The sequence below is a fragment of the Nonlabens agnitus genome, assembly GCF_002994045.1.
Taxonomy (GTDB): domain Bacteria; phylum Bacteroidota; class Bacteroidia; order Flavobacteriales; family Flavobacteriaceae; genus Nonlabens; species Nonlabens agnitus.
In genome coordinates this window covers 1395245-1510587 of sequence record NZ_MQUC01000003.1, presented here as the reverse complement: position 1 = coordinate 1510587, position 115343 = coordinate 1395245, and the positions used below count along the sequence as shown (strand labels likewise).

General features: G+C 41.0%; 105 protein-coding genes, 1 pseudogene and 1 riboswitch (2 of these 107 running past the window's edge). Of the genes and pseudogenes, 39 read left to right on the top strand and 67 right to left on the bottom strand.

The genetic code is table 11. The features are described 5' to 3' along the window. Positions 1–1068: the 5' portion of a sodium:solute symporter family protein gene (locus BST86_RS06965; protein ID WP_242446485.1), read on the bottom strand. The gene continues 708 nt to the left of window position 1, outside the view; the window shows 1068 of its 1776 coding nt (coding positions 1–1068); the start codon lies at positions 1066–1068; its stop codon lies off the left edge, out of view. Positions 1069–1148: 80 nt separating this feature from the next. Further along, the gene (locus tag BST86_RS06960; RefSeq protein ID WP_105982634.1) at positions 1149–3692 is read right to left on the bottom strand and encodes a PIG-L family deacetylase; all 2544 of its coding nucleotides are present in this window, start codon (positions 3690–3692) and stop codon (positions 1149–1151) included. Between the two features lie 90 nt (positions 3693–3782). Here BST86_RS06960 and BST86_RS06955 point away from each other — a divergent pair, with 90 nt between their 5' ends. Next, complete coding sequence (locus BST86_RS06955; protein WP_105982633.1) at positions 3783–4142, top strand: hypothetical protein; 360 nt, start codon at positions 3783–3785, stop codon at positions 4140–4142. Positions 4143–4154: 12 nt separating this feature from the next. Here the strand turns inward: BST86_RS06955 and BST86_RS06950 are convergent, their stop codons facing one another. The 6 genes from BST86_RS06950 to BST86_RS06925 form a co-directional block, all read right to left on the bottom strand. Then, on the bottom strand, positions 4155–4928 hold the full coding sequence (locus BST86_RS06950) for a DUF1206 domain-containing protein (protein WP_105982632.1): 774 nt from the start codon (positions 4926–4928) through the stop codon (positions 4155–4157). A 129-nt stretch (positions 4929–5057) separates the two neighbouring features. Continuing rightward, positions 5058–5846 carry a DUF1206 domain-containing protein gene (locus tag BST86_RS06945; protein WP_105982631.1) on the bottom strand — a complete coding sequence of 263 codons (789 nt, stop codon included), beginning with the start codon at positions 5844–5846 and terminating at the stop codon, positions 5058–5060. 112 nt (positions 5847–5958) lie between these two features. Continuing rightward, positions 5959–6387 (bottom strand): serine hydrolase domain-containing protein, encoded by a 429-nt coding sequence (locus BST86_RS06940; protein ID WP_172443325.1) that lies wholly within the window; start codon positions 6385–6387, stop codon positions 5959–5961. Between the two features lie 191 nt (positions 6388–6578). Beyond that, positions 6579–7544: an IS110 family RNA-guided transposase gene (locus BST86_RS06935; protein ID WP_105981876.1), complete on the bottom strand. Its 966-nt coding sequence runs from the start codon at positions 7542–7544 to the stop codon at positions 6579–6581. A 248-nt stretch (positions 7545–7792) separates the two neighbouring features. Beyond that, on the bottom strand, positions 7793–8758 hold the full coding sequence (locus BST86_RS06930; RefSeq protein WP_105981876.1) for an IS110 family RNA-guided transposase: 966 nt from the start codon (positions 8756–8758) through the stop codon (positions 7793–7795). A gap of 207 nt (positions 8759–8965) precedes the next feature. Then, positions 8966–9556 (bottom strand): serine hydrolase, encoded by a 591-nt coding sequence (locus BST86_RS06925; RefSeq protein ID WP_105982629.1) that lies wholly within the window; start codon positions 9554–9556, stop codon positions 8966–8968. 101 nt (positions 9557–9657) lie between these two features. Between BST86_RS06925 and BST86_RS06920 the strand changes: the two genes are divergently transcribed. Further along, a complete protein-coding gene (locus BST86_RS06920) occupies positions 9658–13161 on the top strand; it encodes a methylmalonyl-CoA mutase family protein (protein ID WP_105982628.1) in 3504 nt (1167 codons plus the stop codon). 118 nt (positions 13162–13279) lie between these two features. Here the strand turns inward: BST86_RS06920 and BST86_RS06915 are convergent, their stop codons facing one another. Together BST86_RS06915 and BST86_RS06910 are read right to left on the bottom strand one after the other, a co-directional pair. After that, positions 13280–13903, bottom strand: coding sequence for a hypothetical protein (locus tag BST86_RS06915; RefSeq protein WP_105982627.1), 624 nt, complete (start codon positions 13901–13903; stop codon positions 13280–13282). Position 13904: 1 nt separating this feature from the next. Further along, on the bottom strand, positions 13905–14477 hold the full coding sequence (locus tag BST86_RS06910; protein ID WP_105982626.1) for a hypothetical protein: 573 nt from the start codon (positions 14475–14477) through the stop codon (positions 13905–13907). A 106-nt stretch (positions 14478–14583) separates the two neighbouring features. On the opposite strand from BST86_RS06910, the gene BST86_RS06905 reads away from it, so the two are divergent. From BST86_RS06905 to BST86_RS06870, 8 genes are all read left to right on the top strand, one after another. Then, positions 14584–15540, top strand: coding sequence for a helix-turn-helix domain-containing protein (locus tag BST86_RS06905; protein ID WP_105982625.1), 957 nt, complete (start codon positions 14584–14586; stop codon positions 15538–15540). 61 nt (positions 15541–15601) lie between these two features. Beyond that, positions 15602–15853, top strand: a complete 252-nt coding sequence (locus tag BST86_RS14965; protein WP_197709224.1) for a hypothetical protein — start codon at positions 15602–15604, stop codon at positions 15851–15853. A 408-nt stretch (positions 15854–16261) separates the two neighbouring features. Beyond that, complete coding sequence (locus tag BST86_RS06895; RefSeq protein WP_146126725.1) at positions 16262–16996, top strand: hypothetical protein; 735 nt, start codon at positions 16262–16264, stop codon at positions 16994–16996. A gap of 119 nt (positions 16997–17115) precedes the next feature. After that, on the top strand, positions 17116–22287 hold the full coding sequence (locus BST86_RS06890) for a translocation/assembly module TamB domain-containing protein (RefSeq protein WP_105982623.1): 5172 nt from the start codon (positions 17116–17118) through the stop codon (positions 22285–22287). A gap of 45 nt (positions 22288–22332) precedes the next feature. Further along, the gene (tamL, locus tag BST86_RS06885) at positions 22333–24633 is read left to right on the top strand and encodes a translocation and assembly module lipoprotein TamL (protein ID WP_172443324.1); all 2301 of its coding nucleotides are present in this window, start codon (positions 22333–22335) and stop codon (positions 24631–24633) included. Positions 24634–24711: 78 nt separating this feature from the next. Further along, the gene (locus BST86_RS06880) at positions 24712–25209 is read left to right on the top strand and encodes a DUF805 domain-containing protein (RefSeq protein WP_242446484.1); all 498 of its coding nucleotides are present in this window, start codon (positions 24712–24714) and stop codon (positions 25207–25209) included. 70 nt (positions 25210–25279) lie between these two features. Continuing rightward, on the top strand, positions 25280–26392 hold the full coding sequence (locus tag BST86_RS06875) for an endonuclease/exonuclease/phosphatase family protein (RefSeq protein WP_105982622.1): 1113 nt from the start codon (positions 25280–25282) through the stop codon (positions 26390–26392). A 101-nt stretch (positions 26393–26493) separates the two neighbouring features. Continuing rightward, positions 26494–26694 (top strand): DUF1328 domain-containing protein, encoded by a 201-nt coding sequence (locus BST86_RS06870; protein ID WP_105982621.1) that lies wholly within the window; start codon positions 26494–26496, stop codon positions 26692–26694. Positions 26695–26708: 14 nt separating this feature from the next. On the opposite strand, the gene crcB is transcribed toward BST86_RS06870, so the two are convergent. The 7 genes from crcB to BST86_RS06835 form a co-directional block, all read right to left on the bottom strand. Further along, the gene (gene crcB, locus BST86_RS06865) at positions 26709–27080 is read right to left on the bottom strand and encodes a fluoride efflux transporter CrcB (RefSeq protein WP_105982620.1); all 372 of its coding nucleotides are present in this window, start codon (positions 27078–27080) and stop codon (positions 26709–26711) included. Beyond that, entirely contained in the window at positions 27080–28102 is a 1023-nt protein-coding gene (locus tag BST86_RS06860) for an SRPBCC family protein (protein WP_105982619.1), read from the bottom strand. Before BST86_RS06860 ends, crcB begins: the two co-directional genes overlap by 1 nt. A 247-nt stretch (positions 28103–28349) precedes the next feature. Next, on the bottom strand, positions 28350–28976 hold the full coding sequence (locus tag BST86_RS06855; RefSeq protein WP_105982618.1) for a response regulator transcription factor: 627 nt from the start codon (positions 28974–28976) through the stop codon (positions 28350–28352). Next, positions 28973–30745: a tetratricopeptide repeat-containing sensor histidine kinase gene (locus BST86_RS06850; protein ID WP_105982617.1), complete on the bottom strand. Its 1773-nt coding sequence runs from the start codon at positions 30743–30745 to the stop codon at positions 28973–28975. The genes BST86_RS06855 and BST86_RS06850 overlap by 4 nt, the downstream gene beginning before the upstream one ends. Beyond that, positions 30745–31113: a hypothetical protein gene (locus BST86_RS06845; RefSeq protein WP_055413083.1), complete on the bottom strand. Its 369-nt coding sequence runs from the start codon at positions 31111–31113 to the stop codon at positions 30745–30747. The genes BST86_RS06850 and BST86_RS06845 overlap by 1 nt, the downstream gene beginning before the upstream one ends. A gap of 94 nt (positions 31114–31207) precedes the next feature. After that, the gene (locus BST86_RS06840) at positions 31208–32548 is read right to left on the bottom strand and encodes a M28 family peptidase (RefSeq protein ID WP_105982616.1); all 1341 of its coding nucleotides are present in this window, start codon (positions 32546–32548) and stop codon (positions 31208–31210) included. 79 nt (positions 32549–32627) lie between these two features. After that, positions 32628–33296 (bottom strand): hypothetical protein, encoded by a 669-nt coding sequence (locus BST86_RS06835; RefSeq protein WP_105982615.1) that lies wholly within the window; start codon positions 33294–33296, stop codon positions 32628–32630. A 211-nt stretch (positions 33297–33507) separates the two neighbouring features. On the opposite strand from BST86_RS06835, the gene BST86_RS06830 reads away from it, so the two are divergent. Next, a complete protein-coding gene (locus BST86_RS06830; protein WP_105982614.1) occupies positions 33508–34335 on the top strand; it encodes a polysaccharide lyase family 7 protein in 828 nt (275 codons plus the stop codon). Between the two features lie 69 nt (positions 34336–34404). On the opposite strand, the gene BST86_RS06825 is transcribed toward BST86_RS06830, so the two are convergent. Next, entirely contained in the window at positions 34405–35217 is an 813-nt protein-coding gene (locus tag BST86_RS06825) for a mechanosensitive ion channel family protein (protein WP_105982613.1), read from the bottom strand. A 132-nt stretch (positions 35218–35349) separates the two neighbouring features. Here BST86_RS06825 and BST86_RS06820 point away from each other — a divergent pair, with 132 nt between their 5' ends. The 4 genes and pseudogenes from BST86_RS06820 to BST86_RS06795 all read left to right on the top strand — a co-directional run bounded on the left by BST86_RS06820 (position 35350) and on the right by BST86_RS06795 (position 41223). Next, a complete protein-coding gene (locus BST86_RS06820; RefSeq protein WP_105982612.1) occupies positions 35350–36273 on the top strand; it encodes a GLPGLI family protein in 924 nt (307 codons plus the stop codon). A gap of 60 nt (positions 36274–36333) precedes the next feature. After that, a pseudogene (locus tag BST86_RS15025) lies at positions 36334–37179 on the top strand (GLPGLI family protein). Between the two features lie 441 nt (positions 37180–37620). Further along, complete coding sequence (locus BST86_RS06800; protein ID WP_105982608.1) at positions 37621–38445, top strand: GLPGLI family protein; 825 nt, start codon at positions 37621–37623, stop codon at positions 38443–38445. Between the two features lie 156 nt (positions 38446–38601). Then, on the top strand, positions 38602–41223 hold the full coding sequence (locus BST86_RS06795; protein ID WP_105982607.1) for a TonB-dependent receptor: 2622 nt from the start codon (positions 38602–38604) through the stop codon (positions 41221–41223). 339 nt (positions 41224–41562) lie between these two features. On the opposite strand, the gene BST86_RS06790 is transcribed toward BST86_RS06795, so the two are convergent. From BST86_RS06790 to BST86_RS06745, 10 genes are all read right to left on the bottom strand, one after another. After that, complete coding sequence (locus BST86_RS06790) at positions 41563–43371, bottom strand: acyl-CoA dehydrogenase family protein (protein ID WP_105982606.1); 1809 nt, start codon at positions 43369–43371, stop codon at positions 41563–41565. A 46-nt stretch (positions 43372–43417) separates the two neighbouring features. Further along, positions 43418–43777: a four helix bundle protein gene (locus tag BST86_RS06785; RefSeq protein ID WP_105982605.1), complete on the bottom strand. Its 360-nt coding sequence runs from the start codon at positions 43775–43777 to the stop codon at positions 43418–43420. Positions 43778–43914: 137 nt separating this feature from the next. Next, positions 43915–45108 carry an acetyl-CoA C-acyltransferase gene (locus BST86_RS06780; protein WP_055413073.1) on the bottom strand — a complete coding sequence of 398 codons (1194 nt, stop codon included), beginning with the start codon at positions 45106–45108 and terminating at the stop codon, positions 43915–43917. Between the two features lie 40 nt (positions 45109–45148). Then, complete coding sequence (locus BST86_RS06775; RefSeq protein ID WP_242446483.1) at positions 45149–45481, bottom strand: four helix bundle protein; 333 nt, start codon at positions 45479–45481, stop codon at positions 45149–45151. A 61-nt stretch (positions 45482–45542) separates the two neighbouring features. Continuing rightward, positions 45543–47951, bottom strand: coding sequence for a 3-hydroxyacyl-CoA dehydrogenase/enoyl-CoA hydratase family protein (locus BST86_RS06770; protein ID WP_105982603.1), 2409 nt, complete (start codon positions 47949–47951; stop codon positions 45543–45545). 2 nt (positions 47952–47953) lie between these two features. Further along, entirely contained in the window at positions 47954–48412 is a 459-nt protein-coding gene (locus BST86_RS06765) for a MarR family winged helix-turn-helix transcriptional regulator (RefSeq protein WP_055413071.1), read from the bottom strand. Between the two features lie 153 nt (positions 48413–48565). Next, positions 48566–50620, bottom strand: a complete 2055-nt coding sequence (locus BST86_RS06760; RefSeq protein ID WP_105982602.1) for a T9SS type B sorting domain-containing protein — start codon at positions 50618–50620, stop codon at positions 48566–48568. A gap of 27 nt (positions 50621–50647) precedes the next feature. Then, entirely contained in the window at positions 50648–53926 is a 3279-nt protein-coding gene (locus BST86_RS06755; protein WP_105982601.1) for a T9SS type B sorting domain-containing protein, read from the bottom strand. A 23-nt stretch (positions 53927–53949) separates the two neighbouring features. Further along, positions 53950–54792: an ABC transporter permease gene (locus tag BST86_RS06750; RefSeq protein WP_055413069.1), complete on the bottom strand. Its 843-nt coding sequence runs from the start codon at positions 54790–54792 to the stop codon at positions 53950–53952. A gap of 11 nt (positions 54793–54803) precedes the next feature. Further along, positions 54804–55697 carry an ABC transporter ATP-binding protein gene (locus BST86_RS06745; protein WP_105982600.1) on the bottom strand — a complete coding sequence of 298 codons (894 nt, stop codon included), beginning with the start codon at positions 55695–55697 and terminating at the stop codon, positions 54804–54806. A gap of 57 nt (positions 55698–55754) precedes the next feature. Between BST86_RS06745 and BST86_RS06740 the strand changes: the two genes are divergently transcribed. Further along, positions 55755–56813 carry a hypothetical protein gene (locus BST86_RS06740; RefSeq protein WP_105982599.1) on the top strand — a complete coding sequence of 353 codons (1059 nt, stop codon included), beginning with the start codon at positions 55755–55757 and terminating at the stop codon, positions 56811–56813. On the opposite strand, the gene BST86_RS06735 is transcribed toward BST86_RS06740, so the two are convergent. The 5 genes from BST86_RS06735 to miaE form a co-directional block, all read right to left on the bottom strand. After that, positions 56814–57872 (bottom strand): nucleoid-associated protein, encoded by a 1059-nt coding sequence (locus tag BST86_RS06735; RefSeq protein ID WP_055413066.1) that lies wholly within the window; start codon positions 57870–57872, stop codon positions 56814–56816. A 6-nt stretch (positions 57873–57878) separates the two neighbouring features. Beyond that, positions 57879–58391 carry an IS1096 element passenger TnpR family protein gene (locus BST86_RS06730; RefSeq protein WP_055413065.1) on the bottom strand — a complete coding sequence of 171 codons (513 nt, stop codon included), beginning with the start codon at positions 58389–58391 and terminating at the stop codon, positions 57879–57881. Positions 58392–58470: 79 nt separating this feature from the next. Further along, positions 58471–59505 carry a COX15/CtaA family protein gene (locus BST86_RS06725; protein ID WP_105982598.1) on the bottom strand — a complete coding sequence of 345 codons (1035 nt, stop codon included), beginning with the start codon at positions 59503–59505 and terminating at the stop codon, positions 58471–58473. Between the two features lie 91 nt (positions 59506–59596). After that, positions 59597–60031, bottom strand: coding sequence for a hypothetical protein (locus BST86_RS06720; RefSeq protein WP_105982597.1), 435 nt, complete (start codon positions 60029–60031; stop codon positions 59597–59599). A gap of 48 nt (positions 60032–60079) precedes the next feature. Next, on the bottom strand, positions 60080–60685 hold the full coding sequence (gene miaE, locus BST86_RS06715) for a MiaE family protein (RefSeq protein WP_105982596.1): 606 nt from the start codon (positions 60683–60685) through the stop codon (positions 60080–60082). A gap of 159 nt (positions 60686–60844) precedes the next feature. On the opposite strand from miaE, the gene BST86_RS06710 reads away from it, so the two are divergent. Then, positions 60845–61207: a nuclear transport factor 2 family protein gene (locus tag BST86_RS06710; RefSeq protein WP_105982595.1), complete on the top strand. Its 363-nt coding sequence runs from the start codon at positions 60845–60847 to the stop codon at positions 61205–61207. Between the two features lie 178 nt (positions 61208–61385). On the opposite strand, the gene BST86_RS06705 is transcribed toward BST86_RS06710, so the two are convergent. Continuing rightward, positions 61386–61817, bottom strand: coding sequence for a MarR family winged helix-turn-helix transcriptional regulator (locus BST86_RS06705; RefSeq protein ID WP_105982594.1), 432 nt, complete (start codon positions 61815–61817; stop codon positions 61386–61388). Between the two features lie 148 nt (positions 61818–61965). On the opposite strand from BST86_RS06705, the gene BST86_RS06700 reads away from it, so the two are divergent. Then, complete coding sequence (locus BST86_RS06700) at positions 61966–62562, top strand: porin family protein (RefSeq protein WP_105982593.1); 597 nt, start codon at positions 61966–61968, stop codon at positions 62560–62562. 52 nt (positions 62563–62614) lie between these two features. Here the strand turns inward: BST86_RS06700 and BST86_RS06695 are convergent, their stop codons facing one another. The 6 genes from BST86_RS06695 to BST86_RS06670 all read right to left on the bottom strand — a co-directional run bounded on the left by BST86_RS06695 (position 62615) and on the right by BST86_RS06670 (position 71265). Beyond that, the gene (locus BST86_RS06695; RefSeq protein WP_105982592.1) at positions 62615–64285 is read right to left on the bottom strand and encodes an RluA family pseudouridine synthase; all 1671 of its coding nucleotides are present in this window, start codon (positions 64283–64285) and stop codon (positions 62615–62617) included. A 3-nt stretch (positions 64286–64288) separates the two neighbouring features. Beyond that, positions 64289–66109: an ABC transporter ATP-binding protein gene (locus BST86_RS06690; RefSeq protein WP_105982591.1), complete on the bottom strand. Its 1821-nt coding sequence runs from the start codon at positions 66107–66109 to the stop codon at positions 64289–64291. Next, positions 66109–67824: a phospho-sugar mutase gene (locus BST86_RS06685; protein WP_105982590.1), complete on the bottom strand. Its 1716-nt coding sequence runs from the start codon at positions 67822–67824 to the stop codon at positions 66109–66111. The genes BST86_RS06690 and BST86_RS06685 overlap by 1 nt, the downstream gene beginning before the upstream one ends. A gap of 62 nt (positions 67825–67886) precedes the next feature. Beyond that, positions 67887–69758, bottom strand: a complete 1872-nt coding sequence (locus BST86_RS06680) for a hypothetical protein (protein WP_105982589.1) — start codon at positions 69756–69758, stop codon at positions 67887–67889. 52 nt (positions 69759–69810) lie between these two features. Beyond that, positions 69811–70773: a glycosyltransferase family 2 protein gene (locus BST86_RS06675; protein ID WP_105982588.1), complete on the bottom strand. Its 963-nt coding sequence runs from the start codon at positions 70771–70773 to the stop codon at positions 69811–69813. Then, positions 70774–71265: a DUF4199 domain-containing protein gene (locus tag BST86_RS06670; RefSeq protein ID WP_172443323.1), complete on the bottom strand. Its 492-nt coding sequence runs from the start codon at positions 71263–71265 to the stop codon at positions 70774–70776. It abuts the gene before it with no gap. Between the two features lie 151 nt (positions 71266–71416). On the opposite strand from BST86_RS06670, the gene BST86_RS06665 reads away from it, so the two are divergent. Then, entirely contained in the window at positions 71417–71674 is a 258-nt protein-coding gene (locus tag BST86_RS06665) for a type B 50S ribosomal protein L31 (RefSeq protein WP_055413054.1), read from the top strand. 48 nt (positions 71675–71722) lie between these two features. Here the strand turns inward: BST86_RS06665 and BST86_RS06660 are convergent, their stop codons facing one another. From BST86_RS06660 to BST86_RS06645, 4 genes are all read right to left on the bottom strand, one after another. Then, complete coding sequence (locus BST86_RS06660) at positions 71723–71953, bottom strand: hypothetical protein (protein WP_242446482.1); 231 nt, start codon at positions 71951–71953, stop codon at positions 71723–71725. 35 nt (positions 71954–71988) lie between these two features. Further along, positions 71989–72450, bottom strand: coding sequence for a GNAT family N-acetyltransferase (locus BST86_RS06655; RefSeq protein ID WP_105982585.1), 462 nt, complete (start codon positions 72448–72450; stop codon positions 71989–71991). Between the two features lie 63 nt (positions 72451–72513). Then, positions 72514–73317 (bottom strand): pyrroline-5-carboxylate reductase, encoded by an 804-nt coding sequence (proC, locus tag BST86_RS06650; protein WP_105982584.1) that lies wholly within the window; start codon positions 73315–73317, stop codon positions 72514–72516. A gap of 115 nt (positions 73318–73432) precedes the next feature. After that, positions 73433–74341, bottom strand: coding sequence for an ABC transporter substrate-binding protein (locus BST86_RS06645; RefSeq protein ID WP_105982583.1), 909 nt, complete (start codon positions 74339–74341; stop codon positions 73433–73435). 132 nt (positions 74342–74473) lie between these two features. Here BST86_RS06645 and BST86_RS06640 point away from each other — a divergent pair, with 132 nt between their 5' ends. Continuing rightward, positions 74474–76225 carry an ABC transporter ATP-binding protein gene (locus tag BST86_RS06640; protein WP_105982582.1) on the top strand — a complete coding sequence of 584 codons (1752 nt, stop codon included), beginning with the start codon at positions 74474–74476 and terminating at the stop codon, positions 76223–76225. Between the two features lie 26 nt (positions 76226–76251). Here the strand turns inward: BST86_RS06640 and BST86_RS06635 are convergent, their stop codons facing one another. Continuing rightward, a complete protein-coding gene (locus tag BST86_RS06635; RefSeq protein ID WP_105982581.1) occupies positions 76252–76491 on the bottom strand; it encodes a hypothetical protein in 240 nt (79 codons plus the stop codon). Between the two features lie 123 nt (positions 76492–76614). Beyond that, positions 76615–77478 carry a sigma-70 family RNA polymerase sigma factor gene (locus BST86_RS06630; RefSeq protein WP_041497103.1) on the bottom strand — a complete coding sequence of 288 codons (864 nt, stop codon included), beginning with the start codon at positions 77476–77478 and terminating at the stop codon, positions 76615–76617. Between the two features lie 316 nt (positions 77479–77794). Here BST86_RS06630 and BST86_RS06625 point away from each other — a divergent pair, with 316 nt between their 5' ends. Next, positions 77795–78475 carry a DUF2490 domain-containing protein gene (locus BST86_RS06625; RefSeq protein WP_105982580.1) on the top strand — a complete coding sequence of 227 codons (681 nt, stop codon included), beginning with the start codon at positions 77795–77797 and terminating at the stop codon, positions 78473–78475. Between the two features lie 72 nt (positions 78476–78547). Here the strand turns inward: BST86_RS06625 and BST86_RS06620 are convergent, their stop codons facing one another. From BST86_RS06620 to BST86_RS06610, 3 genes are all read right to left on the bottom strand, one after another. Next, entirely contained in the window at positions 78548–78931 is a 384-nt protein-coding gene (locus BST86_RS06620) for a hypothetical protein (RefSeq protein ID WP_055413046.1), read from the bottom strand. 134 nt (positions 78932–79065) lie between these two features. Further along, positions 79066–79599, bottom strand: coding sequence for a porin family protein (locus tag BST86_RS06615; protein WP_105982579.1), 534 nt, complete (start codon positions 79597–79599; stop codon positions 79066–79068). Positions 79600–79741: 142 nt separating this feature from the next. Further along, positions 79742–80173, bottom strand: coding sequence for a hypothetical protein (locus BST86_RS06610; protein ID WP_105982578.1), 432 nt, complete (start codon positions 80171–80173; stop codon positions 79742–79744). Between the two features lie 182 nt (positions 80174–80355). On the opposite strand from BST86_RS06610, the gene porQ reads away from it, so the two are divergent. After that, entirely contained in the window at positions 80356–81378 is a 1023-nt protein-coding gene (gene porQ / locus BST86_RS06605) for a type IX secretion system protein PorQ (protein WP_105982577.1), read from the top strand. 1 nt (position 81379) lies between these two features. Then, positions 81380–82072, top strand: a complete 693-nt coding sequence (gene cmk, locus BST86_RS06600; RefSeq protein WP_105982576.1) for a (d)CMP kinase — start codon at positions 81380–81382, stop codon at positions 82070–82072. Positions 82073–82145: 73 nt separating this feature from the next. Here the strand turns inward: cmk and BST86_RS06595 are convergent, their stop codons facing one another. The 5 genes from BST86_RS06595 to BST86_RS06580 all read right to left on the bottom strand — a co-directional run bounded on the left by BST86_RS06595 (position 82146) and on the right by BST86_RS06580 (position 88485). Then, entirely contained in the window at positions 82146–83183 is a 1038-nt protein-coding gene (locus tag BST86_RS06595) for a TlpA disulfide reductase family protein (protein WP_105982575.1), read from the bottom strand. Between the two features lie 50 nt (positions 83184–83233). Continuing rightward, complete coding sequence (locus tag BST86_RS06590; protein WP_105982574.1) at positions 83234–83758, bottom strand: hypothetical protein; 525 nt, start codon at positions 83756–83758, stop codon at positions 83234–83236. Beyond that, entirely contained in the window at positions 83736–83954 is a 219-nt protein-coding gene (locus BST86_RS15130; RefSeq protein ID WP_317046526.1) for a DUF1801 domain-containing protein, read from the bottom strand. Before BST86_RS15130 ends, BST86_RS06590 begins: the two co-directional genes overlap by 23 nt. Before the next feature lie 9 nt (positions 83955–83963). Continuing rightward, the gene (locus BST86_RS15125; protein WP_317046525.1) at positions 83964–84194 is read right to left on the bottom strand and encodes a hypothetical protein; all 231 of its coding nucleotides are present in this window, start codon (positions 84192–84194) and stop codon (positions 83964–83966) included. 64 nt (positions 84195–84258) lie between these two features. Continuing rightward, on the bottom strand, positions 84259–88485 hold the full coding sequence (locus BST86_RS06580; RefSeq protein ID WP_105982573.1) for a T9SS type B sorting domain-containing protein: 4227 nt from the start codon (positions 88483–88485) through the stop codon (positions 84259–84261). A 281-nt stretch (positions 88486–88766) separates the two neighbouring features. On the opposite strand from BST86_RS06580, the gene rpsA reads away from it, so the two are divergent. From rpsA to BST86_RS06550, 6 genes are all read left to right on the top strand, one after another. Further along, the gene (rpsA, locus tag BST86_RS06575; protein WP_105982572.1) at positions 88767–90674 is read left to right on the top strand and encodes a 30S ribosomal protein S1; all 1908 of its coding nucleotides are present in this window, start codon (positions 88767–88769) and stop codon (positions 90672–90674) included. Positions 90675–91042: 368 nt separating this feature from the next. After that, positions 91043–91591 (top strand): bifunctional pyr operon transcriptional regulator/uracil phosphoribosyltransferase PyrR, encoded by a 549-nt coding sequence (gene pyrR / locus BST86_RS06570; RefSeq protein ID WP_105982571.1) that lies wholly within the window; start codon positions 91043–91045, stop codon positions 91589–91591. Then, on the top strand, positions 91588–92526 hold the full coding sequence (locus BST86_RS06565) for an aspartate carbamoyltransferase catalytic subunit (protein ID WP_105982570.1): 939 nt from the start codon (positions 91588–91590) through the stop codon (positions 92524–92526). Before pyrR ends, BST86_RS06565 begins: the two co-directional genes overlap by 4 nt. Continuing rightward, on the top strand, positions 92516–92848 hold the full coding sequence (locus BST86_RS06560; RefSeq protein WP_105982569.1) for a ribonuclease Z: 333 nt from the start codon (positions 92516–92518) through the stop codon (positions 92846–92848). Before BST86_RS06565 ends, BST86_RS06560 begins: the two co-directional genes overlap by 11 nt. A 12-nt stretch (positions 92849–92860) precedes the next feature. Then, positions 92861–93766, top strand: coding sequence for a ribonuclease Z (locus BST86_RS06555; protein ID WP_105982568.1), 906 nt, complete (start codon positions 92861–92863; stop codon positions 93764–93766). 96 nt (positions 93767–93862) lie between these two features. Next, positions 93863–94612 (top strand): hypothetical protein, encoded by a 750-nt coding sequence (locus BST86_RS06550; RefSeq protein ID WP_146126723.1) that lies wholly within the window; start codon positions 93863–93865, stop codon positions 94610–94612. 60 nt (positions 94613–94672) lie between these two features. On the opposite strand, the gene BST86_RS06545 is transcribed toward BST86_RS06550, so the two are convergent. After that, positions 94673–95188, bottom strand: a complete 516-nt coding sequence (locus BST86_RS06545; RefSeq protein WP_105982566.1) for a hypothetical protein — start codon at positions 95186–95188, stop codon at positions 94673–94675. Between BST86_RS06545 and BST86_RS06540 the strand changes: the two genes are divergently transcribed. From BST86_RS06540 to carB, 3 genes are all read left to right on the top strand, one after another. Continuing rightward, complete coding sequence (locus tag BST86_RS06540) at positions 95187–96203, top strand: AraC family transcriptional regulator (protein ID WP_172443322.1); 1017 nt, start codon at positions 95187–95189, stop codon at positions 96201–96203. The genes BST86_RS06545 and BST86_RS06540 overlap by 2 nt on opposite strands. A gap of 131 nt (positions 96204–96334) precedes the next feature. Continuing rightward, the gene (gene rpmH, locus BST86_RS06535) at positions 96335–96499 is read left to right on the top strand and encodes a 50S ribosomal protein L34 (RefSeq protein ID WP_082438615.1); all 165 of its coding nucleotides are present in this window, start codon (positions 96335–96337) and stop codon (positions 96497–96499) included. 102 nt (positions 96500–96601) lie between these two features. Beyond that, positions 96602–99454 (top strand): carbamoyl-phosphate synthase large subunit, encoded by a 2853-nt coding sequence (carB, locus tag BST86_RS06530; RefSeq protein WP_105982564.1) that lies wholly within the window; start codon positions 96602–96604, stop codon positions 99452–99454. Between the two features lie 79 nt (positions 99455–99533). On the opposite strand, the gene BST86_RS06525 is transcribed toward carB, so the two are convergent. The 8 genes from BST86_RS06525 to BST86_RS06490 all read right to left on the bottom strand — a co-directional run bounded on the left by BST86_RS06525 (position 99534) and on the right by BST86_RS06490 (position 106399). Further along, entirely contained in the window at positions 99534–100076 is a 543-nt protein-coding gene (locus tag BST86_RS06525; protein ID WP_105982563.1) for an acyl-CoA thioesterase, read from the bottom strand. Positions 100077–100194: 118 nt separating this feature from the next. Next, on the bottom strand, positions 100195–100563 hold the full coding sequence (locus tag BST86_RS06520) for a hypothetical protein (RefSeq protein WP_055413030.1): 369 nt from the start codon (positions 100561–100563) through the stop codon (positions 100195–100197). Then, entirely contained in the window at positions 100560–101276 is a 717-nt protein-coding gene (locus tag BST86_RS06515; RefSeq protein WP_105982562.1) for a DUF3307 domain-containing protein, read from the bottom strand. Before BST86_RS06515 ends, BST86_RS06520 begins: the two co-directional genes overlap by 4 nt. Further along, complete coding sequence (locus BST86_RS06510) at positions 101260–101880, bottom strand: SatD family protein (RefSeq protein WP_105982561.1); 621 nt, start codon at positions 101878–101880, stop codon at positions 101260–101262. The genes BST86_RS06515 and BST86_RS06510 overlap by 17 nt, the downstream gene beginning before the upstream one ends. Before the next feature lie 109 nt (positions 101881–101989). Then, entirely contained in the window at positions 101990–103447 is a 1458-nt protein-coding gene (gene rmuC / locus BST86_RS06505; protein ID WP_105982560.1) for a DNA recombination protein RmuC, read from the bottom strand. A 74-nt stretch (positions 103448–103521) separates the two neighbouring features. After that, entirely contained in the window at positions 103522–104286 is a 765-nt protein-coding gene (locus BST86_RS06500; protein ID WP_105982559.1) for an ABC transporter ATP-binding protein, read from the bottom strand. Next, complete coding sequence (locus tag BST86_RS06495) at positions 104286–105284, bottom strand: iron ABC transporter permease (protein ID WP_242446481.1); 999 nt, start codon at positions 105282–105284, stop codon at positions 104286–104288. The genes BST86_RS06500 and BST86_RS06495 overlap by 1 nt, the downstream gene beginning before the upstream one ends. Then, entirely contained in the window at positions 105281–106399 is a 1119-nt protein-coding gene (locus BST86_RS06490; RefSeq protein WP_105982558.1) for an ABC transporter substrate-binding protein, read from the bottom strand. The genes BST86_RS06495 and BST86_RS06490 overlap by 4 nt, the downstream gene beginning before the upstream one ends. Here BST86_RS06490 and BST86_RS14885 point away from each other — a divergent pair. Beyond that, the gene (locus BST86_RS14885; RefSeq protein WP_172443321.1) at positions 106374–106598 is read left to right on the top strand and encodes a hypothetical protein; all 225 of its coding nucleotides are present in this window, start codon (positions 106374–106376) and stop codon (positions 106596–106598) included. The two genes, BST86_RS06490 and BST86_RS14885, sit on opposite strands and share 26 nt — an antisense overlap. After that, a riboswitch (cobalamin riboswitch) is annotated at positions 106560–106757 on the top strand. Its footprint overlaps the gene before it by 39 nt. Positions 106758–106880: 123 nt before the next feature. Then, entirely contained in the window at positions 106881–108845 is a 1965-nt protein-coding gene (locus tag BST86_RS06485) for a TonB-dependent receptor plug domain-containing protein (protein ID WP_105982557.1), read from the top strand. Here BST86_RS06485 and BST86_RS06480 read toward each other — a convergent pair whose 3' ends face one another. Continuing rightward, a complete protein-coding gene (locus BST86_RS06480; RefSeq protein ID WP_105982556.1) occupies positions 108846–109817 on the bottom strand; it encodes an alpha/beta hydrolase in 972 nt (323 codons plus the stop codon). A 250-nt stretch (positions 109818–110067) separates the two neighbouring features. Between BST86_RS06480 and BST86_RS06475 the strand changes: the two genes are divergently transcribed. After that, on the top strand, positions 110068–111078 hold the full coding sequence (locus tag BST86_RS06475) for a hypothetical protein (protein WP_105982555.1): 1011 nt from the start codon (positions 110068–110070) through the stop codon (positions 111076–111078). A gap of 155 nt (positions 111079–111233) precedes the next feature. Here the strand turns inward: BST86_RS06475 and BST86_RS06470 are convergent, their stop codons facing one another. Further along, complete coding sequence (locus BST86_RS06470) at positions 111234–111455, bottom strand: hypothetical protein (protein ID WP_317046524.1); 222 nt, start codon at positions 111453–111455, stop codon at positions 111234–111236. Positions 111456–111502: 47 nt separating this feature from the next. Here BST86_RS06470 and BST86_RS06465 point away from each other — a divergent pair, with 47 nt between their 5' ends. Genes BST86_RS06465 through BST86_RS06455 form a run of 3 tightly spaced genes read left to right on the top strand, consistent with a single transcriptional unit; the run spans position 111503 to position 113902 of the window. After that, entirely contained in the window at positions 111503–111901 is a 399-nt protein-coding gene (locus tag BST86_RS06465) for a pyrophosphohydrolase domain-containing protein (protein WP_055413021.1), read from the top strand. Continuing rightward, entirely contained in the window at positions 111898–112401 is a 504-nt protein-coding gene (locus tag BST86_RS06460) for a PH domain-containing protein (RefSeq protein ID WP_105982554.1), read from the top strand. The genes BST86_RS06465 and BST86_RS06460 overlap by 4 nt, the downstream gene beginning before the upstream one ends. Further along, positions 112394–113902: a PH domain-containing protein gene (locus BST86_RS06455; RefSeq protein ID WP_105982553.1), complete on the top strand. Its 1509-nt coding sequence runs from the start codon at positions 112394–112396 to the stop codon at positions 113900–113902. The genes BST86_RS06460 and BST86_RS06455 overlap by 8 nt, the downstream gene beginning before the upstream one ends. On the opposite strand, the gene BST86_RS06450 is transcribed toward BST86_RS06455, so the two are convergent. After that, complete coding sequence (locus tag BST86_RS06450) at positions 113903–114376, bottom strand: nuclear transport factor 2 family protein (RefSeq protein ID WP_105982552.1); 474 nt, start codon at positions 114374–114376, stop codon at positions 113903–113905. Positions 114377–114432: 56 nt separating this feature from the next. Between BST86_RS06450 and panB the strand changes: the two genes are divergently transcribed. After that, on the top strand, positions 114433–115251 hold the full coding sequence (gene panB / locus BST86_RS06445; RefSeq protein WP_105982551.1) for a 3-methyl-2-oxobutanoate hydroxymethyltransferase: 819 nt from the start codon (positions 114433–114435) through the stop codon (positions 115249–115251). A gap of 1 nt (position 115252) precedes the next feature. Here the strand turns inward: panB and BST86_RS06440 are convergent, their stop codons facing one another. Then, positions 115253–115343, bottom strand: partial view of a DUF2254 domain-containing protein gene (locus tag BST86_RS06440; RefSeq protein ID WP_105982550.1) — the 3' end only. The gene runs 1193 nt beyond the window's last position; the window shows 91 of its 1284 coding nt (coding positions 1194–1284); the start codon falls outside the window, past its right edge — the gene reads right to left on this strand; its stop codon occupies positions 115253–115255.

Here is a 115343-nt window from a genome sequence, read left to right as displayed (position 1 = left end):
TCCATAAACGATCTGTTTCTCTTGCTTTTCTTGAAGAATACTGGTGTGCGCCTGTTGCAATTCTTTGTAATCGCTGGCATATTCACTTTCTAGAACGGCTTTTTCGGCGGCTGGATTGAAATTAAGTGGTGTAGAATTGAATTGGTAAAACACAAAAACCATCACACCTACCATCAGGATAAAGAATTGCATTGGGACTTTAAGCAAACCATTAAATAGCAAACCTATACGCATTTGCTTCACCGACTTTCCGGATAAATAACGCTGCACTTGTGACTGATCAGTTCCAAAATAACTAAGCATCAAAAAACTCGCGCCAAATAATGCCGTCCATACATTATACCGATCGTCAAGCGAAAAATCAAAATCAAGTATTTTCATTTTGTCCGCGTTGCCGGCCATCGTCAACGCATTATCAAAAGAAACGCTGTCTGGAAGTTGAGTCACAATAAGCACAAATGCCGTTACCATTCCAGCCATGATGACAATCATTTGTTGTTTTTGGGTAACGTTGACGGCTTTGGTACCACCAGAAACCGTGTAGATGATCACCAAAATGCCTATCACAATGTTGAGGTATTTCAGTTCCCAGTTCAATACCGCACTTAAGATGATAGCTGGCGCATAGATGGTGATTCCTGCTGCGAGTCCACGCTGGATCAAGAATAGGATAGAGGCCAGTGATCTGGTTTTGACATCAAACCGCTTTTCCAAAAACTCATAAGCCGTGTACACCTTAAGCTTATGATAAATGGGAATGAACGTGACGCAAATAATGATGACGGCAATGGGCAGTCCAAAGTAAAACTGGACAAACTCCATCCCATCAGTATATGCTTGTCCTGGAGTACTCAAAAAGGTGATAGCGCTTGCTTGTGTAGCCATGACAGATAAGCCTACCGTCCACCAGCGCGCGTCGCCACCTTTGATGTATTGCTCGCTGGTCTGTTTCCCACGAGTTTTATAAACGCCATAAAGCACGATAAATGCTAGGGTAGAGGCAAGTATGAACCAGTCCACCATAGACAGTTCACCCAGGTTTCCTGAAAACCAATCAGCTATTCCCATAAACCGAGCTTAGAATGTAGAATGCCACGGCAAACATCAGGTTAGCGACGATCACCAGCACGTACAAACGGTTCCACTTTTTAGAACTTTTGATCTTGTTTTGTTTCAAGGTTAGGTCTGTTTTTACTCAAACTAATCATGTTTGCCAGCAATTTGTAGGCACCAGCAACACCTGCAGGTAATTCTCTAAAAAGGCTCAAACCGGTGTAGACCACATGGCCGTCACCATAAGGTGCGACCAGCAAACTTCCTTTAGTTTGGGACTCGCCTTTATCATTCATGCCTAGAATGGGCTCAAACGCTGGATCCCATTTTTCTGGGAAATACAGTCCACGTTCTTGGACCCAACCTTCAAAGTCTTGTTGCGTGATTTTGTTAGGTGCGTTCAGAACTTTGTTTTCTGGATATAGGAAGGTTATGGCTGCATTCTCGTCGGTAACTCGCTTTCGCGAAAGCGATATCTCCAACGGTCCTAATGCGTCACTAGGAATACCGCGGTCTGTGTTATACTGCATGACCAGTGTGCCGCCGTTCTTAACGAAGGTATCCAGTCTGTTTTGAAGATTTGCCATGGCTTCTGGCTCCACGTTAAAGGCTCTGATTCCCACGACCACGGCATCGTATTTACTCAAATCAGATGGGACTTCGCTAGGCTCAAATTTAAAAACCTTGCTTCCTATGGCTTCAATGGCCGTGGCAACATCATCGCCTGCGCCGTTGATATATGCAACGGTTTGCGCAAGATTGGAAAGTCCAGGATTGACCAGTTTTGCGGTCGCTGGTCGCACCAGTTGCTGGTCTGGAATGTGGTTGTAATTAATGTTGATGACTTCTTGATCGTATTTTTTATTGCCAGATGTGGCATAAACGGTCACTTCACCTTCCGAAGATTCATTTGGTGCATATACGTAGAATTTATAAGACATGGTCTGTCCTTTGGATATGTTGAAAGAGGCTCTTCTAATTTTATCCTGAAGCCAGTTGGGAGGCGTTTCGGCCAAAATGAACACATTCAACAAATCGTCGTAAGCCTTTATACTGACTGTAATTTCTCTTTTTTCTTTGTCCTTGAAAATGTAAACGGGATTTTCTATAGAAATAGATAGAGCTGGCACCACATGGAAAGGCTCATAGATCTCGCCACGTACACGATCTGTGGTTTTATAAATGACCGGTAAGGACATCCCAATTTTCTGATCGCCAAACGTCAAAATCACTGGAACCTGAAAAGCTGCCGCTGCTTCAGGGATTCCTATCATGTTGGGATCGTCCACCACATACATACCTAGGCTTCCATCTTTTTCTAAATAGTAAGGACTTGTAGGTGCTTGATCGCTAGGGATATTTAGAGTTCCTTCTACCGTGATGGAAGTATTGTTAGAGATAGAACCAGCGGCTTTTTCAAAATAAACCGCTGCATTATTGTTGATCTGGTAATTCAATTTATCTATGGCTCGGTTCGCAAGTTCCAGATTCAATTGGATGGACTCGCCAGACGTGGCATAAGGTTGTGTCACGTACGCTTTGGCATACAGACCAATTAGTTCTTTTATGATCTTGTCAACCTCACCTAACTTGACATTTTTCCAATAACCGTCTGATAATGAACTAATTTCTTTGCGCAATGCGAGCAGATTGTCTAGACTTGATGCTGGATTTTTGAAGTCATAGTTGGACAGGACAGTTTCCCATTGCGACTGTACTTTTTTACCGCCATCTACTCTGGTCCAGGTGGTGTTGATACCAGAAAACGGATCGGTTTTGTCGGTAGGAAAAGATCCTTCCAGAAACTCCAGATATTCGGTGGAAGAACCTCTTGATCCCGATGATCCAAACCCTTGAGATTGATGACGGCTTCGGCTCAATGCGGCGATCTCGCCTACAGAGTAGCCGGTCGAACTGAAATAATCGCCATTATCTATTTGAAGAAGATTTGTTTTGTCCGCTTTCGCGAAAGCGTCCTCGCTACCATAAAACCACCAGCTAGTGTTGAAGAACAAACGCTCTGGCTTCCAGGTGTCGACGTATTTTAATTGTGCAGGAAATGCATTTTTGTCGCTCACCATGTTGAAAGCTTCGACACTTAGAATGGCGCTACTGGTATGATGGCCATGCGTGGTGCCAGCAGTTCTATGATCAAACCTATTGATAATGATGTCTGGTTGAAATTTACGTATCACCCGAACTACGTCTGACAAGACCTCATTTTTATTCCAAATATCCAGTGTTTCTTCAGGATCCTTAGAATATCCAAAGTCATTTGCGCGTGTGAAAAATTGCTCGCCGCCATCGATGTTTCTAGCTTCCAGCAGTTCTTGCGTCCTGATCATTCCCAATTGTTCTCTTAACTCTGGACCTATCAAATTTTGACCACCATCGCCTCGGGTTAATGATAAATAGGCGGTACGCGCCATTTTTTCATTGTCCAGCCAGGCGATCAAACGGGTATTTTCGTCATCTGGATGCGCCGCAATAAATAAGGCAGATCCCAAAAATCCTAACTTTTCAATATGGTGGTAGATTTCTGAACTGCTTACTGGCTCATCACCCAGTCTGTTTTCTTGTGCCACTGTGCCTGCCACAAATAAAAAGGCAAGTAATAGATTAAGAACGTGTTTTTTCATAGATCGTGAAGATAGAATTTTTGGAATTCATCCGAAATAAATATTCCACCGGTCAGTATAATGTTATCTTTAAAATCTAAGCTTTTAAATATGAGGACGATTCTATTGTTTATCCTGCCACTACTTTTTTTATCCTGTTCCGCTGACAATCAGGAGCCTGATGATATTATTTCTAACATGAACGTTTCCTTGAAGACTTCTGAGGATTACTCATATTTTTTAGGCCAAGGAAGTGACGGTAGTGATATCGTAATTTCTAGAAAACCAGAAAACGCCACATTAAGTGAGATTATTGAACGTACTGATCCTAACCAACTCATTTATAAATACACACCTGCAAGCGGATTTACTGGATCTGATTTTGTGGAAATAAGGCATCCCAGAGCCATGTTTGACAACAGTACAGCAGACGGTATGCTAATTTTAAGGATAAATTTTACTGTGGAGTAAAATCAATAAGTTTTACTTAATGGGAATGTTGCGGTGTTTACCACTCAAAATGAGATACAAACCATAGCACATTACTCCAAATGCTACCGTTCCCATAATGAATGCGCCATAGGTGGCACTTATAAATGCAAAGGCAGCGTCTGCTCCATCAGGTAAATTTTGAAGATCGTAGTAGGCAGACCTTGCTAGAACATAGGCAAAGATCCCAAAAACAATCCCACGACTAAACCTACCAAATCTACCTAACAGTAATAGGTATTTATATTGCTTAGGACTTAACTCTTCAGGATTGATCATCTTGTCCATCATTATAGAAAATGAAATCCACCATTCATTCACTGCACTTATGGCAAGTCCTAAGGCTATGATGTAAACCACAATCTTCCCTATGACCGATTGCAATACCATAATCTTCAACTCAGAATCTCCAGAATCGTTCTTACCCAGTAAAATCGTGATGCAGGTCAAGAGCAGGAGACAATATCCTAATGCGTTGATGAGGTAGGCGGCTCTGCGGTATTTGGGTTTGCCGTTGGAACCATCGTAATCGTTGCGGTTGAATGTGAGATAAAATCTGGAAAAAATGTAACCCGATAAACCAATGATGATGATTAAAAGTAAAAACCAGCCCAACTCCAACCTGTAGACCCATTCAATGATCTCTTTTTCGTTTTTTAGAGCATAATTGAGATTGAGTGCTGTGATAAGCGCCATCACACCTATTAAAAAGAAAACGAGTCCTTTAGTGGCAATACCAAATCTGGAAAAACGTCTTGAATTTTTCAATGTTGAGTAGTGGAGTTACTTGAGGCTTAAGAAGGTTCAAGTTACTCAATCTACTGCTATATCAAGCGCTATCGGCTGAAAGTTCGGTAGAACTTAACAATTCGAGAATACCGATTTGAAAAAAGGTTCTTACTGAATAGGAATGTTTCTATATCTGGAACTGGCCAGCAGATAGATGCCGTACAGAGCCAAGCCAAAGGCTACAATACCCAGAAGAATCAGGCCACCTTGTTCTTGCAGAAAAGAAAATGCCTGTTTAGTGCCTCCAGCCATTTGAGCATCAGATTGTGAGGCAGCTTTAAAGAATAAAAACGCTATGATCCCAAATACGATCGCACGGGCCGTAAAACCTGCTTTACCGGCATTAATTAGAAAGGATTGTGCTTTGTGGTCAAGCTCCGCATTTTGAATACGCTTTTTGAACTTGTCAGAATAGGCCCTGTACAATTCATAAATGGCTTTACCGAACAAGATAAATGCAATCAGATAGACCAAAATTGATCCCCAAGATTGATCTAGAGTCATGGAAAGCCATCCTTGCTTTCCAGAACCACCTTGTGAACTATTCAAAATAATTTCAATAGCGGTGTATGCTAACAGCGCATAGGAAACGGCGCTCAAAAAATATCCAATACGTTTCACGGTAGACTTGGCTTCTGAGTCTGAATTACCATCTGGATTCTTAATCACGAGGTACAATCGCCAGAAAACATATCCTGCGATTCCTATGATTGTAATGATCAATAGTATTTTACCGAAGCTTTGACTTGCGATATATTCCAGCGCACCATCGCTTGAGGTGAGATTTTTTCTGGAGTTAAAGGCGGCATAGGCCGTCAATCCTCCTAAAATGGTGTAAATGATTCCTTTGGTCGCGATACCTATACGGGCGAATGTTTCTTTTTTGCTGGAGCTCATGGTGAGAGTTTTGGTCAGTTCTCTCAAAGATCCATAAATTTAATATGCCTCTTCTTACAGAAATCACAATCTAAAAAAGACGCTTCGCTAGTATTAAAACAGCAAGTGCTTTCTAATTGATAATTTGAGATAGAATTTCCCATAATTCATCGTGCATCACGATGGGAATTTCAGCGTCATCTGGATTGCCTCCTAATCGAACCAGAACTAGATTCTCACTGGGTACCACATCAATGATTTGACCATTTTTCCCTAAAGCGCTGAACATATCATCAGGAGCATTTAAAGTCACTGGCCGATTGACAGCGACTGTTGAAGAAGGAAAAACAGTCTCGCCATTGCCATTCAACCACCATAGAAAACCGTATGACGGATTTTGATTTTGTGAGGTTTGTGTCATTTGCGAGAAATAAGTTTCAGTAAGTATTTGTTGATCGTCCCAAGTTCCTCGAGCTAGATTGAACAGGCCAAAACGTGCCGCATCTCTGGCAGTACTGAAATACACATTGTTTTGATCCAATTCTCGCCAGGTACCCGACATACCAATTTGATTTTCAAGCCATTCATCGGTTAATTGGTTATAGCTAGCATTTCCAGCAATAGAAATCACCTCGTGCAACAAAGAACTGAGGTAAAAAACAAGCTATTTCCTAATTTAAATTAGCCCATAAGTTTCCCTTCCAAAGATTTGATGACCCTTTGGATATGTATTTCTCTCTAAAGTGAGACCTTTTAGGCTACTCGACTCACGTATGCCGGATCGAAAGGCAGGCCACTCTTACCTATCGCAAAGGCCTGTCTGAGCAGTTTGTTCCCAACAGCTATCAAAGCCAGTTTCTTGCTCTTGCCCTTTGCCGTGATGCGCTCATACATTGCCTTGCATCCTGGATTGTGCTTACAGGCGTTAAAGGCGCACATGAACATCAAATTGCGCAGCCTCCTGTTGCCCATCTTGCTGATCCTGCTGCGACCTCTCACGCTACTGCCCGATTCACGTATCACCGGACTCATCCCGGCATAGCTGATGAGCTGTGAGGCCGTTTGAAAACGGGAAAAGCCATCGGTCAGTGCCAAAAGATAGATAGCCGTGCGGTCTCCTATTCCAGGGATGCTGCACAGATGGGCCTTTTGATTGCCGTAGAGCATCTTGACCAGATCTGCCAATTCGTTTTCCAGCACTTGTATCTGTTGATCCATATGCGTAATGCTGCACTGTAGGCTCTTGACCAATACCTCGGATGGCTCACCAAGGGTCTTCTCACCGTGTAGCTTATTCTTCAGCATCGTACGCTGCTTCAGGTACACCTCCAGCATACTACAGGTCTGAAGCATTGCTTTGGATTCCACACTCTTATTCTGATAAATGGCGACCTTTTCCTGTAGGCCATAGCTGCGTATCATCTCTGCATCGCTCTTGTCCGTCTTTACACGCTTCAATCTCATCTGGATAAAACGCTTTACCGACAGAGGATTGAGAAGGGATGACGGTACTCCAAAACCATTCAGGAACTCAAGTAACAAAACGTGGTAATATCCCGTTGCCTCCATGACCACCAGGTCCGTATCGTACAGACCCTCCAGAAACCTATGGAACCCATCATCGTTGTTACTGAAACGTTCATGTCCATAACGCTCACTAAAGACATCAAAGTGGTCCTTGCTGATGTCTACTCCAAAGACTTCTGTATATTTATCCATAATAAATAGTTTTATGAAAGGACGATTCTACAGACATTACAACAACTTAAAAACGAGATCTCAAGTCTCATAGAACTGAACGTAGTACTGTAGAAAAAGGGAAGTGGTAATCAATGTTGACGAAGTCCAATGCTTCAAAGAACTGAGGTAAAAAACAAGCTATTTCCTAATTTAAATTAGCCCATAAGTTTCCCTTCCAAAGATTTGATGACCCTTTGGATATGTATTTCTCTCTAAAGTGAGACCTTTTAGGCTACTCGACTCACGTATGCCGGATCGAAAGGCAGGCCACTCTTACCTATCGCAAAGGCCTGTCTGAGCAGTTTGTTCCCAACAGCTATCAAAGCCAGTTTCTTGCTCTTGCCCTTTGCCGTGATGCGCTCATACATTGCCTTGCATCCTGGATTGTGCTTACAGGCGTTAAAGGCGCACATGAACATCAAATTGCGCAGCCTCCTGTTGCCCATCTTGCTGATCCTGCTGCGACCTCTCACGCTACTGCCCGATTCACGTATCACCGGACTCATCCCGGCATAGCTGATGAGCTGTGAGGCCGTTTGAAAACGGGAAAAGCCATCGGTCAGTGCCAAAAGATAGATAGCCGTGCGGTCTCCTATTCCAGGGATGCTGCACAGATGGGCCTTTTGATTGCCGTAGAGCATCTTGACCAGATCTGCCAATTCGTTTTCCAGCACTTGTATCTGTTGATCCATATGCGTAATGCTGCACTGTAGGCTCTTGACCAATACCTCGGATGGCTCACCAAGGGTCTTCTCACCGTGTAGCTTATTCTTCAGCATCGTACGCTGCTTCAGGTACACCTCCAGCATACTACAGGTCTGAAGCATTGCTTTGGATTCCACACTCTTATTCTGATAAATGGCGACCTTTTCCTGTAGGCCATAGCTGCGTATCATCTCTGCATCGCTCTTGTCCGTCTTTACACGCTTCAATCTCATCTGGATAAAACGCTTTACCGACAGAGGATTGAGAAGGGATGACGGTACTCCAAAACCATTCAGGAACTCAAGTAACAAAACGTGGTAATATCCCGTTGCCTCCATGACCACCAGGTCCGTATCGTACAGACCCTCCAGAAACCTATGGAACCCATCATCGTTGTTACTGAAACGTTCATGTCCATAACGCTCACTAAAGACATCAAAGTGGTCCTTGCTGATGTCTACTCCAAAGACTTCTGTATATTTATCCATAATAAATAGTTTTATGAAAGGACGATTCTACAGACATTACAACAACTTAAAAACGAGATCTCAAGTCTCATAGAACTGAACGTAGTACTGTAGAAAAAGGGAAGTGGTAATCAATGTTGACGAAGTCCAATGCTTCAATGTATATCTGTACCTTAACCTTCCCTTTTGTTCTTTCTGTTTGATTTTAAAAATAAAGAGAATACAAGATTAAGATGTATATGGCGCATTGTAGTAATACCACTCAGTTGCTGGATCTGATTTGTAGTTGAGACAAGCTGGATCTGTACAACTCAGATTGCCATTGGTAAAATCCAGTCCAGTATTCATGGATAATTGATTCCTGATAGAAATACGGCTTTCCTGACCAGCCGGCATGGAGGTCCATCCAACGCCTAAGTAGTCTTGCGTAGCATCATCAACGGATAAAAGTCCTTTGTCTTGCGCAATTCCCGTAAGAACACTGGTCAAGGATTTTCCGGCACTGGCCCAATACCATTGCGAATTAGAATCAAAATCAAAACGTTCCAGAAGATCTTTTCCCCAATATTTTTCACTAACTATTTTACCATCTTTAAGTAAAATAAATGCTCTGGTGTCATTGTTTTCCAGAAAAGAATACAATTCTGCTAGTTTAGACTCGTCCCAGCCCAAGCTGGCTGGAGTTGTGGTTTCCCATGTCCTATCATCAATTGGCGGGAAATAAAGCACTGCATCATCAGGTCGTGATGGCTCAACCGTCTCAGGATCAGAGCAGGAAATGGTCAAGAAAACGAGAAGTAGGGCTGGCAATAATTTCATGAAACTAAGATCATAAAAACTTGCGAAAGTTTAAAACATCATTAGTAAGCGCAACGCTATCGTTTTCGTAATTTTGCACCACCTAAAATACGAAATTCGCAATGCAAGATCAAACGCCATATATCCCAGTAAATAAAGTACGTATCGTTACTGCCGCCAGTCTTTTTGACGGTCATGACGCTGCAATTAATATCATGCGTCGCATCATACAATCCACGGGTTGTGAAGTGATTCACTTGGGCCACGATAGAAGTGTGGAAGAAGTGGTCAATACAGCCATTCAAGAAGATGCCAATGGGATCGCCATGACTTCTTACCAAGGTGGTCACAACGAATATTTCAAGTATATGCGTGATTTGCTGTTAGAAAAGGGCGCTGGCCACATCAAGATTTTTGGCGGCGGCGGCGGCGTGATCCTGCCGTCAGAAATTGAGGAATTGATGGAGTATGGTATCACGCGCATCTATTCGCCAGACGATGGTCGTGCCATGGGCTTGCAGGGAATGATCAATGATCTTGTGAAGCAGTGTGATGTTCCTGTTCCCGCTTTCGCGAAAGCGAACTTAAACGGAGAATTATTGCAAAACCACGTGCCCACGATTGCAAGACTCATATCGCTGGCCGAAAACAGGCATGAGGACTTCGTAAAACATTTTAACGAAGCTGATAAAACCGAAAAACAAGCACCTGTCCTGGGAATCACGGGAACTGGTGGTGCGGGAAAATCATCATTAGTAGACGAGTTGATACGTCGTTTTCTCATCGATTTCCCTGAAAAAAATATTGGTGTGATATCTGTAGATCCATCAAAGCGCAAGACTGGTGGCGCCTTGTTGGGCGATAGAATACGCATGAACGCGATCAATAACGATCGTGTTTATATGCGATCGCTGGCGACACGCCAGTCCAACCTAGCGCTTTCTAAACACGTGCAGGAAGCTGTTGACGTCTTAAAGGCGGCCAACTATGATTTGATCATCCTTGAAACCAGCGGTATAGGACAAAGCGATACTGAAATATTGGAACACAGCGATGTGTCTCTATATGTAATGACACCAGAGTTTGGTGCGGCGACACAACTGGAGAAAATCGATATGCTCGACTTTGCAGATGTCGTAGCGATCAACAAATTTGACAAACGTGGATCACTAGATGCCTTGCGCGATGTAAAAAAACAGTACCAGCGCAACCACAACCTTTGGGAAGCAGACCCTGAAACTTTGCCTGTTTATGGCACCATCGCAAGCCAGTTCAACGATCCTGGAATGAATGCGTTGTACGAGGCGTTGATGACTGAGGTCACCGAGAAAACCGGAGCCGATTTCAGCTCTACAAACGAACTTAATAAAGCACAAAGTGAAAAAATCTTTGTGATTCCACCATCGAGAACACGCTACCTAAGCGAGATTGCAGAGAGTAACAGGTCTTACGATCAAACCGCCGAAGTTCAATCTAAAGTTGCCCAAAAGCTATTTGGTATTTATCAAACGATAATTACGCTAGTTGAACAAAATGAAAATGTCAGTTCGAGCGGCAGTCGAGAACAGTTCATTACAGAAAAAGGTTTAAATGAAGAAGAGATCCTGAAACAAGTTCAGGATGACAAAGAATTCATAGAATTGCTCATCGCCCAATTCAACAAAACGTTAAAAGACCTGGATCCCTACAATTGGGAAATCATCACGACTTGGGATGAGAAAGTAAATAAGTACAAGCAGCCTATTTATGAGTTCCAGGTAAGAGACAAGGTTATCAAGATTGAAACGCATACAGAGTCACTTTCCCATAAAATGATTCCTAAAGTAGCGTTGCCTAAATACACTGCTTGGGGCGATATTTTAAAATGGTGTCTGCAGGAAAATGTGCCTGGAGAATTTCCATATACCGCAGGATTGTATCCGTTTAAGAGAACAGGAGAAGATCCTACCAGAATGTTTGCTGGTGAAGGTGGACCAGAACGTACCAACAAACGTTTTCACTATGTGAGTCTTGGGATGCCGGCAAAACGTTTGAGTACCGCATTTGATAGTGTGACATTGTATGGTAACGACCCAGGATTGCGTCCAGATATTTATGGTAAGATCGGTAATGCTGGTGTAAGTATTTGCTGTCTGGACGATGCTAAAAAATTGTATTCAGGTTTTGACCTGTCGCACGCCATGACATCGGTTTCTATGACTATCAACGGTCCAGCGCCTATGTTGTTAGGATTCTTTATGAATGCTGCGATTGATCAAAATTGTGAACGTTTCATTACAGAAAATGGGCTAGGCGACAAAGTAGAAGCAAAGCTTAAAGAAATCTATGATGACAATAATGTTGAAAGGCCTTCTTATTTAAACGCTCAAGGCGAAAAGGTGTATTCCAAAAATGGCCAGGTGGACACCAGCAAACTTCCAGAAGGGAATGATGGTCTTGGTCTGATGCTTTTGGGTCTGACGGGCGACCAGATATTAGAACCAGCAGATTATGCAAAAATCAAAGCTGAAACGCTGGCGCAAGTACGCGGTACCGTTCAAGCTGATATCCTAAAGGAAGATCAGGCACAAAACACATGTATCTTCTCCACTGAATTTGCCCTGCGATTGATGGGTGACGTTCAAGAATACTTTATTGAAGAAAAAGTACGCAACTTCTACAGCGTTTCTATATCTGGATATCACATTGCAGAGGCTGGAGCAAACCCTATTACGCAACTTGCTTTTACACTAGCAAATGGATTTACTTATGTAGAATACTACTTGAGTCGCGGTATGGACATCAATAAATTTGGTCCCAACTTGAGTTTCTTCTTTTCTAACGGTATCGATCCAGAGTATTCTGTCATCGGTCGTGTGGCGAGAAAGATTTGGGCTAAAGCCATGAAGAACAAATACGGCGCTAATGAGCGTGCGCAAATGTTGAAATATCACATTCAAACCAGTGGTAGATCACTTCACGCACAAGAGATTGATTTCAATGATATCCGTACAACGTTGCAAGCATTGTATGCGATTAATGACAATTGTAATTCATTGCATACCAACGCGTATGACGAGGCGATCACCACACCAACTGAAGAGTCGGTAAGACGTGCGATGGCCATTCAGTTGATTATCAACAAGGAATTAGGACTTGCCAAAAACGAAAACCCTATTCAAGGCGCCTTTATCATTGAAGAATTGACAGAACTGGTTGAGGCCGCCGTTCTAGAGGAATTTGACCGCATCACAGAACGTGGTGGCGTGCTTGGTGCCATGGAAACCATGTATCAACGCAGCAAGATCCAGGAAGAGTCCATGCATTACGAGATGTTGAAGCATACTGGGGAGTTCCCGATCATAGGAGTGAACACGTTCTTAAGCTCAAAAGGTAGTCCAACGGTCCTACCAGCTGAGGTCATTAGAGCAACGGAAGAAGAGAAACAGGCTCAAATTGCTACTAAGGATAATTTGCATTCCGCTTTCGCGAAAGCGCAACAAGAACAACTTTCCAACATTCAACAAGCTGCCGTCGAACAAGGAAATATTTTTGAACACTTGATGGAAGCCACCAAAATCTGTACGCTAGGCCAGATCACTGAAGCTTTGTTTGAGGTAGGTGGACAGTATAGGAGGAATATGTAGAATGCACTATAAGCTAATCAAAAAGCGCAAACTATGGTTTGCGCTTTTTTTTGAATATGACTTTAAGGTTCAATTATTTGAACTTGTCTTAGTTATCTGCATTGTAAACAGATTACTTTTAGAGTCCGTAGGATAGTCCAACACTTATAGCTTGATTGCCTACATTTCCCACAAATCGATCTCCAAAAAGATTATAGGGCGTGAAATAATAGTTGACCTCTAATCCTATGTAACTGTACCTAAATGCAAACACCTTGATACCAAAACCTGCCTGGAGGAAAATGGTTTCGCTACCGTATAATTTGTCATTACTGTCCTCAGGAACATTTTCTTTTTCGGTATCTGTGGATATGAAGCTTAAACCAGTTCCTAGTCTAGCTTCTAAAAAAGTACGATCGCCCAATTTTTCTACCCGATTCAAACTAGCGCCCCAATGACCAGATATGGAGTTGAGCCTACCAGAGACGATGGAATCTTGACCGACAATGGATATTTGCGAACTTGATTGTGGGAAGAAAAAAGTTAGGTTTGGGTCGATCCTCCATTTATCGTTTAGTGGTATCCCACCAACGATGCTTAGCGTTGGACTGATGTCAATATTCCGTTTCAGTTCTTTCAGTGGAATATACATTCCAGTCTCGATTCTAATAACTGGTCCCAGATCCTTTTGTTCAGGACTGTTTTGTGCTTTTCCCACCACGGAAAGCAGTAATGCAACTATGATGAATGTTGTGGCTCTCATCTCAGTTGGATTGAATTCTTGCAAAATTATAAGCCGTAGAATAGCATCGTCCATCGCCCAATAACAATAGTATGGCTCCGCCGCTATAGCTGTTGTTTTGTAGAATCAGATTATTATCATGGTCAATGCCTATTCTAGATTTTGTGCCAGAGCAACCGCCCAATATATAAGGTATGCCATAGCAATCCACTGGATTGTTCTTAAAATGAAACATTCCTTTTTTGGAAATTTTGCCATTGATGATGGATGAATCTATGTTTTCACCGTTTTTGATCAATGTTGTTTTTAAAGTATTTTGATCAATGGCCCGTATCCTGATTTGATATTTTTCAACCGAATCATTTGTGGCAACCATTCTAAGATTAATGTTTAAAAGATCATTGGAAGCCACGGCACAGGAATCAATGGTCCCGTCGCTACGGTAGATTTGTGTTGCCTTCAAATGATATAAGCCATCAAGTCTTGAGACATCATTTGAAGAAAGCGGGTTTTTGTAATAGGCGATAGAGTTTTCATTGTAGGCTCCGCAGCTGGCGAGCACAATTAGTGAGAATAATAACAGAGTAGTTTTCATAATGAAAGATTTATGTCAACAAATAAACTGCGATATTCACATCTACATCACTTGATTAAATCAAAATATATTTAATATTTTGCGATTATCACAAAATAGGGTTATTATGCTTTTTACCAGAATATTTGAAATGATCCCTAAAGGATCTTCGCTCAACGAGGAGATAGCGACAGTATTAGGAATTAGCTATGATGCTGCGCACCGTCGTATCAGTGGTAAAAGCAAGTTATCACTGGATGAAGCCCTGCAACTTTCTGCGCATTATGGTTTGTCTCTTGATGCCTTACAGGAGAATGCCGCACAGAACATCGTAGCGGTACACAAAACCCAATCGATATCTAGTGTAAATGATCTCCAACAATACTTTGAAACATCTACTCAATATATCCAGCAAATCGCAGCAACTGGCGATTCTCGTCTGTTTTATGCGGCAAAGGATATTCCCTTGTTTCATTTTATGGATGGTAGCGCGTTGTGTAGGTTCAAGATCTACGTATGGATGCGTTTGCTTTCAACAGAGTTTGACCATACACCATTTGATAAATTCCATCTATCCATTGACCTTTCTAATGCGATAAAAAACTTGGGCAAGTTATACGACCAGATTCCCAAAGCAGAAATCTGGGACACCACGACGTTCAACAGTACTTTGAAACAGATTCAGTTTTATCTCGATGCAGAATTAATGAATGCAGATAAAGCCTTGCAGCTATGCGATGAGCTTGAGCACGTTCTCCAAGAGTCAAAATCCAAAGTTACATCCTTAAATAACGATTATCAGCTTTATCACAATGAGTTGCTCCTTATGAACAACACTGTTCTAATCAAGAACAAACATCAAATGGGTTTCTTCATTCCATTCACGTTTCTTTCTTACCTATTAGCTACCGACATTAATACCTGCCAGCAGGCAGAAGCTTATTTGAACAAACAACTTTCTCATTCCAGATTAATTAACACCGCCGGCGAGAGATCCAGAAATATCTTTTTTAGCAAAATCTCTAAAAAGATAGACTCACTAAAAGCATTGATTACCGCGAGAAATGTTTTGGATTTTGAGTAACTCTTACCTTTTGGATTATTCTTTCTAATCAAGGTGCGGTTTTGACCCTACCAACAATCTTATGGCTGCTAGCAATCATATCAAGGTGACGCACGGTCGTGACTATAGGGATTGTGCGCCTATTAAAGGAGTCGTTTATTTATCTGGTAATGGGTCTAACGAGACCACTTACACCGTACGCGTAAAAACCGTAGAAGAATTTGCCGCAGGCAGAATATTCAACAAGATCCAAACCCAATCGCAGGAACAGTATTACAAACAGGACCAGATCTTAATGAAACAAATGCAATGGCAGCAGCAACAGCAGCAATAGTTCAAAGCTGATATTTTCTTACTATTTATTTTATGCCAGCCACTTCAGACTCAAAATCCATACTGCAATGCGCATTTATTTGTACCTACAAATTTAAAATTTTAACAAGAACAATTTTTTAAAGGAAAATACTCACAGTCTCCTTATAAAGTTTTTTTAAGCTGTTTTGTTTTTGATTAGCGACAAAACCTTACCGTTAATCTATAAAATTGATTTTAATCCTTTTATCGTTAAATCTATTGGCATTCTAGAATACTCTTGTTTTCTAATTCCTACAACAAGTCTTAGCGTGAAATTGGATTTTATTGGCTTTGCAAGCAGATTCGTGGTTTCAAGACGATAGTGATCTTAACAATTTACCCATTTCGTGATTGGTATGCACAAGTAATTTTGCATAAAAATTTTACAATGAGGCTTTTATGTGTGTTGCTATTCACCTTTTTGCTAACGTCACCGACCTATGGTCAAGTTGGGATCAATACGATCGAGCCCGATCCATCTGCTATGTTAGACATCACCTCAAGCGATAAAGGAGTTTTGTTTCCCAGAATGGACTTGAATGATTTGAATGAAGCGGCTCCTGTAACTAATCCTCAAAAAAGTTTGATGGTTTGGAATACAGATGAGGCAAACGGTGGTGCATTGGAAGGTTTTTACTATTGGGACGGCACAAAATGGAGTTCATTAAAAGGTGAAACTTCACCAGAGTTATCAGGTGTTTACGGGCAGTCCACCTTAAGCAACGACGGCAATTATAATTTGCAGAGAAATAACAATACCGCTATCACTGGACCATCTTCAAGTTCAGGGTCGTCTGGAGTCAATGTGTCCAATCAGTTTTCAATGAGTACTCAGATCAGTGGTATTTATGAAGTCATCTTCACCATTACTTTTAGAAAGGAACAAAACAATGGAGCAGACCAAATTCAATTCTTTCTTTCTGAAAACAACAATCCATTACCCGCAGCAACCTTGACTGCGGCTCTTACCAGAAATAAGGAAACGGTTACCTTCAAAGGATTGGTTGAGCTGCGAGCTTTCCAAACCTATGGTCTCGGAATATCTCGCAGCAATCAAGCGCCCAATTCTGTAGCTCTCACAATTTTCAGTGATCTAACGCAATTTAGTCTCGAAAGGCAATAAGCCCTTGCAAAACGATTAAGGATCGTATTTGCACAATCTTATCCTAATCCTAATGGCATTGCCATAGGATTTTAGCAATTTGCCATCCCTAAAGAAGTACCCTAAACGCAACTTGCAAGGTGGCCAAAGACGAAGAAAAGAAGAATAAGGAAGTACGCAAATACCGCTGGCTGCGCAGACTGGCCAGAGTCATTGCCGGTACCCTTATATTTCTGCTACTTCTAGTGCTTTTTATTCGCAGTCCTTGGGGACAAGATATCATTGTAGGTCAAGCCGTTAAATATCTGGAAGGCAAGACCGCTACCGAGGTTTCCATTGATAATCTATTTGTCACTTTTGATGGAAATATTGAACTGGACGGTCTCTATCTAGCCGATAAGAAAGGCGATACACTCGTTTACTCAAAAAGTCTGGAAGCCAATGTTCCCTTGTGGCCTATCATCAATGTTGGTGGCATAAGTATAGACTATGCGCGCTGGGATGGTTTCAAGGCTAGAATCAACAGGCAGGACACTGTCGATGGATTCAATTATCAATTTTTGATGGACGCCTTTGTGGTAGAAGATACCACGACAACATCAGAGCCATTACAGCTGTCCATAGGCGATCTGGATTTTACCAATTTTGACGTCACGTTCAAGGATGATTTGGAGCAACTGGACGCTTTGGTAACCTTTGACAGTTTCCAGCTTTCCATGAATGAATTTGATCTGGAGCAAATGATTGTTGATATCGATGAGGTGTCGCTCACAAATGCCGTGATGAAGTACGATAAGGATACGGTTACCGCTTTCGCGAAAGCGGAACCCGACAACGACCCCAACACAGACACCACCATCGCCGAAGCTATTACAGACAACGCTGGAGACTCACCATTACCGCAAATCACGGTGGGCAATCTAACCTTGGATCGCGTCCAGTTGGGTTATGAATCTGTCCCAGATGCGATCAACCTTGACAGCTTTATAGGATTATTGGAAACCTCTATTTCCCAGGCAGATGTTCAAAACAGTGCCTACACCGTTGATTTTCTTACACTCAACAACAGCGACATCAAAGTCGCCATGCGTACGGTAGAAAATCCAGAAGAACCTGACGCAACAACGGCTACTACAGCATTTGAGTGGCCTGAATTTATCATTGACGTACAAGACCTTGACTTAAAAAACAATCTGGTGGATTACAGCCTTGACGGAGCCACGCCCAAGCAAAAGCAGTTTGATCCCAATGCGATTTTGATCAGTGATTTGAGGTTACTGGCAGATCGATTTCATTATGAAAATCAAGGAGCAACAGCATCGATCCAGGAGTTGGCTTTTATGGAAGGTTCTGGAATCAATGTGAATCAATTCTCGTTAGCCATTGCTGCCACAGATCAATCCATCAATATCACAGACCTTAATGCTCAAGTAAACGACAATGCCTTAAAAGGCAATATCGAGTTGGGTTACGAGAGCATGAACAGCTTTATTAATAATCCAGAAAATGTGCAGCTGGATGTGGCCATTCCTAGTTACCGCATTGACTTGAGTGATGTGTTCAGGTTTCAGCCGGAGTTAAGATCTAATGAATATTTATTGGCTCTAAGTAAACGACCGCTTACCGGTAGCTTAAAGGCAACTGGTTCTACTCAAGTTATGCAAATACCTAATCTTGTTGCAAAATGGGGTAACGAGACTGCCATCATGGCCACAGGTAGCTTGCGTAACGCCACAGATCTCGATAATGTATATCTTGATTTTCCTTCCATAAAAATGCCATCCACGAGAGCAGATATGAGCCGATTCGTAAGCGAGCAGGATCTAGGTGTTCAATTGCCACAGCGATTCTCTCTGGCAGGGAATGCACAAGGTAGGATCGATGATATTACAGCCAAAGCTACTCTAACCACAACTTCAGGTACGATCAAGTTAAATGGTGGTTTTAAAAATCAAGAGGTATTAGCTTTCAACGCCACTATGGAAGCTCAAGAGGTGGATTTAGGTAGCATCTTGCAGAATCCGCAATTGGGCACATTGAGTCTTAATTTAAAGACCAGCGGTTCTGGTACGACCATTAATAACTTGGATGCTGTGATTGATGCAAATGTCAACAGCTTTAGTTACAATGGTTATGAAATCAAGGATCTACCTATAAAAGGAGAGTTCAACAACGGTAATGGATCCATTACTTCAAAATATAGGGACGACAATATTGACGTAGACCTAGATAGTCAGGTCCAACTGGACAGCGTTGCTACCACAGCAAATGTAAAGCTGGATATCGCTGGTGTTGATTTGAACGCTTTTGGGATCACCAATCAAAACGTTAAGGCTGCCGGTAAGATTTCTGCTACATTTAAAGGTGATGCCACAAATTACGAAGTGAATTCTACCATCGCAGATGGTATTGCCGTATTTGACCAGCAGTCGTATCTACTGGGTAATGTTGACTTACACGCCTTTGTGCGACCAGACACGACATCACTGGATGTCAAAAATAAAATGCTCGACCTGCAGTTACGATCCAATGCAGATCCTGCAGCACTTGCAGCTGCCCTGCAGCGCCATATAGATCGTTATTTGACGACTAATGTGAATATGGATACCATCCAGCCGGTAGTCATGAAAATCAAGGGAAACCTTTCTCCAGCACCCATTTTAAGGGATGTGATTCTGCCCAGTCTAGAGGCTTTGGACACCGTTCAAATTGCGATGGATTTCAATGAATTGGATCGCAAACTGGATACAGATATCACGGCGCCTTACATAAAATACGCGGGTAGCGAGATAGATAGTTTGCTCATCACCTCCAGGTCAGATGCGAGTAGTTTAAAATTTGACATCGGGTTTAAGGATTTGGAGTCTGGACCGCTTGCCATCAAACGCACCAACCTAAACGGTGTCGTGTCGCAAAATGAGTTGAATCTTGATTTTATCTCTTATGATGAAGAAGAAGTTTTGATGCATTTTGGGAGTTCGCTTTCGCGAAAGCGTAACAAAAACGGTATTGAAGACCTACTATTCCGTCTTAAGTTGGAGGACTTAATCCTCAACCGAAAACCGTGGACCATACCAGAAAGCAATAGCATTGCCTATGGTGATAATTTGATCACTTTCACTGACTTTAAACTCTCCAACGAGTCCCAAAGTGTAGAACTGCGCAGTGATTTGACAGGTGTGGATAAGGATCACGTGGCAATACTTTTGAATAACTTTAGGCTACAAGCCTTGCTAAGTCTGCTCAATCCTGATGAAAAACTAGCCACTGGAAGCCTTAATGGTGAACTGGTGCTGGAAGATGTGTTCAATAAAATGGGCTTTACCGCAGACTTGAATATCCAAGATCTCAATGTTCTGGAAGTGCCGCTGGGCGTATTGACGCTAGATGCAGACTCGGGTTCTGGAGATATTTACACGATGGACATGACGCTTAAAGGCGACGATGTTGACATGGAGCTTAATGGCGATTACCGTGTGGATCCAGTGGCTGCTCAAATAGACCTTGATCTCGATCTACAGCGCCTTAATATGTCTACAGTAAGTAACATCGCATCAGAGTTTTTGTCTGATGGTAAAGGCTATGTATCAGGAAACATGAAATTGTCTGGTACCACGCTGGAACCTATTTATGACGGCTCTTTTGCTTTTAATGAAGCAGAATTCACGGTGGATATGCTCAATGCCGCATTTTTACTGCAGGACGAAAAACTCGTGATCAATAACGATGGTCTGGTGTTCAATAATTTTGAAGTACGCGATGCAGATCGTAATATTTTCTCCATCGACGGAAATATAGGAACTGAAGACCTGCTAAATCCAACTTTTGACTTGCGTCTGGAGGCCAATGATTTTACCGCACTTAACTCTACCGCTGGTGATAATGATTTGTATTACGGTAAAGCCACTTTTGATGCGACGGCAACCATAACAGGTAATCTCACCATTCCTGTTGTCAAAATGTCGCTGGATGTTGATGATGCTACAGATGTAACCTATGTCATCCCAGCAACAGAACTAGATATCGTGCAGCGCGATGGGATTGTTCAATTTGTAAACAAGGAAAACCCAGATGATATTCTTACACAGACTGAAGAAGAAAGCGCGACGCTAACGGGTTATGACATTACCGCAGATCTTAGAATCACTAACGGCGCAAAGGTCAATATCATTGTGGATCCAACCACAGGTGATAATCTACAGGTGACTGGCGATGGTGATTTGAAATTTAGAATGACTCCTAATGGTCGCATGACACTTGCAGGTCGGTATGAGATTAATGACGGTTTTTATGAACTAAGTCTTTATGACATCGTCTCCAGAAGGTTTGATCTAGCCAAAGGCGGCAGCGTCTCTTGGTCAGGCGATCCCTTTGATGCCAATCTGGATGTAAGCGCTATTTATCAGGTAGAGACTAGTGCTAGTGCGTTGATGGCCTCACAAACCAGTGGTGCCGATGTGGCCACAAGAAATCGATTCCGTCAGGAATTGCCTTTCTTGGTATACCTCAATGTAGATGGAGAATTGATGGCTCCTGTCATCTCGTTTAGGCTCGACATGCCAGAAGATGATCGAGGCGCCATAGGTGGACAGGTTTATGGTCGCGTTCAGCAATTAAATAGCCAGGATCAGGAATTGAACAAGCAGGTGTTTTCGCTTTTGGTACTCAACAAATTTTTCCCAACGAGTGGTGCTGATGGTAGTTCTGGAGGAACAGCTGCTATCGCCAGAGATAACTTGAATCAAGCCTTGAGTGATCAATTGAATCAGTTTGGTGGTAAATTATTAGGCAATACAGGAGTGGACTTGAATTTTGGACTCGATAGCTATACCGATTATCAAGGGAATAGCCCGCAAGAACGCACACAACTCGATGTAACGGCAAGTAAGAAACTATTGGATGATCGATTGATCGTGAGTGTAGGTAGTGAGGTAGATATTCAGGGAAGTGCGGCAGATTCAGATGGACAGACGCCAGTGATAGGAAACGTGAGTTTAGAATATTTACTCAATGAATCTGGTCAATGGCGATTGAAGGGCTTCCGTAAGAATCAATTTGATAACGTTATTGATGGACAACTTATCGTTAGCGGTATCAGTTTGATATTTACCAAAGAATTCAATGAATTCAAGAACTTGTTTACCAAAACAGTTCAAGAAGAAGCAGCGGCTGCCAAACGAAAAGAAGACGCGGAGAAGAAAAAAGAAAAGGAAAAGGCGGAAGCAGCGAGAAAGGAAGAAGAGGAAGCGCAACAGCAAAAGGAAGAAACCAAGAAGGAGCGTGAGGCTCAAAAGGAAAAAGAGAATCAATAGAAATGAACGACCTTTCTATTGATAGTGGTACTTAAGAATATTTAATTGAACACAAAGAATTACATAAGAGTCGGTCTGTTATCATTGGCAATAATTACAATCTACAGCTGTGCCGTAAAAAAATACGTGCCAGAAGATGAATTGCTATTGGATTCCTATAATCTTGAAATCAAAGTAGATTCTGCCGCAGTGGTTGAAGATGTGGATTTGTTGAAAGCAGAGTTAGAAAAAGCGATTTCTCCTGTTCCCAATACTAAAGTGTTGGGCTTGCGTCCTGGATTGCATTATTACTACAAAGTCAATGTGGATAGCGCTGGATGGTTCAGAAAATTCATGAATAAAAAAATAGGTGAAGCGCCTGTGTATTTATCTGATGTTGAGGAAGAATCTACAAGAGACTTGATCAGAAACCGATTGGAAAATCGTGGTTTCTTCTTCAGTAACATTTCTTCTACTGTGGAACGAAATGAGGATGCCAAAGAAGCCACGGTAGGTTATAAGGTCAATCTGCCACAACCGTATACACTCGAGACCTATCAGGTGGATCGAGACTCGATTCCGTTTTATGATGTACTGGAAGAACAGGTGCAAAGTTCACCTATTAAAAAAGGATCGAGATTTGATTTATCTGCCATGAAATTGGAGCGTGACCGTATAGATCAAAACTTCAAAGAAAAAGGATATTACAACTTCAATTCTAGTTTTCTCATCTTTCAAGCCGACACCAATAGGTACGACAATCGCAAGTTTGATCTATTTCTAAAGCTTAAGAAAGACGTTCCCAGCAAAGCCGTAAAACCTTATAGAATTAAGGAGATTAATGTCTATCCACACAACATCGTAGGAGCAGACAGCGTCGCACAGGACACCACTAGATTTGATAACAAGAACTACATTCAAGATGTAGAGTTTTTCAGAGAAGATCGACTGGATCCCTTTATCACACTTAGAGAAGGAGATTTGTATAGTCCAGAAAAGTCAAAAGCCACCAGCCGTAGACTAGGTTCCATAGGTGCGTATAAATTTGTAAATATTGAATATACTGAGGTTGATAGCATTTTAAATGACTCGGTTAATTATTTGGAAGCCAATATTTATCTATCACCACTCAACAAAAGATCTTTACGCGCAGAATTACAAGGAGTGACAAAATCCAATGATTTTGCTGGTCCCAGTTTGGGTCTCACATTTTCCAATCGCAACCTGTTTAAAGGTGGCGAGGTGTTGAATTTATCTGCAAGGGCAGCCTATGAAGTTCAAATAGCCAGCAACAGTCAAGCTGGTCTTACCAGTACAGAGTTTGCGCTGGGCGCAGATCTGATTTTCCCTAGAGTAATTGCGCCCATCACATTTGATAGCGATATTTTTGAGTATTCCATTCCTAAAACCATCGCCAGTGCAGAGGCAAACCTGCTTAATCGTAGCAAGCTTTATGGACTTTTGACCTTTTCGGGAAGTTTTGGATACATCTGGCAGGCAAATAAGTACGTGACGCATGAATTCGATCCCATTGCGATCAACTATGTCAACCTCTTATACCAAAGTGAAGAATTTGATGCCATTCTCAATGACAACGCTTTTTTAAGGACCAGTTTTGACCAGCAGTTCATATCTGGATTGAATTATAGTTTTACTTATAACGGTATGCTGCGCAGCAATCGCAAGAGCCTTTTCTTTGTCAACAGTAACGTCGACATTGCTGGGAACTCTATTAGTTTGCTGGCTCAAGAAGGTGATCCAGATCCAGCCAATGGCGAGGTGCGCGATGAATTCTTGGGACTGGAATATGCACAATATGCAAAAGTGGATGTAGATTTTAGATATCACTTTATCACGGGCAAGGAACAACGCATCGCCACCAGACTTTTTGCTGGAATAGGTCTTCCTTATGGCAATAGTGATGTGATGCCCTTTAGCAAGCAATACTTTTCGGGTGGTGCCTATAGCGTGCGGGCATTTAGAACCAGATCCTTAGGTCCAGGAACCTACGCACCACCAGCAACCGATAATCGATCCTTTTTTGACCAGTCTGGAAACTTGAGGCTAGAGGCAAATGTGGAATATCGCTTTCCTATTTTTAGCTATGTAAAAGGTGCTTTTTTTGCAGACGCTGGTAATGTATGGAACACCACAAACAATGGTTTGCCAGGTGGGAAATTTAGCGGGAATTTTTACAATGAGTTGGGTATAGGTGCTGGCGCTGGTCTGCGCGTGGACGTGCAGGGATTTGTGATACGTTTTGACTTGGCCGCACCGCTTCACGATCCATCCCTGCCAGAGGGCGATCGCTGGGTAAATGACTTTGCAAACCCAGTATTCAACTTTGCGATAGGCTATCCTTTTTAATGATGGATAGAGGTGTATGATGAGTTCGCTTTCGCGAAAGCGAAATTTCCTATCTTTCATCACTCAAAAAGATCAACCATGGCAGATTTTAACTCACCTACATCCAACGCAGATTACCAAAAGCCAAGATACCAACGTCCCGAAGATGGCACTGTTGCCGCCAAAGGAATGATGGACTATGTCAAGATTTGTTTTAAGAAATATGCAGATTTCAACGGGCGCGCCCGCAGATCTGAGTATTGGTATTTCTATCTATTTAATGTTCTGGTGTTTTTAGCTCTGTACATTCCAGTGATTGCTCTGATTGTTGCAGAAAGTGAGCTGGTCATTCTGCCGGGAATATTATTGGCGATTTATGGATTAGGCATCATTATTCCAAGTCTTGCTGCCGTCGTGCGTCGCCTGCACGATACGGGTCGCAGTGGCTGGTATTACCTATTAGGTTTCATACCACTTGTGGGCCGTATCATCATTTTGATTTTTACCATTGAGGACAGTAAACCAGGCACCAATGAATGGGGTCCTAACCCTAAAACCGTTGGAAATGATAATTTTGAAAATGATGCCTTTGTCTAGACAGCGTCTTTAATCACTTTACACACTACATCCCTTTACTTTAAAGGTTTTCTAACTTAAAAATTCTATTATGAATTGGCGTATTACCTTTCAAGTAATCGGCATTATTGCCGCAGTGCTATCCCTTTTTCCATTAGTCGCAGCAGACTATTGGTGGATCAGGATTTTTGATTTCCCTCACGTACAGCTTACGGCTTTTACACTTATTGCTATACTGCTGTATTTTTTTACTTTCAAACCTAAATGGATCAATGATTATCTATATATCACCATTCTTTTGGGCTGCTTTGCCTTTCAGCTCACTAAAATCATAGCGTATACGCCTGTTTATCCTCTAGAGGTTCTAGACAGTTCTAAAAACGTTGAGGAAGAGAACAGGTTGATTATTTACACAGCTAATGTGTTACAAAAAAATGAAAAAGGGTCTAATCTGTTTATCGAGATAAGAGAGCGCGAGCCAGACGTGATTGTTTTTACAGAAACTAACGAGAGATGGATGAACGACATACGCCTACAAATAGGTAAGGACTATCCTTATAAAGTAGAGCAACCACAAGATAATACTTATGGCATGCTGGTGTATTCCAAATTGCCATTGAGAGATGCTAACATCCACTTTATGGTAGATCCAGAAATTCCATCCATTCACGCTCAAGTCCAAATGCGTAATGGTGAATGGTTCCAATTGTATGCGATACACCCAACGCCACCTATGCCACAGCACAATCCCATGAGCACAGATCGTGATACAGAATTAATGATTACCGCAGTGAAAAGTTATAATTCTGAATTACCAGTGATTGTTTTAGGTGATTTTAATGATGTGGCATGGTCTGATAGTACAGAGTTGACTAAGACCATTAGCAAGCTACTTGATTTGCGCATAGGTAGAGGTTTCTATAGCTCATATCATGCGCAATATCCATTGATGCGATGGCCACTGGATCATATCTTAATAGATTCAGAGTTCAGGTTAGAAAAGGCTGGTACTGGAGTGGATTTTGAAAGTGATCATTTTCCCGCATATGCCTACCTAACTTATGAACCAGCGCTTGCCAAAGAACAAGCAGCAGATGAACCTACTGAGGAAGACTGGAAACAAGCCAAAGACCAAATGAGCACCAAAGGAATGGAAAGCTTTATGGAGCTGCCTGCTGCTTTCAAAAACCTAATAAACAATTAATTACAGGCATTGCTCTAGTTAATAATATAGTAATTATTACTCCTTTAACGAGACAAAGCAGGCTAGTAATGCAATTTTGTAATGCATAAAAAAAGCGCATTATGAATAAATTTATACTCATCCTTGCCATTGTAGCTACTTTGAGCGGTATCATAGGTTTTACTGTGGACTTTGCAGCTACGTCTTTCTTAAGAATCTTGTTTCTGGTAACAGCAGATATTGCCGTGATATTACTATTGGGCAAATTCTTATTTCAATCAGAAAAAGGAAAACGCATTCGTCAACGTATCAGAGTACGATAACTAAATCACATCTCTTAAGCGATGGACTTGATCCATTGATAAGAGATCATTATGGCAGTAATACCTAATAGGGTACTCGCCATAAAATATAGGGCCGCTTGCAGGTAAGCCGTTTGCTTCAATAGGAAATACAACTCTGCAGAAAAGGTACTAAAAGTGGTTAGACCACCACAAAAACCAACAGCCAGCAGTAGGAATGAAGATTCTGACAGCTGGCTTTTATCATTTAGAGCTAGCACACTTCCCAAAATCAAACATCCTAGCACATTTACCGTAAGTGTTGGAATCCATTTGATACTGTCAGAATTTAACCAGATGGAAAAGGCAAACCGCAGACAGCTGCCTAAACCGCCACCTATAAAAACAAACAATAAACTTTTAAGCATTAGAGTACTGGTAAATAGATCTCCGTAAGATACTCTGCTGGATTTACCACCTTGTAGGAGTCTGTTTTGTAGAATTCAAATGGTGGCTGTTCAGATCTTTCAAGGCCGTTGACGGTAATAAAACCTTCACCTACCTGCCATGCTTCTGGTAAATATTTGTAGGCACCTTTAAGGGTCACCTTTACAGCTCGTCCTGGCTCCTGAAAACCGCATAGTATGGTAGAATTCACCGCAGTGATTATGCGGTCCTTTACAGGTATTCCCGCAGAGAAGATGACATTTTCTCTGGTTTCATCAAACTTCTCATAGATCACCATAGGTGCACCATAACTATCTATGTTATTGGCTTGCATATAACTTCTGATCTTTTGTAGGATCTGTGATTGCAGCTTGGAAAAATTATCCAACCTACTACTTGTGGACATGTATAAATAATAACCGCCACCATAATCGATCAATCCGTCGGGACTGATGGTGTACTCATCCATTTCCTTTTGGAGGTAGGTATCTAGATTGGCCAGGCTCTCATCGTACATGTCACCTAATTCCTGCTCCATATCAGTTCCCGTGATTTTAGTATATACCTTTTCTACGAGTGATTGATCGCCTTGGGCGCGCATCGTCACTTTTGAACCGTTCTCAACTTCTACGATTTGGTAATCAATAGTAGCTTTTGAAGCGCCTAGACTATGCTCATAGACCATCTCCATTTCCATGGATTTATTGGGATCAAGTCTGGTAATCGTCACGGTTCCAGTACCGTTCTCGTCTGTAAAAGAATAGGAGCCATCCACGCCGGCAGTCTGATCGCTGTAGGTAACGTTGGTATCTTCTTGATCCTGATAAGCATCCCAGTTTTCCCATTTTTTGAAATCAGATAGCTGTTCGTACACCAGGCTTTTAGGGGCTTCAATAACGGCAGTTTTACTCACATCATAACGACCGTCTTGTAATGAGAAGTATACAGCGCCTGCGATGATGACTACAAGCAGTAAAATGAAGATATATTTGAGGGATTTCATTGCTACAGTTGATTTACAACCAAATATACAATTAAATTCAAGCGAGCTTCAAACAAAAAAAAACTACCAGACATGGAGTCTGGTAGTTATAAGGAATTGTCTCCAATTCCTTTCCCCTTTTTCTTATTTACTTTCTTATGAGTAAAATTAGGACTTGAGGAAAGGCCAGAGAATACCCAATAAAGGGTACTTTTTGTTAAAATGTTTAGAAATAGTTCGCTTTCGCGAAAGCGAACTCTCTAATAGCCTATTTATAATGGTTATGCTTTTGCAATGCATATCGCATCAATTCACCTTTGCCTTGCAAGCCCAGTTTCTGGATCATGTTCTTGCGGTGCTTGTGAACGGTTCCCACGGCGCAGTGACGTATTTCGGCAATTTGTGAGGATTGATGGCCTGCAGCAATCAGTTTTAAAATCTCACGTTCTGTGCTTGATAGTATATCCTCGGCATGGCTGCTGGATGTATAGGTAGACGGCATGATGGTAATCGCGCTATCCATATAGGTGTTTCCCTGCATCACGCTCATGATGGCTTCCCTGACGACTGATAGAGGTCTGATTTTGAGAATATAACCATCTGCGCCGGCGTTGATCATGTCCCTTACGGCTTGATCATCATCAAACATGGTAAAGGCAATTACCTTGATACTGGAATTGATCTCTTTTACTTTTGTGCATACCTCGACGCCATTCATTCTGGGCATGCTGATGTCTGTCAGGATCACGTGAGCCTTCTTATGCTCCATAAGCTTGATAAGCTCAACGCCATCTTGAGCGGTGGCGACTACTTCAATATCTGGATCGTTTGCAAACAAAAGTTTCAATCCATCAATGAGTGATTCATGATCCTCTACGATAATAAGCTGTATCATATGATGGGAATTTCAATGGTTATGGTGGTTCCATGACCGGCACTAGAATCAATATCCATCGTACCATCCATTTCTTCTACTCTTTTTTCAATACTGTACAATCCCATTCCATCTGCTTTTTGATTGATCTTGGCTTCAAACCCTTTTCCATTATCTTCTACCATGAGGTTAATGCTTTTTTTGGAACCTATGATGTTCACGGCTGCCACACTAGCACCGGCATGTTTTACCACGTTGCTGAGCAGCTCCTGGATCATTCTAAATATGTTGAGCTCCAGCGAGTTCTCAATAGTACGGTCCATATCATGACTGTAAACGCTTACTTTTATTTTACCGGTATCCGTAAGGTTTTGTGCCAGTTTTTGAACCGTTGGGATTAGACCTTTACTGGCCAGCACACCGTTATGCCTGCTGTGTGACATACTGCGAATGGTGGCATAGGTTTCTTCCAATAACTTATCGGTCCTGGTATAAATCTCTTTTGAGGTGTCTTCTTTAAAATGATTTTTTAGGTTTTCAAAGTAGAGCCTGATTGTCGTCAAAGAACTGCCCAAATCATCATGCAGCTCGCTTGCCAATTTTTTGCGCTCTTTTTCCTGACCAGCGATCATGGCGTCGATGGTAGCCAATTCTTGGTTTTTCATTAAGTTGTCCGCACGCTGGCGCTCGATTTCAATTTCCTGTAGGGCAAGTCGTCGTTTCTTGTCTTGGTTTTTATATACAAACAGACCACCAAGAAATAACACGAACATACTTCCTGCAATGGAAATAATCATCGTTTTTTGACGCTCATTGTCGGCGCTTAATTCTGCATTTTCAAGTTTGCGTTCTTGGACTTGGTATTTTGCTTCTAGTTCTTGTAATGCATTAAAACGATTGTTCTCATTTTTTTCATTGGAATAAGCAATCACCTGCTCAAATATCTTACTACTTTTTTCAAAATCACCCGATTCTACATAAGCCGTTCCCAGATTCATAAGAATCTTTGACTTGTAGGGTTTTAAATCTTGTGATTCAGAAAGTTCCAGCGCTTTACGTAGGGATTCTATAGCCTCATCATAACGTTTAAGTTGAATATAGGTATAACCTAGATTCGAATAATACACAATGGTCGTTGGAATATAATTTTTATTCTCAATAAAAGATTTTGACTTCTCATAGTAGAATAAAGCAGAATCATATTGTTGTCCAAATTCATGTGTTGCAGCTATATTGAATATCGTATTGCCTGCTATTCTGTAGAGGTTTGCTTTAGCAGCAATCACTCTTGAATAATGTAATAATTTTAGTTTTTTTTCATAGGCCAAAGGATCATCTTGAGCTATTTGCATATAACGATAAGAGTTACACCCTATCAATTGATCTGGATCTTGCGTTTTTTGAGCGATTAGGCAATTTTCATCCATCAATTCATTTGCCGTACTCTCTACTTGTACCAGCGAGTATTGAGAATAGATCAGCTCATCGTTAATTTCAAATAACAAGGCTAAGTCTTTTTTACCGACCAATTTTTTAGCCTTTAGAAGAGTTTTGTAGGTCTCTTGCATTTCACCTTCAATATTGATATGCGAAACGGCATGGACAAAAAAGAATCGACTTTTTTCCAATCTTGTGAAACTGGTGGTATCGACCTTCAATAAAATTTCCCTTGCTTTTTTATATGCGCCTATGTCATGTTTCTCTTGGATGGCATCCAGTAGATTCGATTGACTAGAAACTTGCAGAGAAAAAAGCAATAAAAAAACACTGTAAAGTATTCCTTTAACCATTAAGGTTTATCTCTTATGATGACTCTACCATTAATAATAGGTTCTTCAAGCCCATCTTTTTCATTTAGATCTATCGTTGTTGGATATTCGTGATCCTTCACTAATTTTTTACTAAGATTAAATTTCTTGAGAGGTTTGGCACCTTTAACCAATTTGATATGGAATTTGCCATCTTTAGTGAAATTGGCTTCTCCTACTTGTTTGTCTCCATTAAGCTGACAAAACACAACTTCACTAAGTGAAAATTTATCACTCCATTCAAAAAATGCCCAAAGCTGTAAACCAGCAGTATCGCAAAGGCAAACGGGTTTAAAACATGTATCTTGAGAAACAATAACTAAGGATTGAAAGGGGTTTGATTCAGACATTATGGGTGGTTTTTACGGTTGGGTTCAAATATGCCTTGAAATTAGGCAAAAAAAAATACCCATTATTGGGTATTTTTTTTAATTGCTGTTCTGACTATCTCATGATTCCCGATGGGAACGACACGACACTTTCAACGCCATCTGCACCTACGGCAGCTACTCCAAAAAAGGAATTGTCGATCACGATTTCTTCCAGCTCAAAAGAGGTCATATTACCTACATATCGTGAGTTATCCCAAGTTGGACTCGTGGTATCACGCCAGTACACCTTGTATCCTACGGCGCCATCTACCGCGTCCCATTGTAGTTTTGCATTTGCCTCTACGATTCCGCCTATTTTTACATTCATAGGTCGGGTAGGAGCCCAAGCTAATTGTGCCAAATTGATAGCATTGACGGCTGTCAATTTTCTCGCATATGGGAAGTTCACATGTTCTACTACGTCACCATAAGCGATGCCATCTTCTACACGTATGTCTTGATGTTGCTGGGTATAGTTTTCATGCGCTTCCATGATGCGAACTCCTGCAAATCCCAGGTCGTTAAATGGTCTGTGGTGTCCACCGCGGCCAAAACGATCCAATCGATATACCATCATAGGATGCATCTCTGGCATATATGTATTTACTGATTTGTAAATGTATCTGGCCAGTTGTCGTGAGATACCATCCACCTCGCCACCATAAAAACGGCGACCGTTGCGCTCGCGCTCGGTTTCAGTTGGGTCTGTAGGCTCAGAGAAAATTCTAAATTCACGATTGTCAATCACGCCATCAACACCTTCAATATTTCCTATCATGTCATTGTTCAAGAAACCGATCACGTTCCATTCATTTTTCTGGGCATACTCTGCAAAACCTTTCCCGCCAAACAATCCTTGTTCCTCACCACTCAATCCTACATAAACGATGGAGTTTCTAAACTTGCGCTTGCTCAGCACTCGCGCGGCCTCAATCGTTCCTGCCATACCACTAGCGTTGTCGTTTGCTCCAGGAGCATCCTTAGTATAATCAGAGCCATCGCTGTTGCGGGAATCAATATCACCGCTCATCATCACAAAATCATTGGGATTTGTGGAGCCTCGCTGGATGGCAATAACATTGACCACATAAGTATCCATGGGAATACGGTTGCTCATTTCTTTAGTCACAAGGTCCTTCTGGTAGAAGACTTCCAGACAACCGCCACATTCACTGCTGATTTTATCAAATTCTGCTTTGATCCATCGTCTGGCGGCACCTATACCTCGCGTGTCGCTTATGGTGTCAGAAAAGGTGTTGCGAGTACCAAATCCCGCTAGGGTACGCACATCGCTCTCGATGCGCTCTGCGCTCACTTCATCAATAATGTTGTACAAGTCCTGTTGATGTTCTGATGGTACTTGGGCAAAAGCTACGCTGGTTGCAAAAAGGAATAATAAGGTAATTAAACGCATGTTTTTTTGTTTTAAAGATACTGGTTGTTACGCTTTCGCGAAAGCGAACTCAAGAACAATCTTTATTTCATAATAGGTTTTAATCTTCAGCTTCATCCATATCCAACTGGGCTTCAAATGAGCTGGCGATGATGTCGTCTTTATTGATCCAATAATCTGAAGTGATCAATTCGTACTTCTGGTCAGAAAGTTTTTTGAAATACCACACGATATCGTTAGCCTCTTCAAAAGCGACCTCTCCACTAATCTGGTCTTTGAAAAGCCGCTGAAGGATCGCGTGACTATTGATTCCTGGACTCAATAATCGCAGCGCCGCAGCCTTATCGATTTCATAATCCACCGGTGCGTCTGATACAGCACTAAACTGGATCACACTGGCTTTGGCGTGCGGGAATTTACCGTTATAGGCTTTGTACAGAAATACATTAACGTCAAACAACCTGCTGTGCAAGGAGATGTCAGAATGTTTTTCGGCTACGTTTTCCTTGAGCATATCGTTAGAGATCTGTTCATACTGGCCGTCATTTAATTCATCTTGAAACTTATATCTCAAAACGATTTCTGCCGCTTCTTGAGGTTCATATTCAGATATTGCCAGGTATAACAACTCCTTCAGGTCCTGATCCGTGGCGTCGCCAGTGTCACCAAATTCAAATAACTCCAACAAATTCACATAATCATCGTGGTTCCATTTATTTTCTATCTCGTCAATGGAGTCGATGTCCTCAATGGTAACTTGGTATTTCATGACTTCTCAGTTTTATGGAAAGGTAGAATGTGTCTGCTGAATGTCCTGCTAAAACGACCTTAAAGAATAGGAGAAAACTCTTTTAAGCCGGGAAATAAATAGGGTGAGATGATTTTAAAATTGATTAGCTTTCAAATGACTTTCGGTTTTCCGTGTTCAACCCTACCTAATTATCTAAGTTATCTAATTGATTGCCATTATTTAAAACCTTATGAAACTTCATCTATTTTCGCTATTAGGAGTATTTATTCTTACCGCATGTTCGCCAAAAATAAATGGTGTAGACCAAAACGCACAAGATGCAGAGTCTGCCTATATGTTACCACCTATACCTGCCAGTATTCTTTCTAATGAACCCTGCACTTCATGTAACACCGTACCAGGAACCTTGTCCCAATTTGCAAATGCCTTAAAGGATTCCAAGCTACAACGCTATACCAATGCAGGCACCGAGAAAATTGAATACAAAAAGGCAGAGGAATTTTGTAACCCGTTATTTTTTACCACGTGCGATAATTTGATGGTGCTCACCGCCACAGATCAAGCCAAAGACCGTATTGAATTTAGACAAGAAAAGGATTTAAGTCTAAACGATCAAAGCATTATGAGGCTGCAGGCCAGCTTCCAGAATCTACCTATTGGCAGTACTACAAAAGGAGTCACCATGGCGCAAATACACAGTGATGCTAGTGGCGTGGAACGGCCCTTGCTACGTGTGGAATATACAGGAGCAAAGGATGTACGCGTGGTGGTTACCGATACCTATGTCAAAGGTGCAGGAAAATCCATCAATGATTTTATGATGAACTTTCAGGATGGTCATGAATTATATTGTAAACTGGAAATCATGGAGTCCGGCAATCAGGTTCACGTGTATTTGAAAAACATCACCACCGGAAAATCCAATTCCAAAACCTATACCGTGAGCAACAAATGGTTGGAAAAGGACGGTGATTTTTATTTTAAAACAGGAGCCTATTTACAAGAAAGTGGTTCTATCCCGATAGTTAGGTATCAAAGTCTTAGTTACTACTACTAAGCGATCCTGAAACAAAAAATCCAGCCTGATATGCCAAGCTGGATTTTATGGATTCAAAACAGGTGAATTTTAATCGGCTGTTTTGCGAATCTCCACGTGATGAGGATAAGGTATCTCGACACCTATCGCATCTAGCGTTTGTTTAAAGTTTTTCTGTAGATAGAAATACACCGGCCAGTGGTCTGCGGTTAAGGTGTATGGTCTTACCAAAATATTAATGCTGCTATCAGCATTCGTAACTACTTCTACAATAGGTGCTGGATCTTCCAACGTCAATGGATGGTCTGTCGCTAGTTTTCTAAGCGCTTCAATAGTTTTGGGTATGTCAGCATCATAGCTTACACCTATTTCAGTTTCCACTCTCAAGATTCCCGAAGCATCAAAGTTGATAATGTTACCGTTGAGTAATGGACCATTAGGGATGATGGCCGTTTTACGGTTAAACATCAACACCTTAGTTTGTAAAATGTCAATTTCTTGAATCGTACCCGTGATGCCTTGTGCCTCAACCGTGTCACCTACTTTGAAAGGCTTGAAAAGCAATAGCAACACGCCACCGGCAAAATTGGAAAGCGATCCCTGCAGGGCAAGACCTATTGCAAGACCCATCGCGGCAAGAGCGGCGGCAAAACCACTGGTTTCTATACCTAGAGTTCCTACAATGGCAACAATCAATAAAATCCAAAGAACCCAACGAATGATGTTCAAGAGAAACTTTTGAAGCGTGATTTCATACTCACGCTTTGCCATGATTTTACTCGTTACTTTGATAGCTCTACTAATGAGCCATGCACCTATAATATATAAAGCAATAGCTTTGAACACAGGAATACCATATTCCAGCACTAGAGCAATAACATTCTCTAATTTAAAATCTTCCATCTAAACTTTTAATTTTTGCAAATGTATTGCGTTAAGGATCAAATCTCCTTAGGAATTTGTTAAGGGTAGATGAGTAATGGATTGAGTTCCGCTTTCGCGAAAGCGTGATGACCACAAACATTTTACGGCTTGATGGAGACTATACTAAACTTAAGCCCTATTTTTAAATCAGAACAAGATATTATTCAAATGATGCGATCGATGATATTTAGAATCTTAGCAGTATTCATAATTACTTCTAGTGCAGTTTATGCTCAAAAAGCAGACAAGCAGACCGCCATTACAGCCGTCGCATATCTTTATTCTTTTAAAATAAATGAATCTGATGTTCAACCCATGCAGGAAAATATGAACTTGATCGTGGATGGTAGTGAAACAAGTTTTCAATCCTACAATTTGCGTAAGATGGATACGATCAAAGCCACAACTACCTATACGGATGTAAATGATCCAAAGAGGATAGAAAACAACCGCAAGTATAAATCGTTCAACAAGTACAATATTTATACAAATGGTATGGAAGTGACCTTCAATTCTAAATTGGGAATGGATGCATACGTTTATGAAGAAACACTGAATCTGGATTGGCAGTTGGGAAGTGATACCAAGGAAATTATGGGTTACACCTGTAAGAATGCCCGTGTGTCTTATGGCGGTAGGCAATGGGAAGTCTGGTATGCCCCAGATTTGCCTTTCAATGCAGGACCTTATAAATTTAAAGGTTTACCAGGATTGATTTTAAAAGCTACAGACGATACCGGCAATTTTGATTTTGAAGCCGCCGCCATGGGGAGTAAAAAGAAAGTCCCATTACAGTACGCTTTTCATTCTAAGTCAAAAAATGAATTAGTTAAGACAACGCGAGAAGAGTTTAACAAGATTCAGGCTTCTTATGAAGGTCTTAGTTTTAATGAAAAAATGAATTTTGGCAGAACAGATGGTTCTAGAATCGTCGTTACCCAAATGTGGGACAAAGATGGTAATGAAGAGGATTTGAGAGAATTAGATCAAGCACCTGAAAAAAGGCGACTCTTTATTGAGGTCGATCATGAATAAATCAATACTAAATTTCTCTATGGATCGAATTTAAATCTGTTCTAAAAAAATCTTGGCCTGATGTACCAGTCGTTTTTCTCTACAATATTTATACTTTTTGCTGTAGCAATCGGTATTGCTCAGAAAAACAATACATCAGAAATTCTTCAAGTGACTTATGACCACAGTTACAAGTTATTAGAATCTGATACCCTACATAAGCATGAAACAATGCGTTTGCTTATTCAAGGTATGCGCACCAGCTTTATGGAAAATTTCCAATACAAGTCTGACTCCATTATCAAAAAGAATGGCACTCACTTACCCACGACAGAAGAAGAAGCGGACATTCTCCTACAAGCCAACCAAAAAACGGATAATCTTTATCGCATTCATGCCGACCCAGAGAAACTAGGCTATTACAGTCCGTTAGGTATTCACACCGTCTACCGTTATGAAGAAATTCCATTGATGGAATGGCAATTAACAGGAGCATCAAGGAATATTTTGGGATATTCTTGTAAAAGTGCAACAGTATCATATGGTGGTAGAGCCTGAACCGCTTGGTACGCGCCAGAATTACCCTATAATGCTGGACCCTATAAATTTAAAGGGTTGCCAGGACTTATACTTTCAATACACGATGCGACTAATGATTTTTCCTTTGAGATCGTTGGATTGAAAAAAATACAGTCAACGGAATTCCTTAACGCATCTCCCGCGACAAAATTTGATAAGGCCGAAAAAGTCACACAGAAAGAATTTAACAAACTCAAGCGCGCATTTGATCAGTTGTCTATCGTTGAAAAATTAAACTATGGTAGTACTAGTACTATTAGTATCATTAACTCCAGTGGTGAAGATCTTACCAAGCAAAGAAAGTTTAATAAACGATTAGAAGGGAAGCGGGTTTATATGGAACAGTAAAATAATTGATATCAGATCTATCAATTCATAAATTATAGTTTTAATAAAATTAGGATGTGTCGTTTTTTTTTTCAGTTTTAAACAATACTAATCTTAAAAACCTTTTAATTATGAAAAAAGTTTTATTATTTTGTTGTTTGTAGTAGCATCAACTTCAGCTTACGCTGAAATATTCACTAATGGGGATTTAAAAGCTAAAGTAAATCAGGAGCTAATCGAAGTCGGTTGCCCGGACAATTCTACCTTTATCTTTGCTGGATGTGGCGCTAGTGGGTGTTATTCAGTAAGGTATCATGTAGGTCTTTATACTAGTCCACCATATAAACCTACCCCAGAACAAGCAGATGCTATTGCAGAAGATCTAAATAGGAGATGCGCCAGCTTTAGTGAATCACCATTCATTGACGAACCAGGAAGTATTTAATAATTAAATTGTTTTTTATGAAATACTTGTTAGTATTTTCGTTTTTATGTACAACATTTATTTTTGGTCAAAATTCTGATCAAACATCCATTAGTGTAGCGTACCTGTTAACTTTTAATGATAGACATTCTCAGTCTAACAGTTTGAAAGAATATTTTAATTTGCTTGTGAAAGATGATAAATCTATATTTCAAACTTATAATGAGAGAGAATCTGATACGTTAAGAGAAAAAAATATAGCAATTCCTACAAATACTAATGAGTATTTTTCTTTTAACAAATTTTCAATTTTATTCGACGATAAGAACCTAGTTTTTAATGAAAAAGTGGGTAGTGAGGAATATCAATATTCTGAATCTATTAACTTAAAATGGCAATTAGGTAATAAGAATAAAGAAATAAAGGGCTTTCAGTGTAAAAATGCGATAGTAAATTATGGTGGTCGCAAATGGGAAGCTTGGTACACTCTTGAAATCCCTGTGAATGCTGGTCCTTATAAATTTAAAGGCCTACCAGGCTTAATTATGAAAATTACAGATTCAACCAACTCATACGATTTTGAGTTTTTTAAAATGCGCAAGCGTGACATAGATAGGATTTATAAATTCAATCATTACAAACCAGAGGATCAGAGAATTATAATGGAACGTAAAGAGTTTAATAAATATAAACAAAGTTATGATGAACTTAGCTTGAGTGAAAAATTAAACATAGGCAGTACGGGCTCCAAAACTATAATTGAAAGGGTAGATGGAGAAGCAGATCAGACAATGCGAAGAGTAACCGATAGCACAATTGGATCTTCTGACGTAAACCCTATTGAAATTGACCATCACAAGTAAATTTTCAAAAAGGCAAGCTTATTCAAATTACAAAAGAGTCAATGGAAACCCATTGACTCTTTTTATATTGTACAACCAAAAAGCACCAAACTTTCATTGTCTAATACATCACCATTTTTCAAAAGCTTATTTTTAATCATCCTGTGGTGTTTTACGATGGCCAGTAATGCGCAGCAATTTGAAATCAAAGGAACCCTAAAAGATTCCTTGAAGGAACCAGTAGCCTTTGCCACCATCATCGCCTCTAGCGATAGGGATGAAAACAATGTGTTGGGATATACGACTAGCGCAGATAATGGTGTTTTTTTGCTAAAATTAAAACAGGCAAGTCCGCAGGATTCTATATGGATTACAATCCGGCATCTAGAACACGCAAGAAAGCAACTGCACTTTAAAGCTGTTTCTCAAAACATCACGGTGATTCTTGAAAAACAAGAAAACCAACTTAAAGAGGTTCAACTAAAAGCAAAAAGAACTATTGAGGTTAAAGGCGATACCATAACCTATAATGTAGAAGGCCTTAAAAAAGAAAAGGATTATACGATTGAAGAAGTGATCGCACGCATTCCTGGTGTAGAAATTTCTGATAGTGGACAGATCAAGTATAAAGATAAGGCCATAAGCTATTTGTATCTTAATGGCGTTGACTTGTTGGAAGGTCGCTATAACATTGCTACACGCGGCATTCCAGCAGATGCAGTAGAGGATATTGACATTATGAAAAAACATAATCACGCACGTATAGATAAAGGGCGAACGGAAAGTGACGATGTAGCCTTCAATCTAAAAATCAAGAAAGATCGCAGTCTGGTTTTTGGCAGTACCAAGGCAGATGCTGGTGTACCGTTTCTAACGGGTCTTGCAGAAGGTACGCCCATATATATTGAAGACAACTTTCAGGATATTGCAAGCGTTAAAATCAACAATATAGGTAAATCCCTTGCAAGTAATGGAACTAACCTAACCCAGGGAAATGCAGATCTATCGACATTAGAGCTGCCAGATGTTGATATTCTCACTGAACCTAATACGAACGGTACGTCAATATCAGATTCCTACTGGCTGGATAATGAATCATTTTCCATAACAAACGATGCTTTAATCAAAAGCAGTGACCAAGCGATCTTTAAAGCAGGTACAACCTATAATAAAGGTGATAATCAGATTGATCGCTTTTCAAATGCTACCTATTTCTTCGATAACGACAGCACGCAAGTCAACCGCCAGACCAGAAATAAGTTGCAGGAAGAACTATTTTATTTAGGGTTGGTACAAGAAATCAATAAAGATCGATTGTACCTCAATAATAAGATAAAACTAAGCACAGAACGCACAGATGGATTATCCAGTAATATCCAGAATGGAGAAACAATTGATTATTCCTACGATCGTAGTACCACCAGACTTTCTGACTTGCTGGAGTTTAAAACAACCATAGGTGAGCAGGTCTTGAACAATGGCTTCCTTATTGAATTTTCAGAATCTAAAGAAACAAGTTTTACCACACCTGCAGTTTTTACAGATCAGATTCCCAGTGTCATCAATCCAGACGTAACCACTCAAAATATTGAGACAAAACGTTTTAATATAGGTGGATATTCTGGATTTACATTTCTTATAGGCAAAACAAAATGGGAAGCAAAGCAACGCCTTCGTTGGAGCTCAGAGAATTTACAGAGTGACTTATTTCAACAGTCTACAAATAACAACCGTTCTCAATCCAGTTTTCCCTTTGCAAGTGATTTTGAACTGAATCAACTAGAGTCGTCAACTTCATTGAAGAGCAGCTATCAAATAGGTAGGTTTAAATTAAGAGTGACACCACAGATTTCTTATCTGTATCTTGACAAAGAAGAACTCCTGCAAACAGATCTCAACCAAAAAGAAGATTATCTGTTTTTTGAACCCAGCGCAAGCCTGTCCTATAAATTGAGTTATAAATGGAATTTTTCGCTTTCTGGATCACGCAATTTGAGCACTTCTAGGTTTTCTCAATTATACAATGGTATTGCGTTACGCGATTTCACCTCTCTAGGTAGGAATCCAGACGCCATTAATGTTACAAGAGCTACCAGCGCCATGTTCTTTATCAACTATGACGATATCTTATCTGGCTTTTTCTTTAATAACGCCACTAGATTCAACGATAATACTTCAGACTTTACCTTTAGTAGCAATATTGATAAAAATGGTCTTATACAAACTATTGCCATTGAACGTGAGAATAATTCCACATCGTTTTCCAATTCAAGTAATTTTACTAAAAGATTCTTTAGAATCCTGCGTACGGACTTGCGATATTCCTTTAGTTATTTTGAAGGAGAACAGTTCTTTAACGGCAATGCCCAGGAATTTAAGAATACGAACCATTCGATTAATCTGGAGTTAGGGTTAGATAACAATACTTGGTACGGCATCACTTACAATGGTGGTTTTAATTATGGAATTTCAAAAGTGACAAACCTTAGAAATACAAATTTGTTTTTAAAGCATAAACTGGAGCTCGATTTCTACACTAGTTCAAAATCTCGACTCAATGTAGGACTTGAATCGGTAAGCTCCACAACATCTACAAATGATGTCACGAACAACAATACTTTGACCAATATTTCCTACTACTACAAGCCGAACAAAAAACTATTTCTAAGAGCCTCAATGAACAATATTTTTAACGAGGATTTTTTTACTACAGTTCAAAATAGCTCCAACTTCATCAGTCAATCTCAGTTTTCTCTGCGACCACGACAGTTTACTATAGGGCTTAATTACTCTTTGTAGAATTTGAATAGTTCCGCTTTCGCGAAAGCGAAATAATCTAACAACATTTTTACAAAAATCCTCTTCTCAATTGCCGCTCGAAACTGGAGTTATGAAATTATTTGAATAAAGAAAGCAGCATAACGCGATAGTCGAGAAGGAGCGATTTATGATTGTCGTTATTCTAGTAAAACCATATCTCGACTATCGCTCGATACTGGTTTACAGGATTCCCATGCAACATAAATAGTTTACCACTTGTTATAGTTGAGATTCTACTTTCAAAATTTAAAAAAAGATGACTATAAAAAAATGCCTTGAAGAAATTCAAGGCATTTTATCAATCTACGTTTTAGTTTCCTAGAAAGGGTACTTATTTTCTTCAGTGACTTTGTCTGCGATCGTGTTTCTCAACTCGATCACGTTAGGCAAGTTAGCGTACTTAGTGAAACGTTTTAAGCCCATCAACATCATGCGTTGTTCATCACCTTCAGCAAAGCTTGCAATTCCTTCTTCAGCTTTTGCCTGGATGATCTTGGAAGCTTTGTACAAGTATAGCTTAGACATCGCGATCTGCTCTTTTTGAGAATCTTCACCATAGCGGTTTGCGTTTTTCTCTGTTCTTAGGATCGCACTTTCTGCCATATAGATCTCGATCAATATATCAGATGCTGCTAGCAATAATTGCTGGTGCTTTTCCAATTCGGTTCCTAATTTTTGAACAGCGCTACCAGCTACCATCAAGAATACATTCTTGAGTTTGGCCAGCATTTCTTTCTCTTCAGCAAAAAGCTGAGAGTAATCTGGCGTATCAAATGATGGGATAGAAGTCAATTCCTGACCTACCGCCATTGCTGGCTCTAGTAGGTTCACGTGACCTTTCATAGCTTTCTTCACTAACATTCCAACAGCTAGCATGCGGTTGATCTCATTAGTTCCTTCGTAGATTCTTGAGATACGTGCATCTCTCCAGGCAGCCTCCATAGGGGCATCTGCACTAAAGCCCATACCACCATAGATCTGGATTCCTTCATCGCTACATTCCTGCATATCTTCAGAAACGGCTACTTTAAGAATAGAACATTCAATAGCAAACTCTTCAACACCTTTCAATTCTGACTGAGCAAATGTTTCTCCAGCTTCTTGTCTTGCATGGATTCTGTTTTCAATGTCTTTAGCCGCACGGTACGAAGCACTTTCACCCACATAAGCGTTGGAGGCCATATCTGCAATTTTCTTGCGTATCGCACCAAACTTTGCAATAGGAGTATTGAACTGCTCACGATCGTTAGCATACTGTGTAGCTAGCGAGATCACACGACGTTGTGCATCCAGACATGCTGCTGCTAACTTGATACGACCTACGTTCAAGGCGTTCATGGCGATTTTGAAACCTTCACCTTGACCGGCCAACATATTTTCCACAGGTACTAACGTATCGTTGAAAAATACTTGACGAGTAGAAGAGGAGTGAATACCGAGTTTGTGCTCTTCCTCACCCATAGAAATTCCATTGCTAGGGTCGTTTTCTACGATAAATCCAGTGATGTTTTTATCATCGCCCATACGTGCGAAAACCACAAATACATTACAAAAACCAGCATTAGAGATCCACATTTTTTGACCGTTGATCTTGTAGTGTTTACCGTCTTCGGTAAGTTCTGCTTTGGTTTTACCAGAGTTGGCATCAGATCCTGCGCCAGGCTCGGTCAAACAATAAGCTCCAAACCACTCACCAGTTGCAAGTTTAGGAACGTATTTTTTCTTTTGCTCTTCGGTTCCGTACAAAGTAATCGGCATCGTTCCAATTCCTGTATGCGCACCAAAAGCAGTAGCGATAGAACCAGTGGCTCCAGAGATGTAGTCACAGACTAACATCGTAGAGACAAATCCCATTCCTAGACCGTCGTATTCTTCTGGTACCGCGATACCTAAAAAGCCCATTTCTCCAGCTTTGCGCATGACTTCTTCAGTCAGTGCGTAGTCTTTCTTTTCAAAACGTTCTTTGTGAGGTACAATTTCCTTGTCCACAAACTCGCGGACAGATTCCTTCATCATCTGTTGTTCTTCCGTGAAATCTTCAGGAGTGAACACATCTTCTGCGGCTGTTTCTGTTACTATAAACTGACCACCGCGGATCATTTTCTTTTCTGCTGTTTCTGTACTCATAATAGTATTTAGTATTTAGTATGCAAGCCTAGCTTGCTTTTAGTAATTAGACTTTTTTACTTAGTGATTTTTGTAGTGCTATATTCATTTTACTAATCTCAACGCATTGATCAACGATATTTCCTGCGGTTTCTTCATTGATTAATTTCAATTTTTCGGACAGAAACGTTTGAGTGATTAATTCTGACGTGCTGCCTGATGCGATAGCTAGAAAATAATTAAACTGTTGGTTACTGTTGCGTCCAGAACCTTCAGCAATATTTGACGGAATTGAGACGGCACTTCTTCGCATTTGTGAGATCAAACCATATTTTTCTTCTTTAGGAAATTGCTCTGTAGCTTTATACACATCAAGAACAAGATCCATCGCTTTCTGCCAAATCTTAAGTTTCTCAAATTGATGCATGATGTTTCAATTATCATTAGCACGCTTTCGCGAAAGCGAAACACACAAAAAACTTTTATTTGAAACCAATCTCTTCTTTCATTAAAAAAGCTGTCAATCTAAGTACTGAAAGCAAAGCGGTCTAACTACTAATTTCTTTAATTCAAAAATTCAAATATTCCAGCGGCTCCTTGTCCGGTTCCCACGCACATAGTCACCATACAGTGCTTGCCTTGATGGCCACGCTTGCGCATTTCATCAAAAATCTGCACTGATAATTTTGCGCCAGTACATCCTAGTGGGTGACCCAATGCGATCGCACCACCATTGACGTTGACGATATCTTTGTTAAGATCCAACTCACGCACGACAGCTACGGACTGACTCGCAAAAGCCTCGTTCAACTCGATCAATGCCATGTCTTCTTTTTTAAGACCGGCTTGCTTTAAAGCTTTAGGTATCGCAACTATGGGAGCAATTCCCATCACACGTGGTTCAACGGCTGCAACGGCAAAACTTACCATTTTGGCAATAGGTTTGATACCTAGTTCGTTCACCATCTCTTCACTCATCACCAGCGTAAAAGCTGCACCATCACTGGTCTGTGATGAATTACCAGCTGTAACGCTACCGCCAGCGGCAAATACAGGTCTCAATTTTGACAGGGCTTCTACGTTTGTTCCCTTACGCGGACCTTCATCCTTAGTTACCGTGTAGGTTCTGGTTTGTTTCTTACCATTCTCATCTAGATAGACTTCTTCAACCTCGATAGGTACAATCTGATCCTGGAAACGGTTTTCTTCTTGAGCTTTTAAAGCCTTCATTTGAGACTCGTATGCAAATTGATCTTGCTCCTCACGAGAAACGTTGTATTCGTTAGCGACTTCCTCGGCAGTAAGACCCATTCCCCAATAGTAATCTTCATGACCTTGTTTGGCCAGTTTGTAATCTGGAGTTGGTTTGTAACCACCCATGGGAACGTAACTCATACTTTCTACACCACCAGCAACGATGCATTCTGCCATTCCTGACTGTATTCTTGCTACGGCTGCACCTATCGCGTCCAGACCTGAGGCACACCATCTATTTATAGTGGTTCCAGGAACGTCAACTCGATCCAATGCCAAAAGTGAGATTTGGCGCGCCATGTTCAAACCTTGTTCAGCTTCAGGCATTGCGTTACCAATGATCATATCATCAATACGGCCTTTATCAAAATCAGGAAGATCTTTCAACATTCCTTGAATGGTTTCTGCAGCGAGTTCATCAGGTCTTTTGAACCTAAAGACGCCTCTACCAGATTTTCCTACCGCGGTTCTCTTTGCGGCTACTATATATGCTGTTTTACTCATTCTTTTCAGGATTAAAGATTATGGAGAATAGAAAATGGACTCATGTTAGCCTATCTATAAATGCTCCAATCATTCTCTGTAATTTTTTAATTTCTTCTATGTTTTGATTAAATATTTCTTCTGAAACGTAATTCAACTTAAATGCAACAATAAATTGCGTTTCCCATTCAAAAGCAGAACCCAAACTAGTTTCTAGATAGGTCTTAAAATGTTTATCAGTTGCTTTTGCAGAACCTTCGGCAATATTTGAAGGTATTGAAACTGCACATCTATTTAACTGGCTCGTGAGATTAAACTTTTCACTTTCAGGAAACTTGTTGGTGATAGAATAACTTGAAATAACAAAATCAACTCCATCCTTCCAAATCTTCAAATTCCTGAAATTATGCCTAGCCATTTATCTATACTCTATATTCCATTATCAATATTCTTTTTTAATTTCTCAATGGTTTACCTTTTTGCAACATGTGTTGCAAGCGTTCCAATGTTTTGCGTTCTCCTGTCAAACTCAAGAAGGCTTCTCTTTCAAGATCTAGAAGATATTGTTCTGAGACTTCTTGGGCCTGGCTTAAATTACCACCTGCCATTACGTAGGCGAGTTTATTGGCAATTTTCTTGTCATGTTCACTGATGTATTTACCAGCTTCCATAGCATCTGTTCCTACTAGAAACATACCCAAAGCTTGCTGTCCAAGAACTTTGATGTTTTTGTTAGGTGGTGGTTGGGTGTAGCCCATATCCGCTAGCATTCTAGCTTCGGCTTTAGCAGCGGCTATCTGGTGTGATGCATTTACAACCACTTTATCCTTTCCATGCTCCAGAATTCCTAAATCAAAAGCCTCGTAGGCACTGGTTGCCACTTTAGCCTGTCCAATGGTCAAGAAGTATTCTCTCAAGCGGTTGAGCTCTACATCACCTTTGCCAAATCCTTTGGCAGCTCTCAAGGTCATTTCCTTAGATCCACCACCACCAGGAATGACTCCAACTCCAAATTCAACTAATCCTATATAGGTTTCCGCGTGAGCTACTACGGCATCTGCATGCATGGATAATTCACAACCACCACCTAACGTCATTTGCTGTGGAGCAGCCACCGTTGGTATACTACTGTAGCGCATGCGCATCATCGTATCCTGGAATTGTTTGATTGCCATATTGAGCTCATCATATTCCTGCTCTACGGCCATCATAAAGATCATTCCAATGTTGGCACCTACAGAGAAATTGGTTCCCTGATTAGCAACTACCAGTCCATCGTAGTCTTTCTCCGCGAGATCAATGGCTTTATTGATTCCTGCAAGTACATCACCGCCTATAGAATTCATCTTAGAACGGAATTCACAGTTGATGATACCATCACCAAGATCCTGAATGGAAACACCAGAATTGCTCCAGATTTCTTTGGAAGGTCTAATGTTATCGAGAATGATAATGCTGTCTTGACCTGGCTTCTTCACATAATCCTTATCTGGAATGGAGTAGTAGTAGGTAGCGCCATCTTTTACTTTATAAAACGAATCAAAACCTTTATCTAACATTTCAGTTACCCAGGCAGCTGGCTCTTTTCCTAGATCTTTCATGAGATCTATTCCTTTTTGAACTCCTATGACATCCCAAATTTCGAATGGGCCATTTTCCCAACCAAATCCAGCGCTCATAGCATCATCAATACGATACAACTCGTCAGAGATTCCTGGTATTCTATGTTGTACGTAGGCAAACAGGGCTGCAAATGACTTGCGATAAAATTCACCTGCTTTATCTTTTCCTTTAATTAAAACTGGGAAGCGATCTGGTACATTATCAATGGTTTTCGTCTGCTCCAGCGTGGCAAACTTCGCACGTGGTTCCAGCTCATATTCCATTGTCTCGAGATTCAATCCATGAATCTCGCTGTTCCCATCTTTATCTTTTACTTTCTTGTAAAAACCTTGTCCAGATTTACTACCCAACCATTTGTTTTGCATCATCGTGTCGATGAAGGTTGGTAGTTTGAACATATCTCTATGCTCATCTTCTGGAGCGTTTTCATAAACTCCATTGGCTACGTGCACTAATGTGTCTAACCCTACAACATCGACAGTTCTAAATGTTGCAGATTTAGGTCTACCAATTACAGGACCAGTTAGTTTATCAACTTCAGAAACGGTCAATCCCATCTCTTTAACCGTATGGAACAAGCTCTGTATAGAGAAGATCCCGACACGGTTTCCTATAAACGCTGGTGTATCCTTAGCAAGAACCGATGTTTTCCCTAAGAATTTCTCACCATAGTGCATCAAGAAATCAGTTACCTCTGGATCACAATCAGGTCCTGGAACCACCTCAAATAACTTTAAATAACGTGGCGGATTAAAAAAGTGAGTCACCGCAAAATGCTTACGGAAATCTTCACTGCGCCCTTCGTTCATAAATTTGATAGGAATACCAGAAGTATTTGAAGTAATCAAAGTTCCCTTAGCACGGTACTGTTCAATTTTTTCAAAAACCGACTTTTTAATGTCCAGTCGTTCCACAACAACTTCAATGATCCAGTCTGTATTCTTGACCTTAGAAAGATCATCATCTAGATTACCTGTAGAAATTCGGTTGGCAAACTCTGGAGAATAGAGTGGTGCAGGTTTACTTTTTATAGCGCTGGCAAGGTTGTCGTTCACCATGCGGTTGCGCACTTGCTTATCTTCAAGGGTTAGACCTTGAGCTTTTTCTTTATCTGTCAGTTCTCTAGGAACAATATCCAGTAATAATACCTCGCAACCTATGTTAGCAAAATGGCAAGCGATACCGCTTCCCATAATTCCTGAACCTATGACGGTTACATGTTTAATTCTGCGTTTTCCCATTTTTATTTTTTAACTAATGCTTGTTCTTGATTGTAGACCTTTTTATTGTTGACCAGCTCGTTAATCTGCTGGGCAACCTCTAGAAAGGTACTTAATTTTTCCTCTGGAATTTCTGCCTTGACTACGTTGTCAAAGGTTTTAACGACATTTTTAGAAAAGTCACGCATCTCCTTTCCAAAATCAGTTAGGTGGATCAAAACACTGCGTCCATCTTCTGGATTGCGGCTTCTTTTTATCAGTCCTTTTTCTTCCATCGACTTGAGCGTCCTGGATAGAGAAGTAGCTTCCATACCCATTTTGGGCCCTAAAGCAGTGCTAGGTGTTCCCGTATCTGGATCAATGCTAATGAGCGCAAACCCGGTAGCCATCGTGCTGTTCTTCACGCTTGCTTGCTCGTTGTACATTTTGGCCACAGCCATCCATGTAGAACGCAGCACATAATCTATCGTTTTATTTTTCATAATCCTGCTATCAAAAATAACATAAAATACTATGCATGCATAGTAAATATGTTAAAATTTGCACTCCAGTATTGAAAGATTTACAAATGATGGTGTCTTGAATTGTAAATGTGGAGTTTTCGCTTTCGCGAAAGCGAAAAAACTACAGCCTTTTCAATAGGTGAGATAGATGTATCCAGCTGGATCATTCACCTCTGGATCATTGAGTTGGATGACATAATAATAGGTACCCGCAGGTAAAAGATCGCCATTAGTTCCCGCAATATTGGAAGTGCCATCCCAATTAGCCGTGGTCGCATCACCGTTCCATACCAACCTACCATAACGGTTAAATATGGAAATCCTAAAATCATCGTAGATGTCGCGTAAACCATTAATTTGAAGGCTATCATTTGCACCATCGTCGTTAGGCGTTAACGTGTTGAATACCTGAACGGGACATTTCACAATTGTCAATAGTAATTCTACAATCTGGTAGCAGTTTTCATTTGCCACTCTAATGTAAAGGGTTTGCTCAGAACTATTGATCAGGAATGGAAGCGTCGCATTGATCGCGTTTGTATTATCGATCGCAGCATCGCGAGTCTCGTGAATGGAAACATTTTGATCTTGATTAGGGTTGATGCTAGCTGCGATACCGCTAAGATCAAAAAATGTAGCGTTGGGTCCTAAATCGCATTCGGTTAGGTTCAAGTCCAGATCATTAATCTGTACTTGAGGATAGATGGTAATCGTTTTGGCTAAGGTAATGGTCTGGAACAAGGTGGACACGACTGCGGTGACTTCATAATTTCCAGCAGCCGAGAACTCAATGATTCCTTCACGGTCACTACTTGAATTAGCCGATCCCAATGCAGGATCTCCAAAATCCCAAACCACATTATACTCCTGAGTATTCGTTTCAAGGCTATAAGTAATGGCGTCGCCATCGCAACCATTTTCAAGCTTGATTTCAAATTCTTGAAAAAAACTTTGAACAAAAATAGGCAACCCGTAAACGCTTAAAGTGCCTGGTTGCAAAGGTTGCTCGTTGAAACCATAATTTACAGGGATATTATTATCGTTGGGGTTTGATATAACGCTTAAAGCATTTTGATTGATTCTGGAATGATATATTTTACCATCGATACCCAATTGCAGTGCACCTCTAAACAGCTGGTTTTGATCTTGGTAAATCGTTCGTTTTGATGCTGCAATATCTGTAGCGTTCAAATTAAACTGAGCAATCTCACCACCTACAAATTCAAAAATACTTGTGGTTGACGGTCGCAGGTAATCTACTTCGGCATATAGGTAATTCCCATCTGGTGAGAATTCTATACCATAATAGGAACCTTCATCTTCTCTGATCAATAAAGGTACTGGATTGCTTACTATACCGGTATTATTATCAAAATCGTAGATATAAAGTTCACCACCTTGTGCATAAGCCAGGCTGCGAGCCTCGAGAATACTTGTAATTCCGTTAAAGTCTGCCAGTGTATTATTGGAAAAATGCGCAGCAGCCAGTTTAGTTCCAGAGCTGTTGACCTTTATGTAGCCGCGCATGGCAGCCACATCTACATTGGTAATAAAGAAATCCAAAAGCTCAATAAATGGATCAACTTGAGAAACAACAGGACTCATGGACAACCCTGAAGCAGTCAGTTCATAGCTATAAAACTTGTCCTCAAATTGGGTGATGATCCAGTAACCGGTATTGGTTCCATTTTCTATAGCCGTCAGTTTTTCTGAGGTTCGTTCTAGGACTCGAGTGTTTTTGGAATCTTGAAGAATGGCGCCATTGCCGTTATCAAGTGTCATGTCCACGATGGAGTAGTGCATACCTTCGGCCAGGCGATAGACCAGATCGTCTGTATCCACGGTAAAGATATAAAACAGGTTATTAGACTCGGGAAAAGGTACGGCAACGGCGCTGCTGGTGCTGGATGAATTCCCTTTCAAACCAGTTCCATTCACCATGATCTCATGGTTTCTATTGTAAACGGTAGAGCCGTCGGTATAAAATAGCAGGTTGCCGTCTTCATCTGATAAAGTGGCACAACCTTCACCGGTTTGCATCTGGCTTATCGTGGTGGGCGCGATGGTTCCAGACCTAAAATCTATTCCTGCATGCTCTCCAAAAAACCATTGCGATGATTCTAATTGCGCTTTCGCGAAAGCGAAACACAGCAACATCATCACATAAGGAAGTATCTTTTTGTTCATGAAAAGAAGTTGCCTGCAAGGGCGATCTTATCTCTTAAGAGAGAAATTTGCCGAAAACTCTGTACCATCTGTAAGTGTCGCCTTGAACCAATAATCAGTCGATGGTAACGGCTCTCCATTAAAAGTGCCGTCCCAACCTGGACTACTAGGCGATAGCTGTTTCAATAGCTTACCATAGCGGTCAAATATATAGATCGTTGCATCTGGTTCAAAGTTACCATTGACACCATCCAGCTGCCAGAAATCATTGAATCCATCACCATTAGGCGTGAAGAACCTCGGATATCCCACTATACTAAACGTTGCTGTGGTCTCACCGCAACCTTTTCTATCATTAACGTACAAGGTGTAAAAACCTGGCTCCAGATTCTCAAAAATAGGACTGTCTTGATATCCAGCATTAGGGTCGATTCTAAACTCATAATCGCCCAAACCGCTCACGACCGCCGTCGCCGACCCGAATGTTCCGCCATTTGCATTGACCACATCAACGTTGTCGATTGTTGCAGGTTCACTTATCACTACTGTTACTATGCGTTCACTGGTACAATTGCTTGCATTAGATACAATCACCGTATAATCACCGCCATTTCTAACATCGATGGAATACGTCGTCTCGCCAGTGCTCCATTCATAGGTGTAGTCTGTTGTTGCGCCAGGCAAAGGTCCAGCATCAATGGTCAAAGGTTGCGGATTGTTACCGCAGTACTCTTGGAAATCAGTAGGTACGACTTGTGGTAAATCGTTAACTCTTAATTCTACCTCGCTTATCCCAAAACAGTTCCCATCTGACGATTCTGCTCTGGCGTAGATTATCTGACTATTAGGAACCACATTGGTGTATTGGCTAGGTAGAGCATTACGCTCTGCCAGTGCATCGCTGGCACTTAGGTAATAATTGACGGTAACATCGCTGGGCGCATTAGTCAAAACAGTGCCGCTGGCGTTAGTCAGGTCAAATAGGTGCAATCCATCCTGCATACCATCATCATCGCACTGTTCTAATAGTGCGTCTTGAGCATCGCTAGCACTTACTCTTAAGGTTATGTTTGCGGTATTGAAACAACCTGTATTGATATTCGTGACACGAGCCACTATATTTTGTACCGGCGTTAGATTGCGGTAGTCATTGCTGTCCAAGCGATTATTGTCATTAATGGCATCTGTGGCGTTTAAATAATATGTCACCTCTACGTTGCTTGCATTGTTTGAGATGCTTGCATCAAAACTAGATAGGTTGAAATTGGTACGTTGATCTGGTACGCCATCTTCATCACATTGAAATCCAGTGAAATCTATGGCCTCAGGACGCTCTTCAACGACTAGGTCAAAGTCAATTAGAGCAGCACAAGAATTTTCTGCATTGTTTTCAATTCTTGCGGTGATAGTCTGTCTGAATGGCGTGGTGTTGCGATATGATAAAGGCAACGGATTTTGATTTAAGTCAGCATCATTAGCATTCAAATGATAGGAAATGGTAAAGTCTGTAGCAGACTGTGATCCTAAAATTCCTGCATTTTGAGCGGCAAGATTAAAAGTCTCGATACCGTCAAAATTATCATCACATTCTTCTAGATCTGGGACAGGATTTGCTACAGGCTGGTCGTAGATATTGATGAGAAACGACGTGGTATCGTAGCACTCAGAATTAAATGTGTTATCGACTCTAACAAAAATTTCTTGTTGTGGAAGATTACTAGTGTATGGAACATTTATAAGGTTTGTTTTTTGGTCAGCATCGGTCTGATTCAGATAATAAGTAACCTCAAACATTTGCGCATTCTGACCATTGAGTACCTGATCAGATGCATCGATAAAATCAAAAGTCTCGCTGCCGTCCAGATTGTTATCGCAAGCGAACATATCGTCAACAGGATTTGCCACTGGCGATTCAAAAATCTCAATCTGCTTAAAAAACTTTCTCACCGCTCCTGAAAAATCCAATGTTAAGGTAACTTGATAAATGCCTGCGGCGCTGTATTGATTGCTTGATGTTTCCAAGGTGGATGAATTACCATCACCGAATTCCCAAAGAACAGAGGTAGGCGTTACGTCTGACTCGAAAGAAAACATCGTTTCATCTCCCAGACATACATTTTCAACATCAATAGTGGCAAAGAAACTTTGAATGAATGGTGGTAATCCTTGACGTGATCTTCTTCCGTTCAGTGGTATGGCGTCATGTTGATAATCGGCGCCAGCACCTCTGATATCAGGATTGTTGATGACGCCTAAAAAAGGTGCTCCATCATCATAAGTGTCAGACAATGCTCTATAGATCTTACCATTAATCCCTAATTGTAAAGCACCTCTATAACCTAGTCCAGAGTATAGAGAGAATCTACTGTTGTTGATCTCGGTGATGTTAGGTCTAGTCAAATCAAATTGATAGACACTAGAAGTATGGTTAGACGGATTGTTAGCTGACTGACCATTAAAGTCATTAGAAGCAGAAACATATAGAAGATCATTATTAGGAGAGAACTCAACTCCATATCCTGCATAATTAGGGAATGGTAGTGTTAGCGCTCTTTCATTGGAAACAATACCGGTTATATTATCAAAATCGTAAAGGTTGGTTCCATCTCGCATGTTTGCGCAAACTAATTTTGAACCGTCTGACGAGAACTTTAGATTTCCTCTTCTTCCGCTAATTTTTTGAGGAAATGTGCTTGTGACAGGTGTAAGATCCAGCCCTGTTGAACTAACTGTATAAACGTAAAATGTATCAAAGTTGGTGGGTTGTGAGCCATCAGCATTAGCATAGGCGACCACAAAAATATCCTCACCATTATCTGCGCCTATCGCAGCAATTTTTTCTGAACAATCTCGTAGTAGATTTGGTGGATTTGCTACATCTGTGGTAACAGCGCCCAAACCACCGTCAAGGGTCAGATCAACCTCATAATAATGCATTCCTGTAGGTGTATTATTTTGAAGTCTGGTATCTACAGTAAATATGTAGTATATATTTGGATCTCCAGGTTTGGGTATGATTATACCACTTTGCGCACTAGATGGATTACCGCGTAGACCTCGACCATTTTGCATGAAGGTATGGTTGCGATTATATACATCAATACCATCTGTGTAAAACAGCAGATTCCCATCAGTATCTGATATTGTAGAGCACCCTTCATCGGTCCTTAAACTTCCGTTAGTCAAGGCACGTACCTCACCTGTATCTGGATCAAAACGTATTCCTGCGTTGTCTCCAAAATACCAATTAGCAGCTTCTAATTGTGCAAAGCCAACTCGTGAAGCTAAGAGAAGCAACACAAATAAAACAAAACGTGTTTTTATCATGTTGCTAAATTAAGGGATAAGCATCATAAATCCCTGCGCTTGATCAACCAGTATGACCAATAAATGAACAAGGTGCTCCAGACAATCACTGAAGCCACATCAATCCATTCCACCGCATACTCAAAAGTGACTTCACCTTGACCCAATTGGTTCAAACCAGAATCGATCAGGCTAATGCGTGTAAATGGTTGTTTGATCAAATTTGACATTGCATTGAGCGGTAAGATGTGCTGCAGCCATTCCAAGGAATTTAATTGGAAATAGTAGTCCAATCCACGAGCGCCCAGATTAAGTAGCGCTTCAAAGATGTACCAAACGAATACAAATCCTAGCGCAAAGGCACTGCGCTTCAATAATATACCAGCAAAAAGGCAGAAACAAAAGAAGATCAAATGGCTTAAAAAGAAAGCACCTAGAAACTGCATGTCAGAGAATATGATGCCTATCTCATTATAATCTGAGTATATCAGGCCTAGAATAAGAGAAGCCACAAAAACAATGATTGTTGTCAATACGGCCAGAACTAGAACAAAATAGAACTTGGAAAGGACCAGCTCTTTTTTACTCAATCCATCTATCAAGTTTTGTTTAATGGTTCTATTGCTGTATTCACTGGCAGTGAGGGAAACGATCACTATCGCAATAAAAATCTTTAAAAAACTGGTAAAGTAGGTGCTTATGTGCCATACAATCGGGAAGTTGAAAATGCCCAAATCAGATAGACTACCAGAAAATCCATTGAACTCAAGGCGTATCATACCGCCGAACATGAGTAACACCACTATAGTCAGGTATATTGTGGTCAATACCTTACTGCTGCGACTGTATCTAAATTTATGGAATTCTATATCGAGTAAACGCTTCATTCTGGGCTGGTTTAGTTGTTGGTTAATTCAATGAATTGATCTTCGAGACTCTGTTTTTTGAACATGAGTCGGCTTAGGACAATGCCAGCATTAAAGGCATCTTGATTGATTTTTGTGGTGTCCACGTCACTTAGCAATTTCACCTCAAACCCATCCATGGTATCTTCTGTAGAACCTGCATAGGTTTGCGTTTTGAGAAATTCAGCTAGCGTGGTACGATCCTTTGCATCAATTAATATGGAGCCGAAGTTTTTGTTCATCTCCTCAACCGGGCCACAGTACAACATACTGCCTTTACGCAGCACAATTACATGGGTGCATACTTTTTCAACTTCGTCTAGAAGGTGAGAAGCCAGCAAAATTGTGGTTCCTTGGGCTGCAATGTGTTGGATGATATCCCGTATTTTTCGAATTCCTTGCGGGTCCAGCCCATTGGTAGGTTCATCAAGAATCAATATTTCAGGATCATTGAGCAATGCACTCGCGATGGCAAGACGCTGCTTCATACCTAACGAATATGTTTTAAAGGGACTATGCTTTCGCGAAAGCAAATCTACCAGCTCCAGTTTCTCTTCAATTTTATCTGTAGAGATGTTCTTGATCTTGCAAACAAGCTTGAGATTTTGCACCGCATCCATACTGGGATAAAAATTAGGCCGCTCGATAATCGCGCCTATCTTTTTCAATGCGTCGTGGTTACTGGTCAATCCCTCAAACCATGAATAGCTTCCAGATGTAGGATTGACCACGTTGAGCACCATTCCTAAAGTTGTGGATTTACCACTACCATTAGGACCCAAAATGCCATACACGTGACCTTTTTCTATTTTGAAACTTACATTGTCGACCGCCTTAAGAGGTCCATAATGTTTTGAAAGTTGGTTAATGTCAAGGATTTTTTCCACAGTTGGTGTTTTTGTTGTAATATGAGACTAAGTTAATCGCAAAACGTTACGACACGAATGAATGAAGTTCATGATGATAAGCTCTTATCAAGAAAAAAGCCCACATTTCCAGTACATCAAAAGCTTAAGGATTATTTGAAAAAATACAATAGAGAATCGAGAATCACGGTTTCCTATGATGACCTTTTACGCTTTCAAGGTGCGGTGACTGTGTACGATAGCAATGACGATGATACCTTGTGGGTACGTTGCTATTATTCTGATCATGAGCGCGAACACATCGACCGTGACCTTAAACATATATACGATGTATTGCACAGTGATGGCCGCGACCAGTCCCAGGATTTCCTTACGGTCGATGCGGTGGACTACTGCACCTTTGGCAATACAAAACCATTCAGGATCAAGATCAGGAACATTTTGAATGATGGTCACACCTATTTCTACGTGAAAAAGGCAGATGCCTCTAGGATCTACGGTCTTGAGTTAGAACACTTGCTCTCACCACACCGCATCAATTTTTTAGTGAATGGAGATACACTCATAGAAGAGCATATTGCTGGTATTCCTGGTGATGAATTTATTGAGGATTATCTAGAAGCTTGTAGCCATCAAGAGCGCACGCAAATAGCCAAAGAATTTGTGAAATTCAACGAGCGCTGCCTCATACGTTTGTTGGGTGATATGCGCGCCTATAATTATGTTATTATTCCAACACATGACTTTGACAGAGTCAGTTATGCGATACGAGCTATTGATTTTGACCAGCAGAGTTATGAAGGCAGGCTTAAAGTCTACCGGCCACAGTTTTTTAAAGAAAACGTGCCTATGGTCATGAACGTAGCAGAATGCCTCAAAAACGAAAGCATCGAGCAGTATAAAAAAGAAGAACGAGCACTTATTGCAAAGAGATTGATCAATACACAATCTCGTTACAAGGCGCTGCTCAAATGCATGCGATCAGACTATTTGAGCTCTAACGATAAGCTTAAAGAACTCAAAAGAGAGCTGCTAGACTTTACCGGCGATATCAAGTTCAAAAACTGTCGCAACATGGGATCGGTTCTTAATACCGCGCTAGAATTTGTGAGGCGTAACTATGCTAATGAGCTGTAATTACTTTTTCTCTTCACGATTGAAATAAACGAGGTAGTAGTACATCTGCCGTTCTTCATCCCAACCTTTTTCCACAAACTTCTCGGCACTGTCGCTATTGGTAAAGTCCATTTTGATTTGCACGTGTGTGTCTAGGTTGATAACACTTTTAATGCCTTTGCGGGCAGCACTTACCGCTGTATTTGAAATAGGGAAGTTGGAAACGTCCTCAATACTATACTTAGGACCTTTCTCGACTTTATAGTGTTTAAATTCTGGAATAAGATCTGGATTTTCAAAAGTGTCGTTCAAAAAGGCAGACTCTTCAAAGGTGTCGTTTTTTGCAAAGTGATTGACTGCACGATTCATGAACATCACTTCTTCCTTTTTATCCTCGGCAGGAAGGACGACGTCTTTTGCAAAATCCTGGCAAAATTTTAAATACTTTTTTGTGAAGAAGTTCTCATCCTCAAATACGTCCACGCCCAAAAAGTCATCCAGCCAGTATTTTGCATCATAACGATTGGAATCCACGCTTAGAATTTTGAATCCGTTTTCTTGCTCCACATTAAAAATGATGGCGCCTTTATCCAGTTTATTTAGGTTCACGCCTTGTTTGAGGATCATTTTGAGATCGGTTTCGGTTTCCTCAAATTGCAGAAAATCCTGCTTGATCTCGCTTTTGAAGATACCTATGGCATCAACCTTATTGTTATCCAGCATCACATTAGTCAAGTGACAAACGTAGACCTCACCGCTTCTTATGTGTGGATGTACGGACTGCTGGTACAGGTGTTTCGCGATCTTTTTAGAGTTATCCAGTAAGGTTGCTGGTGTGGAGAATATCGCTTTCGCGAAAGCGAACATCTCATGAAACTCTAGGTCTTCTTCATGATGAAAACTATAGTAAGCCTCTTCTTTAGAACGAAAGGGTTTCAAGAAATACTCCTTGAGCAGCGAGTGCATCTCGTCATCCAGCGGCGTACTATTGCTGGAAGTGAGCAACATCTCACCTTTATTCTTGTTTCCCACGCGATGGATCGCGAGGTCTTCAATTCTGGTATTATATAGGTTGATCATGTGTTTTTAATAAAACTCGTTATCGTCATAGTCCTCATAGAACTCTTCATCGTCACCGTATTCATCGTCATCGTCGTCCTCTGCAAAACGTGGATCTGCCTCAAACTCTGGATCTGGCGGTGAATCTGGTAAGGTTCCCATTTCAAAAATGACCTGAGGATAAGCTGTTCCATCTACAGGACCAGCGATATCTGCCAGTTCGAGCATAAACGTCCACATGTTCAAAAAGTCATAGATGTAGATCAACCTGGTGTTGTTTTTGTCCATCACCTCGCTCATCGCGGTATCCTGCATTTTCTTTAAAGGTGCGGCGCCTTCACTCATATCAAATAGGCAATATTCCTCACCTTGGTTCCAGTCTTCATCACTGGTATAAAAGCTCGCCATCTCGTCACCTTGCAGCTGAAATGACTGCGTGATCACGTTGTGCAAATCCTCTAGAGTAGAGTTGTCTTCAATTTCTATGTCTCTAAAAACATCTTCTGTAGCATTCAGAATTGCTCTTAATCTATAAATCATAAACCTAGATTTTAAGGGAGCGCAAAGATAGGATTTTAAAGATTTCTGGAAGCCTTGGAACTAGCGCTTATTGAGAAAATCAGGCTTTAATTCTTGCAGACCTCAATCGCATCCAGATGTAGAATTGCAATCCCAAAATCAAGGATGCTACCACAAGGTGGATAGGCTGCGAGGCCAGAGTAAAATCAAAATAGTTTATGATCACACCGCTACTTATAGTAATCAATAGCAAAGCTGCCAAAATAGAATAGGAGCGTGCTGGATGATTCCAGGTTTTCATGGCTACAAAAATGAACCAAGCATGCAGCAATAACAACACGATGGAAAAACTGCGGTGGATAAAGAAGATTATTGGTCCATTTTCCAGCCATTCTGAGCTCAATGGATAGCCAAAAAGGTCTACCTGATGATCTATAAATTGTCGCACCTGTGTACCCATGGCAACCTGAACCAAGGTGAGAATGATGATGCCTAATGCTACTTTACTTAGTCTACCGTCATTCCTATATTTTGTAGTTGCCGGCAGCACTTCATAAAGAAGATAGATCAACAGACCAACGATGAGTAACGCCACGATCATGTGTATGGTGATCAATACTGGTGACAATAAAGTATCGACAACTATTTTTCCAATCACTGCCTGTATGAGCATGGCAAGCAATGCGACCACGGTCAATACCGTAAGCTTAGGTCTGGTTCTTATAAATTGAAGCGATAAGATCGCAGCAAATAAAACCACGAGACCGCCTAAAGCACCGATCAACCTATTGATATATTCTGTCCACGTATGGAATTTGTTGAAGACTGCATAATCGTGTTTGGTATAGGGTTCCCAATTAGATTCTGAGTAAGAATCTGTGGTAAAAAAGTCTTGACGGGCCACACGCAGCTCTTCATCAACAATGATGACCATGCCTTTTTTATAAGATGTGTTGGGAGAGAATTCTAGTTCGGCTTCCTCAGTTGGTGGGATCCAATATCCAAAACATTTAGGCCAGTCGGGACAGCCCATGCCGCTACCAGTCATTCGTACCACGGCACCAGCGATGATGATGAGGTAGATGACCAGAATACTAAGCCTGAGCCAGCGACGGTAGTTTTTTTCTGTGAACATATTTAATATCTATTCTAGATCTACAACTTTATTTTCTATGATTAATCGATAACGATATCTAATAATTGCATGATGCATTATAGGTTAGCTCTTATTTACTGTACAATTCTGGAGTTACAGAAATTTCAGTAATGAACATACCGTCACTATCATAATATCTATAGTCCATAATCACCTTATTATCTCTAAAACCTTTTAACTCAGGACTACTGGAAACATTTGAAATAATTGACGGCTTGAGGTATTTGTTAACGCTATCTAGCTTTACCTCTGTAGCTTTGATATCAAAAAGTGTGTAGTGATATATAAAATTAGTATTTCCTATCGCAGAGGCACTATCTAGTCTAGTAGAGTCATCGACTATAAATGGAGTTTTTTTATTGACGATTGTTACTGCTTGTTGTAAGTCAATACTTTGGTCTGATTTGAACAGCTGCTGGATTCCAAAGTAAGATACCACAAAAGCCAAGCTACCAACTATAATACCTATAATCGTTGCCTTGTTGAATTTTTTTTGTGCACTCATATGGTATTAAATAAGTCGATACTCTAATTTTAAATCTTTAAATGTGCCTTAGTGCATTCGATCTCCACGCACTTCTCGGTCTTTCATCATCGCAGCCTCATACTCCAGCCAGTATTGCCATCTGTCCATCACACGTTCTTCAGGGAAATAGGTCTTGCCTAAATCCAAAAACATTCTGTAATGAGCAGCCTCCGCCACCATAAATTGATGATAGAATTTTTTCAAACCTTCATCTTCCAATTTTTCTGACAACATCTTGAAACGCTCGCAACTTCTAGCTTCAATCAAGGCACAAATCAGCAGCTGATCCAAGAAAAGGAAATCGCGACTTTGACCTTTAGGTTTTCCTTTCATCAATGTTTTGATGTAGTCGTCTGGTCGTTGCAATCCCAACGTGAGACCGCGTTTTTTTAACTCGGCCAGTACCATTCTAAAATGTCCCCATTCTTCCGTTACAACAGGAGCGAGTGCATCGACCAATTCTGGTTTGTCAGAATGCATCTGTACCATGGTAATCATGGTACTGGCTGCCTTTTGCTCACAAAAAGCATGGTCTGTCAGTATTTCCTGTAAACTCATCGCAGCGAGATCTACCCATCGTGGATCTGTAGGTAAGTTCAATCCTAAAGTTGTTTTTGAAACGGCTTTTTCCATAATACAAAGATCGTTTACAAATGCTGTAACGTCAAGATATAGCCTAAGGAATACGCATTATCTTCAAAATTATAACCATCTGAAAAAATCAAACTTATTGATCGTATTGATCATTAAATCAATTTGTTATATTTAAATCGTCACTCAAAAACATCGATTATGAATACCCAAGAAGTAGCCAATAAACTAGTGGAATATTGTCGCAACCGTCAAGAAGATAAAGCCTACCAAGAATTGTACAGTCCAGAGATTACAAGTATAGAAATGTCAGAGCCCATGAAAGAAGTTCACGGAATGGATGGCCTTCAGAAAAAAGGCGAGTGGTGGAATGAAAACTTTGAAGTGCACGACACTGAAGTGTCAGATCCCATCGTGGCAGATCATCACTTTGCCGTGAGATTCTGGATGGACACGACGCATAAGCCTAGTGGTGAACGTTCCCAGATGAACGAATTAGCGGTTTATCAGGTCAAGGATGGTAAGATTTGGAAAGAACAATTTTTCTATGATACACAAGAATAAGTGTTAATAGTTGAATATTGGTCACACCATTTATAGCACGTAAATAATAAAGTCACCATAAAAAAGGGTTGCCATAAAGCAACCCTTTTTGATCAACAACTATGGCTTTTCTACCACAATTCCATTTATATGATAGCGTAACGCAAATTTTTATTCGTTTGTTAAGAACGAAACAGTCTTAGATTTTATCGATGAGTTTTAAAATGGACTCGATCTCGCTAGCATTTAAAGCGTCCGTTAATTCTTTTTCGCGAGCATCCACTTTGGTGTCCAACTTTTCTAGAAGCTTTAACCCTTCATCTGTGATGCGTAATTCGATTTGACGCCTGTCTTCTGGGCATTGAATGCGTTCGACTAGTTTTTTGAGAACCAATTTGTCAATGACTCTAGTCGTATTTGAGTTGGAATGCAACATGTCTTTACTTACATCTTGCAGACTGGCTGGTTTGCCATGACGACCTCTCAAGATTCGTAAAACGTTGAACTGCTGTATGGTAATCTTTTCTTCTTTCAAAACACTGCCAATAGCTTCCGTCATGTCAGTACCTTTTTTGATTAAAGAGGTAACAAGCTTTCGCGAAAGCGGAACAGACTTAGACTTTTGACTCATGATAAATACATTTTCATTTATTGTAGGTACAAATGTACGTAAATTCTGAACCTTCGTAAATAATTTACAGAATATTTCACATTTCTGTCTTCAGTCAAAGTCAATAAACAAGCACCTTTGCCGTTATCTATTCAAAATATACCCTATTATGAAAAATCTTTTATTGATTGCAGTAATGTTGACCACCGTCATGGGATTTGCCCAGGAAGACAGCGGTTTTGGTCTTAAAGGTGGAGTGAACTATGGCTCAACCGGCGATTTTAGAAACGAAATCGAAAACAATGTAGAGAATCCCGACAGTAAAATAGGCTACCATCTAGGTCTATTTGCTAAGGCAGATCTAGGTAGATTGTACCTGAGACCAGAACTTATCTACACAAAGCTAAGTAGTGAATACAGCATTGGAGATCTAGAGGTCCAAAAGTTGGACGCACCTATTTTGTTGGGGCTTAACGTGGTTGGTCCTTTGCATATTTTTGCTGGTCCATCGTTGCAGTATATTCTAGATACGGACTTTGAAACGGATAGAGTCGAGTTTGATCTGGGCGACGCACAGGATGATTTTACGGTAGGTGCACAGTTTGGAGTAGGTTTGAACCTTGGAAAACTAGGTATTGACTTGCGTTACGAGCGTGGCTTTAATGATAATGAAGCAGAATTCATCAACGACAATACAAGTATCAACCGCAGTCGCATCGATACGCGACCAGAGCAATTGATACTCGCTTTGAGTCTATCCCTATAATACTCAAATTGATTTCAAATAGAACCATCCAGTAGTGCGCTGGATGGTTTTTTTATGCCGTAAAGTCAAAAGGTGCAGGAACGTTTAAGGAAATTCGCTTTCGCGAAAGCGGATGTTCAAAAATGATCTGTTCTGCATGTAAATGAAGTCTTGAACCGGTAGTTCCATAAAGGTCGTCGCCCACAATGGGTGCGTTGAGACCATCGACATGGGCAGCGTGAACACGCAACTGATGTGTGCGACCTGTTATGGGATAGAAATGAACTTTAGTTTTACCATGTTTTCGCTCGATAACTTCAAACCTTGTTCGAGCAGATTTACCATATTCAAAATCGACCAACTGGCAAGGTCGGTTATCAAGATCCACACGCAGCGGCAGGTCAATAAATCCAGACTCTTTTTCAAGGCTACCGTTAAGGACGGCGACGTACCGCTTTTCTACGGTTCGTTTTAAGAATTGCTGTTGCAACTGATGGTAGGCTTCCATGGTCTTTGCGACCAGTAGGATACCAGAAGTGGACATATCCAGCCGGTGCACGATCATGGGACCAGTGGCATTGGGATATTTTGCTTTCATTCTCGTTTGAACACTGTCCATAATGGATTTCCCAGCCACCGAAAGGAATTCGGCAGGTTTATGCACGGCGAGCATATGCTCATCTTCAAAAATAATTTCCAACTCCTTATCCACAGCAGGATTCTCCAATAACGGATTATCCTCAACATCCAATCCTTGAAGCATAAATTCCAGAACCGGCTCACACTTACTGCGGCAAGCTGGATAAAAATTCCCATGCGACCTGACTTTAGACGCAGGCGATGGACCGTACCAAAACTCGGCCATCGTGATAGGTTTCAAGTTTTGGGCGTAGGCATATTGCAACATTTTGGGTGCTGCGCAATCTCCAGTGCCTGCTGGTGGCACGTCTGGCATGCGATTTTTAAAGAGCTCTTTTACGTTTTGTCTTTCTATTCTAGCATTTAGAAAATTGTACTCGTCAAAAAGCCAGTCCTGCAACCATAAGGATCCTTTGCGGCGTTTGCTACGCAGGTTTTCCAATTCAAGCTGCAAGCTTTCAAATTGATTTTTAAGGGTAGCTATCTTGTCGTCTAGGTACACCTCATATTCCTTGAGAAAGAAGTTGTTGTTCAGGCTCAGCTGGCGCTGTCGGGCTTCAAAATTTTTAAAAGCTTCGGTTTCCATGACTGCTTTCTCTCGTTTCAACAAAAGGCGTCGCTCGCGTTTGAGGGCTTTAATGCGTTCTTGTTCCTGTTCTAAGGATTGAGCTTGGGCGATGGCTTGCGCATTGTAATCTGCAATTAGTTGGATGTTGACTGGATCATTTTCTAGCGCAGCGATCTGTTGTGTAATGGCATCGAGTTTGTCCGTTTCCTGTTTGAAAAACTGATCTACTCGCTCTAGTTCATATATGGGTGGCACAAAATGTTCTTGGGTTGTTTCACCGCCCAGTTTCCCAGAAAATCCAGCGAGAAAGCCTAAATTCTTTTCCTCATCCTGAACTACTAAAACTCCAAACATCTTTCCAGCTTCCTGTGTTCCATTAGCGACGAACCATTGGGATTGTTGTTCTAGATAAGCCTGCAATTGCTGGGCTGCTAGAACGGCGAGCTCATGGGGCTGATAATAAAACGGATAATTGAACTGCAAAGGCAATTCAATATTTGTAATATCGGTTTTGAAAGAATGAACGAGTGGATCCATGGCTTAAGCCAGACTTTGCATATTCACTAGGTTGTTGTAGATACCTTGTAGCGCTATCAATTCTTCATGAGTGCCTTGTTCCACAATCTTTCCTTTGCTCATTACTACGATCTTATCGGCTTTTTGAATGGTGCTTAGCCTATGCGCAATTACGATGGAAGTACGGTTCTTCATCACATTTTCTAGTGCCTCTTGTACCAGTCGCTCGCTTTCTGTATCTAGCGCGCTGGTCGCCTCGTCCAGGATCAAAATAGGGGCATTCTTGAGAACCGCGCGAGCAATACTCAATCGCTGTTTTTGACCACCCGATAATTTGTTACCACTATCGCCTATATTGGTGTGAATACCTTGTGGCAATTGTGATACAAATTCCCAGGCATTGGCAATTTTGAGTGCCTCGATGACTTCTTCATCGGTAGCATTTTTGTTGCTTAGCGCAACGTTTACCGCAACCGTATCGTTGAATAGGATGCTGTCCTGAGTGACCAGTGCCATCTGGTTGCGCAAACTTTTCAAGCTTACATCCTTAATGTCATGACCATCGATGCTAATGCTGCCTTTGGAGACATCATAGAATCTGGTGACCAGGTTTGCAATGGTGCTTTTCCCACTTCCTGATTGTCCCACGAGAGCCACGGTAGAACCTTTTGGAATCTCCAGCGAGAAGTCTTTGAGTACTTCTTCATCTTCATAGGCAAAGGATAGATTGTTGAATTGTACCGCTTTCGCGAAAGCGGAAACCTCTACAGCATTGTCCTTATCCTTGATATGGTTTTCTGTATGCAGGATTTCCAGCACACGTTCTGCACTGGCATTACCTTCCTTAACGCCATAACTAGCTTTGGCAATCGCCTTTGCCGGTGTTAGGATCCCGTAGGCGAGCGCCATGTAGGAAACAAAATATTCTCCATTGAGATCACCACCAAAAACCATTTTACCTCCAAACCAAAAAAGTCCAGAAATCACACAGATACCCAAGAATTCACTGGCAGGACCCGCCATACTTTTTCTAAATTGTAGGGCGTTAGAATACTTATAAAATCGATGGGTACTCTTTTGAAAGGTCTCGTTAAGCCGAGTCTCTGCATTGAAACCCTTGATCACTTTGAGGCCACTTAGGGTTTCTTCCAAGAGTGATGTGAAGTAACCTTGTTCTTCCTGCACATAGGTGGACTGGCTTTTCAGTTTTTTACCAATTTTAGAAATGATAAATCCCGATAATGGTATGAATACCAAAACAAAACCAGTTAAGGCAGGACTTATCAATAACATGGCACCTAATGTAAAAATGATATTAAGCGGCTCCTTGACCACTAATTCCAGGATGGATAGAAAGCTGGTCTGGATCTTCTCTACATCACTGCTGGACCTCACGATGACATCGCCCTTTCGCTTTTCTGAAAAATATGCGATGGGCAGATGGGTTATTTTTTCATAGAGATCATTTCTAATATCCCTTAAAACTCCGTTTCGCAAAAAGGTGATGAAATACATACCTAGGTAGCCAAAAATATTTTTCAACAAGGCGAGAACCACAATGACGATGATCATCGCGATCAATGCCTGTTCCTGGTCCTGATCCACCACCGTTGTGGTGTACCAGTTCACGTAGTTTTCAAGGTAGTCTTTGGCGTCCAGCAATCCGTTCCAGGTGGGTTTATCCGTAACACGTTCTGTGTTTTGAAAGAGCACCTTCATCACTGGCATCAAGGCTATAAACGTAAGCGTGCCAAAAAGCGCATAAAAAATGTTACAGATAATATTAAGCACGCCATAGCGACGGTAAGGTCTGGCGTACTGTAGGATTTCCTTGAAGTAATTCATTAATTGATGTCTAGACTTTTAAGAATAGCGTCTAATTTGTTATTGAGTTTGTCCAGCACCGCAGGATAATCATCTGCGTGATCCAGCTGTTCCTTGACTGACATATAGAACTTGATCTTAGGTTCTGTACCGCTAGGTCGCGCTGCGATCTTACTGCCATCTTCCAGATAGAAAATGAGCACATTGGCTTTAGGGATGTCCATGGTTTCTGTTTTGGACAAATCCTTGTTGGTGCGTTGCGAGCTTTGATAATCTTCAATGATGGTCACCTTTTTCCCGGCGATTTCGGTTGGTGGATTTTCACGCAGATCGATCATCATTTGCTTGATTTCCTGCGCTCCTGAAATTCCTTTTTTCACCAGACTTACCAGTCGTTCCTGATAGCAACCGTATTTTACATAGAGCTCTAATAGGTATTTGTAGGCTGTGGTGTGGTTCGCTTTCGCGAAAGCGATCAATTCACAAGCCAGTAATGTAGCAGTGACGGCATCTTTGTCACGAACAAAATCACCTACCATGTATCCAAAACTTTCCTCGCCACCACCAACGAAATCCTGATCTGGATAATCGACGATCATCTTTGCAATCCACTTGAAGCCAGTGAGTCCTTCCTTGCACTCTACATCATAACCATCTGCCAAGGCATGCATCATGGGAGTACTCACGATCGTTGAACCTATGAACGGTTTGCGTAATGATTTCAAATCTGTTTGTTCCAACAGCAGTGCTGTCATGGCAATCATGGTCTGGTTACCGTTAAGTAACTTCATTTGACCATCGTTGTCGCGCACGGCGATTCCCAGACGGTCACAATCTGGATCTGTACCTATGACAATGTCTGCATGGATTTTGTTGGCCAACTGTACAGCAAGTGCTAGTGCTTCTGGCTCTTCTGGATTGGGAGACTCTACTGTTGGGAAATCACCGTTGGGAACGGCTTGTTCCTGCACGATATGAACATTTGTATATCCGGCTGCCTTGAGCGTGTCGGGTACCATTGTGATGCTGGTACCATGCAAGCTGGTGAACACGATTTTTACTTTGGAACGATCTACGTCACCTGCAATTTTTCCTGCCTTAACGCTGTCTTCAATAAAAGCCTGATCATCGCTGTCGTCCAGGTATTTGATCATGTCATCATTCTTGTCAAAGTTGATGTCCGTAAATTGTGTCTTTTCAATTATGTCGAGTACTTCCTTGTCTTGTGGCGGCACGAGTTGACCACCATCTTGCCAGTATACCTTGTACCCATTATACTCTGGCGGATTGTGACTTGCAGTTAGTACGATTCCAGCGTGACATCCTTTACGTTTTACCGTATAAGAAAGTAGTGGTGTAGGGCGCAGTTCTGGAAAAATATAGGCTAGTATGCCGTTTGCGCTAAAAACTTCTGCCACCGTGATGGCCAGTTCTTTAGAGTTATGACGGCAATCGTAAGCGATAGCCACCTTTACTTGCTCATCTGGGAACGTTTTCTTCAAATATGCCGATAGCCCTTGAGTGTTTTTGCCCAAGGTATATTTGTTGATGCGATTAGTACCAACACCCATGATACCGCGCATACCACCAGTACCAAATTCTAGATTTTTATAAAAGGATTCCAGAAACTCGTCTGACTGTGAGGTAATCAGCTTCTGTGTTTTTGAGATGGTATCTTGATCAAACGGCTCTCGAGTCCAGGCCTGTGCTGTTTTGAGAATGTGCTCCTTATCCATATTTCTAAAAATAGTGTGGTTTACAAAGGTAGTATTTTATAAGACTAGCCTTTAAATGCAATTCAATTTACACAATTCTCGCAGTAACTTTTCTTGAGATAGGCATCTTCTAACAACTGAAAGGTAACGCCGCCTTCCAGTGAAGGATCAAATAACTTGCAATAACAATCTTTATTCAAATTAACCGCATTGAGCATTATGGTGCGATAGGCACTGGATTGTGTTAGTCTTTTGTCTACAAGGGTCAGATTGAGGTAATAAAATAAAAGATCTTCATCAATAGTGATTTCCTGTGCTCTAGGCTCTAAAAGTTTGATGGCCTCACCATTTTGAGCATAATAGGTTAGGAATTGTGCCAGGCTCAAATAATCGCTATCAGTTAATGGAACTTGATTGTAGGTGCTCAAAATATTGAGAACGCTTTTATCCTTTTCATTGAAGTTGCGTTTGCGCATCTCGCGCTCTGCACGAACAATATGATAATTGATATTCATACGGTTGATCAACGTGCGATTGATTCCGTAATTCTTGAGATCTGCGATTTGACTTTTGAATTGATTTGCATCTATGGGTGCGGCATTGTTTCTCCATATGACAAATTTCAAAACTGCAAGATTGTATTGAAGTTTTGGGTTGTTGGGATCTAATTCTGCTAGTTCCTTTAATTTATTGTAAGCAATCATCGTCATGCGTATATCCATGAGATAATCGTACATCATATTTTTATTGATGAAGTCAACATACTTTTTTTGTTGAGGTACCGTGATCTTCTTGATGGCATCTGGCGTGCCTGCAACTCGTATTTTTTCTAATAGGGAATTTTGAATCACTACGGCATCTTCAAGCTCGTCGTTAGCAATGGATGCATTAAAAAGAGTCGTCAACTCTGGAATAGACTGTTCTTTGTATACATCGATTTTATCTAATTCTAGAGTGACTACCGCTTTGCGGTGATTGGCTAGAATAGGTTCTAATGCTGAAGCTGTTGCTCCAGTCAAAGCAGCTTTTATCTGTGATTTTGATTGAGATTTCAGGTCACGATAAGTTGTTTTTTCAATGTCATTAAAGAATTCCACCCAGTTTTCTGAGGTCGTGATGTTGGTTTCAATCTCTGGAGACTGAAACGATTGTAGGGAACGGGCGATGCTGCTGCCGCGTTCCTGTTGCAATTCCATATTACGCTCTTTACTTCCTTCAACGCTGGCGTACGCCTTGATATCGATAGTTTTTATATTGAAATCGGTTAGTTTAAGGGAATCGTAAAGTGGCTTGATGTCTGATGGGTCATAAACCGACTTGTTTTTCTCAAACGGAATCACGAATTGAAGGGTTTTGTAACGTGTGACGGCCTGCTCCTGATCGCTTACAATCTTGTCGTTTTTATAAGTAATAGAATCTAGATAAACACCCATATCCAACAAACCCCAAGGATATGAAGCCAGATTGAAAATCGTGTAGTATTTGCAAAGGGTATTGTTGTTTAGAAAAAGGATGTTGAATTCCAAATCTTGCTTGAGCATAGAGGTAGGAATGTTGCCTACTTCTACTCGGTATCTTTTGTTTTCATGAGGTTTTAGACCTCTTTTAAGTTCTGAAGTATACACTGGTGCCAGTAGTTTTCCTTTGATCTGTGATGGAACTGGATCTACCTCACACTCATATCGATTCTTGGAAACTATATCTACAGCGATCCCATCTTGCGGATTTTTAAATAACTGCTTGAACCATTTCTCATCATTGGTTTCAAAGAACAGTTTTGAGTTTTCCCTTTTGATGACAAAAGAGGTTTCCTTGGGTTTGTTTTGAAATGCCTGTTCAAAATAGCCACAGACATTGCCCCGCATTCCAGAATTGGGAAATTGAATACCAAAATTATCTTGCGCGTGACCAAGTGCCAACGACAGAACAAACAGAAGCGTGATGCAGTATTTCATGAATTCTAGTTAGATCACTAAAATAGTACATCACTGTATAGCAACAAGAGAATTAGCTATTACTAGGCGTTTTATCGGCAATGGTGTAGCGATCCTGACTAGGTCCGGTTCTTATGATCAACTCACCCAAAAATCCAGCGATAAAAAACAAACTCCCCAAAATCATTGCTGTCAACCCAATGTAGAACCATGGATTTGTAGTAACGAGATTGTAGGGTAGGTTTGCTGCCATTTTGTACAATTTGGAACCACCTACATATATAGCGATGAAAAAACCTAAGGTAAACATGAGGAATCCCATTGTCCCAAAAAGGTGCATGGGACGTTTTCCAAAACGCGATATGAAGGCAATGGTCACTAGGTCTAAAAACCCTTTGATAAATCGGTCGTAACCAAATTTTGTCTCACCATACTTGCGTGCCTGGTGCTGGACGACCTTTTGGGTAATGTTGGTATAGCCGGCATTTGCTGCCAGCACGGGAATGTACCTGTGCATCTCACCATGAACATCAATGTTTTTGATGACTTCCTTGCGATACGCTTTCAAGCCGCAATTAAAATCATTAAGCTGGACGCCACTGGTCTTGCGCGCTGCCCAGTTAAATAATTTGCTGGGAATATTTTTGGCAATAACTGAATCGTAGCGCACCTTTTTCCAGCCGCTCACCAGATCATAATTTTCTTGGGCCACCATACGGTATAGCGCAGGAATTTCTTCTGGACTGTCCTGCAAGTCGGCATCCATAGTGATGACCACAGCACCTTGAGCAGCTCTGAAACCTGCGTGTAGCGCTTGTGATTTCCCATAATTGCTTAAAAAGCGTAGGGCTTTGATGTGGGTTCGCTTTCGCGAAAGCGAACTCAAAATATCCCAACTACCATCCGTACTACCATCGTCTATATAAATGACCTCATAGGACAGCTCTTCTTTCTCCATTACTTTATCGATCCATTCCTGTAGTTCTGGGATGGACTGTGCCTCATTGAGTAATGGTATGACGATGGAAAGCTGCATCTAAGCTTGCGGGTTTTTCTTGATAAAAAATGCGGTGATGATTCCTATAACGGTGTAAAACAACAGTTTTGAGGTGGCAGCGATAAGGTAACCTTTGGCACTATAGTCAATTTCGCTTACCTGTACAGCAGCGTTTGAAGTGGCTTTTTCGGCAGCTACCATTTTTTCTTGCATCAATCTTACCGTTTCTTGCGCACTGGGATCCCAAACCACATAGATGAGGTAGTTCACAATGGCTTCTGTCACAAAAATGAGGAGCACCGCAAGAAAGTAGGCCAGTACGGCTTGCTTTAAGGTGATGAAACCACCAAGTTTATTCTTGCTGTATACCTGGGCTGCAATACCTATGGCAAGCGGCAGGACCAAGGTAACCACGCCTATGGTCATGTTCTGGAAATCCTGGGTTTGCCAGATATAAATGTATAGGGAAGCGGTGATGGCAGCGCCTATAATTCCTAAAAGAGCAGCATTTTTCTTTACTATTTGATCCACTGGATTGTCAACTTTGAGGTTTGAATGCAAATATAACCGTTATGGACCTGTCAATAAATGGTTGAAAAGGATGTATTTTTGCTTCTTATGGTATTGTGTATTTAATTTAAAACATTAAATTTGCAGCCGCTAAAGAATAAAGTACAAGATCATGCAAAAAGGAATTCACCCAGAAGATTATAAATTAGTTGCGTTTAAAGACATGTCTAACGATGAGGTTTTTATTACCAAGTCTACCGCAAACACTAAAGAAACTATTGAAGTAGACGGTACTGAGTATCCGCTGATCAAACTGGAAATCTCTAGAACGTCGCACCCATTTTATACGGGTACTACAAAACTTATCGATACCGCTGGACGTATTGACAAGTTCAAAAACAAATACAAGAAATTTGACAAGAAGTCTTAAGGACTGCTTACTTCATAAAAAAAGCCTCGCATTTTGCGAGGCTTTTTTTTATGGCGTTATTTTTTTCTTGGACCTTCCTGCGTGCGCCTCGTCCCTCGTGATATAAAAATAGATCACGTAAAACCAATTGAGAATACCAGCAAGAATGGCCCATTTGATGGATCTATTGCGCGTCCACGAACAAACAACCGCCAAAGAGCAACCTAAAGCGGTTCCAGTTGATATTCCAGTATTTTTTATGGTGGAGTCGATGAGCATGGGAATTATAGTCGATAGCATGAACTTTTAATTTTTGTGGTTAAGTCAAGTAACATTTATTTTTTTAGAAGTGACTTTTCAAAACAGATACTCAGCTCCATTCCCACATATTGATCGTAGTTGGGAATGACGGAATAACCGTTCTTTTTATAAAGTGCAATGGCCTCTGGTTGATGAATGCCAGTTTCCAACCGACAGATGTCGAACCCTAGTTCTTCGGCCCATTTTTCTAGCTCTTTAAGAATTTGGGTAGCAACACCTTTACCTCGTACCGTCTCTAGCGTGAACATACGTTTGATTTCTACAGTTTGTGCGTCTACTTTTTTGATGGCGCCACAACCTACGGCTTTTTGATCTTTGTAAGCTACGACCACATGATTGATTTGTTCCAATTGATTAAATTGATTGTAGAAATCATGATCGTCGCCATCGGTGATCGATAAATACTGGTCCAATAATGGTATCAATGACTTGAAATGGACGTCATCTGCATTAGTTCTTTGTAAATCAAAACTCACCTAAAGTTGTATTATGGATTTGTGATGGTTATAGTTCGCTTTCGCGAAAGCGATATCCTTCATCTACTTTTCAATTTTGTTATACGAAGTGACGATCCCTTTAATAAGCGCGCTGCTAAAGCCGTTATGCTCCATCTCATTAAGACCAGCAATGGTACAGCCTTTAGGAGTGGTGACTTTGTCGATCTCGTGTTCTGGATGTTGCTTGCGCTCTATAAGCAGCTGTGCGGCACCTTTAACGGTGTGCGTCACGATGGTGGTCGCTGTATGTGCATCAAATCCTATCTCAATACCACCTTGAATCATACCGCGCATAAATCTCAATACATAGGCAATACCGCAAGCGCCCAACACGGTAGCGGCATCCATCAACTCTTCATTAATGTGAATGGAGTTACCAATACTGTTGAAACATTGCGTCACTAAATCTTTAGCGCTTTCATCATTGGATTTGGTTGCAATACAGGTCAATGATTCGCCAACATCTGCAGCCGTGTTAGGCATCGCTCTAAAGATGGGTAAGCTCAGATCTATCGTGGATTGTATTTGCTTTAAGGAAATACCGGTAGCGAGCGAGACCATTATGTGTCGATCCTGATCCAGAACATCTTTAAGTTCTCCCAAAATCTCCAAAATGGTATAAGGCTTAAGCGCCACGATCAAAAGCTCAGATTCCTGTGCTGCCTTGCGATTATCACTGGTGATTTGAATACCGGTGCTGGCTAGATGTTCCAGACTGGATGTTTTCCTTTTGGTAACTGTGATGTTCTTAGGATTGATCCTGGGATCTGCCAGTAATCCATTAAGAATGGACAATCCTAAATTACCGCAGCCTATGATGGCTATTTTTTTGTTGTGGATACTCATAAGGTCGATTGCTTGAAACGCCTAAGATAATAACTTCAAGTAAAGAAGTTTTTCAGGGCATGTCAATTGACCTATGGCTAGGACTTGCTACAGTAAACATAAGGCTGCTTTTGCTCTAACTAAGCAAGTCGTTAGTGTACAAATCGGTTGCTTTTACGGGCTTAGATTCAAGATTTTTGGAATAGATCCAATCCACAAACTTTTCAATAACGGCTGGATCAAAAATGCCCCAATCGTCGCCTGGCGAAAAACTAGGTAATGACAATTGTAAAGCCTCGTCAAGATTTATGTGAGCATCAGTACTGGGAACGTGTTTTTGAAACAAGGCGATGCTCTCTTGCGGGTAATCCTTGCAGTGGTAATAACCCTGACGAGTAGCTTCAATAAATTTTCTATAAGGTTCGTGATGATCTTTTAAAAGATCTCCGTTTGCTACGAGCACTGGTGAATACGAATATGGAATATCGTAATCTTCCAGCTTAAAAAAGTGAAGCGGTTGATCCGTGCCTTGCGCTTCTACGCCTTCCCAATTCATAAAAATCCAGGTCGCATCATAGGAACCATCCAGAATCGTTTCCCAGATGCCTAATTTTTCAGGATAACCTATGTCAAAAGTTCCAGTACCACCATCATTGATGATCATCTGTCGTACAATTTCGTCCTCATATCTCGCTTGATAGGAACTGTATCGCTTGCCGTCCAGATCCTTGGGAGAATCAATGCCGCTATCACCTTTTACCACAATCGCACTCAGATCCTTCTTTAAAATCGCAGCAACACCAGTGAGGTTAAACGGTCTATTTTTGGTACGATAGCTTATGATGCTTTCGGTAGGGCATAGGGCAAAATCTGCAGTGCCCAGTTCTACTTTTTTGGCTGGTGTGATCTTATAATCATCCTGTATGGGATCGACGATCGATACATCGAGACCAGCATCTTTATAAAAACCCTTTTCTTGGGCGATAAAAAATCCTATGTGATTGATGTTAGGCGTCCAGTCCAGGGCAAGCGTGATCTTCTTCATTGGTGTGATTTTAAGACTTAAAGGTAGATGCCCTTTATTGATTAGTGGACTCACTTTAGGGAATTGACAAAAGTTTAATATGAGTTCGCTTTCGCGAAAGCGGACACACCACAAACTCTATCTTTACCATCTATGAAAGAATCCTCCAAATCCCAAAGCAAGGTGACGATCACATCTGCGTTTAAAACCATCATCTGGCCACGTAGAAAATTGGTGCTGATTGGTTTGGTACTCATCGTTATTAGTCGGTTGGCCAGCCTTGTGTTGCCTTGGAAATCCAAAGCGCTGCTGGACGACGTGATTCCCAATAAGGATTTTGACGCCTTGTATGATTTGCTCTGGCTGGTAGGTTTGGCCTTGCTGGTGCAGGCGATTACATCATTTTTATTGACCAGAATTTTGAGCGTGCAAGCCCAATATTTGATCTCAGAACTTCGCGCCCAGGTGCAGAAAAAAGTACTCTCACTGCCTATTAGTTTTTTTGACAACACCAAATCTGGAGCGCTGGTTTCCCGCATCATGAATGATGTAGAAGGTGTACGTAATCTGATAGGGACAGGATTGGTACAGTTGGTAGGCGGTACGATCACAGCCGTAGTCTCGCTGGTGCTATTGATACGCATCAATGCCTGGATGACGCTGTTTGTGTTTTTGCCTGTGGCAGTTTTTGGATTTGTTGCGTTGAAAGCCTTTAAATACATACGTCCCATTTTTAGAAATCGCGGAAAAATAAATGCCGAGGTAACCGGTAGACTTACTGAAACGCTCGCTGGCGTACGAGTCATCAAAGGTTTTGGCGCTGAGGAACAAGAAAACAAAATCTTTGAAGATGGCGTGGAGCGGCTTTATCAAAATGTCAAAAAGAGTTTGACGTCTACTGCTTTGGTAACCAGTAGTGCTACTTTCTTGTTAGGATTAGCGTCAGTAGGCATCATGGGAATAGGTGGCTATTTTATGATGGAAGGCGATATGACGACAGGAGAGTTTTTGTTCTTCACGATTTTATTGGGGTTTATGATAGCGCCTATCATCCAAATGAGCAACATAGGCAGCCAACTTACAGAAGCGCTTGCAGGACTGGATCGAACCGAAGAATTGATGAACCTGACGCCCGAAGATCAAATTGGCGAGCGCACCATCGAACTGGACCAATTTAAAGGCAACCTAAAATTTGACAACGTTTCGTTTTCATACGAGAAAGGTAAAGAGGTCATCCATAACATTTCTTTTGAAGCTATGGCTGGTACTACAGTGGCGCTGGTGGGAAGTTCTGGTTCTGGAAAATCAACCATTGCAGGATTATCGGCTACGTTTTTAAATCCCAATAAAGGTGTTGTGACCATTGATGGTCAGGATATGTCTAAAGTGAAACTAGCCAGTTTTAGAAAGCATCTGGGCGTGGTTTTACAAGATGAGTTTCTATTTGAGGGAACCATTAGGGAAAACATTTTGTTCCCAAGACCAGACGCTAGCGAGGAACGATTGCTCGCAGCTGTTAAAGCGGGTTATGTCAATGAATTCACAGATCGTTTTGAAGACGGTCTCGATACCTTAATAGGCGAGCGTGGCGTCAAACTTTCTGGAGGCCAGCGTCAACGCATCGCTATTGCCAGAGCCATACTAGCCGATCCTAAAATCATCATCTTAGACGAAGCTACATCCAATCTAGATACAGAAAGTGAAGCGCTAATTCAAAAATCTCTGAGCGAACTGGTCAAGGATAGAACCACTATCGTCATCGCTCACCGCTTAAGTACGATCAAAAAAGCAGATCAAATTCTAGTCATTGAAGCTGGTGAAATCGCTGAGCGCGGCACCCATGAAGAACTGATCGCTCTAGAAGGCAGATACTTTGATTTGTATACGTATCAGGCTAGGATTTAAGCTTGATGAAAGTCTTTTTATAATTTTTATTTCTTCAATTGTATTTTACAACTAAAAGATTCAAGCAAAAAATTAATTCCAGTCATTATTAGCACCAGCGATACGGTTCCTGCCATTATCCATTGCCATGACTCTGCATCACTGTGCTTTAAGAAACCGCTTTCAACTAGGGCAGATAATCCAAACCCGAGTATTCCCATTCCTAAACCACCGAAGATCCAGTAGCGACTTCTTAATTGTTGATCAGTATATTTCTTTTTACTCATGATTCACCTTTTTATAATAATGACATTAGCTATTTGTTTAATCAGGAATTAAACTATGATAATTTTACCCCAATAAAAAAGCGCCATTTCAGGCGCTTCAGTAAAAAAGTAGGATAAAATGGCTTATCCTAGATAAGACTTCAAAATTTTGCTGCGGCTGTTTTGGCGCAGTCTCTTGATTCCTTTTTCCTTGATCTGGCGCACGCGCTCACGGGTCAAGTCAAAGGTTTCACCTATTTCTTCCAGACTCATAGGCTGCTGGTTCCCGATACCAAAGTAAAGCGAAATAACATCTGCCTCTTTTTGAGAAAGTGTCTCTAGGGCACGTGTAATCTCTAGTGTAAGGGATTCATGCAATAGGTCCTTGTCAGGATTAGGTGACTCACCACTACGTACAACGTCATAGAGGTTAGAAGTCTCACCTTCTTTAAGCGGCGCATCCATGGATACGTGACGCCCGGCATTTTTAAGCGATTGTTTCACGTCACTTACCGTCATGTCTAGCTCAGTGGCTAGTTCTTCTGGCGATGGTGGACGCTCGTGCAATTGCTCAAGGTGTGAAAAAGCCTTGTTGATTTTGTTAATCGAACCAATTTTATTCAATGGAAGACGCACGATACGGGACTGCTCTGCTAGTGCCTGTAAGATCGACTGGCGTATCCACCATACCGCGTACGATATGAATTTGAAACCGCGAGTTTCATCAAACCTTTTGGCAGCCTTTACAAGACCTGCATTTCCTTCATTAATAAGATCGGGTAATTTAAGCCCTTGATTTTGATACTGTTTTGCAACAGAAACCACAAAACGTAAGTTTGCGGTAGTCAATCTCTCAAGTGCTCTCTGATCACCTTTTTTAATACGCTGTGCAAGTTCCACTTCTTCCTCTGCAGTGATCAGGTCGATCTTAGAGATGTCTTGTAGGTACTTGTCCAAGGATTTAGACTCACGGTTAGTAACCTGCTTGGTGATTTTGAGTTGTCTCATTAAAATAAAAAGATTAAAAAATTAGGCGACTGTCAGCTCTTGACAATCAAGTTATAGGTAGCAATAATCATACCAAAGCCGAATATTCTGACACTTATTCAGACCAGCAATGGCGGGACATTCACTACTTTTCTATTAGTCGGCAGACCCGGTTTCTTGTTACAGTGCTAGTGGTTTTTATCGCTTTCGCGAAAGCGGATTTCCACGTCATCACTAGTACTATCACGTTGTCGTTAATGTTGAAAAAATAATGAGAACACGGCATTTTTGTCTTAAAGCCGAAGCCTTTGTAGCTTTATAAGCTTATTCTGTAGTCATGAAAAATCTATCGAGCCTTCTTTTCATTCTTTTGTTCTGTCAGGTAGGACTGTCACAAAATGGTCTGAGCGAGACAGGATTGTGGAGCCAGTATTTCTATAGCTTACCTATTGGGAACAAGTGGAAGGTAGCTGGAGATTTTCAGTATCGCACCTATGAGTTGAGTAGTGATTTCCAGCAATTTATTGCTAGGGCAGCAGTGGCCTATACACCAGCCATAGGTGTGGTAGAGCTGCACGCTGGTTATGGATATTTCTACGGCGAGCCCTTTGGCGACATGGATGGCAGTACTTCAGAGCATCGTTTGCATCAGGATGTCTGGTTGGATACCAACGCTGGCAAAACGGTGAGTATACGGCATCGATTTAGGTTTGAAGAGCGGTTTGTAGAGAATCAGGATTTCCGCAGCAGGGTACGTTACACGATTTTTGTTAACATCCATTTTTATAAGGATGAGCAGCAATCCAAATTCTATTTGCCGTTTTGGAACGAGGTTTTTATTAATGGCGAGACTCAATTGCGCAACACCACCGTGAACAGGTTTGATCGCAATTGGAGTTTTGGCGGTGTAGGATATAGGATCTCACAAGATCTGCGCGCACAAGCTGGTTATATGCGTGAGATTACCAGCAATACTTCAAAAGGTCAATTAGTACTCTCTGTATTTCAGTCGTTTTAAATAATAGTTCGTGGATTGACTGCTATCAGCTTTCGCTGGATAATAGTTCAAACCAGGTTATGTATGGTTGAGCTAAGTCAGCTTCCACTTGTAGTCGGTATGCACTTTTTTCAGAATCAAGAAAAATGGAATCCACCAGATGAAGTCATTAGTCACCAGCGTGTAAATAAATTCAAAGGGAACCTTTCCCTGTGCATAATTAAAGACAAATCCCAAGGGGCCAAAAATCTTACCCAACATACCAACGGCAACAATAGGCCAGTGGCGCATGGGATCATAGCTTGCCCACCAGTAGCCTAGACCATAAACACCTATTACCATTCCCATTCCTTGCCATACCATAGGCTGATTCAACGGCTCCATGCCTACCAGTTCCCAAAACATTTGTGGAAATAAGACGACCCAAGCACCCCAAAGAATATTGTATATCGCAGCAAGTTGTAGTGTAAGTTTCATATGAATTAAGTTTTGAAGTATTTCTATCGCTAGACAGTCGAATTAAGTTACCTAGCTTTCAATATTTTTTTAAAAGAAAAATCCTTTTCAATATTGAAAAGGATTTTATGAACGTTTGAATTCTGAAAACGATTCTAGAATTTGTAACCTAGACCTACTTGAATGTAGTCGAATTTAAGTTTTCCATCAGAGCCTTCCACTATAACATCATCCTCAAAACGATTGCTAAGACCTAAAATATATCGACCATCAACAAAAAGTTTATCCGTAATATCAAAAGCGGCACCTGCACCTAGACCTAAACCAAATTCATTGATGATAGGATTTTCTTCTTCCAGATAATATTCTATTTGAGGTCCTGCCTGTAATGAAAATTTAGGTGCTACTTGATAGCTCAACATAATGGGTAACAACAGGTTTTTGACATCTTCTCCATCCTGAGAGGCAAGAGAAAACTGAAGCTCTGGCTGGATAGAAAAGCTGTTTCCTAAAGCTATGTCTGTAAAAAAGCCTACATAAAACCCTGATCCATCTTCGCTTTCTGATGAAACACCACTTGCTGAAGCCTTTATATTTAAATTGTTGTAGCCACCTTTGACACCAAATTGCTGCGCAGAAACACAGAAACTTGCTAATGCGAAGGATAATGCGATTAATGATTTTTTCATAATTGTAATTTTTTTCGATTAGTTTAAGAATCAAATATAGTTGCGTCTCATTGTGTTTGACAAGCAAATAGACTTTTTTCTGGCAACATAATTACTTAATGTTCTTTAAATGAAACTATTAATTATGGATATTTAATTGTGCTCAAAATTGAATTACGAGATTGTAAAAGGTCAGCATTGCGATCAAACTCCACACTATTGTACGCCACCAATTGGTGCGATCTAACTTCTGGCATAGAGGTACATCAAACTTTTGAGCGACCAGTTTCTCATGTAAAGGCTTGTAAAATAGTGCCGTTGATAGCCACATACTGCCTACCAGTAAAAAATCAACGATATGTAAGAATCCAAACTTTGAATCGTAAAGCAGGTATCCAGAAAGGATAAGTTGTCCCAACATCAATGGTAGGACAATAAACGTAATGTTCTTCATGTAAATGTGGTGCCAGCGGTCAAATCCTTCTTTTCCAAAATGGCAAAAACTGGGATATATCACCAGCTGCACCATCCAGATGAGTACGACCAGACCTACATCAGTACACAGTTTCAATAATTCCCAAAGGGTCAGCTCCATAGCTCAGTTTTAGGTGTAAGATTGTTCATCGCGTCATGGATCTAAGAGATTCATCAGCATTGGAAATGAGCACGCTTTCGCGAAAGCGAAATCCCCAACAACAAATAACTAGTACCACTTTATAGCCCGTCAAAAATAAATTAAACTTGCAGTCGTTTAGTTATAGCAATCTACAATTCTTAATGCGTCACCATTACCTCGTTTTACTTACACTACTATTTACAGGCGCAATCTGTTACGGGCAAATAGGTGGTGAGGCGACATATCAATTTCTCAATCTGGTCTCAGGAACAAAACAGGCAGCCTTGGGAGGTCGTGTACTTACGGCCGTAGGTTATGACCCTACTACAGCGATCTATAATCCAGCTACCATTAACCCTAAGATGGATAATCAGTTGCAGGTGAACTATGTCAATTATTTGGGTGATGTCAACTATGGTACGGCAAGCTATGCCTATACTTGGGATCGTCGTGTACAAACCTTTCATGCTGGTGTTACTTATTTGAATTATGGGAAATTTGATGGTTACGACGAGCAGGGAAATTCTACAGGAGAATTTAGCGGTAATGAGGTAGCGGTTTCTTTGGGTTATGCCTACAATATACCATGGTCTGACTTTTATGTGGGCGTCAATGCAAAACTGATCAGTTCACAGCTGGAAAACTTTACCTCGCTAGGTGGTGCGGTTGATCTGGGTTTGCTGTATTATGATGAAGACAAGGCTATACGTGGTGCTTTGGTCATACGCAATCTGGGCACTCAATTCACGGCATATAATGAAGTGTATGAAAATTTACCATTAGAGATTGCAGTAGGTTTTTCAAATACCATGCGCACGTTGCCTTTACGATTACATGTCACTTTGGAAAATTTACAGCAATGGGACATTGCTTTTTCAAACAGTGCCAACGCGCAGCGTGATCTGGATGGAAATGTGATTGAGGACGATCCAGGTTTTTTCAATAATGCCTTGCGTCACACGGTTCTAGGTGTCGAGATCTTCCCAGAATCAGATTTTCAATTGCGATTGGGTTATAGCTTCCGTAGGGCAGAAGAGTTGCGCATCCAGGACACCAGAGCCTTCTCTGGTTTAAGCGCTGGATTCTCACTCAAGATCAGGAAATTGCGTTTTAGCTATGCACACTCTCGTTATAGTCTTGCCTCTCACACCAGTTTTATAGGTGTAAATGTTAACTTGCAATAATATGCAACGTAAAATCACCATTGCCATCGATGGGCATTCCAGCACTGGGAAAAGCACTGCCGCAAAGCAACTTGCGCAAGAATTGGGTTATCTATATGTAGATACTGGTGCGATGTATCGAGCGGTTTCTTTTTTCGCTTTAAGCGAAAACTTAATCCATAACGGCATCCTAGACAAATCAAAGCTGGAGCAAAGACTCCACGAGATCACCATTACTTTTGAACGCCATCCAGAAAACGGAAACAATGAGGTCTGTCTCAATGGTCGCAATATTGAAAAGGAAATAAGAACCCTTGAGGTAAGCAGTGTCGTGAGCAAGATTGCAGAAGTATCTGCCGTGCGTTCTAAACTTGTGGAACAGCAACAAAAAATGGGTGCCGAAAAAGGCGTCGTTATGGATGGTCGTGACATAGGCACCGTCGTTTTCCCAGATGCTGAATTAAAAGTGTTCATGACCGCAGCAGCAGATGAGCGTGCCAAAAGACGTTATGAAGAACTCAAAAAACGCGGTGATCATGTAGAGTATGAAGACGTTCTAAACAATGTCATAGAACGTGACCAGATAGATTCCAATCGTGAGGACAGTCCACTAGTTCAAGCTGCTGATGCACGATTGCTCGATACCAGTCATATGGATCGTGACGAGCAATTTGACACCTTGTTGCATTGGGCCAAAGAAAGATTGAGAAACTAGATCCATAATTGAGTTACCTTGTGGGTAAATGTTTGATTACTCAATTTTTCTAACGAAGGTATATTTACCTATTCTATCTCAGAAGTTTTTCAATCTCATTACCAATTTCATAGGATCCTTCGTTAAACCCAACGAATGATTTTACTATAACACCATTTTGATCAATCAAAAAACTATTTGGTAATGCCTGGACGGCGTATTTTGAAACATTTTCTCCTTTTATTCCTTTAAGGTCTGAAATATTCAACCAATGAATTTCATCTTCTTCACTAGATTGCTTCCAATATTTTTCACGAGTGTCAAGTGAATAGCTAATTACAATAAAACCCTTGTTACCAAATCTTTCGATTAAATCGGGAAACTCTTTTTTATTCTGTAACCTACATGGAATACAGCCACTTGCCCAAAAGTCTAATAATATGACATCACCTTGAAAATCAGATATTTTATGTTTGGTGCCATTTAAGTCTTTTCCAACAATATCCTTGAATTTATCGCCCACCTTTATGTCGTCTGATTTTGCATAGGCCAGTAATTCTTGACCTTTTGGAGAATTTGAATTAAAAGAGTCTAACCTTCCATAAAATAACAGTAGGCTATCCTTTGAAACCTGTTTTTTCTTGTATAACAATTGATTCAAAGCCATCTGGTTATTGGCATTAGAATAAAGGAATTGGATTTCTCTTGTAAATCTATTTGAATTTGTAGCATTTATAGATATAGAATCATATTCCTTCAAAAGATCTGTTTGATTTGATCCTTTTACTTTAGCATTAAAGAAGTCAGAAAATTCTCCTGTTATAAAAATATTCTTATTTTCCAAAAAGAATAGTTTATAGGGCTCTAGATGCTTTTCATTTTTATCGTAAAAATCCAAGTAACACAATGAGGCTACATCTACTTCTCCAGAAAATTGAAAACTTTCGTTGATTACAATAGTAGAATCTATGATTTTATCAATATCTCTATTGTACAAAGTAACTTTAGTACTATCAGGAAAATTTCTTGCGGTAATTTTTAAATGAAATTTTTCCCTCGGGTCGATTTTTTCAGACTCTTTACAAGAGATAGTCATAAATATGATTAATAGTAGTGGAAATGTACTTTTCATATCTAGGCTTTCTCAAGAAGTTGAACTGATTTACTTAAAATTTAATACACTTAGTCTTCCAACTCACTATCATCTGCATCGTTGGGAAGAATCTCTGGCAACTTGCCGGGACGTTTTGCAGGAAAGAATTCATGGATGCTGTCGTCTCCTAAATATTTGAAGCGCAGCACATCTCTATTGTTGGCGATAATTTCATAATGTAGGGAATCTCCATTGCGTATGAGGTGCAGGAACGTGACGCCTTCTTCAGCATAATTTTTACCATTGTAGTCTTGATTGACCACGTAGTCATAATAGTCATCGATGCTGTCCTGTTCAGATCTGTAGAACATATTGATCTGGTCCTTCTGGATCTCCATACCGGCATCTGGATCCAGATCATTGAGATAGGTGTCTTGTTTTAAAACCTCCATCATCTTTACGCGTTCTACCGTATCCACTTTTTTAAATTGTTCTGGATGGTTACGTGGATCATCGATCACGACAGGCTTTTCATTACAAGATGCGAGCAGCAACACGCCACAAAAGGCAACTAGAATATTCTTTAACATATTATCGTTTGATTTGGTTTTCATAAATCTTGATCCATTCCTCAACAGAAATCTTGCCACAAAGATCAGCAATTAGGTCTAATGGGATGTTATCCGCTTTTTTAAAACGTATACAGCTCTTTCCCATGTCCAGCTTTGTTTGGGTGTGTTTGGAATATTCGTTTTGAAACCATTTCAAAAGTTCTGGCGAGGCGTATATTCCAGAATGATATAGTGCCATGTAATTTTTTTACGAGGCCAGATTAATGAAGGGTAGAGGCGTTATGTCTTTGCCAGCATGGTATCCTGCTGGATAAGTGGATAGTGGAACTTGATAGGCGATCATACCGTAACTCATGGCTTCTTCAAAGCCGCTAGGCAAGTGCGTCTGGATCAGAGTCCTCAACTTCCGTATAGCGATCTGGCGATCTTCGGGTAGTTCCTTGATATATTCTTCTGGAGTAGTTGCGGTTGAAGTCATCCCATGATTTTATGTGATGAGAAGATAAAAGGAATTTCGCTTTCGCGAAAGCGAAATTATCCACCTAACGTTTTAATGTAAAATGGCCTTTTAATTCTTGCCCGTCATCCAGCTTGATGAGGTACCAGTAGTCGCTCGAAGGCATGGGCTCGTTGTTGAAAGTTCCGTTCCATCCTGAATTGGAGTCCTGATAACTGGTTAGAAGCTTGCCATAACGATCAAAAATCTGGATGGCAACCACTATTTGTTCTGGATCTGTAATTTTCCATACATCGTTGAACCCGTCTTGATTAGGCGTGAAAAACAGTGGTATGACCAGTCGTGGATCAAAAGTCGTAAAACTGAAATTGCTACAATTCGACACGTTACCTGTGGCATTGTAAGGAGTTATCGATGCATAAATCACGGTATTAGGCGGCAAATTTGTGGCTTGATACCTCGAGTTGTTACCAACATCTATCAAGGACAAAATATCGTCAGAATCCGGCTGTGTTCCTAAACTGAGGAAATAACCTGTAGCGTCAATGACATCTTCCCAAACGATGTCAATGTTAGCAGAAATTTCAATGGCTCCATTACTTGGATAAATAATATTGGTGCAATTAGGAGGCGTTGGAAGGATTTCGGTTGTAAAAGTGATTTCTGCACAGCCGTTTGCCATTCCTGCGCTATTGTACGGATTGATGTTCACGAAATAGGTTGTGTTTTCATCAAAATCAGTTTGCGGATTATAAGTTGTAGAATTCCCATTATCAAAATCTGCCAAAATATCGCTAGCGCCAGCGCTTGTTCCAATGGAGATCAAATATCCTGTTGCAGTGGCTGTGGCGTTCCAAGTTATATCGGTATCAATCGGGATATTGATCGCTCCATCTGCTGGTGTATTTATCGTTGTACAGAATGGCGGCTGAACGGTATTACCTGTTGAAAAAGTTATTTCTTGACAATTGGGAACTGGTCCAGCCGTATCAAACGGTATGATCTGTAGGTAGTACGTAGTATTTTCCTGGAGGTTTTGTGGTATATCGTATTGTGTAGGCGTGAACAACAGCTGGGTATCAACCACATCTGCAAGTCCTGGAGCAGTGCCTAACCGTATTTCGTATCCGTCTGCAACATTTACACCGTTCGCGCTTGTTGAAATGGTCCACTCCAGATCTATGTCGACAGGTACATTTTGTTGATTGGGTTGAGGTGTCAAGATCGTGGAACAACTCAAAAAGTTATTTATAAATACCGTTTGGAATCTTTCTTCTATACAACCTGTAGCATTACCAGCTGCGTTGTAGGGTATGATGGTAATAAAAAAAGAAGTGCTTGCAGACAAATCTGCGGGTGGATCATACACTACGTTGTTGCCATTGTCAAAGTTAGCGAGCAAATCATTTGTGCCTGGTTGACTACCTATGTTGACAATGTAGCCTTCAGCACCATTAACGGCATTCCATTCTATATCAGTGTCTACGGGAACATTTTGTTCAGTATCTAAAGGTCGAATTAACGAGGTGCAATTGGGTACTTGAAGAAGAGTTTCTGTGGTAAAGCTGGTTTCGGCACAGCCAGTAGCCATTCCTGCACCGTTGTACGGATTTATGTTGACAAAGTAGGTCGTGTTTTCCTGAAAATCTGCTGGCGGATTATAAGTCGTGGCATTTCCGTTATCAAAATTTGCTAAAACATCGCTAGCGCCAGCGCTCGTTCCAATCGATATCAAATATCCTGTCGCCGTTACGGATGGGTTCCAAGAAATGTTGGTGTCTATGGCCACATCTGTCGCTCCATTGGTTGGCATGTTGACAGAGGTACAGTTAGGAGGTGTCATTGAAGGCCCAGTCGTAAAATTGATACTACTACAATTTTGCGCTGCACCATCACGATTGTAAGGAATAATAGTCAAATACAGATTTTCTAAATCTGGCAACTCACCAGGAAATTCATAAAAATCAACAGCTCCTACTATAGTGTCTAGAATTTCTGATCCGCCTGGCGTTCTTCCAAGCAATATATTATAAGAAGTTAAACTGCTGGTACTTGACTGCTGAGGAATCAAATCCCATCTGAAAATTCCGTCAACAGGAAAGGCGTTATTTCCATTTTGTGGACTTTGTATAGTAGTGCAAGGTGGTGGCGCCAGCAATCGATCTGTTCTAATTTGTTCTTCGCCACAGCTTTCAGCAACACCTACGGAATTATATGGAATGATTGTAATAAATAATTCTTGATCTTGCGGTAGATTGTTAGGTGGATCGTAAATAGTGCTACTTCCATTATCAAAATTATCTAAAACATCGGTCAATCCACTTGAAGTTCCTATATTCAACCTATAACCTGTAGCTTCGGCAACTGGCTCCCAAGTCAAATTACCATCATATTCTTGACTATTACCAGAAGTTAGAAATGTACAACCTGGCACTGAAAGGGCAACGTCCGTCGTGAAGCTTATTTCCGTACAGCCTGTTGCATTACCGGCTGCATTGTATGGCGTTATCGTGACGTAGTAAGTGGTGTTTTCTTCAAAATCCGTTGGTGGATTATAGGTCGTGGCGTTGCCATTATCAAAACTTGCCAAAACATCACTGGCGCCAGCGCTCGTTCCAATCGAGATCAAATATCCTGTTGCGACAGTAACTGCTGTCCAATTGATATTTGTATCTACTGACACATCGTTTGATCCATCTGTTGGTAAGGTTATAGAGGTACAGGCTGGTAGTATATCGTTTATGACAAGCGTGATATCATTACGCTCCAGTATCAATTGCTGGCCATTATTTGGGCTAGTCACAATATCACTAGAAATCTGACAATGATAAACTCCTTCATCTGCGACTGTAACGTCGTTTAAGATTAAGTTGGGGCTGTCGGGTGCTGTGGCAATGGGATTACCATCCTTAAACCATTCATAATGGTTTTGACTACCAGAAACCGTCACTGTCATGGTAATATCATCACCAGCATTTGCATTAATTGTTTCTTCTATATCAACTTTTGCCTGCGGGTCATTCCGATAAAAAGCTGTAGGGACAATATTATCACGATAATATGCATGCTCATTTTCAAAATCACCAAATTGAAATCTATTAACACTGAAGATATAATAGGACAAATTAGATAATCCAGTAAGATTGGGAACGGTACCAGCAAATTGATTGTTGCCCAAATCGACAATTGATAAATTTGGATAGGTCAATAAAGAGCTGAGAATATTTGGGTCGTTCAATTGGTTGCTACCTAGTGCAATGTATGTCAATGTATTTGTTGCAGGTGGCGGTATAAAAGCGGTCAATTCATTTGACGACAAGTTAATGGATCGTATTGCTGGATTGTTACTGTAATTCATGGAAACGAGATTGTTGCCCCTTATCCAGGTCCATTCTAATAATGGATTTTGAGATGTATCTACGGTTGTGATCTCATTACGTTCTAACGCAAGAAATGTGAGTAGCGGCGAGTTAGTCACATCTAGGCTGGTCAAGGCGCATAAAACGCAACGAAATCTAGTTAGATTTACCTGATTGCTTAAATCGATATTCGTAATCGGGTTGCTACCCATCTCTAGGTCAGATAGATTTATGTTGTTGGTTAAATCAAGTGCTGTCAAGTTGTTATTAGCTAGATTAACGGTAGTCAATAAGGGATTTGAATCCAATACAATAGAATTCAGTCCGCAGGTATTGCAAGATAATGTTGTAAGTGTGCCATTATTTGATAGATCCAGCGATCCTATGGTATTGAATGATATGTCAAGATTAACCAGTGCTATATTTTGCGATACATCAAGAGAAGTAAGACTATTGCGAGCAACTCTTAGGTTAGTTAGATTAGGATAGTTTGAAGGATCAACACTTGTAAGCTGATTGGTGCTCAAGGATAGTACCTCAAGTAGTGGTAAGTTAGGTGCAGTAAAACTTGAAAACTCATTGGAATCCAGCGACGCTTGAACTATTGATGGTGGCAGGTCAATTGAGGTAAGCTGGTTTCCTGATAGTCTAACAACATTCAAAACCGTATTGCTGGATAAGTCTACAGATGCTATTTGGTTTCCGCTCGCGTTTAAAGTTTCCAGTGCTAAAAAATCATCAATGCCGGTCAGGTCAGTGATATTTTGATTTGCGATGGAAAGTGTTCTAATACCGCTTATGTTTGCAGTGGGTACCTGTCCATCTATGACATTGTCATAACCTTGATCTATAAGTGTCTGCTCAAAATTAGTGTCAGGAATTGATGTGTTTTGAGCAAGGACGTATTGCCCCAATGAACTTATCAGAATAAATAAAGTAAATAACGACTTCATTTTAGGGTAATTTGGGAAATCAAATTTACCGTTTTAGATTGGGATGATTTACAATCATTTAATTTTTAGCTAAGAGTGTTCCGCTTTCGCGAAAGCGAAATAAACATCATCAATTTGCAAAGCATAAAATTGTAGATTTTTAAATTAATTCATACTTTTGCAAGCCCAAAACGAGAACACGGAAACCGTTTGGGAATCAAAACTTTATAAAAATCTTCTAGGGAAGTTTCTATAAGTTTCCGGCAGACCTTAGAATACAAATTTTAATCAGCAAACAAAACATGGCTGAAGAAACAACAAAACAAGAACTTGAAGCGGCACAAGATGGTGTTGCAGAAACTCAGGTTCAAGAACAAGTAGAAGCGGCGACTCCTGTCGAGGCTCCTAAAAAACAACAAGATCCTCAAGAATTTTTGGACACTTTTGACTGGGAACGTTACAGTGAAGGTATCGAGAAAGTAGATGAGGACCAACTTAAGGCTTTTGAAAAGCTGGTTGCCGAAAACTTTGTGGATACCATCGATTCTGATGTTATTGAAGGTGAGGTAATCAAGATGACAGATCGTGATGCGATCATTGACATCAATGCAAAATCTGAAGGTGTTATTTCCCTTAACGAGTTCCGTTACAACCCTAACCTAAAAGTAGGTGACAAGGTTGAGGTACTTGTAGACGTGCGTGAAGATGCGACTGGACAATTGGTCCTTTCTCACCGCAAAGCTCGTTTGATCAAAGCATGGGAGCGTGTGAACAATGCACACGATACTGGCGAGATCGTTAATGGGTATGTTAAATGTCGTACTAAAGGTGGTATGATCGTAGACGTATTTGGTATCGAGGCATTCCTTCCAGGATCACAAATCGATGTGAAGCCTATTCGCGACTATGATGCATACGTTGATAAAACAATGGAGTTCAAGGTGGTGAAAATCAACCACGAGTTCAAAAACGTTGTTGTATCGCACAAAGCACTTATTGAGGCAGATATTGAAGAGCAGAAAAAAGAAATCATCTCTCGTCTAGAGAAAGGACAAGTACTGGAAGGTGTTGTGAAAAACATCACTTCTTACGGTGTCTTTGTAGATCTAGGTGGTGTAGACGGACTAGTTCACATAACAGACCTTTCCTGGTCACGTATCAACCACCCTAATGAGGTAGTAGATCTTGATCAAACGCTTAACGTGGTAATCCTTGACTTTGATGAAGATAAGTCACGCATCCAGTTAGGTCTTAAGCAATTGGAGCCACACCCATGGGAAGCTCTTTCTGACAAGATCAAGCCAGGTGATAAAGTAAAAGGTAAAGTAGTAGTCATTGCTGATTACGGTGCATTTGTTGAGGTAGAAGAAGGAGTTGAAGGACTCGTTCACGTATCTGAAATGTCATGGTCAACCCACTTAAGAAGTGCTGGTGACTTTGTAAAAGTAGGAGACATTATCGAGGCAGAAGTTCTTACTGTAGATAGAGAAGATCGCAAGATGTCTCTAGGTATGAAACAACTTTCTCAAGACCCATGGACAGACATTACTTCTAAGTATCCAGTTGGATCACGTCACACCGGTATCGTTAGAAACTTTACCAACTTTGGTGTATTCGTAGAATTGGAAGAAGGAGTTGATGGATTGATCTACATCTCTGACCTTTCTTGGACTAAGAAAATCAAGCACCCATCAGAATTCTGTTCAGTTGGTGATAAGTTAGACGTAGTAGTTCTTGAACTAGACGTCAATGGTCGCAAACTATCTCTAGGTCATAAGCAGACTAAGGATAACCCATGGGATAAGTACGAGGCTGAATTTGGTCTAGGTACTAAGCATGAGGTTGAAATCACTGAAATGGTAGATAAAGGCGCTGTTGTTAAATTCAACGACGATATCACCGTATTCATCCCAACCCGTCACCTTGAAAAAGAAGATGGAACTAAGTTAGGAAAAGGTGAGAAGGCAGAAATCGAGATCATCGAGTTCAACAAAGAATTCAAGCGTGTAGTAGGATCCCATATGGTAATCCATAAGGAAGAAGAAGCTAAAATCGTTAAGCAAGCAGCTAAGCAGCAACAAGAAGCTGATAAGCCAACGCTGGGTGACGCTAACTCTAAGCTACAAGCATTGAAAGACAGAATGGAAGGTAAAGCCCCAAAGGATGAGCCTAAAAAGAAGTCTAAAAAAGCAGCTAAAGAAGAAGAATAACCTTCAACTTTTATAAACTAGGAATCCCTTGTCATTTAGTTGACAAGGGATTTTTTTATGCAGTAAAAACGATAGGTTGATTAGGGCGTTACCGTCCTGATATGATCAGGACGGTCGGGCTTTACATTGCAATCTTTTTAAATACAAGAACGCTGCGCTCCCTTCTATTTAAAAAGGATTTTCATTTCAATCCCTAACGCAAAAAAGTATCTGCGTTTAGTGATTTTATCAATCTCTCTCTGCTCCATTCTATTTTCAAAACACATAATCACCAGGTCCAGCTTGTTCCAATCAGCTGGTAAAATTGACAATCTTCATAAACCAATCATTGTTCAAATACTTTATATTTGTGGTCATTCAAAGATTTAATGAGCCAGAAACTTCTTCTCAACGCCATAGAGATCGATATTATTTTGAATCGGCTAGCGTGTCAGCTTATTGAAAACCATGGAGATTTTAAAAATACCGCTTTGATAGGCGTACAGCCTAGAGGTACCTTTCTACTTTACAGGCTTAAAAAATTACTGGTAGAGAACTATCAAATTCACAATTTGCGCACTGGATTGTTAGATATTACATTTTATAGAGACGATTTCCGTCGTGGTGAAGAACCACTTAAAGCCAACTCTACCGAGATTGATTTTGTGGTAGAAAACATGAACGTCGTTATTGTTGACGATGTATTATATACTGGTCGCAGCATTAGAGCAGCCCTAACAGCACTGCAGTCTTTTGGTAGGCCTAAGGCCATTGAATTGCTTACCCTTATCGATAGACGCTTTTCACGGCATTTGCCCATACAACCAGATTATAACGGTAGACAAGTGGATGCCATTGGTAACCAAAAGGTAAAAGTAATGTGGAAGGAAAATGCAGATGAAGATGCGGTATACCTACTTAAAACTAACGACCAATGAGTCAATTGAGTGTCGACCATCTATTGGGAATCAAATACCTCACACCAGAGGATATCCAATTGATTCATAAAACAGCAGATCAATTTAAGGAAGTCATCAATAGGCCTATTAAGAAAGTACCATCCTTACGGGACATTACTATTGCAAACCTATTCTTTGAAAACTCAACAAGGACAAAGCTTTCCTTTGAGTTGGCAGAAAAGCGCCTCAGTGCAGACGTAATCAACTTTAGCGCAGCCCAAAGTTCTGTCAAGAAAGGTGAGACGCTTATTGACACGGTCAATAATATTCTGGCCATGAAAGTGGATATAGTCGTCATGCGTCATCCCAATCCTGGCGCTGGTGTTTTTCTTTCAAAACACGTCAACGCTAGAATCGTGAATGCCGGTGATGGAGCACATGAGCATCCTACTCAGGCTTTATTGGATAGTTATTCCATAAGAGAAAAGTTAGGTTCCCTGGACGGTAAGAAAGTAGTCATCGTTGGTGATATTTTACACAGCCGTGTGGCGTTGTCTAATATCTATTGTTTGAAAAAACTAGGCGCTGAGGTGATGGTCTGCGGTCCAGCAACGTTGATCCCTAGACATATTCAAGATTTAGGAGTCAAGGTTGAACTCAATCTTAAAAAAGCTTTGGAATGGTGTGATGTAGCTAATATGCTTCGAGTACAAAATGAGCGTATGGACATCTCATATTTTCCCAGCGTACGAGAATATGTGCAGCAGTATGGTGTTACTAGGGAAATTTTGGATAGTCTAGACAAGGAAATCGTAATCATGCATCCAGGACCTATCAATCGCGGTGTAGAGATCACCAGTGAAGTAGCAGACTCTAGCCAAGCCATTATATTAAATCAAGTAGAAAATGGTGTTGCGATCCGCATGGCGGTTCTTTATTTGATCGCCTCAAAAATTCAGCACAATGACCAGTAAAGTAACCGACAAGTACACCCTATTGAAAGATGATCACGACGACGTTTGTGATTTTGCCAATTTCCTTACACGCATTCACGATAAGTTCATGGATGTCAATCTAGTAATTGATATTTCCAAATACGATGAGATGAGCCTTCAGGATTTGCTGTGCTTCTTGACATTGAGTAATACTCATAGAGCTGAAAAGAAGTCTTTGGTTATTATCAATAGTGCCATTCCATCAGGAGATATTCCAGATGAAATCATTGTGGTGCCAACGCTTCAAGAAGCTGAAGACATTATTGAGATGGAAGAAATAGAACGCGATCTAGGATTTTAATAGTCACAAAAATTGAAACTAACCATCCTAGGCTGTCACAGTGCCACACCACGAGATAATGCTCGTCCTACAGCTCAGGTATTGGAAATAAAAGGTCATTTAATTCTGATCGATTGCGGAGAAGGAACACAGATGGCCTTGCGCAAACAGCGTGTCAAGTTCGCGAGAGTCAAGCATATCTTTATTTCACATTTGCATGGCGACCACGTGTATGGGCTTATAGGTCTAATTTCAACGTTTTGCCTATTGGGTCGCGAGCAGCCATTGCATGTCTACGGGCCTAAAGGCATTCAGGAAATGATCGAGTTGCAATTAAAATTGGGCAATAGCTATATGCCTTTTGAGCTCCATTTTACCGAATTGGAAGCCACCAAATCTGTACAAATATTTGAAGATGATTCCATAACGGTGAGCACCATTCCTCTAGATCATCGCGTTTACACTAATGGGTATTTATTCAAAGAAAAACCCAATGAGCGACACTTGGATATCGTGGCTTGTGAGGAGCTGAATATCGAAAAAGCCTATTACCGCAAAATAAAACAAGGTGCTGACTATGTCAGAGAAAATGGTGAGGTGATCCCTAATGAACGATTAACTACAGATGGAGATCCAGCAAAAAGCTATGCTTTTTGTAGTGATACAATGTATAAGGAAGATATCATCACACACATCAAAGGTGCTACGGCATTGTATCATGAAAGTACTTTTTTGAAACAGCACGAGGATCTATGTAAAAAAACCAAGCATAGTACTGCTGCTCAGGCTGCTACTATTGCTAAAAAGGCCGACGTTGGTATGCTTATTTTGGGCCATTATTCCAGTCGCTACAAATCTTACGACATGTTTACTGACGAGGCACGACCTATTTTTGAAAACAGTCATTGTGCGCTGGACGGTAAGGTTTTTGAGATTTAGAATCGGACTGTGAAAAAAATCCTTTGTTTATTTTTTTTATTCTCGATTTGTTCTCATTCACAGTCAGATCTAGAAATTCTTGGATATAATCTTTTATTGGGAACCTTGACAGGTGGTTTTGGTTCCGCAATCAATAAGTCGCCAGAACAAAAATGGAACGAAGCTTTTTCTGACGGTGCATGGAAAGGAGCTGTCGGTGGAACGTTACTCTATAGTAGCAAAAAATTAATTGCAGAAGTCAATAGTAAGGAAGAATGGCATCTTGCTTGGTCCTCTAAAATCATTCATGATTCTGGCGCTTCCATTATTGAAAATGCAGCTGCCAATAGACCATTGTTTGATCAAGTTAATTTCAATCTAGGGTTTGTTAGAAACGAATTCAGATTTGAAAACGGCGTCACATGGCGACCTTTAATCAAACCACTGTCCATGTCTCTCACGATATACTCGGCTATTGGTAACGACTTCGATACGGGACTTTCATTAGCCTACGGAACTCCAATATTCATAAGAGACGATGAAAGGTTACCAAATGCTTTCGGGATCACTCATGGCAATGCCATAGTATTGAGAGAATCATTACAGAACAACTTCAGCTTGATTAATCATGAAATGGTTCACGTTTTTCAATTGGATGAATATGCTGGATTGAATAATTTAATATTACCACAGCGTATTCAATGGAATAAAAATGAAACATACGATAAGATCACAGATCTCTTTTATGTGGAATACCATTCATTATTTTATTACTCCTTCTACTTTCTTGATGAGCTTATTCAAGGAAGAGGCTTCAATTTTTTGGAAGCTGAGGCCTACAATTTTTCAGATTCTTTTAGAAGGTAAAACCAAAAAAAAATCCCGATCTGAAAATCGGGATTTTTAGGTTTTTAAAAGTCAAGACTTTTAAATTTTCTTCATTTGCTGCTTCATCATTTTTACCTGATCAGTCAGCATGCCGTGTTTGTCAAGTTTTTTAGCCTCGTTAAGTAGGGTAGTGGCTTCGCGTTTGCGTCTTTTGGTCATTGCAATTCCCGCAAGGTTTAATTTTGCTACCGCAAGATCTTGATCCATTCTTAGTCCAGTTTTAATTGCTTTCCTAAAATATTTCTCAGCCTGGGTCATGTTGGTTTGTGATATCATCAAACCTTGTAAATAATTGTAATATCCCAATTGCTTTGTAACTAGTGCTTTTTCAGGATCATTGATGCGAGCTAGCCATTTTTGAGCTCCAGGAAAATCTTGTTTTCTTAATCTTAGAAAAGCCAAAATGATCATTTCATTCCAAAAATATAAAATGACAAAAATTCCAGCTAACAGTATCAACATGATACCGGTAAGGATCTCGTTTCTAGTAAATTGATAGATGGCAAATGCGACGACGAGTACGGCAAGCACCAACTTAATATTCTTATTAAACATGAGTAGTTTCGTTTGGGGCTGCAAATATAGACAACGCGCTACATTTACCGTAACTCAAAGACTTCATATACCTTTACAGCCTCAAGAATTGCCGATTATTTTGAATAAAACTGTCCCAGCAGACTATATCCAGCGTGTTGATAAAGCTCTTTTTTACATCGATGAGCATTTGAATGAAGATCTACCTTTAGATAAGATTGTCACAGTTGCAGGGTATTCCTCTTTTCATTTTCATAGGATCTTCAAGTTGATTACTAATGAGCCACTGCTTGTTTACGTCAACCGTAAACGCGTTGAACGATGCGCCTCACTATTGATGCATAGACGTGATCTTTCCGCCAAAGAGATTTATCTGGAGTACGGTTTCAATAGTGCAAGTAGCTTTTCCAGATCTTTTAAGAAGTATTACGGTTTGAGTCCAGTTCGCTTTCGCGAAAGCGTTACAAATACCAACAACAAGATCCATTCATCAATTAGCAAGAATGGACAAAGGCATCCGGTTATTGAAAAATACATTTGCAGTATTAAGGAACATCTCAATTGGCTAAGCATAAACACTAAAATCCAAATCAAGCAGATCCCAGAAATGCAACTCGCAGGAGTCACTGCCATGGGTTTTCAAAACGTTGCTGGTAGCTATGACCAACTTGTTAACTGGGCTGGAGATCAAGGGTTACTCGACGCACCAGATGTTAAAATGGTCACGGTCTACCACGATAGCGCCAAAACCACAGCGCCCGATAAGGTCAGGATAAGTGCTTGTATCTTACTCAATAAACAGGTAGAGGTTGCTGGTGAGGTCTCCTTATTGCAGTTGCCGTCGCATCGCTGTATTGTTGCACCTATGGAAATAGGACTATCAGAGTTTGAGCAGGCCTGGAAAGGCCTCTTTATATGGATGCAGGAAAACGGCCATCTAAAAGCGGCACCATCGCCCTTTGAAGTCTACCATAACAATTACCAGGATCATCCACATAAAATGTGTATCGTTGACCTGTGTATTCCCATAGAATAACGGCAATGTTGATAACGTGTGAACTTTCCCAATTATTTTTACTTGTAAACATTGTGTAGTTATAAAGACTTCCTATCTTTGCACCCGATTAAAAATTAAGGTTCGACCTTTTTATTATATAGAATTACACGATGGCACAAAAGAGAACATACCAACCTAGTAAGAGAAAGAGAAGAAACAAGCACGGTTTCAGAGAGCGCATGGCATCTGCAAATGGTCGTAAAGTTCTTGCACGTCGTAGAGCAAAAGGACGCAAGAAACTTTCTGTTTCAACTGAAAGAAGACATAAGAGATAATGATTTATCCTCTATAAATTATAGGCGTTACTTTTTTAGAAGTAACGCCTTTTTTTATGCCCGCACATTAACGAAATTTGAACATCCCACAAAAACATACCCATGCCAAAAAGAAAAGATCTAAAATCCATACTATTAATAGGTAGTGGACCCATCATTATTGGACAGGCCTGTGAATTTGACTACGCAGGTTCTCAATCATTGCGATCAATGATAGAAGAAGGAATTGAAACCATATTGATCAATTCCAACCCGGCAACCATTATGACAGATCCGTCTATGGCAGACCATGTATACCTGTTGCCATTAACAACCAAGTCCTTACGTAAAATCCTGGCAGAGCATCCACAAATCGATGCGGTATTGCCTACCATGGGCGGACAGACAGCCTTGAATCTATGTATTGAAGCACAGGAAAAAGGCATCTGGGAAGATCACAATGTCGACTTGATAGGTGTTGATATAGATGCTATCAATATCACAGAAGATCGTGAGAAATTTAGAGAATTGATGGGCAAGATTGGGGTTGGTATGGCTCCACAAGCTACAGCAACCTCTTTCCTAAAAGGTAAGGAAATCGCTCAGGAATTTGGTTTTCCATTATGTATACGTTCCTCGTTTACGCTAGGTGGTGCTGGTGCAGCAATTGTTCATAAAGAAGAGGACTATGACGAGTTATTGCAGCTGGGTCTAGAAGTATCGCCTATTCATGAAGTCATGATTGACAAAGCCTTATTGGGCTGGAAGGAATACGAGCTGGAATTGCTACGTGACAAAAATGACAACGTAGTTATTATTTGTACGATAGAAAACATGGATCCTATGGGAATCCATACGGGTGATTCCATCACGGTAGCACCTGCGATGACCTTGTCAGACCGTACCTACCAAAAGATGCGTGACATGGCGATTCATATGATGCGCAGCATAGGTGAGTTTGAAGGTGGTTGTAACGTTCAGTTTGCCGTGAGCCCAGATGAAAGAGAAGATATCATCGCGATTGAGATCAATCCACGAGTGTCTCGTTCTAGTGCTTTGGCATCTAAGGCTACCGGATATCCTATTGCAAAAATCGCTACGAAATTAGCACTGGGCTATACTCTGGACGAGTTGAGCAACCAGATAACCGGTAGCACTTCGGCATTGTTTGAGCCTACATTGGATTACGTGATCGTTAAAATACCACGATGGAATTTTGACAAATTTGAAGGCTCTGACCGCACGTTAGGCTTGCAAATGAAAGCCGTAGGTGAGGTGATGGGAATAGGTAGATCCTTCCAGGAAGCCTTACATAAAGCTACACAGTCTCTAGAGATCAAACGCAACGGGCTAGGTGCAGACGGTAAAGGCTATACCGACTACAATCAAGTGATTGATAAATTGACTAACGCAAGTTGGGATCGGGTTTTTGCCCTTTACGACGCCATTGCCATGGGAATCTCGCTGTCCAGAATCCATGAGATCACGCGCATTGACATGTGGTACTTGAGACAATTTGAGGAGTTACATGAGTTGGAATTAGAGATAGGAAGGTTTGATGTTAGTTCGCTTTCGCGAAAGCTACTTCTCGAGGCCAAACAAAAAGGGTTTGCAGATCGTCAAATCGCACATATGCTGGGCTGTCTGGAATCTGAGGTGTACACCAAGCGTGAAGAGATGAACATCAATCGCGTTTACAAATTGGTAGACACGTGTGCTGCGGAGTTCAAAGCAGAAACACCATATTACTACAGCACCTTTGAAGCAGACGTAGAAACACCTGATGGGAAGCGCGCTGCACAGAACGAAAGCATTGTTTCTGATAAGAAAAAAGTCATTGTTTTAGGTTCGGGACCTAACCGTATAGGACAAGGAATTGAGTTTGATTACTGTTGTGTTCACGGCGTTTATGCCGCACAGGAATGCGGTTATGAAGCCATCATGATCAATTGTAATCCAGAGACGGTTTCTACCGACTTTGACACGGCAGACAAACTGTATTTTGAACCGGTTTTCTGGGAACATATTTATGACATCATACGTCATGAAAAGCCAGAAGGTGTGATCGTACAATTGGGTGGTCAAACAGCCTTGAAATTGGCCGAAAAACTAGATCGCTACGGCATTAAAATAATGGGGACGAGCTTTGAGGCACTCGACCTTGCTGAAGATCGTGGCCGATTCTCTACTTTATTGCAAGAAATCAATATTCCATATCCAGAATTTGACACCGCAACATCTCCAGACGAGGCGATGAAAGTGGCCGATAAACTAGACTTCCCGATTTTGGTACGACCTTCATATGTCCTAGGTGGACAAGGAATGAAGATCGTGATCAATAAACAAGAATTGGAAGAACATGTGGTGGACATCTTGAGAAAGATCCCAAACAACGTGTTATTACTGGATCACTATCTGGATGGTGCGATAGAAGCAGAGGCAGATGCGATATGTGATGGCGAGAACGTCTACATCATAGGTATCATGGAGCATATAGAGCCTTGTGGGATACATTCGGGAGATTCTAATGCCACCTTACCGCCATTCAACCTGGGCGACCTGGTAATGCAGCAAATTAAGGATCACACTAAAAAGATTGCACTTGCTTTAAAAACAGTTGGGTTGATCAACATCCAATTCGCTATCAAAGACGATATTGTTTACATCATAGAAGCCAATCCTAGAGCCTCTAGAACAGTTCCGTTTATTGCAAAGGCCTACGGAGAACCATACGTAAACTACGCTACTAAAGTGATGCTAGGGCACAACAAGGTCACTGACTTTGACTTCAACCCACAATTAAAAGGCTATGCGATCAAGCAGCCGGTATTCTCATTCAACAAGTTCCCTAACGTTGACAAACGATTGGGTCCAGAAATGAAATCAACTGGAGAAAGCATCTTGTTTGTAGACAGTTTGAAAGACGATGAGTTTTATGAGCTGTATGCGAGACGCAGGATGTATTTGAGTAAATAGTATTCTATTTAAGATCTCTTAAAAAAAGACCTGATTCATATCAGGTCTTTTTTTATGGTCTAGAATTTCGAAATAGTAATTAGCCTAACTCCACATTATAATCCTTCAACAGCTCCACAAATTCCTCAGCATTAAAGTTGGTGGCTTTCATTTCTTTGGAACTGTTTCTCTTGATTGATTTGCGACGTATTTCTCTGGCAAATCTCCTAATGTGCGTATCGCTACTTAATTTAAGTCCAGGTACGGCAATGGTTTTACCTTCATCATCTTTGGCCACCATGGTGACATAGCTGGAGTTACAATGCTTCTTCGTGCCAGACTTGATGTCTTCAGCATCGACTCGTATGCCTACGACCATAGAGGTGTTTCCTACATAATTGACGGTAGCTTTTAGGGTAACCATCTCACCAACTTCTATAGGCGCCAAAAAATCCACAACGTCCACACTTGCCGTCACACAATAGTTGTTGCTGTGCTTTGACGCGCAGGCAAACGCGATCTGGTCAATCAATGATAGGATATGGCCACCATGGATCTTTCCAGAGAAATTGGCATGCGATGGCAACATCAACATGGATATGACGACTCTAGATTCCTCGGGCGTTTTGAAAATATTTGACATGGTTTTGAGCTTTGAGTCGGTAGCAGTGAGTTTCTATTGGTTACGCTTTCGCGAAAGCGAACTATACCAAAAACAATGGCATCACAATGGGCAATTGTTACTGAAAACGGAATACGGTTTAATTGCGATTAAAGTGTGGCGATTGCTCCAGCGAGACTTCGGTAATGAAATACTTCGTGTCACCCCAAAAGAAAAAAGTGCCGAAGCGCTCTTCATATTTGAGTTTCACATATTGACCTTGGTATTCCTGTAGCTTTTCAATGACTTCTTTTTCTTCATCTAGGACCGAGAAGGAAAATATTTGAGCACCACTGATGCCTTGGGAAATCTCACCTTCCCAGGTTTTGACCAGGTAACCTTTACTGGAGAATTTGATCAATTCACCGCTGCGGTACCCGTCAGAATAAGTAGCAAAATATAGAAAGCTGTACCAAATAATAGCCAGCAGGACGATGGTTGCGAGTATAACCCCTAGTATTTTTTTCATAATCCGGTCATTTGTTGAAAGGCGATACCCGTAAGTATGGCGATGCCAAAACTAAGCAAAGTCCCGATCAATACATATTCCGTTAATTTCATATTGTGTTCTCTGTTGAGATCTCCAAACCTAAAAACAGATTTGGCTGCCAGTAGAAATCCAACAGCACCAAATTGGCCTACGACAATGAATACAAAAACCAGCAGTCGTTCTATGATTCCTATCCAGTTGCCTGCGTTTTTAAGCGAGTCGATACCGGCGTTTTCTGGATTTAATTTCCATCTCGTAAAAAACATTTTAAGCGCTATGCTTATAGGCGTGGTAAGGAATAGGATGCAGGCGATAAAAAACCAGGTCTGAGCAGGAATATGAAATGAGAAATAAGTAAAGTCTGCATCATAGCCTTTGATCAAAGCGATTAAAACGATGACTGCCACATGGGCTACTTGATCCATCAAAAACAACCATCGCTTATTTTTCTTATTCGTCCCATACAGTTTGATCAGATCGATTACCAAATGAGACGCCATGATGATTACCGCGATATACCATAAGTATATATCCCATAGCAGAATCATCACCAACGCTCCATGGATCAATACATGAACGTATAGTGCAACCGATTTGATCTTGCGCTTTTCCTTGCTTTTAACGCTGTCGTTAGTCTGCAGGAAAAAGTCTCCTATAAAATGGGCGATGAGAAGTTTAAAGAATAGAATCATTACTTACGTCTTTATAGTATTCCCTGAATAACCCAGAGACTATTCCTGTTTCTTTCCAATTGGCACGATCAAGACGCCTACTAACTGTTGCTTGCTGAATCCCTAGTTTCAAACCAAGTTCCTCTTGATTTATATGAGGATTGTGTAAAAATTCGAATATCACTTCAGCTGCATTTTCAGTCCAATTATCCATGAATAACAATGCCATTTTAAGCATGTTATTCATATAATAATCTAACTTATGATCTGATCGAACCATTAGGTTTTGGTTTTTATGTTTTAAAGAATCAAGTAGCTGCCCTGATCTTATTAACGCTGAACCTTTCGATATAGCTATGTCATTTTGAATTACATTTACATCACCTAATCCGATAGCAATTCTTACGTCTAGTCCATTAGATCTCTTCAATGCGGATTTTAATTGTAAGGCGACAAACATTCCTAATTCAGGTCGTTTCAGAAGAGCCTGAAAACTATCACCACGGTAGATTTGGAAAAGTCCATCACTGGAATATTCGCTCAAAATATCCTTTAATGCCTTTATAAAGGTTTCAGGATCATTTTGTTGTGAGTTAATGATATCACCAGCTATAACTACTTTCATAAGTATTACGTAAATGAGTAATAATGTAAATATATTACATAAATACGTAATAATTATAAATATTACATAAATACGTAATAAAATGATTTATTACGTAAAAGCGTAATAATTACTCTTCATCGTCATTTGGGCTGTCTAGCTCTAGATAATCTGGATCGTTATCTACGGCACGACGCACCAGTTTTTCATTGACTGATTTGTTGGCTTTTGCACCTAATTTTTTCAAACGCTCTACGCGTCCTACTAAATTACCGGCACCATCAGTCAACTTATTCATGCTAGCAGAATAGGATTTCTTGACCGTATCGAGTTGGGCGCCTACCTTGATTAAATCATCAGTAAGGCCTACAAATTTGTCATATAGCGCACCAGCAGCTTTTGCAATGTCTAAGGCGTTCTTTTGTTGCTTTTCATTTTGCCACATGGTGTCAATGGTGCGCAATGTCGCGAGCAGAGTCGTAGGCGTTACTATCACGATATTCTTTTCAAAAGCATCTGTATAAACCGTGGAGTCGGCGTTCAAGGCCGCCGCAAACGCCGGCTCTATTGGAACGAATAACAACACAAAGTCTGGACTTTCAATCGAGTACAATTCATGATAATTCTTGTCTGACAAATCGCTGATGTGTTTGCGCAAGGCAGCAACGTGCGCTTTTAAATGCAGGTTTTGTTGCGCCTCATCTTCTTCATTGACCCATCTTTCATAGGCGTTTAAAGAAACCTTGGAGTCGATCACCATTTTATTGCCGCCAGGTAGATGCACGACAACATCAGGGAAATAGGTTTTGCCTTCTTCGGTTTTGACGCTTTGCTGCACCTCATATTCCGACCCTTTTTCAAGACCTGATTTTTCTAGAACTCGTTCCAGCACCAGTTCACCCCAATTTCCACGCATTTTGGAATCTCCTTTCAATGCCTTGGTCAAATTGCTGGTTTCCTTACTCATCTGCTCATTGAGTTCTTTCAAGCCAATGATTTGCTGGCGCAACGAGCTTTGTCTATCGATGGTGTCCTTATGCGTGTCTTCCACACGTTTTTCAAAACTCTTGATCTTCTCCTGTAACGGATTCAAAATCTGCTCGATATTAAGCTTGTTTTGAGTCGTGAATTTGGTGCTTTTCTCGTCCAGGATTTTGTTGGCTAGGTTTTCAAATTCCTTGGTAAACTTCTCGTTGAGTTTTTCCAATTCTGCTTGAGACTGCTCGTATTTTTCCTCGGCCTTTTCGTGAATGGTACGCATCTGGGCAAGTTGTACGCTCAGGTGCTCTTTTTCACGATTCAGTTCCTTATAGTTTTCCTCAGTTTTTAAAAGTCTAGCGCGCAGTTCTTCTTGTGTTTCCTTTTTCTGGTGGATTTCTGCATTCAGGGAACTTTGAGCATTACGCAATTCGTCACGTTCTCTTAGGACCAGTTTGCCTTCTTCTACAAGTAGGTTCAAGCGTTCTTTTTCTGCTTCCAAAAACTGGACCGGTGAAGAAAATTTGTTTTTGGCAAAAAACCAGCCCACCAAGGCGCCTACCAACAATCCCGCGATCAGTAATACTACCGCAAACACATCTGCCGTCATAAAAAATTGATTTAACGTAAAGTTACAAAGTCAAATAAGGTCATCTCAAAATTGCCCAGAGCAGTTATCCACATTTAATCCTTTCCAGGCTCCAGTCGATAACTTCCATGTTCCCAGCTTAGAAACGGCGATGGGAACAGCTGCTCCAGGATATTCTTCTCTTTGAATTCTGTGATGCTTTTGAACCTGATGTAGCCATCGTGGATATACACGACTTGATCTGCCAGTGCTGTGGCCATGGCAATCTCATGAGAAGAAAATATAATGGTGCGATTCTGGTTTTGGCAATGGTTTTTGAGCAACATCAACAACTCGGCTTTGTGATGAATATCCAGATGGTTGGTAGGCTCGTCCATCAAAATATAGTCGGTATCTTGAACTAAGGATCGCGCGATCAATGCGCGTTGCAGCTGTCCATCACTTAGCGTTGAAAGCTGTCGTTTTTGAAGGTCGAGTAGCTCAAAATCGGTTAGGGTTTTGTCGATAATTTCCTGATCTGCAGCGGCCAAACTTCCCAAAAAATTAGTGTATGGTGCACGGCTTATTTCCAGTAATTGCCTCACGGTGATGGATTTACTAATGGATCGATCTGTAGTCAAAATCGAGACGTGCTGCGATAATTCCTCTAGGTTGATTTGTGTGATGGACTTGCCGTTGAGCGATACGTTTCCACCCAACAAATGGCTGCCGTTTGCCATGCACCTCAACAAGGTGGATTTACCCGTGCCATTTGCACCTATGATGGATATGAATTTCGCTTTCGCGAAAGCGATATGACCCACACATTTTGCAAGAATCTCTTGATCGTAACCTATCTGTATGTCTTGTAAAATCAGCATTAGAAGCGAAGGTATCTCTTTTTAACGATGAGCCAGATCACGAGTGGTGCGCCTACCAGCGATGTCACTGCGTTGATGGGTAACGAATAGTTGGAAAATGGCAATTGCGCCACAATATCGCAAGCGAGTAGGAGCGATGCACCAATAATAATCACCAACGGAATCAGTTTTTTGTGGTCCATGCTAGGCATGATGAGTCGCGCAATATGCGGTACGGCAAGACCTATAAATGCGATAGGACCTGCAAAAGCAGTAATACTACCAGCCAATATACAGGTGATGGAGATGATGATCCAACGTGTTTTGGTAATATTGATTCCCAGACTGCGGGCATAGGTCTCGCCCAGTAACAATGCGTTGAGCGGTTTGATAATGAGCAACAGTGCCGCGAGTGATGTGATGACCAATACGGCAATGACCACAAGTTCATTCCATGTGAGGTTTCCCAAACTGCCCAATCCCCAAAATACATAACGCCGCAACTGCTCGCTGGGACTAAAATATTGCAGTATTCCAACTACAGCGCTGCTCAAACTGCCTACCATCAAACCTATGATCAACAATCCCATGGTGTCTTTGATACGTAATGAGATCAATAGAATCAGCAAGAAAACTGCGAGACTTCCCAAAACGCTGGAGGCAATCACGCCTAATCCTGACACCATTGAAAAACCCATTAAAGAACCGCCCATGATACAGATGGCCACACCTAATCCTGCACCAGAAGATATCCCTAAAACAAAAGGTCCCGCCAGCGGATTTCTAAACAAGGTTTGCATGAGCATCCCAGCAATGGCCAGACCAGCGCCGGTCAACACAGCCATGACGGCGCGAGGCAGACGCAAATGTGTAATGATATAATGATCAGTGGCATCTGGCACATCTAGAAACACGCTCCAAATTTCAGATAAAGAAATATATACAGATCCCAAGGCAATGTCTGCTACAAAAAGTAGGAGCAGCAAGGCAATCAAGATGATGTAGGTGGGCGTTTTCAATCAGATAAAGGATCAAAGAAGTTGAGATCATTCTCTTGCGGCTTACCATGAAATATTTCGATCAAATCCTTGAGAACCAGATCTGGGCGCATGGCGGCAGATTCATAATATATAACGCCACCAGTAGGGCCTTTGCGCATCGCAAAAGTAAACAGTTGTTTTTCTTGAAATGCCTTGAATAACTCATAAGAGGCATTGTCGGCCAGCATTTGCTTGTAAGAAGTGTATTGTCCAGGCGCAATCCAGAAATCGGCATTTTGGGCATCATTTAGGACGGTTTCTACATTGTATGCCAGTGAACCAGAACCTTGTGTTTCTTTATAAATATAGTTTGCTCCAGCATCGTTGATCATGCGTCCTTGCCAGGAATTGCCATAAGGCAAATACCAGACGTCTTTCCACGTGGCGCCAGCGATTACCGTAGGCTTGTCCAGATCTTGAACACTTGCTTTTGCTGCTAGATAATCAGATTCTATTTTCTTGAAAATCGCAAAGGCTTCTTCTTCCTTATCAAACAAAATCCCAAAAACCTTGATCCATTCTGCACGACCTAACGGATGTTGCTCTGTCCAATCACCATTGTAGAGTACAGGTATGCCAGCTTCCATCATGCGATCATAAGTAGGATTATCTGCATCAATGCCGTATCCTATCACAATATCTGGCACTAGTGAAATGGTGTGCTCTAGATTGACATCTTCATTAGAACCCAGATCTTCCACATCACCAGCATCAATGCGTTCCCGCATCGCCGGAGAGCTGATGTAGTCCGTGTCTGGAAAGCCTATGAGTTTGTCGGTCTCGTCAAGTAATTCCAGCGGTGGTATGTGCGTTGTGGACGTCGCAATCAGTTTTTCTACTGGGATTTGTACGTCTCCAATCGTGGCATCTGTACTGAAATCCAATTGCAGTGTGTCTGCAGATCCTGGCCATGGATTATTGATCATGAGTCTATAGCCATCTTTGATTCTCTTAAGATCAAATCCTTTGGCATACTTCACCTCTAGCGTATCGGTAACCGTAATTGCCGTAGCTGGAACGGCTGGATTTTCATTTTTACAGGAAACAAAAATGCTCGATAGGATAAGAATGACGAGTAGAAATCTTGAATTCATAGACCCCAAAAATAGAATTATTCCATGGAACCTTTCCGCATTTGGGAAATGTTCCAGAGTTATGCTGGCGTGTCTAAAGTTGTCATTACATTTGCGACTTGTTATAGGTTATGCCTCGTTGCAGGATCTAGGTGGTGAGTTCGCTTTCGCGAAAGCGGAAACATTCAAAACCACTGCATCAAACAACGAGTCGTATTAAAAGGGAATCTGGTGCAAATCCAGAACTGTTCCCGCAACTGTAGAGAATCTGCGCTATTTGTGCAGCCCGAGAAATCGGGATTTCATGTAACGCCACTGAGCAATTGGGAAGGCGATGAGATATTCAAGTCAGGAGACCTGCCATAACAAATTTGAATTGTAACCTTCGGGATAGAGGTGGCGATGAAAATTTTGTTGGTGTATTAACGCTGTTTGGCGGGTTTCTTCTTGATGCCTGCCAGCTAATTTTCTTCACGCTTGTTTCCCGGTCTAATGAAGATCGATGAACCACAAATACCTAAGTACCGCTTTATTTTCATTGATGGCTATAAGTGCCATCGCACAAGTCGATTCCACCACTACAAAACTGGGAAAGGTAACTGTCACCGCAGCCTCTAAATTTGAGCAGCAGCGCAAGGACAGCGGCAAACCCGTGATAAAAATCACACAAGAAGACATTGAAAAGCAAAGTGCCGCCAGCCTGGCTGATTTGTTGAACCAATACGCCGGCATAGAGATTAACGGTGCACGCAGCAATGCTGGGCAAAATCTGTCTTATTTCATTCGTGGTGGAAATAATCGCCAAGTGTCCTTCTTGATAGACGGCGCACAGGTGAACGACCCTAGTTTGATCGCTAGTGATTTTGATCTACGACTGGTGGATCTAGGCCAAATCGAAGAAATTGAAATATTGAAAGGCGCCTCGAGCTCGCTTTATGGAGCTAATGCTGGTACGGCTGTCATCAATATCAAATTGAAAGAAGCCGCAAGAAAAAAATTGCGAATTTCCATAGGCTCTTTTGTAGGCACTAATTCCAGTGCCGAAGATCAAGAAATCAGTCCCGACGAAGTGACCAACTCCATCAACACGAGCGGCAGACTTGAAAATGGATTGACCTATGCCGCTGGATTTCACCATCAATATACCTATGGATTAAGTGCCGTAGAACCACTGGATGGAAGTGCTGCAAGGCCTGATAAATTTAACCGCATCAATGGTTTGGGTCGCATAGGTTATGACAACAACGATAACTTTAAGTTGACCAGCTATGTATCCTTTGATGAGTATACCGCAGAATTTGACAATTTTGATTTCACAGATGCCGATAATGAAACCTACAGCCGCCAGATACGTTGGGGAACCAATGCAGAATATAAATATGCCGACCAAGGTTCTATCGTCTACAATGATGTAAGTACACATACCAGAAGAGACACGCGCAGCGGTTCGCCTACGGTTTTCAATTCTGACGGATATTCTTTAGACCTTTTTAATAAATATGCATTTGACCTATCGGCAGACGGTTCCCATCAGTTGAAAACGATTTTAGGCTTCAATTTTAGAACCAATAGATTTGAGAGCGAGGCGATTCCTTTTGGTAGTACTGGTTTCGAACAAACAGCTGATGAAGATGAGACTAATTTCAAGATTTATGATCCCTATGCAAATGTCGTTTATGAAAGTAGTTTTGGTTTCAATTTGAATACGGGAATACGTTACAACATCCACAGTGATTATGATAGTGAGTTGGTGTACAGCGTCAATCCATCATGGGATTTTCAATTAGAGGACGCTACTTTGAAGTTTTATGGAAGTTACAGTACGGCATACATCACGCCGTCTTTATACCAGCTTTTTGATCGCAGTTTTAATTTAGGTAATCCAGATTTACAACCAGAAACCAATAAAACCAGAGAAGTAGGCGTGGAGTGGTTTCAAAAAAACACCAGTTTGACTTTGAGCGTTTTTGACCGCAGGTCAGAAAATGAAGTGATTTTTGTTTCTGATCCAGTTACTTTTCAAGGAAGGTATGAAAATGCACCGGTCGACACGCAGGTGTTTGGGCTTGAAGCCTCATTGCAAACCAGAATCGCAGATCGTTTTGACCTTGCTGCCAATTATAGTTTTGCAGATAGGACAGATGACCTTATTATCTCGCGAGTACCTAAACAAAAAGTCAATGCTTCCCTGCGAACTAAAATTCTGGACCGCACCTTTTTGACCTTGAGATACCAATACAATGATCCACGACAGGACGCTTTTTTCAACAATACCACCTTTACTACAGATCCAGTCACCTTAGAGGCTTATCAATTAATAGATCTTGATGCTACCTATACATTAAAGAATAAGGATCTCACATTATTTGGTGGAGTGTCCAATCTCTTTAATGAGGATTTTACTGAACTTTATGGTTTCCAAACACGTGGACGCAATTATAAACTAGGCTTACGAGTCAACCTATAATTATTTTAATAGAAAAACAAGCGGTGTGGAAACACGACGGCTCCAGAATTTTTCGCTGTGTTCATGACCTTCAAATTTGATGGATCTATAGTTGGTTGCGTTGTAACCTGCCGTTTCAAAAAGTCTATCGACCCTATTTTGATACGGTTCATAGGCAGCATCAAGAGTTAAGGTGCCGTAGTCAAAATAAAATTTATGGGTAGCAGGATCTGGTATGCGGTTGGGAATATCTTGCATCATGCCTTCGCCTAAAACGGGAATAGGAAAGTGAGTACTCATACAAGCCGCACCACCATAAACGTCTGGATATTCCATCATGGCGTACATGGAAATCAAACCGCCCATGGACGCACCCATGAGAAAGGTATCTTCACGTAGAGTAGACGTCTGGAAGTTTTGGTCTACAAAAGGTTTCAGTTCTTGAGTCATGAACTTGAGATAGTCATCGCTGTAGAGACGGTCGTATCCGGTGTTTTCTTTTAATTGCGCTTTCGCGAAAGCGGATTCCACCGCATCATCGGGCATTTGAGGCATGTATTCGCTAAATCGTTTTTTACCGGTGTTCCACAATGTCACAACGATCGTGGGCGATATAGCGCCCGCACCAAGTAGCGAGTCCATTTTCTCATCGATTTCCCATGCGGTGCCATAACTGGAAGTTTCTTTATTGAAAACATTTTGTCCATCGTGCATATATAGCACTTGATACTTCACATCCTGTTTAGGGTAGCCCGCAGGCAACCAGATTTCAACATTGCGTTTGTCCACATAGGCAGATTCAAAATCATTATAATAAAGGATCGTGTCCTGATGGATAGGCTGCATAATGACTTGTTCGTTTTTTGAAATCAAGGGATTTGGTTCAAAAACATTTTTCGGGCTGCGATCCTTGCAGCCCACTAAGCCAACAATGAATAAGGATATTAGAATACTGCGTGATGAAAGGTTTGATAACGATAGGGCTATGCTCATAAAACTAAGGTTGAGTGTCAAATATATAAAGAATCAAATTTTAAAAACCTGCCTTTTATCTCGTTCAAATACACGATTATCTGTTTAAGTGGATATTAAGATAATTTTAATAAGATGCACTAATATACTATTATACAATGTATTAGAGTTGTTTAATGCATTTCATCGATGTTTTACGTTTGTTTATCGTGTTCAAACCTCCCATATTTGAACCATTATTAAAACGATAACAATCAAAAACCTCTACAAAATGAAAAAATTTACCCTAACAGCAGCTATCCTATTTACCGCAGCAACATTTGTTTCCTGCTCCACAGATTCTGAAGGTATCGACGATACCAGCGCACCGGTAAGCGGTCCCAAAGTGACCTTGTTTACAGGCAGCAACACATCTGGTAAGATCAACATGTTCGATCTTACCGATTCTAACAACATCACCAACAAATCTTTCCAGAGCGCCAGTACCGATGGTAATGGCATCCACTACGATCCACTCAATGACTGTCTTTTTGAGGCATCAAGATCAGAGAGTAACGTATTGGTCTTTGAAAACTTAAACAATAACGAGTCCGGAGCGGCACTTGCTCCATCACTTAGATCTGACGTACAGGTGGAGAACCCAAGAGATATTGCCATCTCTGGAAACCGCATCGTGGTATCTGCAGATGCAGTGGGGCCACGCGACAGCAATAAGTTCTATGTATATGAGTCCACGCCTAACTCTGTAAGATTGGTCAACATCTATGAGACGGGTAACCAGCACTGGGGAATCTTCCTTGCCGGCAACACTCTTTATGCAGCCGTGGACAACAGTGGTAGAATAGCCGTTTACAACGACTTCTTCTCCAACAATAGTGGTGAGCTTACTGCAGACGACCAGATCACCATTGAAGGTGCACAGTCCCTAAGAGGAATCACCTATGACGAGGTAGAGGACCAACTCTTCCTTGCCGATGTCAGAAACCCATTGAACGACAGCGACGGAGCGATCCACACGATCAAGAACTTCTCAGTGATCTACAGCGGTCTTGAGGCTTACGGCACCATCACCGATGTGACTACGGTAAGCGGTTCAGAGACGATGTTGGGCAACCCGGTAGACCTGGAATACGATAACGTAGGAAAGGTGCTCTATGCGGCAGAGCGCAGCACCAACGGTGGCATGGCTTTATCATTCGATACTACTACCGTAGGCAACGCAAAACCTAAGATGCAGCAGTCCGTTTCAGGAATCTCAAGCATCTACCTTAACGTAGAATAACATACAACGATTTTTCAAGTGCAATTTGTAGAGTAGATTGTAGAAAAGAGAAGAGACCCATCAAGGGTCTCTTTTTTTGTTCCATAGTATTGAGGATTGTTACGCTTTCGCGCTTGCCTGCCTGACAGGCAGGAAAGCAACATAGAAAAATAAGGCTACTGTTTCAAACCAAACTTGATTGCCAGTAGTAATAAGAAAAAAGCTAGGAAACCCAGCAAAATCCATTTGACCCCTTTATAATTCTTACGGTGCAATAATTTATCCTTACCGTACATGAAATAAATCAGGATCACAAAAGCCACAAAAAATACCGCGGCGAAAATGAGTTGGCCACTTGAAAACATGGGATCTTTAATTGCAAGAATGGATAAACTCATAATGGTCATATTTTTTGTAAAATTACAATACAATAGATCAATAATCCATGAAGAAGAATATTAACGCCGTACGCGACTTTCACAAAGCCTTTAAATTAAACATCCAGGATCAACCTACTGTTAACATCTCACTGGAGCGTAAGCTGTTGCGCTATGAATTGATGCGTGAGGAAAATGAGGAATATCTGGAAGCTGCAAAAAATGATGATCTTATTGAAGTAGCAGATGCACTGGGCGATATGCTGTATATACTATGCGGGACGATCATTGAACATGGTATGCAGGATGTCATTGAGGATGTTTTTAACGAGATACAGCGTTCCAACATGAGTAAACTAGGAGCCGATGGAGAACCTATTTACAGAGAAGATGGTAAAGTCCTAAAGGGACCAGACTACTTCAAGCCTGATTTTGGATCCATTCTCAATAAGCACCTACAATCATGACAAACGATCAAATTTATCCAGCAGAGCTACCGCCATTAGAAACATCAGAGTTTAAGAAGCATCCCAAACGTTTTCTAAACAAAAAATTGATTGCAAAGCTTATCGTTTTTGTTCCCTTGTTGATTGCTGCCATCACCTTTATTTTTATTCTTGATGAGCCATGGTTTACGTGGTCAGTCATTCCTGTATGGTTGGTATTGTTGGTGCTGGCTTTATTCCTTTCTTACAAAGAGTATTTTGTGCGCGGTTATATTTTAAGAGAACTGGACATTACCTATAGACATGGATGGATCTTTCATCACGAGACTACAGTGCCTTTTAATAGGATCCAACATACAGAGATCAAAGATGGTCCCATTGACCGATTGTTCAATCTTTGTGAATTGGAGATTTATACGGCTGGTGGTAGTTCTTCAGACCTTAGTCTTTCTGGGTTAGATCCAGAAGACGCCAAAAAGCTCAAAGAATTTATCTCTCATAAGACAGCCATGCATGCTTGATCTAAGCGAACCTAGGAGACAAAGCCGCAAGAGCATATTATTATATGTTTTCAAGAATGTAAAAGCATTAATAGCCGTTGCGTTATACTCCGCATTTGGGATCAATAACTTTGGTGATTATAGGATTGTCATAGGCCTTACGGCGCTGGTGGTTATTCTAGGATTACTCTCGCCACTGCTTAGTTATTATTTTTTCACTTTTTATGTAGAAGGCGATGAGTTGATTATTCAAAAAGGAGTCCTGAATAAAGAACGCAAGGCCATTCCGCTAGAACGTATCCAATCTGTCAACATTACCCAAAACTTGGTCCAACGCATTTTACAATTGGTAGCAGTAGAAGTAGAGACCGCTGGCTCTAAAGCTAAGGAGCTAGAAATACCTGGACTAAGCCGCGATTTTGCAGAATCCTTTAAAAATCTTTTGCAGGACAAAAGTCTACAAACCTCAAATCAGGAAGTTGTTGATGAAGGGTTGACCGAGGAAAATATCGATGCTCCTAAAAGAGAACGAACTGATAATAGGAGAGAGCTATTATCCCTAGGAATAATTGATTTATTTAAAATAGGAATCACTCAAAATCATTTGCGCAGTGGTGGCCTGGCATTGGGAGTTGTGTTCGGGTTCTGGTATAATATTAGGGATTTTGTAGAGCGTTTTTACGGGAATGTCTTTGAGGGTTTTGAATGGGAAAACATGGTAGGTTATGCAAGCTTGAGTCTAGTCGTGATGACAGCCATCGTTTTTATCATCGCATCGGTTATTGTTAGTGTCGTATTGGTTTTCAATAAATATTATGGATACACTTTGCGGCGCAACGGTGATTATCTTGAAATTGAAATGGGATTGCTTCATAGGCGCGAGATTAAAATTCCCATCCAGAAAATTCAGATTCTGGAATTTCATACCAACCCATTACGCAGGTTGTTGAATTATCAAACGGCCAAAATCCATCAAGCACAATCGCAGGGAGTTTCCCTTACTGGAGCAGAAGTTCCAGCCTGTAGCCCGCAAATGATGGAGCTGTTGCAGGATTTGATTTTTGATCATGGAATGGATCCAAACGCAAGCCAGATGGACTCCATCGCCATCTCACATGCCCGATTGACTTTTTACATCGTTGCCTTACCACTGGTTTTGGCCTGTGCGATCTCCATTTACTTGGAAATTTATGCCTTAGCTGCAGTGGCTATTTTGGTTTTCGGGTGGATGGTTTTTGTGTCGTATCGCAATGGTAAAAGGACACAAATCCAGTCTGATGAAGAGTTGGTCGTCCTGCGATCTGGATGGCTTTTTCACAAAACCATGCTCATTCCCATCTATAAAATCCAAGCGGTAGAAAAATGGCGCAGTATATTTTTGAAACGCCGCCGGCAAATCCATTTTACCGTGCATACTGCCGCCGGTTCTCGAGGGTTGCGTTACTTCAATGAGAAGCAGGTGACCCAACTTAAGAATAAACTGCACAATCTGGTGCTGTTGTCAGAACGCAACTGGATGTAGCTAATAGACCCTTGTGTCTGTGATTTGGGTGATCTTCCACGCATCATTCACAAATACCATCGTGAAGACATTACGACCGGTATGGGAAAGTTTGCCATTCACATAAAATTCATAATCTGTGTGAACGCTGGCGATATGATCATCTGCAACGGTTTTAAGCGAAGTAAGGCGCTCTTCAAAAGTTACGTTTGCAGGAATGGATGCAATAGATTTCAAAAATGTATTAACGGCAGAGGCGCTCGTGGTGCGTTCATTTCCTTTGATGGCAAGGGAATGCATGGAAGCGTCGTTGACGAATTGGTTTTTCAATGCAACAGTGTCTTGTGCATGAAAATTTTGAAAAAAGGATTCCACGGTCTTGCCTGCGGGATGATCGTAAAGCAACACGGTAGATGATGCGGTGGCTGTGGCTTGTTGTGAGTTCGCTTTCGCGAAAGCGAGAAAAACAACCAGCACAAGAACAGGTTTCAACATGATAGTTCCATTTAAGTGTTTTTAATATTACTATTTTTACAGCACAAAACGAAGATATGTCCACAGCCAAAAAGGAATACAAACGAATTACCGTCAAATCTCTGACCGAGATGAAGGCAACCCACCAGAAAATAAGCATGTTAACTGCTTATGACTTCACGATGGCCAAAATCATCGATAGTGCTGGTGTGGATGTTATTCTTGTGGGCGATAGTGCGAGTAACGTAATGGCGGGTCACGAGACGACCTTGCCTATCACACTGGACCAGATGATTTATCACGCAAGCAGCGTGGTGCGTGGTACAGAGCGTGCGCTGGTGGTTGTGGATTTGCCTTTTGGTAGTTATCAAAGTGACCCTAAAGAGGCGTTGCGATCAGCCATCAGAATCATGAAAGAAAGTGGCGGTCATACAGTGAAACTGGAAGGTGGCAGCGAGGTCAAGGAATCCATCAAACGCATTCTAAACGCTGGAATTCCCGTGATGGGGCATTTAGGCCTCACACCGCAATCGATCTATAAATTTGGAACCTACACGGTACGAGCCAAAGAAGAAGAAGAAGCTGAAAAACTCAAGAATGATGCGCTTGCATTGGAAAAACTGGGATGTTTTGCGCTAGTACTGGAAAAAGTGCCTGCTAAACTCGCTCAAGAAGTCGCTGAAAGTCTATCGATTCCTGTCATAGGAATAGGTGCTGGTGGTGGCGTTGATGGTCAGGTGTTGGTTTCTCACGACATGTTTGGTATGACTCACGAGTTTCATCCAAGATTCTTGAGACGCTATATGAATCTTTATGAAGATATGGGCAGCGCGGTCTCTCAATACATTAGCGATGTGAAGAGCTCTGATTTTCCCAACGATAGCGAGCAGTATTAACCTACTCGATCTCCATTCGATCATAAATACCTTGAAGTACCAATAAATCTATAGGATTTTCAATAGAATTATTGGCGTCTTGTATCATCATG

Bases quoted from the DNA above. Each gene is read 5' to 3' on its own strand.
- BST86_RS06960 (WP_105982634.1), bottom strand. From the start codon at position 3,692: ATGAAAAAACACGTTCTTAATCTATTACTTGCCTTTTTATTTGTGGCA.
- BST86_RS06955 (WP_105982633.1), top strand. From the start codon at position 3,783: ATGAGGACGATTCTATTGTTTATCCTGCCACTACTTTTTTTATCCTGT.
- BST86_RS06945 (WP_105982631.1), bottom strand. From the start codon at position 5,846: ATGAGCTCCAGCAAAAAAGAAACATTCGCCCGTATAGGTATCGCGACC.
- BST86_RS06940 (WP_172443325.1), bottom strand. From the start codon at position 6,387: ATGTCGGGTACCTGGCGAGAATTGGATCAAAACAATGTGTATTTCAGT.
- BST86_RS06935 (WP_105981876.1), bottom strand. From the start codon at position 7,544: ATGGATAAATATACAGAAGTCTTTGGAGTAGACATCAGCAAGGACCAC.
- BST86_RS06930 (WP_105981876.1), bottom strand. From the start codon at position 8,758: ATGGATAAATATACAGAAGTCTTTGGAGTAGACATCAGCAAGGACCAC.
- BST86_RS06925 (WP_105982629.1), bottom strand. From the start codon at position 9,556: ATGAAATTATTGCCAGCCCTACTTCTCGTTTTCTTGACCATTTCCTGC.
- BST86_RS06920 (WP_105982628.1), top strand. From the start codon at position 9,658: ATGCAAGATCAAACGCCATATATCCCAGTAAATAAAGTACGTATCGTT.
- BST86_RS06915 (WP_105982627.1), bottom strand. From the start codon at position 13,903: ATGAGAGCCACAACATTCATCATAGTTGCATTACTGCTTTCCGTGGTG.
- BST86_RS06910 (WP_105982626.1), bottom strand. From the start codon at position 14,477: ATGAAAACTACTCTGTTATTATTCTCACTAATTGTGCTCGCCAGCTGC.
- BST86_RS06905 (WP_105982625.1), top strand. From the start codon at position 14,584: ATGCTTTTTACCAGAATATTTGAAATGATCCCTAAAGGATCTTCGCTC.
- BST86_RS14965 (WP_197709224.1), top strand. From the start codon at position 15,602: ATGGCTGCTAGCAATCATATCAAGGTGACGCACGGTCGTGACTATAGG.
- BST86_RS06895 (WP_146126725.1), top strand. From the start codon at position 16,262: ATGAGGCTTTTATGTGTGTTGCTATTCACCTTTTTGCTAACGTCACCG.
- BST86_RS06880 (WP_242446484.1), top strand. From the start codon at position 24,712: ATGGCAGATTTTAACTCACCTACATCCAACGCAGATTACCAAAAGCCA.
- BST86_RS06875 (WP_105982622.1), top strand. From the start codon at position 25,280: ATGAATTGGCGTATTACCTTTCAAGTAATCGGCATTATTGCCGCAGTG.
- BST86_RS06870 (WP_105982621.1), top strand. From the start codon at position 26,494: ATGAATAAATTTATACTCATCCTTGCCATTGTAGCTACTTTGAGCGGT.
- crcB (WP_105982620.1), bottom strand. From the start codon at position 27,080: ATGCTTAAAAGTTTATTGTTTGTTTTTATAGGTGGCGGTTTAGGCAGC.
- BST86_RS06860 (WP_105982619.1), bottom strand. From the start codon at position 28,102: ATGAAATCCCTCAAATATATCTTCATTTTACTGCTTGTAGTCATCATC.
- BST86_RS06855 (WP_105982618.1), bottom strand. From the start codon at position 28,976: ATGATACAGCTTATTATCGTAGAGGATCATGAATCACTCATTGATGGA.
- BST86_RS06850 (WP_105982617.1), bottom strand. From the start codon at position 30,745: ATGGTTAAAGGAATACTTTACAGTGTTTTTTTATTGCTTTTTTCTCTG.
- BST86_RS06845 (WP_055413083.1), bottom strand. From the start codon at position 31,113: ATGTCTGAATCAAACCCCTTTCAATCCTTAGTTATTGTTTCTCAAGAT.
- BST86_RS06840 (WP_105982616.1), bottom strand. From the start codon at position 32,548: ATGCGTTTAATTACCTTATTATTCCTTTTTGCAACCAGCGTAGCTTTT.
- BST86_RS06835 (WP_105982615.1), bottom strand. From the start codon at position 33,296: ATGAAATACCAAGTTACCATTGAGGACATCGACTCCATTGACGAGATA.
- BST86_RS06830 (WP_105982614.1), top strand. From the start codon at position 33,508: ATGAAACTTCATCTATTTTCGCTATTAGGAGTATTTATTCTTACCGCA.
- BST86_RS06825 (WP_105982613.1), bottom strand. From the start codon at position 35,217: ATGGAAGATTTTAAATTAGAGAATGTTATTGCTCTAGTGCTGGAATAT.
- BST86_RS06820 (WP_105982612.1), top strand. From the start codon at position 35,350: ATGGAGACTATACTAAACTTAAGCCCTATTTTTAAATCAGAACAAGAT.
- BST86_RS06800 (WP_105982608.1), top strand. From the start codon at position 37,621: ATGAAATACTTGTTAGTATTTTCGTTTTTATGTACAACATTTATTTTT.
- BST86_RS06795 (WP_105982607.1), top strand. From the start codon at position 38,602: ATGGCCAGTAATGCGCAGCAATTTGAAATCAAAGGAACCCTAAAAGAT.
- BST86_RS06790 (WP_105982606.1), bottom strand. From the start codon at position 43,371: ATGAGTACAGAAACAGCAGAAAAGAAAATGATCCGCGGTGGTCAGTTT.
- BST86_RS06785 (WP_105982605.1), bottom strand. From the start codon at position 43,777: ATGCATCAATTTGAGAAACTTAAGATTTGGCAGAAAGCGATGGATCTT.
- BST86_RS06780 (WP_055413073.1), bottom strand. From the start codon at position 45,108: ATGAGTAAAACAGCATATATAGTAGCCGCAAAGAGAACCGCGGTAGGA.
- BST86_RS06770 (WP_105982603.1), bottom strand. From the start codon at position 47,951: ATGGGAAAACGCAGAATTAAACATGTAACCGTCATAGGTTCAGGAATT.
- BST86_RS06765 (WP_055413071.1), bottom strand. From the start codon at position 48,412: ATGAAAAATAAAACGATAGATTATGTGCTGCGTTCTACATGGATGGCT.
- BST86_RS06760 (WP_105982602.1), bottom strand. From the start codon at position 50,620: ATGAACAAAAAGATACTTCCTTATGTGATGATGTTGCTGTGTTTCGCT.
- BST86_RS06755 (WP_105982601.1), bottom strand. From the start codon at position 53,926: ATGATAAAAACACGTTTTGTTTTATTTGTGTTGCTTCTCTTAGCTTCA.
- BST86_RS06750 (WP_055413069.1), bottom strand. From the start codon at position 54,792: ATGAAGCGTTTACTCGATATAGAATTCCATAAATTTAGATACAGTCGC.
- BST86_RS06740 (WP_105982599.1), top strand. From the start codon at position 55,755: ATGAATGAAGTTCATGATGATAAGCTCTTATCAAGAAAAAAGCCCACA.
- BST86_RS06735 (WP_055413066.1), bottom strand. From the start codon at position 57,872: ATGATCAACCTATATAATACCAGAATTGAAGACCTCGCGATCCATCGC.
- BST86_RS06730 (WP_055413065.1), bottom strand. From the start codon at position 58,391: ATGATTTATAGATTAAGAGCAATTCTGAATGCTACAGAAGATGTTTTT.
- BST86_RS06725 (WP_105982598.1), bottom strand. From the start codon at position 59,505: ATGTTCACAGAAAAAAACTACCGTCGCTGGCTCAGGCTTAGTATTCTG.
- BST86_RS06720 (WP_105982597.1), bottom strand. From the start codon at position 60,031: ATGAGTGCACAAAAAAAATTCAACAAGGCAACGATTATAGGTATTATA.
- miaE (WP_105982596.1), bottom strand. From the start codon at position 60,685: ATGGAAAAAGCCGTTTCAAAAACAACTTTAGGATTGAACTTACCTACA.
- BST86_RS06710 (WP_105982595.1), top strand. From the start codon at position 60,845: ATGAATACCCAAGAAGTAGCCAATAAACTAGTGGAATATTGTCGCAAC.
- BST86_RS06705 (WP_105982594.1), bottom strand. From the start codon at position 61,817: ATGAGTCAAAAGTCTAAGTCTGTTCCGCTTTCGCGAAAGCTTGTTACC.
- BST86_RS06700 (WP_105982593.1), top strand. From the start codon at position 61,966: ATGAAAAATCTTTTATTGATTGCAGTAATGTTGACCACCGTCATGGGA.
- BST86_RS06695 (WP_105982592.1), bottom strand. From the start codon at position 64,285: ATGGATCCACTCGTTCATTCTTTCAAAACCGATATTACAAATATTGAA.
- BST86_RS06690 (WP_105982591.1), bottom strand. From the start codon at position 66,109: ATGAATTACTTCAAGGAAATCCTACAGTACGCCAGACCTTACCGTCGC.
- BST86_RS06685 (WP_105982590.1), bottom strand. From the start codon at position 67,824: ATGGATAAGGAGCACATTCTCAAAACAGCACAGGCCTGGACTCGAGAG.
- BST86_RS06680 (WP_105982589.1), bottom strand. From the start codon at position 69,758: ATGAAATACTGCATCACGCTTCTGTTTGTTCTGTCGTTGGCACTTGGT.
- BST86_RS06675 (WP_105982588.1), bottom strand. From the start codon at position 70,773: ATGCAGCTTTCCATCGTCATACCATTACTCAATGAGGCACAGTCCATC.
- BST86_RS06665 (WP_055413054.1), top strand. From the start codon at position 71,417: ATGCAAAAAGGAATTCACCCAGAAGATTATAAATTAGTTGCGTTTAAA.
- BST86_RS06660 (WP_242446482.1), bottom strand. From the start codon at position 71,953: ATGCTATCGACTATAATTCCCATGCTCATCGACTCCACCATAAAAAAT.
- proC (WP_105982584.1), bottom strand. From the start codon at position 73,317: ATGAGTATCCACAACAAAAAAATAGCCATCATAGGCTGCGGTAATTTA.
- BST86_RS06645 (WP_105982583.1), bottom strand. From the start codon at position 74,341: ATGAAGAAGATCACGCTTGCCCTGGACTGGACGCCTAACATCAATCAC.
- BST86_RS06640 (WP_105982582.1), top strand. From the start codon at position 74,474: ATGAAAGAATCCTCCAAATCCCAAAGCAAGGTGACGATCACATCTGCG.
- BST86_RS06635 (WP_105982581.1), bottom strand. From the start codon at position 76,491: ATGAGTAAAAAGAAATATACTGATCAACAATTAAGAAGTCGCTACTGG.
- BST86_RS06630 (WP_041497103.1), bottom strand. From the start codon at position 77,478: ATGAGACAACTCAAAATCACCAAGCAGGTTACTAACCGTGAGTCTAAA.
- BST86_RS06625 (WP_105982580.1), top strand. From the start codon at position 77,795: ATGAAAAATCTATCGAGCCTTCTTTTCATTCTTTTGTTCTGTCAGGTA.
- BST86_RS06620 (WP_055413046.1), bottom strand. From the start codon at position 78,931: ATGAAACTTACACTACAACTTGCTGCGATATACAATATTCTTTGGGGT.
- BST86_RS06615 (WP_105982579.1), bottom strand. From the start codon at position 79,599: ATGAAAAAATCATTAATCGCATTATCCTTCGCATTAGCAAGTTTCTGT.
- BST86_RS06610 (WP_105982578.1), bottom strand. From the start codon at position 80,173: ATGGAGCTGACCCTTTGGGAATTATTGAAACTGTGTACTGATGTAGGT.
- porQ (WP_105982577.1), top strand. From the start codon at position 80,356: ATGCGTCACCATTACCTCGTTTTACTTACACTACTATTTACAGGCGCA.
- cmk (WP_105982576.1), top strand. From the start codon at position 81,380: ATGCAACGTAAAATCACCATTGCCATCGATGGGCATTCCAGCACTGGG.
- BST86_RS06595 (WP_105982575.1), bottom strand. From the start codon at position 83,183: ATGAAAAGTACATTTCCACTACTATTAATCATATTTATGACTATCTCT.
- BST86_RS06590 (WP_105982574.1), bottom strand. From the start codon at position 83,758: ATGAAAACCAAATCAAACGATAATATGTTAAAGAATATTCTAGTTGCC.
- BST86_RS15130 (WP_317046526.1), bottom strand. From the start codon at position 83,954: ATGGCACTATATCATTCTGGAATATACGCCTCGCCAGAACTTTTGAAA.
- BST86_RS15125 (WP_317046525.1), bottom strand. From the start codon at position 84,194: ATGACTTCAACCGCAACTACTCCAGAAGAATATATCAAGGAACTACCC.
- BST86_RS06580 (WP_105982573.1), bottom strand. From the start codon at position 88,485: ATGAAGTCGTTATTTACTTTATTTATTCTGATAAGTTCATTGGGGCAA.
- rpsA (WP_105982572.1), top strand. From the start codon at position 88,767: ATGGCTGAAGAAACAACAAAACAAGAACTTGAAGCGGCACAAGATGGT.
- pyrR (WP_105982571.1), top strand. From the start codon at position 91,043: ATGAGCCAGAAACTTCTTCTCAACGCCATAGAGATCGATATTATTTTG.
- BST86_RS06565 (WP_105982570.1), top strand. From the start codon at position 91,588: ATGAGTCAATTGAGTGTCGACCATCTATTGGGAATCAAATACCTCACA.
- BST86_RS06560 (WP_105982569.1), top strand. From the start codon at position 92,516: ATGACCAGTAAAGTAACCGACAAGTACACCCTATTGAAAGATGATCAC.
- BST86_RS06540 (WP_172443322.1), top strand. From the start codon at position 95,187: ATGAGTAGTTTCGTTTGGGGCTGCAAATATAGACAACGCGCTACATTT.
- BST86_RS06545 (WP_105982566.1), bottom strand. From the start codon at position 95,188: ATGTTTAATAAGAATATTAAGTTGGTGCTTGCCGTACTCGTCGTCGCA.
- rpmH (WP_082438615.1), top strand. From the start codon at position 96,335: ATGGCACAAAAGAGAACATACCAACCTAGTAAGAGAAAGAGAAGAAAC.
- carB (WP_105982564.1), top strand. From the start codon at position 96,602: ATGCCAAAAAGAAAAGATCTAAAATCCATACTATTAATAGGTAGTGGA.
- BST86_RS06525 (WP_105982563.1), bottom strand. From the start codon at position 100,076: ATGTCAAATATTTTCAAAACGCCCGAGGAATCTAGAGTCGTCATATCC.
- BST86_RS06520 (WP_055413030.1), bottom strand. From the start codon at position 100,563: ATGAAAAAAATACTAGGGGTTATACTCGCAACCATCGTCCTGCTGGCT.
- BST86_RS06515 (WP_105982562.1), bottom strand. From the start codon at position 101,276: ATGATTCTATTCTTTAAACTTCTCATCGCCCATTTTATAGGAGACTTT.
- BST86_RS06510 (WP_105982561.1), bottom strand. From the start codon at position 101,880: ATGAAAGTAGTTATAGCTGGTGATATCATTAACTCACAACAAAATGAT.
- rmuC (WP_105982560.1), bottom strand. From the start codon at position 103,447: ATGACGGCAGATGTGTTTGCGGTAGTATTACTGATCGCGGGATTGTTG.
- BST86_RS06500 (WP_105982559.1), bottom strand. From the start codon at position 104,286: ATGCTGATTTTACAAGACATACAGATAGGTTACGATCAAGAGATTCTT.
- BST86_RS14885 (WP_172443321.1), top strand. From the start codon at position 106,374: ATGACGAGTAGAAATCTTGAATTCATAGACCCCAAAAATAGAATTATT.
- BST86_RS06490 (WP_105982558.1), bottom strand. From the start codon at position 106,399: ATGAATTCAAGATTTCTACTCGTCATTCTTATCCTATCGAGCATTTTT.
- BST86_RS06485 (WP_105982557.1), top strand. From the start codon at position 106,881: ATGAACCACAAATACCTAAGTACCGCTTTATTTTCATTGATGGCTATA.
- BST86_RS06480 (WP_105982556.1), bottom strand. From the start codon at position 109,817: ATGAGCATAGCCCTATCGTTATCAAACCTTTCATCACGCAGTATTCTA.
- BST86_RS06475 (WP_105982555.1), top strand. From the start codon at position 110,068: ATGAAAAAATTTACCCTAACAGCAGCTATCCTATTTACCGCAGCAACA.
- BST86_RS06470 (WP_317046524.1), bottom strand. From the start codon at position 111,455: ATGAGTTTATCCATTCTTGCAATTAAAGATCCCATGTTTTCAAGTGGC.
- BST86_RS06465 (WP_055413021.1), top strand. From the start codon at position 111,503: ATGAAGAAGAATATTAACGCCGTACGCGACTTTCACAAAGCCTTTAAA.
- BST86_RS06460 (WP_105982554.1), top strand. From the start codon at position 111,898: ATGACAAACGATCAAATTTATCCAGCAGAGCTACCGCCATTAGAAACA.
- BST86_RS06455 (WP_105982553.1), top strand. From the start codon at position 112,394: ATGCTTGATCTAAGCGAACCTAGGAGACAAAGCCGCAAGAGCATATTA.
- BST86_RS06450 (WP_105982552.1), bottom strand. From the start codon at position 114,376: ATGTTGAAACCTGTTCTTGTGCTGGTTGTTTTTCTCGCTTTCGCGAAA.
- panB (WP_105982551.1), top strand. From the start codon at position 114,433: ATGTCCACAGCCAAAAAGGAATACAAACGAATTACCGTCAAATCTCTG.